The sequence below is a fragment of the Natrinema sp. H-ect4 genome, assembly GCF_041894845.1.
GTDB lineage: Archaea > Halobacteriota > Halobacteria > Halobacteriales > Natrialbaceae > Natrinema.
The window spans coordinates 55,482-167,334 of record NZ_JBHDYC010000004.1 but is presented as its reverse complement, the minus strand read 5'-3'; the positions used below and the strand labels follow the sequence as shown (position 1 = coordinate 167,334).

Annotated in this window: 110 protein-coding genes, 1 tRNA gene and 1 pseudogene (2 of these 112 only partly in view); 46 read left to right on the top strand and 66 right to left on the bottom strand. The window is 64.8% G+C overall.

From position 1 onward, the window contains the following. From carB to ACEWFR_RS07775, 7 genes are all read right to left on the bottom strand, one after another. A protein-coding gene (gene carB / locus ACEWFR_RS07805; protein WP_374060493.1) for a carbamoyl-phosphate synthase large subunit crosses the window boundary here: on the bottom strand, window positions 1-1,108 show its beginning. Its footprint begins 2,069 nt before the window's first position; the window shows 1,108 of its 3,177 coding nt (coding positions 1-1,108); its start codon is at window positions 1,106-1,108; its stop codon lies off the left edge, out of view. A gap of 400 nt (window positions 1,109-1,508) precedes the next feature. After that, on the bottom strand, window positions 1,509-2,042 hold the full coding sequence (locus tag ACEWFR_RS07800) for a DUF5815 family protein (RefSeq protein WP_374060492.1): 534 nt from the start codon (window positions 2,040-2,042) through the stop codon (window positions 1,509-1,511). A 386-nt stretch (window positions 2,043-2,428) separates the two neighbouring features. Continuing rightward, window positions 2,429-3,301, bottom strand: coding sequence for an ABC transporter permease subunit (locus tag ACEWFR_RS07795; protein WP_374060491.1), 873 nt, complete (start codon window positions 3,299-3,301; stop codon window positions 2,429-2,431). Further along, on the bottom strand, window positions 3,298-4,215 hold the full coding sequence (locus ACEWFR_RS07790; protein WP_374060490.1) for an ATP-binding cassette domain-containing protein: 918 nt from the start codon (window positions 4,213-4,215) through the stop codon (window positions 3,298-3,300). The genes ACEWFR_RS07795 and ACEWFR_RS07790 overlap by 4 nt, the downstream gene beginning before the upstream one ends. A gap of 364 nt (window positions 4,216-4,579) precedes the next feature. After that, window positions 4,580-4,990 (bottom strand): hypothetical protein, encoded by a 411-nt coding sequence (locus ACEWFR_RS07785; protein WP_226039328.1) that lies wholly within the window; start codon window positions 4,988-4,990, stop codon window positions 4,580-4,582. Window positions 4,991-5,075: 85 nt separating this feature from the next. Next, entirely contained in the window at window positions 5,076-5,303 is a 228-nt protein-coding gene (locus ACEWFR_RS07780; RefSeq protein WP_374060489.1) for a hypothetical protein, read from the bottom strand. Between the two features lie 161 nt (window positions 5,304-5,464). Beyond that, window positions 5,465-6,703 carry an NAD(P)/FAD-dependent oxidoreductase gene (locus ACEWFR_RS07775; protein WP_374060488.1) on the bottom strand — a complete coding sequence of 413 codons (1,239 nt, stop codon included), beginning with the start codon at window positions 6,701-6,703 and terminating at the stop codon, window positions 5,465-5,467. Window positions 6,704-7,001: 298 nt separating this feature from the next. On the opposite strand from ACEWFR_RS07775, the gene ACEWFR_RS07770 reads away from it, so the two are divergent. Then, on the top strand, window positions 7,002-7,556 hold the full coding sequence (locus ACEWFR_RS07770) for a DUF6149 family protein (protein ID WP_374060487.1): 555 nt from the start codon (window positions 7,002-7,004) through the stop codon (window positions 7,554-7,556). Window positions 7,557-7,741: 185 nt separating this feature from the next. On the opposite strand, the gene ACEWFR_RS07765 is transcribed toward ACEWFR_RS07770, so the two are convergent. Further along, on the bottom strand, window positions 7,742-9,088 hold the full coding sequence (locus ACEWFR_RS07765; protein ID WP_374060486.1) for an ABC transporter substrate-binding protein: 1,347 nt from the start codon (window positions 9,086-9,088) through the stop codon (window positions 7,742-7,744). A gap of 290 nt (window positions 9,089-9,378) precedes the next feature. Here ACEWFR_RS07765 and ACEWFR_RS07760 point away from each other — a divergent pair, with 290 nt between their 5' ends. The 3 genes from ACEWFR_RS07760 to ACEWFR_RS07750 are packed head-to-tail and all read left to right on the top strand — an operon-like array spanning window position 9,379 to window position 13,764. Then, window positions 9,379-12,489 carry a methyl-accepting chemotaxis protein gene (locus ACEWFR_RS07760; RefSeq protein WP_374060485.1) on the top strand — a complete coding sequence of 1,037 codons (3,111 nt, stop codon included), beginning with the start codon at window positions 9,379-9,381 and terminating at the stop codon, window positions 12,487-12,489. A 54-nt stretch (window positions 12,490-12,543) separates the two neighbouring features. Beyond that, window positions 12,544-13,431 carry a homoserine kinase gene (locus tag ACEWFR_RS07755; RefSeq protein WP_374060484.1) on the top strand — a complete coding sequence of 296 codons (888 nt, stop codon included), beginning with the start codon at window positions 12,544-12,546 and terminating at the stop codon, window positions 13,429-13,431. Next, window positions 13,432-13,764 carry a hypothetical protein gene (locus tag ACEWFR_RS07750; RefSeq protein ID WP_374060483.1) on the top strand — a complete coding sequence of 111 codons (333 nt, stop codon included), beginning with the start codon at window positions 13,432-13,434 and terminating at the stop codon, window positions 13,762-13,764. A gap of 102 nt (window positions 13,765-13,866) precedes the next feature. On the opposite strand, the gene pdxS is transcribed toward ACEWFR_RS07750, so the two are convergent. Continuing rightward, on the bottom strand, window positions 13,867-14,775 hold the full coding sequence (gene pdxS / locus ACEWFR_RS07745; RefSeq protein ID WP_374060482.1) for a pyridoxal 5'-phosphate synthase lyase subunit PdxS: 909 nt from the start codon (window positions 14,773-14,775) through the stop codon (window positions 13,867-13,869). Between the two features lie 120 nt (window positions 14,776-14,895). After that, window positions 14,896-15,657: an acetoacetate decarboxylase family protein gene (locus ACEWFR_RS07740; RefSeq protein ID WP_374060481.1), complete on the bottom strand. Its 762-nt coding sequence runs from the start codon at window positions 15,655-15,657 to the stop codon at window positions 14,896-14,898. A gap of 98 nt (window positions 15,658-15,755) precedes the next feature. Between ACEWFR_RS07740 and ACEWFR_RS07735 the strand changes: the two genes are divergently transcribed. Further along, window positions 15,756-16,469 carry a DUF1405 domain-containing protein gene (locus ACEWFR_RS07735; RefSeq protein ID WP_374060480.1) on the top strand — a complete coding sequence of 238 codons (714 nt, stop codon included), beginning with the start codon at window positions 15,756-15,758 and terminating at the stop codon, window positions 16,467-16,469. Between the two features lie 15 nt (window positions 16,470-16,484). Here ACEWFR_RS07735 and ACEWFR_RS07730 read toward each other — a convergent pair whose 3' ends face one another. The 3 genes from ACEWFR_RS07730 to ACEWFR_RS07720 all read right to left on the bottom strand — a co-directional run bounded on the left by ACEWFR_RS07730 (window position 16,485) and on the right by ACEWFR_RS07720 (window position 20,640). Next, complete coding sequence (locus tag ACEWFR_RS07730) at window positions 16,485-16,838, bottom strand: hypothetical protein (RefSeq protein WP_374060479.1); 354 nt, start codon at window positions 16,836-16,838, stop codon at window positions 16,485-16,487. Window positions 16,839-17,050: 212 nt separating this feature from the next. After that, window positions 17,051-19,729 (bottom strand): valine--tRNA ligase, encoded by a 2,679-nt coding sequence (locus ACEWFR_RS07725; protein ID WP_374060478.1) that lies wholly within the window; start codon window positions 19,727-19,729, stop codon window positions 17,051-17,053. Between the two features lie 254 nt (window positions 19,730-19,983). Continuing rightward, window positions 19,984-20,640 (bottom strand): hypothetical protein, encoded by a 657-nt coding sequence (locus ACEWFR_RS07720; protein ID WP_374060477.1) that lies wholly within the window; start codon window positions 20,638-20,640, stop codon window positions 19,984-19,986. Window positions 20,641-20,744: 104 nt separating this feature from the next. Here ACEWFR_RS07720 and ACEWFR_RS07715 point away from each other — a divergent pair, with 104 nt between their 5' ends. Continuing rightward, entirely contained in the window at window positions 20,745-23,342 is a 2,598-nt protein-coding gene (locus tag ACEWFR_RS07715) for an RND family transporter (protein ID WP_374060476.1), read from the top strand. Window positions 23,343-23,365: 23 nt separating this feature from the next. Here the strand turns inward: ACEWFR_RS07715 and ACEWFR_RS07710 are convergent, their stop codons facing one another. From ACEWFR_RS07710 to ACEWFR_RS07690, 5 genes are all read right to left on the bottom strand, one after another. Beyond that, on the bottom strand, window positions 23,366-24,304 hold the full coding sequence (locus tag ACEWFR_RS07710) for a DUF6293 family protein (protein WP_374060475.1): 939 nt from the start codon (window positions 24,302-24,304) through the stop codon (window positions 23,366-23,368). A gap of 50 nt (window positions 24,305-24,354) precedes the next feature. Further along, window positions 24,355-24,582 carry a hypothetical protein gene (locus ACEWFR_RS07705; protein ID WP_374060474.1) on the bottom strand — a complete coding sequence of 76 codons (228 nt, stop codon included), beginning with the start codon at window positions 24,580-24,582 and terminating at the stop codon, window positions 24,355-24,357. Between the two features lie 48 nt (window positions 24,583-24,630). Next, the gene (locus ACEWFR_RS07700; protein ID WP_374060473.1) at window positions 24,631-25,323 is read right to left on the bottom strand and encodes a hypothetical protein; all 693 of its coding nucleotides are present in this window, start codon (window positions 25,321-25,323) and stop codon (window positions 24,631-24,633) included. Window positions 25,324-25,419: 96 nt separating this feature from the next. Continuing rightward, on the bottom strand, window positions 25,420-26,898 hold the full coding sequence (locus ACEWFR_RS07695) for a sodium:solute symporter (protein WP_374060472.1): 1,479 nt from the start codon (window positions 26,896-26,898) through the stop codon (window positions 25,420-25,422). Then, window positions 26,895-27,170 carry a DUF3311 domain-containing protein gene (locus ACEWFR_RS07690; protein ID WP_374060471.1) on the bottom strand — a complete coding sequence of 92 codons (276 nt, stop codon included), beginning with the start codon at window positions 27,168-27,170 and terminating at the stop codon, window positions 26,895-26,897. The genes ACEWFR_RS07695 and ACEWFR_RS07690 overlap by 4 nt, the downstream gene beginning before the upstream one ends. 176 nt (window positions 27,171-27,346) lie before the next feature. Between ACEWFR_RS07690 and ACEWFR_RS07685 the strand changes: the two genes are divergently transcribed. Beyond that, the gene (locus ACEWFR_RS07685; protein WP_374060470.1) at window positions 27,347-28,120 is read left to right on the top strand and encodes an ArsR/SmtB family transcription factor; all 774 of its coding nucleotides are present in this window, start codon (window positions 27,347-27,349) and stop codon (window positions 28,118-28,120) included. Between the two features lie 355 nt (window positions 28,121-28,475). Beyond that, window positions 28,476-29,555 carry an RNA 3'-terminal phosphate cyclase gene (rtcA, locus tag ACEWFR_RS07680; RefSeq protein WP_374060469.1) on the top strand — a complete coding sequence of 360 codons (1,080 nt, stop codon included), beginning with the start codon at window positions 28,476-28,478 and terminating at the stop codon, window positions 29,553-29,555. 16 nt (window positions 29,556-29,571) lie between these two features. Here rtcA and ACEWFR_RS07675 read toward each other — a convergent pair whose 3' ends face one another. Beyond that, window positions 29,572-29,820, bottom strand: coding sequence for a hypothetical protein (locus tag ACEWFR_RS07675; protein ID WP_374060468.1), 249 nt, complete (start codon window positions 29,818-29,820; stop codon window positions 29,572-29,574). 355 nt (window positions 29,821-30,175) lie between these two features. Between ACEWFR_RS07675 and ACEWFR_RS07670 the strand changes: the two genes are divergently transcribed. After that, window positions 30,176-30,358, top strand: coding sequence for a hypothetical protein (locus tag ACEWFR_RS07670; protein WP_374060467.1), 183 nt, complete (start codon window positions 30,176-30,178; stop codon window positions 30,356-30,358). 487 nt (window positions 30,359-30,845) lie between these two features. Continuing rightward, window positions 30,846-31,799 (top strand): bifunctional 2-dehydro-3-deoxygluconokinase/2-dehydro-3-deoxygalactonokinase, encoded by a 954-nt coding sequence (kdgK1, locus tag ACEWFR_RS07665; RefSeq protein ID WP_374060466.1) that lies wholly within the window; start codon window positions 30,846-30,848, stop codon window positions 31,797-31,799. A gap of 108 nt (window positions 31,800-31,907) precedes the next feature. Here kdgK1 and ACEWFR_RS07660 read toward each other — a convergent pair whose 3' ends face one another. Beyond that, on the bottom strand, window positions 31,908-32,558 hold the full coding sequence (locus ACEWFR_RS07660; RefSeq protein ID WP_374060465.1) for a lysostaphin resistance A-like protein: 651 nt from the start codon (window positions 32,556-32,558) through the stop codon (window positions 31,908-31,910). A gap of 169 nt (window positions 32,559-32,727) precedes the next feature. Here ACEWFR_RS07660 and ACEWFR_RS07655 point away from each other — a divergent pair, with 169 nt between their 5' ends. From ACEWFR_RS07655 to ACEWFR_RS07640, 4 genes are all read left to right on the top strand, one after another. After that, a complete protein-coding gene (locus ACEWFR_RS07655; RefSeq protein ID WP_374060464.1) occupies window positions 32,728-33,951 on the top strand; it encodes a hypothetical protein in 1,224 nt (407 codons plus the stop codon). Between the two features lie 88 nt (window positions 33,952-34,039). Beyond that, window positions 34,040-35,575: an FAD-dependent oxidoreductase gene (locus ACEWFR_RS07650; RefSeq protein WP_374060463.1), complete on the top strand. Its 1,536-nt coding sequence runs from the start codon at window positions 34,040-34,042 to the stop codon at window positions 35,573-35,575. Between the two features lie 132 nt (window positions 35,576-35,707). Further along, a complete protein-coding gene (locus tag ACEWFR_RS07645; RefSeq protein WP_374060462.1) occupies window positions 35,708-36,265 on the top strand; it encodes an N-acetyltransferase family protein in 558 nt (185 codons plus the stop codon). A gap of 105 nt (window positions 36,266-36,370) precedes the next feature. After that, window positions 36,371-37,153 carry an alpha/beta fold hydrolase gene (locus ACEWFR_RS07640; protein ID WP_374060461.1) on the top strand — a complete coding sequence of 261 codons (783 nt, stop codon included), beginning with the start codon at window positions 36,371-36,373 and terminating at the stop codon, window positions 37,151-37,153. 283 nt (window positions 37,154-37,436) lie between these two features. Here ACEWFR_RS07640 and ACEWFR_RS07635 read toward each other — a convergent pair whose 3' ends face one another. Further along, the gene (locus tag ACEWFR_RS07635; protein ID WP_374060460.1) at window positions 37,437-38,738 is read right to left on the bottom strand and encodes an RNB domain-containing ribonuclease; all 1,302 of its coding nucleotides are present in this window, start codon (window positions 38,736-38,738) and stop codon (window positions 37,437-37,439) included. Between the two features lie 99 nt (window positions 38,739-38,837). Then, window positions 38,838-39,743, bottom strand: coding sequence for an alpha/beta fold hydrolase (locus ACEWFR_RS07630; protein WP_374060459.1), 906 nt, complete (start codon window positions 39,741-39,743; stop codon window positions 38,838-38,840). 85 nt (window positions 39,744-39,828) lie between these two features. On the opposite strand from ACEWFR_RS07630, the gene ACEWFR_RS07625 reads away from it, so the two are divergent. Next, window positions 39,829-40,473 (top strand): helix-turn-helix domain-containing protein, encoded by a 645-nt coding sequence (locus ACEWFR_RS07625; protein ID WP_374060458.1) that lies wholly within the window; start codon window positions 39,829-39,831, stop codon window positions 40,471-40,473. A gap of 65 nt (window positions 40,474-40,538) precedes the next feature. Here ACEWFR_RS07625 and ACEWFR_RS07620 read toward each other — a convergent pair whose 3' ends face one another. Continuing rightward, window positions 40,539-40,832, bottom strand: a complete 294-nt coding sequence (locus ACEWFR_RS07620) for a hypothetical protein (protein ID WP_098725589.1) — start codon at window positions 40,830-40,832, stop codon at window positions 40,539-40,541. 165 nt (window positions 40,833-40,997) lie between these two features. On the opposite strand from ACEWFR_RS07620, the gene ACEWFR_RS07615 reads away from it, so the two are divergent. Next, a complete protein-coding gene (locus ACEWFR_RS07615) occupies window positions 40,998-41,477 on the top strand; it encodes an RNA-binding protein (protein WP_374060457.1) in 480 nt (159 codons plus the stop codon). 285 nt (window positions 41,478-41,762) lie between these two features. Continuing rightward, window positions 41,763-42,212, top strand: a complete 450-nt coding sequence (locus ACEWFR_RS07610; RefSeq protein ID WP_374060456.1) for a cyclic nucleotide-binding/CBS domain-containing protein — start codon at window positions 41,763-41,765, stop codon at window positions 42,210-42,212. Between the two features lie 54 nt (window positions 42,213-42,266). Here the strand turns inward: ACEWFR_RS07610 and ACEWFR_RS07605 are convergent, their stop codons facing one another. Beyond that, the gene (locus ACEWFR_RS07605) at window positions 42,267-43,031 is read right to left on the bottom strand and encodes a DUF1028 domain-containing protein (RefSeq protein WP_374060455.1); all 765 of its coding nucleotides are present in this window, start codon (window positions 43,029-43,031) and stop codon (window positions 42,267-42,269) included. 129 nt (window positions 43,032-43,160) lie between these two features. Between ACEWFR_RS07605 and sepF the strand changes: the two genes are divergently transcribed. After that, the gene (gene sepF, locus ACEWFR_RS07600) at window positions 43,161-43,523 is read left to right on the top strand and encodes a cell division protein SepF (RefSeq protein ID WP_098725594.1); all 363 of its coding nucleotides are present in this window, start codon (window positions 43,161-43,163) and stop codon (window positions 43,521-43,523) included. A 207-nt stretch (window positions 43,524-43,730) separates the two neighbouring features. Here the strand turns inward: sepF and ACEWFR_RS07595 are convergent, their stop codons facing one another. Beyond that, window positions 43,731-43,925 carry a cold-shock protein gene (locus ACEWFR_RS07595; RefSeq protein ID WP_098725595.1) on the bottom strand — a complete coding sequence of 65 codons (195 nt, stop codon included), beginning with the start codon at window positions 43,923-43,925 and terminating at the stop codon, window positions 43,731-43,733. Window positions 43,926-44,208: 283 nt separating this feature from the next. On the opposite strand from ACEWFR_RS07595, the gene ACEWFR_RS07590 reads away from it, so the two are divergent. Together ACEWFR_RS07590 and ACEWFR_RS07585 are read left to right on the top strand one after the other, a co-directional pair. Then, on the top strand, window positions 44,209-44,871 hold the full coding sequence (locus tag ACEWFR_RS07590) for a helix-turn-helix domain-containing protein (protein ID WP_374060454.1): 663 nt from the start codon (window positions 44,209-44,211) through the stop codon (window positions 44,869-44,871). An 88-nt stretch (window positions 44,872-44,959) separates the two neighbouring features. Then, window positions 44,960-45,334 (top strand): VOC family protein, encoded by a 375-nt coding sequence (locus ACEWFR_RS07585; protein ID WP_374060453.1) that lies wholly within the window; start codon window positions 44,960-44,962, stop codon window positions 45,332-45,334. Window positions 45,335-45,369: 35 nt separating this feature from the next. Here ACEWFR_RS07585 and ACEWFR_RS07580 read toward each other — a convergent pair whose 3' ends face one another. Then, window positions 45,370-46,578: an MFS transporter gene (locus tag ACEWFR_RS07580; RefSeq protein ID WP_374060452.1), complete on the bottom strand. Its 1,209-nt coding sequence runs from the start codon at window positions 46,576-46,578 to the stop codon at window positions 45,370-45,372. A gap of 400 nt (window positions 46,579-46,978) precedes the next feature. On the opposite strand from ACEWFR_RS07580, the gene citZ reads away from it, so the two are divergent. Next, the gene (gene citZ, locus ACEWFR_RS07575; protein ID WP_374060451.1) at window positions 46,979-48,127 is read left to right on the top strand and encodes a citrate synthase; all 1,149 of its coding nucleotides are present in this window, start codon (window positions 46,979-46,981) and stop codon (window positions 48,125-48,127) included. A 165-nt stretch (window positions 48,128-48,292) separates the two neighbouring features. On the opposite strand, the gene ACEWFR_RS07570 is transcribed toward citZ, so the two are convergent. Both ACEWFR_RS07570 and ACEWFR_RS07565 read right to left on the bottom strand, forming a co-directional pair. Next, the gene (locus ACEWFR_RS07570) at window positions 48,293-48,652 is read right to left on the bottom strand and encodes a hypothetical protein (RefSeq protein WP_374060450.1); all 360 of its coding nucleotides are present in this window, start codon (window positions 48,650-48,652) and stop codon (window positions 48,293-48,295) included. Then, window positions 48,649-49,701: a PGF-CTERM sorting domain-containing protein gene (locus ACEWFR_RS07565; protein WP_374060449.1), complete on the bottom strand. Its 1,053-nt coding sequence runs from the start codon at window positions 49,699-49,701 to the stop codon at window positions 48,649-48,651. Before ACEWFR_RS07565 ends, ACEWFR_RS07570 begins: the two co-directional genes overlap by 4 nt. Window positions 49,702-50,283: 582 nt before the next feature. On the opposite strand from ACEWFR_RS07565, the gene ACEWFR_RS07560 reads away from it, so the two are divergent. From ACEWFR_RS07560 to ACEWFR_RS07525, 8 genes are all read left to right on the top strand, one after another. Next, window positions 50,284-51,390 (top strand): acyltransferase, encoded by a 1,107-nt coding sequence (locus ACEWFR_RS07560; RefSeq protein ID WP_374060448.1) that lies wholly within the window; start codon window positions 50,284-50,286, stop codon window positions 51,388-51,390. A 135-nt stretch (window positions 51,391-51,525) separates the two neighbouring features. Beyond that, a complete protein-coding gene (locus ACEWFR_RS07555; RefSeq protein WP_374060447.1) occupies window positions 51,526-51,939 on the top strand; it encodes a gamma-glutamylcyclotransferase in 414 nt (137 codons plus the stop codon). A gap of 255 nt (window positions 51,940-52,194) precedes the next feature. Continuing rightward, the gene (gene ilvA / locus ACEWFR_RS07550; protein WP_374060446.1) at window positions 52,195-53,406 is read left to right on the top strand and encodes a threonine ammonia-lyase; all 1,212 of its coding nucleotides are present in this window, start codon (window positions 52,195-52,197) and stop codon (window positions 53,404-53,406) included. Window positions 53,407-53,545: 139 nt separating this feature from the next. Continuing rightward, window positions 53,546-53,935 (top strand): Rid family detoxifying hydrolase, encoded by a 390-nt coding sequence (locus ACEWFR_RS07545; protein ID WP_374060445.1) that lies wholly within the window; start codon window positions 53,546-53,548, stop codon window positions 53,933-53,935. A gap of 7 nt (window positions 53,936-53,942) precedes the next feature. Then, window positions 53,943-54,188 carry a hypothetical protein gene (locus ACEWFR_RS07540; RefSeq protein WP_374060444.1) on the top strand — a complete coding sequence of 82 codons (246 nt, stop codon included), beginning with the start codon at window positions 53,943-53,945 and terminating at the stop codon, window positions 54,186-54,188. Window positions 54,189-54,235: 47 nt separating this feature from the next. Beyond that, window positions 54,236-54,316 (top strand) — tRNA-Ser (locus ACEWFR_RS07535). A gap of 453 nt (window positions 54,317-54,769) precedes the next feature. Beyond that, the gene (locus tag ACEWFR_RS07530; RefSeq protein WP_374060443.1) at window positions 54,770-55,327 is read left to right on the top strand and encodes a hypothetical protein; all 558 of its coding nucleotides are present in this window, start codon (window positions 54,770-54,772) and stop codon (window positions 55,325-55,327) included. 529 nt (window positions 55,328-55,856) lie between these two features. Then, window positions 55,857-56,558: an SOS response-associated peptidase gene (locus ACEWFR_RS07525; protein WP_374060442.1), complete on the top strand. Its 702-nt coding sequence runs from the start codon at window positions 55,857-55,859 to the stop codon at window positions 56,556-56,558. A gap of 109 nt (window positions 56,559-56,667) precedes the next feature. On the opposite strand, the gene ACEWFR_RS07520 is transcribed toward ACEWFR_RS07525, so the two are convergent. Beyond that, entirely contained in the window at window positions 56,668-57,597 is a 930-nt protein-coding gene (locus tag ACEWFR_RS07520) for an NAD-dependent epimerase/dehydratase family protein (protein WP_374060441.1), read from the bottom strand. Window positions 57,598-57,848: 251 nt separating this feature from the next. On the opposite strand from ACEWFR_RS07520, the gene ACEWFR_RS07515 reads away from it, so the two are divergent. Then, the gene (locus ACEWFR_RS07515) at window positions 57,849-58,301 is read left to right on the top strand and encodes a MaoC family dehydratase (protein ID WP_374060440.1); all 453 of its coding nucleotides are present in this window, start codon (window positions 57,849-57,851) and stop codon (window positions 58,299-58,301) included. A 10-nt stretch (window positions 58,302-58,311) separates the two neighbouring features. On the opposite strand, the gene prf1 is transcribed toward ACEWFR_RS07515, so the two are convergent. After that, window positions 58,312-59,571 carry a peptide chain release factor aRF-1 gene (prf1, locus tag ACEWFR_RS07510; protein ID WP_374060439.1) on the bottom strand — a complete coding sequence of 420 codons (1,260 nt, stop codon included), beginning with the start codon at window positions 59,569-59,571 and terminating at the stop codon, window positions 58,312-58,314. Between the two features lie 253 nt (window positions 59,572-59,824). Here prf1 and minD point away from each other — a divergent pair, with 253 nt between their 5' ends. Together minD and ACEWFR_RS07500 are read left to right on the top strand one after the other, a co-directional pair. After that, complete coding sequence (gene minD, locus ACEWFR_RS07505; RefSeq protein WP_374060438.1) at window positions 59,825-60,877, top strand: cell division ATPase MinD; 1,053 nt, start codon at window positions 59,825-59,827, stop codon at window positions 60,875-60,877. Between the two features lie 314 nt (window positions 60,878-61,191). Beyond that, window positions 61,192-61,743, top strand: a complete 552-nt coding sequence (locus tag ACEWFR_RS07500) for a hypothetical protein (RefSeq protein ID WP_374060437.1) — start codon at window positions 61,192-61,194, stop codon at window positions 61,741-61,743. An 85-nt stretch (window positions 61,744-61,828) separates the two neighbouring features. On the opposite strand, the gene argS is transcribed toward ACEWFR_RS07500, so the two are convergent. The 9 genes and pseudogenes from argS to ACEWFR_RS07455 all read right to left on the bottom strand — a co-directional run bounded on the left by argS (window position 61,829) and on the right by ACEWFR_RS07455 (window position 72,075). Continuing rightward, window positions 61,829-63,607, bottom strand: coding sequence for an arginine--tRNA ligase (argS, locus tag ACEWFR_RS07495; RefSeq protein ID WP_374060436.1), 1,779 nt, complete (start codon window positions 63,605-63,607; stop codon window positions 61,829-61,831). A 100-nt stretch (window positions 63,608-63,707) separates the two neighbouring features. Next, window positions 63,708-64,467: pseudogene (gene udk / locus ACEWFR_RS07490) on the bottom strand (uridine kinase). A gap of 85 nt (window positions 64,468-64,552) precedes the next feature. After that, window positions 64,553-65,089 carry an NUDIX domain-containing protein gene (locus ACEWFR_RS07485; RefSeq protein ID WP_374060435.1) on the bottom strand — a complete coding sequence of 179 codons (537 nt, stop codon included), beginning with the start codon at window positions 65,087-65,089 and terminating at the stop codon, window positions 64,553-64,555. Window positions 65,090-65,114: 25 nt separating this feature from the next. Further along, on the bottom strand, window positions 65,115-66,272 hold the full coding sequence (locus ACEWFR_RS07480; protein WP_374060434.1) for a threonine synthase: 1,158 nt from the start codon (window positions 66,270-66,272) through the stop codon (window positions 65,115-65,117). A gap of 2 nt (window positions 66,273-66,274) precedes the next feature. Further along, window positions 66,275-67,234 carry a succinylglutamate desuccinylase/aspartoacylase family protein gene (locus tag ACEWFR_RS07475; RefSeq protein WP_374060433.1) on the bottom strand — a complete coding sequence of 320 codons (960 nt, stop codon included), beginning with the start codon at window positions 67,232-67,234 and terminating at the stop codon, window positions 66,275-66,277. A 119-nt stretch (window positions 67,235-67,353) separates the two neighbouring features. After that, window positions 67,354-68,190, bottom strand: coding sequence for a proline dehydrogenase family protein (locus tag ACEWFR_RS07470; RefSeq protein WP_374060432.1), 837 nt, complete (start codon window positions 68,188-68,190; stop codon window positions 67,354-67,356). Between the two features lie 125 nt (window positions 68,191-68,315). Then, on the bottom strand, window positions 68,316-68,480 hold the full coding sequence (locus ACEWFR_RS07465) for a hypothetical protein (RefSeq protein WP_374060431.1): 165 nt from the start codon (window positions 68,478-68,480) through the stop codon (window positions 68,316-68,318). 397 nt (window positions 68,481-68,877) lie between these two features. After that, complete coding sequence (mutL, locus tag ACEWFR_RS07460; RefSeq protein ID WP_374060430.1) at window positions 68,878-71,136, bottom strand: DNA mismatch repair endonuclease MutL; 2,259 nt, start codon at window positions 71,134-71,136, stop codon at window positions 68,878-68,880. A 138-nt stretch (window positions 71,137-71,274) separates the two neighbouring features. Beyond that, entirely contained in the window at window positions 71,275-72,075 is an 801-nt protein-coding gene (locus ACEWFR_RS07455; RefSeq protein WP_374060429.1) for an SDR family NAD(P)-dependent oxidoreductase, read from the bottom strand. 174 nt (window positions 72,076-72,249) lie between these two features. On the opposite strand from ACEWFR_RS07455, the gene ACEWFR_RS07450 reads away from it, so the two are divergent. Beyond that, the gene (locus ACEWFR_RS07450) at window positions 72,250-72,573 is read left to right on the top strand and encodes a multidrug efflux SMR transporter (RefSeq protein WP_374060428.1); all 324 of its coding nucleotides are present in this window, start codon (window positions 72,250-72,252) and stop codon (window positions 72,571-72,573) included. A 62-nt stretch (window positions 72,574-72,635) separates the two neighbouring features. Here the strand turns inward: ACEWFR_RS07450 and mutS are convergent, their stop codons facing one another. Further along, window positions 72,636-75,392 (bottom strand): DNA mismatch repair protein MutS, encoded by a 2,757-nt coding sequence (gene mutS, locus ACEWFR_RS07445; RefSeq protein WP_374060427.1) that lies wholly within the window; start codon window positions 75,390-75,392, stop codon window positions 72,636-72,638. 517 nt (window positions 75,393-75,909) lie between these two features. Beyond that, window positions 75,910-76,233: a tRNA-binding protein gene (locus tag ACEWFR_RS07440; RefSeq protein WP_374060426.1), complete on the bottom strand. Its 324-nt coding sequence runs from the start codon at window positions 76,231-76,233 to the stop codon at window positions 75,910-75,912. Between the two features lie 105 nt (window positions 76,234-76,338). Here ACEWFR_RS07440 and ACEWFR_RS07435 point away from each other — a divergent pair, with 105 nt between their 5' ends. After that, window positions 76,339-77,106 (top strand): universal stress protein, encoded by a 768-nt coding sequence (locus tag ACEWFR_RS07435; protein WP_374060425.1) that lies wholly within the window; start codon window positions 76,339-76,341, stop codon window positions 77,104-77,106. An 18-nt stretch (window positions 77,107-77,124) separates the two neighbouring features. On the opposite strand, the gene ACEWFR_RS07430 is transcribed toward ACEWFR_RS07435, so the two are convergent. From ACEWFR_RS07430 to ACEWFR_RS07390, 9 genes are all read right to left on the bottom strand, one after another. Beyond that, the gene (locus tag ACEWFR_RS07430) at window positions 77,125-77,370 is read right to left on the bottom strand and encodes a hypothetical protein (protein WP_374060424.1); all 246 of its coding nucleotides are present in this window, start codon (window positions 77,368-77,370) and stop codon (window positions 77,125-77,127) included. Between the two features lie 69 nt (window positions 77,371-77,439). After that, entirely contained in the window at window positions 77,440-78,252 is an 813-nt protein-coding gene (locus ACEWFR_RS07425) for an ABC transporter permease (protein WP_374060423.1), read from the bottom strand. Beyond that, a complete protein-coding gene (locus ACEWFR_RS07420; RefSeq protein WP_374060422.1) occupies window positions 78,249-79,382 on the bottom strand; it encodes an ABC transporter ATP-binding protein in 1,134 nt (377 codons plus the stop codon). The genes ACEWFR_RS07425 and ACEWFR_RS07420 overlap by 4 nt, the downstream gene beginning before the upstream one ends. 171 nt (window positions 79,383-79,553) lie before the next feature. Further along, the gene (locus ACEWFR_RS07415; protein WP_374060421.1) at window positions 79,554-80,282 is read right to left on the bottom strand and encodes a universal stress protein; all 729 of its coding nucleotides are present in this window, start codon (window positions 80,280-80,282) and stop codon (window positions 79,554-79,556) included. Continuing rightward, window positions 80,279-81,700 carry an APC family permease gene (locus ACEWFR_RS07410; protein ID WP_374060420.1) on the bottom strand — a complete coding sequence of 474 codons (1,422 nt, stop codon included), beginning with the start codon at window positions 81,698-81,700 and terminating at the stop codon, window positions 80,279-80,281. The genes ACEWFR_RS07415 and ACEWFR_RS07410 overlap by 4 nt, the downstream gene beginning before the upstream one ends. Before the next feature lie 106 nt (window positions 81,701-81,806). Next, a complete protein-coding gene (locus ACEWFR_RS07405) occupies window positions 81,807-82,799 on the bottom strand; it encodes an LLM class flavin-dependent oxidoreductase (RefSeq protein WP_374060419.1) in 993 nt (330 codons plus the stop codon). Beyond that, the gene (thiD, locus tag ACEWFR_RS07400) at window positions 82,796-84,157 is read right to left on the bottom strand and encodes a bifunctional hydroxymethylpyrimidine kinase/phosphomethylpyrimidine kinase (protein ID WP_374060418.1); all 1,362 of its coding nucleotides are present in this window, start codon (window positions 84,155-84,157) and stop codon (window positions 82,796-82,798) included. The genes ACEWFR_RS07405 and thiD overlap by 4 nt, the downstream gene beginning before the upstream one ends. Window positions 84,158-84,320: 163 nt before the next feature. Further along, window positions 84,321-84,521 carry a hypothetical protein gene (locus tag ACEWFR_RS07395; RefSeq protein WP_374060417.1) on the bottom strand — a complete coding sequence of 67 codons (201 nt, stop codon included), beginning with the start codon at window positions 84,519-84,521 and terminating at the stop codon, window positions 84,321-84,323. Between the two features lie 98 nt (window positions 84,522-84,619). Continuing rightward, window positions 84,620-85,645, bottom strand: coding sequence for an AIR synthase family protein (locus tag ACEWFR_RS07390; protein ID WP_374060416.1), 1,026 nt, complete (start codon window positions 85,643-85,645; stop codon window positions 84,620-84,622). Between the two features lie 242 nt (window positions 85,646-85,887). On the opposite strand from ACEWFR_RS07390, the gene ACEWFR_RS07385 reads away from it, so the two are divergent. The 3 genes from ACEWFR_RS07385 (at window position 85,888) to ACEWFR_RS07375 (ending at window position 88,945) form a co-directional block, all read left to right on the top strand. Continuing rightward, a complete protein-coding gene (locus ACEWFR_RS07385; RefSeq protein ID WP_374060415.1) occupies window positions 85,888-86,991 on the top strand; it encodes a putative sulfate/molybdate transporter in 1,104 nt (367 codons plus the stop codon). 169 nt (window positions 86,992-87,160) lie between these two features. Further along, window positions 87,161-87,640, top strand: coding sequence for a hypothetical protein (locus tag ACEWFR_RS07380; protein ID WP_374060414.1), 480 nt, complete (start codon window positions 87,161-87,163; stop codon window positions 87,638-87,640). Between the two features lie 108 nt (window positions 87,641-87,748). Beyond that, window positions 87,749-88,945, top strand: a complete 1,197-nt coding sequence (locus ACEWFR_RS07375) for a guanosine monophosphate reductase (protein WP_374060413.1) — start codon at window positions 87,749-87,751, stop codon at window positions 88,943-88,945. A gap of 20 nt (window positions 88,946-88,965) precedes the next feature. Here ACEWFR_RS07375 and ACEWFR_RS07370 read toward each other — a convergent pair whose 3' ends face one another. The 3 genes from ACEWFR_RS07370 to ACEWFR_RS07360 form a co-directional block, all read right to left on the bottom strand. Next, on the bottom strand, window positions 88,966-89,892 hold the full coding sequence (locus ACEWFR_RS07370; protein ID WP_374060412.1) for a universal stress protein: 927 nt from the start codon (window positions 89,890-89,892) through the stop codon (window positions 88,966-88,968). 61 nt (window positions 89,893-89,953) lie between these two features. Further along, the gene (locus ACEWFR_RS07365; RefSeq protein ID WP_374060411.1) at window positions 89,954-90,505 is read right to left on the bottom strand and encodes an XTP/dITP diphosphatase; all 552 of its coding nucleotides are present in this window, start codon (window positions 90,503-90,505) and stop codon (window positions 89,954-89,956) included. A 73-nt stretch (window positions 90,506-90,578) separates the two neighbouring features. Next, on the bottom strand, window positions 90,579-91,229 hold the full coding sequence (locus ACEWFR_RS07360; RefSeq protein WP_374060410.1) for a helix-turn-helix domain-containing protein: 651 nt from the start codon (window positions 91,227-91,229) through the stop codon (window positions 90,579-90,581). 83 nt (window positions 91,230-91,312) lie between these two features. Between ACEWFR_RS07360 and ACEWFR_RS07355 the strand changes: the two genes are divergently transcribed. Then, on the top strand, window positions 91,313-92,983 hold the full coding sequence (locus ACEWFR_RS07355; RefSeq protein ID WP_374060409.1) for an NADH-quinone oxidoreductase subunit D: 1,671 nt from the start codon (window positions 91,313-91,315) through the stop codon (window positions 92,981-92,983). A 48-nt stretch (window positions 92,984-93,031) separates the two neighbouring features. On the opposite strand, the gene ACEWFR_RS07350 is transcribed toward ACEWFR_RS07355, so the two are convergent. From ACEWFR_RS07350 to ACEWFR_RS07335, 4 genes are all read right to left on the bottom strand, one after another. Continuing rightward, window positions 93,032-93,316, bottom strand: a complete 285-nt coding sequence (locus ACEWFR_RS07350) for a DUF5808 domain-containing protein (protein ID WP_374060408.1) — start codon at window positions 93,314-93,316, stop codon at window positions 93,032-93,034. A gap of 154 nt (window positions 93,317-93,470) precedes the next feature. Continuing rightward, on the bottom strand, window positions 93,471-95,156 hold the full coding sequence (locus tag ACEWFR_RS07345; protein ID WP_374060407.1) for a bifunctional N(6)-L-threonylcarbamoyladenine synthase/serine/threonine protein kinase: 1,686 nt from the start codon (window positions 95,154-95,156) through the stop codon (window positions 93,471-93,473). 123 nt (window positions 95,157-95,279) lie between these two features. Beyond that, window positions 95,280-95,414 (bottom strand): 30S ribosomal protein S27ae, encoded by a 135-nt coding sequence (locus tag ACEWFR_RS07340; RefSeq protein ID WP_254761848.1) that lies wholly within the window; start codon window positions 95,412-95,414, stop codon window positions 95,280-95,282. Continuing rightward, window positions 95,415-95,744: a 30S ribosomal protein S24e gene (locus ACEWFR_RS07335; RefSeq protein ID WP_098725640.1), complete on the bottom strand. Its 330-nt coding sequence runs from the start codon at window positions 95,742-95,744 to the stop codon at window positions 95,415-95,417. A 211-nt stretch (window positions 95,745-95,955) separates the two neighbouring features. Between ACEWFR_RS07335 and ACEWFR_RS07330 the strand changes: the two genes are divergently transcribed. Beyond that, entirely contained in the window at window positions 95,956-97,167 is a 1,212-nt protein-coding gene (locus tag ACEWFR_RS07330) for a PQQ-binding-like beta-propeller repeat protein (RefSeq protein ID WP_374060406.1), read from the top strand. After that, on the top strand, window positions 97,164-98,054 hold the full coding sequence (locus ACEWFR_RS07325) for a hypothetical protein (RefSeq protein ID WP_374060405.1): 891 nt from the start codon (window positions 97,164-97,166) through the stop codon (window positions 98,052-98,054). Before ACEWFR_RS07330 ends, ACEWFR_RS07325 begins: the two co-directional genes overlap by 4 nt. A 4-nt stretch (window positions 98,055-98,058) precedes the next feature. Here the strand turns inward: ACEWFR_RS07325 and ACEWFR_RS07320 are convergent, their stop codons facing one another. From ACEWFR_RS07320 to ACEWFR_RS07290, 7 genes are all read right to left on the bottom strand, one after another. Further along, window positions 98,059-99,129 (bottom strand): WD40/YVTN/BNR-like repeat-containing protein, encoded by a 1,071-nt coding sequence (locus ACEWFR_RS07320; protein WP_374060404.1) that lies wholly within the window; start codon window positions 99,127-99,129, stop codon window positions 98,059-98,061. A gap of 153 nt (window positions 99,130-99,282) precedes the next feature. Then, window positions 99,283-99,999, bottom strand: a complete 717-nt coding sequence (locus tag ACEWFR_RS07315) for a helix-turn-helix domain-containing protein (RefSeq protein WP_374060403.1) — start codon at window positions 99,997-99,999, stop codon at window positions 99,283-99,285. A 257-nt stretch (window positions 100,000-100,256) separates the two neighbouring features. Then, window positions 100,257-101,381: a lipid II:glycine glycyltransferase FemX gene (locus ACEWFR_RS07310; RefSeq protein WP_374060402.1), complete on the bottom strand. Its 1,125-nt coding sequence runs from the start codon at window positions 101,379-101,381 to the stop codon at window positions 100,257-100,259. A 737-nt stretch (window positions 101,382-102,118) separates the two neighbouring features. Then, a complete protein-coding gene (locus ACEWFR_RS07305) occupies window positions 102,119-103,633 on the bottom strand; it encodes a glycosyl hydrolase family 28-related protein (RefSeq protein ID WP_374060401.1) in 1,515 nt (504 codons plus the stop codon). A 2-nt stretch (window positions 103,634-103,635) separates the two neighbouring features. Beyond that, window positions 103,636-103,776: a hypothetical protein gene (locus ACEWFR_RS07300; protein ID WP_176548170.1), complete on the bottom strand. Its 141-nt coding sequence runs from the start codon at window positions 103,774-103,776 to the stop codon at window positions 103,636-103,638. Between the two features lie 1,323 nt (window positions 103,777-105,099). Next, window positions 105,100-105,354 (bottom strand): hypothetical protein, encoded by a 255-nt coding sequence (locus tag ACEWFR_RS07295; RefSeq protein WP_374060400.1) that lies wholly within the window; start codon window positions 105,352-105,354, stop codon window positions 105,100-105,102. A gap of 428 nt (window positions 105,355-105,782) precedes the next feature. Continuing rightward, entirely contained in the window at window positions 105,783-106,796 is a 1,014-nt protein-coding gene (locus ACEWFR_RS07290) for a tyrosine-type recombinase/integrase (RefSeq protein ID WP_374060399.1), read from the bottom strand. 654 nt (window positions 106,797-107,450) lie between these two features. On the opposite strand from ACEWFR_RS07290, the gene ACEWFR_RS07285 reads away from it, so the two are divergent. Continuing rightward, window positions 107,451-107,699, top strand: a complete 249-nt coding sequence (locus ACEWFR_RS07285; RefSeq protein WP_374060398.1) for an ArsR family transcriptional regulator — start codon at window positions 107,451-107,453, stop codon at window positions 107,697-107,699. 9 nt (window positions 107,700-107,708) lie between these two features. Here the strand turns inward: ACEWFR_RS07285 and ACEWFR_RS07280 are convergent, their stop codons facing one another. After that, window positions 107,709-108,506, bottom strand: coding sequence for a hypothetical protein (locus ACEWFR_RS07280; protein ID WP_374060397.1), 798 nt, complete (start codon window positions 108,504-108,506; stop codon window positions 107,709-107,711). Window positions 108,507-108,827: 321 nt separating this feature from the next. Here ACEWFR_RS07280 and ACEWFR_RS07275 point away from each other — a divergent pair, with 321 nt between their 5' ends. After that, on the top strand, window positions 108,828-109,265 hold the full coding sequence (locus ACEWFR_RS07275; RefSeq protein WP_374060396.1) for a type IV pilin: 438 nt from the start codon (window positions 108,828-108,830) through the stop codon (window positions 109,263-109,265). A 264-nt stretch (window positions 109,266-109,529) separates the two neighbouring features. Here the strand turns inward: ACEWFR_RS07275 and ACEWFR_RS07270 are convergent, their stop codons facing one another. After that, window positions 109,530-109,715: a hypothetical protein gene (locus ACEWFR_RS07270; RefSeq protein WP_098724878.1), complete on the bottom strand. Its 186-nt coding sequence runs from the start codon at window positions 109,713-109,715 to the stop codon at window positions 109,530-109,532. 120 nt (window positions 109,716-109,835) lie between these two features. Between ACEWFR_RS07270 and ACEWFR_RS07265 the strand changes: the two genes are divergently transcribed. The 4 genes in view from ACEWFR_RS07265 to ACEWFR_RS07250 are tightly spaced (at most 16 nt apart) and all read left to right on the top strand, a layout consistent with a single transcriptional unit that may run on beyond the window. Continuing rightward, window positions 109,836-110,270 (top strand): hypothetical protein, encoded by a 435-nt coding sequence (locus ACEWFR_RS07265; protein WP_098724879.1) that lies wholly within the window; start codon window positions 109,836-109,838, stop codon window positions 110,268-110,270. 16 nt (window positions 110,271-110,286) lie between these two features. Further along, window positions 110,287-110,823, top strand: a complete 537-nt coding sequence (locus tag ACEWFR_RS07260; RefSeq protein WP_374060395.1) for a hypothetical protein — start codon at window positions 110,287-110,289, stop codon at window positions 110,821-110,823. Between the two features lie 12 nt (window positions 110,824-110,835). Further along, window positions 110,836-110,961 (top strand): hypothetical protein, encoded by a 126-nt coding sequence (locus ACEWFR_RS07255; RefSeq protein WP_255680852.1) that lies wholly within the window; start codon window positions 110,836-110,838, stop codon window positions 110,959-110,961. After that, window positions 110,961-111,853, top strand: the 5' end (the start) of a protein-coding gene (locus ACEWFR_RS07250) for a PQQ-binding-like beta-propeller repeat protein (protein WP_374060394.1). Its footprint extends 1,651 nt past the window's final position; only the first 893 of its 2,544 coding nucleotides appear in the window; the start codon lies at window positions 110,961-110,963; its stop codon lies beyond the right edge, outside the window. The genes ACEWFR_RS07255 and ACEWFR_RS07250 overlap by 1 nt, the downstream gene beginning before the upstream one ends.

Genomic DNA, 111,853 nt, shown 5'->3' with positions numbered 1-111,853 from the left:
CGGCGGTGGTCTCGCCCGTAATCTCGTTCGTGATTTCGTGAAGGCGCTTGCCCAGCGCGACCTTTGCGGTCACGCGGGCGATCGGATAGCCAGTCGCCTTGGAGGCGAGTGCGGAGGAGCGCGAGACGCGCGGGTTGACCTCCACCACTCTGTATTCGCCGCCGGGGGTGCCGTCGTCGCGCCAGGCGAACTGGATGTTACACCCACCCTGGATACCGAGTTCGCGGATGACGTCGAGCGCGGCGGTGCGCATCTCCTGGTGCCCCTTGTCGGGGACGATCTGGGAGGGCGTGACGACCGTCGACTCGCCCGTGTGGATCCCCATCGGGTCGATGTTCTCCATGTTACAGATGATGATACACGAGTCGTCGGCGTCGCGCATCACTTCGTACTCGTACTCGACCCAGCCGGCGATCGACTCGGTGATGAGGACCTCGCTGTTCCGGGAGAGACGCAGTCCCTTGCGGACGCGGCGGAGGAGTTCGTCCATCTCGCCGACGACGCCGGAGCCCGAGCCGCCGAGCGTGTAGGTCGTCCGGGCGATGACCGGCAGTCCGCCGACCTCGTCGACGGCGGCCTGGACGCGCTCTTTCAGGTCCGCTTCGGTCAGTTCCGTGACCTCCTCGCCCTCCTCGAGCGAAATCGTGGTCGAGGCGGGAACCGGCTGGCCGATTTTCTCCATGCGCTGGCGGAAGAGGTCGCGGTCCTCCGTCGCGTAGATCGTGTCGAGCGGCGTGCCCATGATCTCGACGTCGTACTTCTCGAGGACGCCCTCCTCTGCGAGTTCGGCGGTGACGTTCAGCCCGGTCTGGCCGCCCAGGCCGGCGATGACGCCGTCGGGTCGCTCCTTGCGGATGATCTCAGCGATGGCGTCGGTCGTGATCGGCTCGATGTAGACCTCATCGGCCATCTCCGGATCCGTCATGATCGTCGCGGGATTCGAGTTGACGAGGACGACGCGGGCACCTTCCTCTCGGAGCGCCCGGCAGGCCTGTGCGCCGGAGTAGTCGAACTCGGCGGCCTGTCCGATCTGGATCGGGCCGCTCCCGATCAACAGGATCGTGCGTCCGTCCCCCGTCTCGCCGTCTGCGGCGGTGTCCGTACTCATTTGTCTTGTCGGAGTGGAGTTCGTACATCGTAATAAGCCCCACGATACAGTACGAATCTCGAAATGGCTTTTCGAAATTCGAACCCAGGATGCCCTACTCGTCCCGAGACACATCGATTCCCCAGACCAGCGGCCGATTCTACCGACTGCGTGTGAACCTCTCTCGTCCTCAGCTGACGGCGAAAGTGATGCTCGAGGCCGCCCGCGTCCGTGATCGCGGACGATGACCCGGGCCCGCCGAGCGAGGGTCGATCCTCGAGTCGGGGTACAGTATCGCCGCGACGGGAACCGAATTCGGGCTGGCGATACTCACCGAGGTTGTCGAGACCTGCGGCTGGTTGATCGCAGTCGGGGAGGATGCGGTCGGCGGGCTTCGGCTGGCCGTTCGCTCGCGGAGTAACTAGAGGGGCTGGTCGTGTTCGCTCTCGAACTCGCGTTGTCGCCGGTACTGGTCGACGAACTCGCCCACGTCGAACTCGAGCATCTGGGACTCGAACTCGGTGATCGCGGCGTCGTCCTCGGCGTGACTGACGGCGTGTTCCATGAGTTCGACGATGAGTTCGACGACGACCTCGTGGAGCCGCCGGGCGTCGAAGTCGGTCACCCACAACAGCGTGTAGCCGACGGCACCGTCGTCGCTCGCGTCGTGGACGGCCACTTTCTCGGGGAACTCCTCGAGGACGATCCCCAGCAGGTGTGGCGTCCCGAACGACTCGAACTCGTCGTCGGTGTCGATCGTCTCCTCGAGTACGGCTACGAGCGATTCGGGGACAAAGCGCGAGGGCGGATGGACGTCCGTCACGACGGCATGGGTATCGCCGCAGGGACAGTTGTACTCGCGCATGCCCAGATCGATCTCGTGGGGGTCGACGGTTTCCCCGCAGGGAAGCTCGAGCCCGTCGTCACCGGCACCCGGAACGGGGGCGTCTGCCATTGCCGCCGCTTCGTGTGGGTCGGGCATAAGGGCGACGACTCGGGCTATTGCTGGGATGCGTTCGGTGCGAGACGGCAGTCAGTGGCGACTTGTTGATTGGCGTGTGATTTGCATCCATTGCTCGAGACTCGATCCACTGGATAGCCGTGCTGCGGACGGCATCCGGATGGAACACCCGCTCACTATCTCTTGTGAATGAAACGCTGCGGAGAGGCCCAAGCATCCGCGAGCGAAGCGAGCGGTTCACCGCCGGATCGGGGTGAAACCCCGTGACGGCGGCCTTTTGGCATCAACGGGTTTTGCCGGGGTTCGACCGAGTGAGTGAAACGAACGAGGGAGGACCCCGGTAAAAGAGGTTGCTGTATTGAACAATGGAAAAACATCGATCAGAGATCGGCCCCCTTGAACCGGTAGTAGCCGACGGCGAACGGCACGACGAACCACAGGAACAGGACGACGATACCGACTTCGGGGCTCGCGTAGAACGGCTCGGCGTCGGCGGCCGCCACCTCGACGCCGGCTCCCGTCTGCGCCGGGTCCGCGCCGACCGACGCCGCGAGGTCGGGCAACAGCGCGACGATCGTCGAGAGATATGCCGAGGACGGCGAGAACTGCGAGACGAGGAACACCCAGTCGGGAATCGTCGACGGAAACGAGAACCCTTCGACGACGTAGAGGATCCCCATCGGAACCACGTCCCACAGCAGTTCGAAGACGAGGAAGAATCCGAGTGCCAGCGTCGTCGCACGCGACGTCGAACCCGTCGTCGCCGAGATACCGACGACGATCGACGCGTAAACGGCGGCGAAGAACAGCGTGGCGAGGACGAATAGCACCAGCGCGACGACCTCGAGTTCGCCGAGCAACGCGGAGCCAAAGCCGAGGCCAACGACGAGCCCGACGCCGAGTCCGAACACGAGGACGGCCGCTCGACCGACGACCTTCCCGGCAAAGGCTTGGCCTCGAGTAGTCGGCAGGGAGAGCAGTAACTTGATGCTCCCGAGTTCGCGCTCGCCGGCGAGGGACTTGTAGCAGACGACGATCGCCGCCAGCGGGACGAACAGCCCGGTGATGCCGAGCGTAAAGAAGAGTAGCCCCCCGAACGTGGCCCCGGCGGGTGAACCGAACATTTCGGGAACCTGGACGTACGCGTACGTCGAAGCGAGCGAGAACACCACGAAGACGGCCACGAGGGCCCACAGTGCCCGCGACTGGACGGCGTCACGGAAGTCTTTCTTCGCGACGGTAAACCAGGTCACGCTTCTCCCTCCTGACTCCCGTTCGTGTAGCGGACGAACAGGTCCTCGAGCGACGATTCGACGACCGAGAAGTCCTGAACGGGGGCCACCTCGTCGATGGCGTGCAGGACGGCGAACTTCGAGACGCCATCGACAGTCACCCGCAGGCGACCCTCGTCGATCGCCGCCGTTCCAACGCCCTCGAGCGTCCGGATGCGATCGAGCACCCCCTCGTCGAGGTCCGACACGTAGACGTACAGCGTTTCGCCGGTCTCCGTCGAGTCGCGAAGGCCGTCGATGGTGTCGACGGCGACGAGTTGCCCGCGATCGATGATCGCGACGCGATCACAGACCGCCTCGACCTGTTCCATGATGTGACTCGAGAAGAAGACGGTCGTCCCGCGCTCGTTCTCCTCGCGGATGATCTCGCGCATCTCGCGGGCTCCGTTCGGATCGAGGCCGGTCGAGGGCTCGTCGAGGACGAGCAGGTCGGGATCGCCGACCAGCGCCATGGCCAACACCAGCCGCTGGCGCATTCCCTTCGAGTAGCCGCCCGCTTTCCTGTCGGCCGCGTCGGCGACCCGAACCCGCTCGAGCAGCGCCTCGGGATCGTCGTCGACGCCCTTCATCTCGATGGCGAACTCGACGTGCTGACGGCCGGTGAGCCGATCGTAGACGTGATAGGCGTCCGGAAGCACACCGGTCCGATTTCGGACGGCCAGGCCCTCCGACTGGGCGTCGTGGCCGAGCACGGTCGCGGTCCCGCCGGTCGGCCGGATAAAATCCAGCAGAATGTCGATCGTCGTCGACTTGCCGGCGCCGTTCGGTCCCAGAAAGCCGAAAATCTCGCCCTCTTCGACGGTGAGGTCGAGGCCATCGACGGCGACGACGTCGCCGAAGCGCTTCGTCAACCCCTCGAGTTCAATCGCCGCCATGCTCGAGCCTCCGGGATATCGTCGTCTCGTACAGTGTCAGTAGGATGTGACGCATGCACAGGTAATCCCCGGCAGTTATGATAAGTATTGTCGTCTTCGATATATATTGGCAGTGGAACTACTCAAATATGTTTGAGTCAGCACCCCCTCGCTAGCGATATCGAGATAATCAATCGTCAGCTGGTTCGAGAGTAACTGTCAGAGAATCGTCCATTTCGAACCGAAGCATCTCGTCGTCGAACGTGATTTCGAACGTCACCTCTCTCCGTCGCCGGAGTTCGTCGACGGACGGTCACCTTCGCTCGAGAAAACGGATCACGTCGGATCGATGGTTGAACCGTGGGAAGCGCTCGCTCGTGCGGACTCAGGGCCAGTCGTCGCGGACCTGCTCCGCGTCGTCCTCCTCGTCCTCGGCGTGGGTCGCCAGAATCCAGTCGGCCGCCTCGGCGGCGTCCTCGACGGCGAGATACTCCCAGCCGACTTCGTCTGCTAACTGCTCGTCCGCCTCGTCGGCACCGACGTAGACGTAGCGGTCGGTGTCGAACTGGTCTTTGACGCCCTCGAGGCTCTCCGCTTTCCCGCGGGGGCCGGAGAAGAAGTCCTGTCGGATGCGGTTCTTCCGCGTGAAGTTCGTCACGACGTAGGTTGGCTTCTCCGAGACGACGCCGATGTACTCGGTCCAGCCTCTTGCGTCTTCGAACACGCGCTCGGGCGAGGCGACCTCTTTGAGCGCCTCGAGTTCGAAGGCCAGGGTCATGTCGCTGTCGCCGTTCATGCGTGTCCGAACGCCGGCACGCGGGAAAACGACTTCGATACGTGTAGCGTCGCACTCGGTGGACCCGGCGCGATGCGGAGACTGTTCAGACGCGTTTGACGCGGTAGTAGTCCGTGAAGACGATGACCTCTCCCGGCTCGAGATCCGTCGCTGTGATCGGGACGGTCCGGTCGCCCGTGATGGCCCCATAAAACGCCGCCAGCGTCTCCGAGTCGAGTTGGTCGACGTGTCGAACGGTCGCGTCCCGTTCGACGGACTCGACGCGCTCGAGCGTCAGCGAACGAGATCGGAATGTACTGGCAGCCATGTCCATTGATACCGAATGGCACACATGAACTTAACCGTTTCCCTCGCTCGCCGAGCGATCGATCACGAGTACTCGACGGTGGGTCCCACGAGAACGACGAGACCACTGGGAACAGCGATTGCGACGAATACGGGAGTACGACGAAAACGAGGCCTCGAGACGACGACCTACTGTTCCTGTGTCGGTGCGAGGTCGTCGAGGTCGACGGATGGTTCCATGAGCACGTCGGCCTGATCGGCGACGACGCGCTGTTCGCGCATCAGCTGTTTGAACTTGCTCTGGGGCGAGAGGTCGCCGATGAGGACGCCGCCGACAATCTTGCCGTCCTTGAAGGCGACGCGTCGCCACTCGGTGTCGCTGTAGCGTCGTTCGGCGTGTTCGTCGCCCAGCGTCGGGTGACCGAAGGAGAGGAACGGGAAGTCGAAGTGCGTGATTGAGTACGAGGAAACCCACTGGAACTCCTCGGACTCCTCGTCGGCGGCCATATTGATCGCCGCGACTCGCCCCTGTTCCTTGGCCGAGCCCCACGAGCCGTTCTGGGCCTGCTCGCCCAGCAAGACGTCGTAGAAGCGGGTGAGGTCGCCAGCTGCATAGATGTCGTCGACGGACGTCTGCATGTACTCGTCGACGACGATCCCGTTGTCCTCCTCGAGGTCGGCTCCGCGGAGGAACTCGGTGTTGAAGGTCAGCCCGATGGCGGCCCCGACGAAGTCGCACTCGTAGCGGTCACCGTTGGGATCGACGGCCGCAGTGACGTGACCGTCGTCGTCCGTCTCGAAGTGATCGACGCCGCTGTCGAAGACGGGGTCGACGCCGACCCCGCGCATGCCCTCGTGCATGATCTCGGCCCCGTCGGCCGAGAGCGCGTACCGCCACCAGCGGTCGCCGCGCATCAGGAAGTCAGCATCGATTCCCTGCGCCCCGCAGACGGCCGCGAAGTCGATACCGAGCAGGCCGGCACCGACGATGACGCCCGTGTCTGCCCGTTCGGCGTGCTCGCGGATGGCGCGGGCGTCCTGAAACGTCCAGAAGTGATGGACGCCGTCGGCATCGCTGTTTTCGACGGGCAACTGCGTCGGCGTCCCGCCGGTCGCGACGAGCAGTTTGTCGTAGGGGATCTCGCCGCTGTCGTGCGTGTGAACGACGTTCGCGTCCGTGTCGACGCTCGTCACGTACGTGTTCAGCGAGAGTTCGATGTCGCGGTCCGCGTACCACTCCTCGTCGTGGATCGAGATGGGGGCTTCGGGGAGTTTGCCTTTCGCGTGTTCTTTGATAAGAATCCGATTATACAGCGGCTCCCCCTCATCGGTGATGACGGTAATCTTCGCATCCGGGTCTTCCTCCCGGAGGGTCTCGGCGGCCGAACTACCCGAGATCCCGTCACCGATGATGACGTACTGAGTCATATCCCGAACGTTCGTAATGCGGGTTAAAGTGGGTTGCTATCTCGTCTATTTTGCCAGACCGGTCGGGAGGATCCAACGGACGTAAACTCTGTGGCGAATTCCACTACCAGAATAACTTCTCGAACCGCATTTGGACACCATATTTTGGAAGAGCAAGGATTGCTGGTATCTCCGACGAACAACTCCCCCTCTCACCGAGCGACCGAATCGGGAAACACGGGCGACCTCGAGCGGCGGACGGTCGTCCCGAACGGCGTCGTCCGAACCGTTCTTTACCGTCCCGTCCGAACGCGACGGCATGAAACTCCGCCAGAACGCGAAACACTTCGCCTATCGGAAATCCCTCGAGACGCCGGGGATTCGCTCGGTCGCGAACGCGGGGCTGGTCAAACTCCACACCAAGATCTTCACCGGGAAAGCGGATCCCGACCGCGCCGAGGAGCGGCGGGCTCACCTCGAGGGGCTCTTCGACGCGACGATGGACGCCTACCTGCGGGCGCTCCAGGAGGGCTACTCCGAGGCTGAGGCCCGCGAGATCACGCACATTCAGGCCAACTTCGACTTTTACAATCATGGCTGGACGGAGATGATGGAGTTCCCCGTGGACGAACTCGAGGCCCACTACGACCGCTACCGCGAGTTCTTCGACCGGTGGGACGTGACGATCGACGAGCCGCTGGGCCAGTTCGCTCCGCCCGAGGGGCTTCCCGAAGCGCCCTCGACGCCCGAACGCCTCGAGGATCCCGAGCACCCCCACGCCGAGGGCGGCTTCGCCGACGACGTCTACGTCGAGACCGAGGATGGTGAGGTCGTCGTTGGCGGTCGGGAATCGGCAGACGGAACCACTGACTGACAGGAGTCCGTCCGACCCTCGAGTGCGGCGACGGCCTGTTCGCGGGTGCGTTGCTGGTCGGTAGCGGTCTGTTCGTAGCGACCGACAACACTCACGAGGCGAACGCAAACGATTGACGACGAGTGAGATTGCTCCCACTGTCGCTGTGACTCTCGAGAAACGAGATCGAAAGGCGAGACGGGCCGCTATAGCCAGTGTGGCGTCTGATACTCCGCGGTCTGGTGGTTCTTGGGCCAAATAACCTCCTGAACCCCCTCGCCCTCGTCGTTTTCCTGCCACTGCATATAGATGGCACCGTCGTCGCTTGGCTTGAGGTCGTGGGCGTACTGGTGATCCTTGTCGTAGAATTGGATGGTCCCCGTCGAGCCGCCGAAGCTGACGTCTTCGAGCGCCCCGATCAGCGTCTCAGTATCCAGCGTTTGAGCCTGTTCGATGACGTGCTTGTAGAGCATGACCGCTTCGTACGTCGTGTATCCGGTGTAGACGGGAGTCGCGTCGTATGTTTCCCGATACTGATTCACGAACTGCTGTGTCAGGGGACCGGCGTCGCTATTTGCGGTCGCACTGATCTGTGCGACACCGTAGCGACACAGGCCGCCAGTTTGCTCGTAGTAGGTGGGCAACTGCATCGGAACGTGAATGCCGCCGAACGCGAACGGTCGCGGCTCGGGCGGCACCTCCGGACGGTTCGGATACGCCCAGTCGAGTAGGGCGTCCGTCCCCGTGTGTGCGGTCCCGATAAACGCCGCGTCTGCGCCAGCCGCTTCGGCCTCGTCGTAGAGCGACGTGAAGTCGTCGGACGCCGGCGGATAGCGCCGTTTCATCGTAACATCGACGCCGACGCCGCCGAGTTGGTCCTGCAGGATCTCCCAGGGACCCTGCGACCACGGGTAATCTTCGACCAGCACAGCGATGGAATTCCAGCCGATGTTTGCGGCGTTGTCGTCCAGAAAGTTGACGAGGTCTTTGCCGAGGTCGTACGAGTTGGTCGGGCCGACGCGGAAATGGTACTTGTACCGGTCGTAGTTTTCGTTGACCTTCTGACTGACCGCAGGGGTCGACGCCCCACTCGTCAGGTGGATCGTCTGCTGTTCGGCGATATCCTCGATGATCGTCTCGAGGGACGGACTATCGAAGACACCGACAGTAAAATCTGCTTCGTCCTCAAGAATGAGCCGCTGATACTGGCGGCGCGCCTCGAGCGGACTCGAGTTCGTGTCGCCGACGGCCAGTTCGACGTCGCGGCCGAGCAGTCCCCCGTTGTTGTTGATCTCATTGACGGCGACTTGCGCGCCGCGGGCCATTCCTCGACCGATGTAATTACTATCCGGATTCGGAGCCAGCGTTCCGATCGTGATGGGGTCCTCACTGCCGCTCCCACCGGTGATCGATCCTACCGTCCCGAGGCACCCTGCAAACGATAGCGTCGTTGCGCCGGCAGCCGTCGTTTTGAGCACCCGTCTGCGGTCGAGACCGCCGCGTCGGGTAGTGGGTGGCCCCGCCGACCCACCGTCGCGGGTAAAGTCGTCCATGCTGACCAGTCGTTTCGACCTCTGTTTCTTAACAATTTCGAAGACTATCAGTTACTATTTACAATACTACTTACCTTTCCTGTCGAACGGTGAGTTGCTTTCGGAGGAAAATACCCGAACCAACGGCCTATGCGGAACATGTTGAATATACTGCCAGTAATACACAGCATTCAAGATATTATTACGGAAATGAAGTGGTGAGGGAACGTTTGCCCGCCCCGAACCGATTATCACCTCCGATAACCGTGGATCACAATTTATGTACTGACGAACTCACGCCTGTCCTATCCATGGATTTCGCTCGACGGCTGGTGCCGAAAGCTATCCGACGCAGGTACGCGGTCAAGTTCGGGATCGCGTTGCTCATTCTCGGGCTGTCGGTCGGCCTGATCGGATACGGTGCAACCGCAGGGATCACGAACCAGGTGGAAGATCGTGTCCAGACTGATCACGCGGCATCCGCCAGTCAGGAGGCCCAGAGCCTGCAGATGTGGAACGAACAGAACGAACATACGATCGAAACGATCACCAGATCGGACGTCGTCGCCAGCGACGATCCGGCGGCGATCGAAAATCGATTCCTCGACTGGAAGGAACACCTCGACACCGACACGTTCGAGATTTCCTACGTCGACACCGCCAACGACACGGTGCTCGCGTCGACCAGCGATTCGGTGAACGCGAGTACCGACGGGAGCGGCGACACGTCAGTGAGTCAGTTCGAAAACGTTCCCACCGAGGCCTACGGGAGCGCGACGGAAAGCGTCCCGTGGGTCTCGGACACCTACACTGCCGCCGGAGAGTTCGGCAAGACGACCGCTGTCATCACCTACGTGCAACACTCCGCCGAACGCGAGAACCGCTCGGTCGTCTACACGGCCAACATTGAGGCGTACGCGAACCAGTTGCAACAGGACGAGGGCGTCACGACGATGGTCGTCGATAGCGACGACGAGGTTATGCTCGACAATCAGGGGTACGGTGAAAACCATGAAACGCTCGGACTCGCGTACGGCGGCGACAGCGCCGTTCTAAGCGACGCACGAACCGAGGGCGCATCTACGCGACAGGTCTCGGGCACCGATTTCGACTTCGGCTCGCTCGAGACTACTGCCTACGACTTCGACGAGAACGAGTACGTCACCAGTTCAGCACGCGTGCTCGGGACGGACTGGGTCGTCGTGACCCACGAACCGTCCAGCCAGGCGCTCGGGTACGTCACCTCGATCAACCAGTACGGTCTCTCCGCGACGGTCCTCGGCGTCCTCCTGATTGGCATGGTCGGTGCGGTCCTCGGTCGGAACACCGCCGTCTCGATCGACCGACTCACCGACAAGGCCGGTCAGATGGAGGAGGGGAATCTCGACGTGGACCTCGAGACCAAGCGGATCGACAACATCGGCCGGCTCTACGATGGTTTCGACTCGATGCGCGTCGCGTTGCGCGAGCAGATTGAGGAAGCCGAAGCCGCCCGCGAGGAGGCCGAACGCGAACGCGAGCGCGTCCAGGAGATCAACGGTCACCTGCAAGAAAAAGCCGCCGAGTACTGTGCGGTCATGGGTGCTGCCGCCGACGGCGACCTCACTGCCCGCGCGGACGCCGAAAGCGACAACGAGCAGATGCAACAGATCGGCGAGGACTTCAACGAGATGCTCGACGAGATCGAGCGGACCATCGCCGAGCTCAACCGGTTCGCGACCGACGTCGCGACCGCCTCCGAGCAGGTGACCGCCTCGAGCGAGGAAGTTCGCTCCGCGTCCCAACAGGTCACCGGCTCGATCCAAGAGATTTCGGACGGCGCGGATCGTCAGAACGAGTCGTTACAGTCGGTCAACCAGGAGATGAGCGGGCTCTCGACGACGACCGAAGAGATCGCCGCCTCCTCGAACGAAGTGGCCGACATCGCCGAACGGACCGTCGACACCGGCCGAGACGGCCAGGAAGCCGCACAGGCAGCGATCACTGCGATGGACGAGATCGAGGGCGAAGCGGGCAGCGCCGTCGCTGAGATCCGCCGACTCGAGGAGGAAGTCCAGCAGATCGACGAACTCATCAACACGATTTCGGAGATCGCCCGCCAGACCAACATGCTGGCGCTGAACGCCAACATCGAGGCCTCCCGATCCGCGGGCGGCAGCGACGACGAAGGGTTCTCCGTCGTCGCAAAGGAGGTCAAGGCGCTCTCCGAGGACGTCGCCGAGGCGGCCGACGAGGCAGAAGATCGGCTCGAGGCGATTCGAGAACGAACCGAGCAGTCCGCCGTGGAGGTCGAAGGCACGAGCGACGACATCGAGGACGCAAGTGAACAGGTCGAGGAGGCCGTTCACGCGCTCGAGGAGATCGCAGACCTCGCACAGCAGACCAACGTGGGGGTCCAGGAGATTTCCGCGGCGACCGAAGAGCAGGCCGCCTCGACTCAGGAGGTCGTCGCGATGGTCGACGACGCCGCGACGATCTCGGAGGAGACTACCTCCGAAGCCGAAAACGTCGCCGCCGCCGCCGAAGAGCAGACCACCGCACTGACCGAGGTCACGCAGTCCGCTTCGAACCTCTCCCAGCAGGCTGCACAGCTCTCCGAAGCGCTCGACCGGTTTGACACCGAGGTCGACCGCGACGACGTGGACCTCGAGTCGATGATCGATACCGACGCGGAGTTGGCGGCGGCCGACTCGACGTTCGAGGCCGACACCGAGGCGACCGACGGGCCGGACGACGAGAACCGAGGGATCACGTTCGATGCGGCCGACGATCCGAACGACTCCGACTCGGACGACCGCCTCACGTTCGACGACGGAGCGGATGACACGCTCGAGGCCGAGCCGATCGAGACAACCGATGGAGACCAGTTGGCTGCGGATGCACTCGAGAGTAATCCGGGCGACGACCCCGTCGAGCCAGCGGGGAGCGAGCCTGAGCAGGCGGCCGACGACGAGTCAGCCGCGGACGGGCAACGCGACGGCGATGCCGGCGAGATCGGTGCGGAAGAGATCCTCGGGATCGAAGAGGGTGACGACGGTGCGACCGACATCGGCACGTCGGACACGACCGATGGCTCGCCCGACTCGACCGACCCGCTCGCGGAGGAGACGGAGACGGCGGATCCACTTGCGGACGATAGTCACACGAGTGCGCCGCTCGAGGACGAGCGCGACACGACGACAGAGTCCGGAGATGACGATGTCGACGCGAGCGCCGGATTCGAACCGGCGGGCGACTCGGTTACCGACCTCGAGCAGGGATCGACTGCCGGGGACGACGGTGACACCGAACCAGACGAATCGACGACCGCCGACGGTTCGTCGGCTGACGACGCGGCCGAGACCGCGGATGACGATGACGAGTCGACCGAAAGCGACGACGTGTTCACGTTCGGCACGGCGAGTGACGAAGACGACGAGTAATCGGCGTCGGTCTCGTTCGCTACCTTTTTGACTGCCGTCTCGGAAGGAATCGGCATGCTTACCGTGCGGGCACCGGCGACGAGTGCGAACCTCGGGAGTGGCTTCGACGTCTTCGGCCTCGCTCTCGGAACGCCCGCCGACATCGTTCGGGTCGAACGCGCCCCGGAGACGACGATTTCGGTTACCGGAGCCGGCAGCAAGTACATTCCCGAAGATCCGGCCAAGAACACCGTCGGTGCGGTCGCCGAGGCCCTGGATGCCCCGGCCCGCATTCGGATCGACAAGGGCGTCCGCCCCTCCTCGGGGCTGGGATCGTCGGCCGCGAGCGCGGCTGCTGCCGCCGTCGCGCTCAACGCCCTCTACGACCGCGGCCGCTCCCGTGAAGACCTCGTCAGCGTCGCCGCCAAAGGCGAAGCGGTCGTCTCCGGCGAGGCGCACGCGGACAACGTCGCGCCCTCCCTGCTCGGCGGCTTCACCGTCGTCACCGACGACGGCGTCACGCAGGTTGACGCGTCCGTCCCCGTCGTCGCCTGTCTCCCCGAAATATCCGTCTCGACGCGAGACGCGCGCGGCGTCGTCCCCGAGTCGGCAACCATGGACGAGGTCGTCACCTCGGTCGGCAACGCGGCGACGCTGACCGTCGGCATGACGCGAGACGACCCCGAACTCGTCGGCCGGGGGATGAACGACGATATCGTCACGCCCGAACGGACCAAGCTCATCACGGGCTATGAGGACGTTCGCGAGGCCGCCCTCGAGGCGGGCGCGACCGGCGTGACGGTCAGCGGTGCCGGCCCCGGCATTCTGGCAGTCTGTCACCGCCGGGATCAGCGGGCGATCGCGTCGGCGATGGTCGACGCCTTTGACGCGGCCGGCGTCGAGAGTCGGGCCTATCAGACCGCGATCAGCGAGGGGGCGACGCTGTACCGGGACGACTCGTAGATGGGTGCTCGAGCCGACGCCCTGCTGACGCTCGTCGTTCTTTTCGTGACTGCCGTCACATACCTACTGGTCGACGCGGTGTTTTCGGTGCCGTTTCTCGTAGCCGGGGCCATTGCCACGCTCGCGTTCGAGGGAATCGCCGCTCGAGATCCCGACCCCGTCCGCCGGTACTGGGAGCGCCCGGTCATTCAGGGCGTGACGCTCGTCGTCGCGCTCGCGGGCGTCGTCGTGGGGGCGCGAGTCGCCCCTTCGATCGTCCTCTCATTCGCGTTCGGATCGCTGGTGACGTATCTCGTTTTTCTGGCGCTGACGAATCCCGCATATAGAGCGTAGATTAGTGAGCGCAGATGGTTGTGACAATTTCGGAGGCGTCGAAAGATAGCGCGTTCAATCGTAGAGACGACCGTCACATGCCGTCCGGCTCTCGCTGCCCCGTTAGACGCCGCGATCCTGCATTTTCTCTTCCTCGGGGAGATCGACGTTCGCATCCCCTTTCATGCCCTTGCCGAGGTGCTTCGAGATCTCGGCGAGCGTCTCGGGCTCGTCCCAGTTGTTCGTCGCCTGAACGATCGCGTCTGCCATCTCGGGCGGGTTCTCCGCGCCGAAGATGCCGCTGCCCACGAAGATGCCGTCGCACTCGTGGTGCATCATGAGCGCCGCGTCCGCCGGAGTCGCGATCCCGCCCGCCGCGAAGTTGACGACGGGGAGTCGCCCCATCTCGGCGGTCTCGTGGACCAGTTCCGCGGGCGCTTCGATCTCTCGAGCGAAGGCCTCGCGCTCCTCGTGGCTCATTCCCTCGAGTTTGCGGATCGCGCCCTTGATCGTCCGCTGGTGGTGAACGGCCTGATTGACGTCGCCGGTGCCGGCCTCGCCTTTCGTTCGAATCATCGCCGCGCCCTCGTCGATCCGGCGCAGTGCCTCGCCGAGGTCGCGCGCGCCGCAGACGAACGGCGCGGTAAAGTCGCGCTTGTCGATGTGGTAGGCGTCGTCCGCCGGGGTGAGCACCTCGCTCTCGTCGATCATGTCCACGCCGACGGTTTCGAGGATCTGGGCCTCTTTCGTGTGGCCGATACGGGCCTTCCCCATGACGGGAATCGAGACCGAGTTGACGATCTCCTCGACGTCACCGGGATCTGCCATCCGCGCGACGCCGCCGCGCTTGCGGATATCCGCGGGGACTGCTTCCAGCGCCATCACCGCGACGGCGCCGGCCTCCTCGGCGATGCGGGCCTGTTCGGGGTCGACGACGTCCATGATGACGCCACCCTTTTGCATCCGGGCGAAGCCGCGCTTGACGAGATCGGTGCCGCGTCTAAGTTCCTCGAGATCAGTTTCCTCGGCCATACTACCCGCTTCGGAGTCACCGCACTTACGCGTGTTCGTTGGGACCGGATCGGCTGCTGGACCGAAGTCGATCGCCGGATGCCGGTCCAACCGGTTCGGGACGACTCCCGGTCGAGCGCGTCACTCGGGGACCCGTTCTCCCTCGAACAGACGCGCTCGAACGGCCGAACCGTAGAGTCGGGTGATCGGCCGCCGCCACAGTCCGAGTTCCCGCGCCAGCGCCCCCGTGACCTCGAGGCGCGTGCCGACCGACGGCCCGATCCCGATCGCCACCTCGCCCTCGATCCGGGCCGTCGTCCGCAGGAGATCGCCGTCTTTCCGCGTGAAACTGGCCATCGTCCAGTCGCGCGCTCGAGGACTGAGCCGGGGTCGGGCGACCTCGAGTCGAACGGTCTCGCGCTCGCCGTAGCGGTCGCCGTCGACGACGGCTCGAATCCCGTCCGGGCCGTCGGTCACCGTGATGTCGGCCCGTTCCTTGGGATAGCCCCAGCACTCGCGGCCGAGCGCGACCGAGGGGTCGGTTGTAACCGGGAGCCAGTGCACGTAGCCACCGATTTCGCCGTCCGCGAGCTGTGCGAGGGGGAGGCCCGTTCGGTTCCCGTGGACCGCTGGGATGATGACGGCGAACTCGTCGTAGGGCTCGAGCCCCATCTCGTCTCGATTTCCCCCACCAACCCGGTGGTACTGAATCCCGATGAGTGCGACGCAGCCGACGCCGGGTGCGATCGCGAGCGACGAGAGTCCCTCCGGGAGGACTGCCTCGAGCCGACTGCGACGCGCGGGGACCGTCACGCCGCCCATCGCGAACGATAGCTCGAGCGGGAGGTCAACCACGTGGCCGGTCGAAAGCCGTCGTCGCGTCCGTTCGTCGCCGGTAGTCATGACCGACGGTACGACGGGACCGGTCGTAGTAGTACGGATCGCGACCGACCGCGAGGCAACCGCTACTGTTTTGCGGATTCCGTCCGTCGCGCCGGACAATGACTGCGTCGACCTCGAGCGGCCGGTTGTCGGATCGCGAGCGCGACGACGATACGTCCCTCCCGGGATATCTCGCGCCCGTTCCGCGCACGCTCGAGGACCTCGGATTGCAATTTGCGTGGCTCGTCGTGGCGATCAACCTCGCGGGGACGGCCTTCGGCTTCTGGTACTACTCGGGGCAGTTTACCGAGACCGCGACCGTGCTTTGGCCCTGGGTTCCGGACAGCCCGCTCGCGACGCTGTTTATCGCGCTGGCGATCGCTTGTTGGAAGCTGGGTCGCGAACAGCCGTGGCTCACCGCGCTGGCCTTCTTCGGTAATATCGTGCTGGGACTGTGGACGCCCTACACGCTGCTCGCGTTCGCCGACTCCTACGCGTACCTCTCCCCGGTGATGTACCAGTTCCTCTTCTGGAGTCACCTCGCGATGGTCGTGCAGGCCTTCGTCCTCTACCGAATCAGCGACTTTCCGGTGTGGGCCGTCGCCGTCGCCGCCGTCTGGTACTGGAGCAACTTGCTCGTCGACTACTTCGTCCCCATCATCGGCGAGCCCCACCACACGATCATCCCCGTCGAGCGCGACGCGGCTATGTTTCTCGAGGCCGACGCGCTGGGCGTGATCGCCGCCGGCGAAGTCACGTTCGTCCTCCTGGCGCTGTTTCTCGCGCTCGCGATCCGGGTCAAAAAGTGCGAAGCCGCCCGGAGTCGGCCGTAGCAGGCGGCGCGGGCCCTACAGATCGGTCGTGAATGCGAGCTCGAGGTAGGGATCGAGCGAGCGGGCTGCGGCTCGGCGCTCGATCGTCCCCGCGTCCGCATCGTACCGTAGCACCTTCGAGTCGACGAGCTTTCGAAGGTGGTTGTGGTGGAACTCGACGGCGATCTGCTCGAGGCGGTCGCCGGTCGGATTCCCCTCTCGGTGGGCGATCCGATCGACGAGTTCCTCGAGGCTCACGGCTCCGACTTTCCGCGACAGGTAATACAACGCGTACCGTCGCTGGTCCTCGCACAGGAGTTCGAATACCGTGTTCGAGGGGAGCGAGGCATCGGTTCCAGAACTGTTGGCGTCTGAGATGTCTGTCTTCATGCGGTGCTCTGTACTCGGCTTACGCGACGGCGAACGACGCATCGGCTCCGATCAACTTCAGCAGAGCACGCCACCTGATTGGAGCATCATGTAATAACTCTTCTGACAGGATGAAAAGAGAGACTAAATACCGTGACTATCTCACGGATCTCCGGAAGAACTGCAGTTTCGAGTGCGAGACGATTCGACGGTGACGGGCAAGCGGCGACGTCCTACTCGAGGATGAGGACCGCCGAGTCGGTCTCGATCATCTCGCCCTCACCCGAGTAGGTTCGCTCGAGTTCGACCTCGAAGAGGTCGTCCGCGAGTTCCTCGCCGGCGACTCGAAGCACACCCTCGTCGTCGTCGATTTCGTACTCGCCGCTCTCGATCCCGTCGTCGATCTCGCCGACCTTCGATCCGAACTTCGGGCCGACCGACGAGTAGTCGAGATCGATCGACGCGACCTCGGTCGTGATCTCCGGTGGCTCCTCGAGCACCGCGAGCTCCTGGACGTGCATCACGTGCTGGATCGCGCTTTCGAAGCCGTCGATGGCCCCGTAGACGGCCACCGACTCGAGGTCTTCGTTCAGCGGCAACTGGTGCTCGCTCTTGTAGCGTCGCAGCGCGGAGATGACCTCCATGGCGGTCTCGCCGGCCGCGAGGTCGGCCTCGTACCCCTGCGGGCTGGGCCACTCGCGGGTGTGGATGCTGCTCTCGCCGAGATCCTCGCTCTCGTCACCGTAGACTGCCTGCCAGATCTCCTCCGTCGCGTGGGGCAAGAACGGGGCCCAGAGCTCGAGGAAGGTCCGATGTGCGGTCCGGAGCGCATACTGTGTCGACGGGTTGTCTTCCCGGGTCTTGGCGATCTCGAGGTAATCGTCGCAGAAGGTGTTCCAGAAGAACGTCCGCAGGCGGTCGCGGGCCTTCGCGAACTCGTACTCCTCGAGGTGTGCGGTCAGATCCGCGACGGCGTCGTCGAGCTCCGCGAGGAGCCAGCGGTCGATCGCCTCGAGGTCGGCGGGTTCGTCGGGATGGGCGGGTGCGAGCGTATCGACGAGTTTGGAGGCGTTCCAGAGCTTTCGAAGTAGCTTCTCGCCCGCGGTGAGGTCCTTTTCCTGGTACGGGAAGTCGTCGCCGACGGCGGCGCTGGCGGCCCAGAACCGGACGGCGTCGACGGGATACTCCGAGAGCACCTCGTCGGGTTCGACGACGTTCCCCCGCGATTTGGACATCTTCTCGCGATTCTCGTCGAGCACGTGGCCGTTGATCATCGTCGCGTCGAAGGGTACCTCGCCGGTGTGCTCGTAGCACTTGACGACGGTGTGGAACAGCCAGAAGGAGATGATGTCGTGGCCCTGCGGGCGGAGATCGAACGGGTAGAGCTCCGGGTTGTCCATCGAGAACTCTTCGCTGTCGGCGTCCCAGTCCCAGCCGGCGTTGATCAGTGGCGTTAACGAGGAGGTCGCCCACGTGTCGAAGACGTCCTCCTCGGCCTCGAACTCGTCGTGGCCGCATTCGGGACAGGCCGAGACCGGTGGCTCGTCGCTCAGCGGGTCGACTGGCAGTTCCGTCCGCTCGGCCATGATCTCGTGGTCGCAGTCCGCGCAGTACCAGACCGGGAACGGAATCCCCGAATCGCGCTGGCGCGAGATCAGCCAGTCCCACTCGAGGCCCTCGATCCAGTGCTCGTAGCGGGAGAACATCTTCTCGGGGTACCAGTCCATCTCCCGGCCGGCCTCGAGGTACTCCTCTTTGTGGTCTAAGATTTCGACGTACCACTGCTTGGAGACGCGGTATTCGACGGCGGTGTCACAGCGTTCGTGGACCTGGACTGCGTGGGATATCTCCCAGCGGTCGCGCAGAGTGCCCTCGTCGTCGAGGTCTTCGACGATGGCCTCGCGGGCTTCCTCAGTTGACATGCCCTCGTAGGGGCCAGCGAGGTCGGTCATCGTCGCAGATTCGTCGATGGCCACCCGCAGCGGGAGGTCGTGGGCCTGGTACCACTCGATGTCGTTCTGGTCGCCGAAGGTACAGCACATCACGACGCCGCTGCCTTTCTCCATGTCGACGCGCTCGTCCTCGATGATCGGTACCTCGTGGCCGAAGAGGGGAATCCGGGCGGTTTCGCCGACGAGATCGCGATTCTCCTCGTCGTCGGGGTGGACGAAGACGGAGACGCAGGCCGGGATGAGTTCCGGTCGCGTCGTGGAGATGACGAACTCCTCGCGGGGCGCGTCCTCGCCGACGAGTTCGAACGCGATGTCGTTGAAGTGCGAGCCGCGTTCGTCGTCTTCCATCTCGACCTGTGAGATGGCCGTCTCGCACTCGGGACACCAGATCGCGGGCGCTTTCTTGCGGTACTCGCGGCCCTTCTCGTAAAGGTCGAGGAAGGACAGCTGCGAGATGCGCTGGACGCGCGGTTCGATCGTCTTGTAGGTGTTGTTCCAGTCGATCGAGGTGCCGAGATCCTGCATCTTGCGCGTGAAGTCGTCCTCGTACTCCGCACAGACCTCACGGCAGAGTTCCTGAAACTCTCGGCGCTCGTAGTCCTGGTGACGGATATCCAGTTCTGACTCGGTCAACCGCTCGCTCGCGATTCCGTTGTCGTCGTAGCCGAAGGGAAAGAGCACGTCGCCGTCGTGCATCCGCTGGAAGCGCGCCGCGAAGTCCTGCAGGGTCGAGCCGTAGAGGTGGCCCATGTGCAGGCTTCCCGAAACCGTCGGCGGCGGCGTGTCGATCGCGTAGACCGTGTTCGGGTCCCGCTCCTCGTCGGCCTCGTAGGCGTAGACGTCCTCGTCGATCCAGCGCCGTTGCCAGCGGGACTCGACTGTGTCGGGATCGTAGCCTCCCTCGAGGGTCGGCTCGCCGGTCTCGGCGTCGACCTCTCGCTCCGGCGTGTCCGTGCTCATGCTCTCACCGCCCGCGGAGGGCGTCGTCGGTGCGTCGTCGCGATAGTGAAGGTGTGCTCGTCCATGCTGATACCGGTCGTTGCTCGGTGAATGCTGGTCGCCGACAATACATCCGTCGAAACGGGGTGGGGAATGTGGGGCTATGGGGCCCCTACGAAAACGGTGTCGCGCGGGCCATCAAATACGTCGCCCGCGACGGTGGCAGCCATAATCGACTCTACTCCCGGGAACGGTGTTAGGTGTTTCGCGTCGGTTCAGTGATCGGCCGAATCTCCGACGGCCTCGAGATCGATGACGGCCCTCGAGTCGGTCACGTGCCGCAGTTCGCCGTCGAGATACGCCGCCAGTCGCTCGAGCGACGGTTCCCCATCGCCGTCGGCCGTCCGGACGACCGTAATTCGATCGTGTCGAGTCGCGTCGTAGTCGCCCTGCATGACGATCGAGAACAGTTCTCTCGGAGTGACCGGCTCCTGGGCAGCCAGCCGTTCGGTGAGATCACCGAGCGAGGACTCGACCGTCGTCTCGACGTCGAAGGTTACGTCGACCGAGACGGTTTCCTCGCGGTTGGTCGCCGCGAGATACTCCTCCGAGCTTCTGACAGCGGGCTCGAGGATCGCTTCGAAATCGACGCCGTACTTGACGGTGCCGAGATAGATGAACGCGAGCATCGCCCGAAGTCCGTCGAGAAACGCTTCGTCGGTCGTCGTCCGTTCGAAGACCTGTTTGCGGTCTTTTTCGGGGAGCGTGTGCAAGAGCAGGTCGAAATCGAGCGTCGCAGCGTGAATCCGGCGTCTGATTCGGGCCTCGGCGTTGCGTTTCGACTGCTCGTGGTTCATCTCCCGCTCACCGAGCAGGTAGGCCCGATCGGCGGGGCTGAGGACGCCACGTTCGCGGTCAGTGTTCGTATTCATAATCGATATCCGATTATACACAATCGACTTCTATCCGAACTGCTATCACTCTCCCGGTCCGACGAGGGGATAATGAACTCGTCGCCCGACCGGAGCGAGCTCGCATGAGCGGACCTATCGCCGCTCGCTACGCGGAGTGGATCGTCTCGCACAGTCGATTGGTCGTTGTCCTCATCCTGGTGCTCACCGCCGTCGTCGCCGTCGGCGCGGTGGTCGGCGAGAGTGGGGAGGGCGAGATCGGCCAGTTCGAGACGGACTCCGAGGAGACCGATGCGTTCGAGGAGATCGAGGCGACCTACGGCACCGACGACGCGGTCGTCGCCCAGTTGGTTGTCCGCGACGAGAGCGGCGACGTGCTCACCCGCGACTCGCTGCTCGAGGGGCTGCGCCTGCAACAGGATGTCCGCGAAGACGAGGACCTGAACGCGACGCTGGACGAGCAGGGGTTCGTCGGCCTCGAAAATATCGTCGGTACGGCCGCCGTCTACGAGGACCGGGCAGAATCGGCGAACGGCCGGCCCGACGCGAGCGAGCCCACGCTCGAGGAGCAGATTGCGGCGCTCGAGTCGCGCTCGGACGAGGAGGTCGAGACCTTGCTGGCCGACGTGCTCGACCCGGATAGCGACGCGGGACCGGGCGGGCGGGCCGCGGAATCCGGGGAGCGCGGAGATCCCTACGAGTTCCTCCCGACCGATTACGAGCCGGGTGAAACGGAGGCCGACGCGCGCATCACGTTCGTCTTCCAGGTCGACGACAGCGGCCCCGACGAGGAGCCACAGGCCGCCTACGATGCGCAGGTCGAGATCGCCGACCGGATCGACGAGCGTTTCGACGACGCGTTCCTCTTCGGCCAGGGCGTCACCGACGAGGCCTCCTCGAACGCCGTCGGCGACAGTTTCGTGATCATCACCCCCGTCGCGCTCGTGCTCGTTCTGGGGGTGCTGGCGATCACGTACCGGGACGTCGTCGACGTCCTGATCGGACTGGTCGGGATCGGCGTCGTGATGGCCTGGCTCGCCGGCATTCAGGGGTGGCTCGAGATCCCCTCGAGCCAGCTGCTGATCGCCGTCCCTTTCCTGCTGATCGGGTTGAGCATCGACTACGCGCTCCACGTGGTCATGCGCTACCGGGAGGCGAGGGCGGGGGAACTCGACGGAGGCACCTCGAGGGCCCGAAACGGGGCGGTCGGGACGAGAGCCGGTATGACACTCGGATTGACGGGCGTCGTGCTCGCGCTCGCGGCGGCGACGGTCTCGACCGGCGTCGGCTTCCTCTCGAACGTCGTCAGTCCGCTGGGGGCGGTGCGGGACTTTGCGATCCTGAGCGCCGGCGGCATCCTCGCGACGTTCGTCGCCTTCGCCGTCTTCGTCCCCGCGCTCAAGGTCGAGATCGACGAGTTCCTCGAGACCCGATTCGACCGCGATCGAGCGAAACGACCGTTCGGGACGGGGGCAGGGGCTACCAATCGGGTGCTCTCGCGACTGGTTGCGATCCCGCAACGGATGCCGGTCGTGGTGGTCCTCGTCGCACTCGTCCTCGCCGCCGGCGGCGCCTACGGCGCGACTGGGATCGATACGGAGTTCAATCAGGCGGATTTCCTCCCCGAAGACGCGCCCGACTGGGCCAAGTCCCTCCCGGGACCGCTGGCGCCCGGTACGTACACGATCAGCGAGGATGTCGCCTACCTCGGTGAGAACTTCGCGGAGCGCGGCGAGGGGAGTCAGACGCAGATACTGATACGCGAGGATGTCACCGACCCCGACGCGCTCGTCGCGATGGACGAGGCCGGGAGCGCGGTCGACGAAGACGGAACTGTCGTCGTCGGATCCGACGGCGAGGCCGCCATCGAGGGGCCGCCGACGCTCATTCGCGAACTCGCGAGCGAGAACGAGACCGTCGCGGCCGCGCTCGAGGAGCGCGATACGAACGGCGATGGCCTGCCGGACGAGGACGTCGCCGGCCTCTACGACGTGCTGTTCGACGTCGACGCGGATCGGGCGTCGGACGTCCTCTACAGGACCGACACGGGGGCGTACGAGTCCGCCCGCCTCCTCGTGACCGTCCAGGGCGACGCTCCCGCACAGACCGTCGCCGACGACAGCCGAGACGTCGCGGCCGCCGTCGAGAACGCGGGTCCCGTGACGGCCGTCGCGACCGGCGGACCAGTGACGACGGCCGTCGTTCAGGACGCGTTGCTCGAGACGCTCGTTCAGGCGTTCGCGATCACGCTGGTGGTGATCCTCGTCTTCCTGACGGCCCTCTACTGGTTCCGCCACGGGGCGCTCTCACTGGGCGCCGTCACGCTCGCGCCCGTCGTCGCCGCCCTCGCGTGGCTCCTCGGTGCGATGGCGCTGCTCGACCTCCCGTTCAACAGCGAGACGGCCGTCATCACGAGCCTCGCCATCGGTCTGGGCGTCGACTACAGCATTCACGTCGGCGAGCGGTTCGTCGCGGAGCGGGACGAGCGGGAGTCGCTCGAGGACGCCCTCGCCGCGACGGTCACGGGTACCGGCGGCGCGTTGCTGGGAAGCGCGGCGACGACCGCGGCGGGCTTTGGCGTCCTCGCGCTGGCGCTCGCGCCGCCGCTCCAGCGGTTCGGGCTGGTGACGGGGCTGAGCATCGTCTTCGCGTTCGTCGCCTGCCTCACAGTCCTCCCATGCCTGCTCGTGCTCCGGGAGCGGGTCCTCGCTCGAGGATCGTGACGCGACCGCCGAGCGTCCGACCGCTACCGCGACTCGTTGTCGGAGTGAGCTCGTACCCACAGTTCGCCGATCCGTGAGAGTCGCGTTCGGTAGGACTTGCCGTGCTCCTCCCGTTCGATGTACCCCTTGCCGCCGGGCCCGAGGCGGTCGACGTTGTAGATGACCTTCGACCGGAAGCTGTCCGTATATTCCTCGTTCAACTCGCGGGCCAACGATTCGGCCAGTTCCGAGACGGAGTCGAACTCGCCGTCCTCGCCGAGTTTGAACAGGATGAGCTCCTCGAAGGGCTTGACGTTCGAGAAGGAGGCGACGGGCAACTCGACGATGTGACTGCCGGCGATCTCCTTCGCACCGATCGTCGTCCCGCGCTCGTCGAACTCCGAGAGGAGGTCCCGGGCGGTCTCGAGGCGCTCGTCGATCCGGTCGCCGTCGAAGCCGTCACTGTCGAGGCCGTCGCTATCGCCGATCGCCGCGTCCGATCGCGCGTCCAGGTCCTCGAGCAGGGCGATCTGTTCGCGAAGCTCCTCGGCCAGTTCCGTCTCGAGGTACTTCTCGGGGGCGGTGTAGTAGGTGTGGATCCCCTCGCGGTCCTCCTGACGTTCGACCATCAGCGAGTGGGCCGCGTTGGCGAACGCGAAGCTCACGGTCCGGGGCATCGCGGCGACGTTGACCCAGACCTCGTTGCCCGAATCGAGCTCCGCCGTGATGAGCTCGTAGGCCTGCTCGAAGGCGTCGTCGTAGTCGTAGACATCCTCGAGGACGAACCGCTCCGTCCGGGCACCGAGCAGGTTCTCGAAGTCCGTCTCGAGTTTCTTCGAGAGATGCCGAGAGTACTCGACGTTGGCCTCGCTGCCGACGGCCCCCTCGAGGAGGATGACGCTGTCGACGTCGATCTGATCGCGCACCAGCGGCGCGATCAGCCGGTCGTAGTCGAAGCCGACCGGGACGATGTGGGTTTGCATAATCGACAGTTAGGCGGGGCCGTTACAAAAGCTCCGAGTCGTCGTCCGCGTCACTCCGTGAGCGGCATGATGATGCCGAACACGAACGGCGAGGCGAACCCGACGGCGAAGCCGATTATCGTCAGCGCGAAAAACAGCGTGTTCTCCCACTGGGGAAGGGCACCGAACATCGCGTGCCCGATCAGTTCGCTTCCCGTTCCGACGACGAAGAGGGCGAGCCCGAGAACAAAGCCGGTCTTCGCCAGTGCCGGGTAGTCGCGACCGCTGTAGTGTGCCATATCGGCAGATCGACGTTCGATCTATTACTAATTTCGATGGCGGGACGATCAGTCGTCCGCCGCGGCCTCGAGTTCGAGCCCCCGAAACAGATCCACGATCGCCTCGCGGTCCCGAGCCGGATTCACGTCGAGGGCGGCTGCCAGCAGGTCCGCGCCGTCGGGAGCCTCGAGCGGCAGTAGCCCGCCGGCCATCACGTACGCGTCGGCGGCGGGCCAGACGGCGACGTGGGCTTCCGCGTCGATAGTGGCAGTAGTCGGGGTTTCACCAGTGGCGTCACCGCCGTCCGCTCGCTCGCCGTCGTCGGCCACCGCTTCCGCATCGTTGGTGACCGACGCGTCCGAGTCGGTCGGATACGCGACCTCGAGCACGGTGAGATGGCCGATAGCCCCGTCCGGTCGATCGATGTATTCGCTCGCGCGTTCCGCGCCGACCGCGATGCCGTCGTCTTCGATCGTGTCGACGAACTGTTCGCGGGCTTTCGGGGCCGCCATCTCGAGGGCGGCGGCCGGCTCGAGGCCGATGGCAGACAGGGAGGGGGTGATCTGCAGATCGACGGTGAACAGCGATCGTGCCGGGACGTCGCCGCCGGAACGGAGCCGCTCGAGGGCGTCGGCGGTCGGACGGTGTTCGAAGACGGTCGTCTCGGCGGTGACCGTTGCCAGCGAGAGACTGCGTTCGTCGGTTCGGTCGCCGAGGCGACGCCAGTCGTCGGCGACCAGGGGCGGCAGGTCGAGAGCCATTGCCGGCGCGTATGCGGGCCGGACGTTTCGGCGTGGCGGTTCCGGTCTCGAGTAGTCCGCGCCCGAACAGTTCGCATCCGAACAGTTTGCGTCTGATCAGTCCGCGCCCAGCCGATCGAAGTAGATCGCGCGTCGCTCGGCGGCCGCCGGCGATGTGAGCAGCGAGACGACGACCGTGACGACGAGGCCGAGCCCCATCCCGACGATGCCGGCCGTCCAGCCGGCGTAGGAACCTGGAACGAACGTGAAGAAGAGACTCAAGATGTAGAACAGCTGACTCAGGAGAACGCCGGCGGTGATGCCGGCGCGCGTAATCTTCCGCCAGTAGAGTGCGAGCAGGACCGGCAGCGCGAGCTGGGCGAAGCCGCTGAAGGCCGCCTCGCCGAGTTCGAACAGCCCCGCCGGCTCGAGCAGACTGCCGACGAACGCCGCGCTCGCGAAGACGACGACTCCGCCGCGAGCCAGCAGGTCCTCCCGGCGGTCGGAGAGATCACGCTCGACGAACGGGCGGTAGAGGTCCCGCGTGAAGTACGACGACCCCGAGAGCAGCATCGAGTCCGAGGAGGACATCATCGCGGCCATCGCGCCGGCGATGACCAGCGCGGCGAACCACGTCGGCGTGTACTCCGCGAGGACCAGCGGCAGGACGTTCGCGCCCTCTGGGACCGCGACCTCGAGGCCGGCGGCCCACGTGCCGAGCATGAACGAGGGGACGAAGAGGAGGACGCAGAGGATCGGCCAGAGGGCGAAGGAGCGCTTGAGCACCGTTTTCGAGCCCGCGGCGAAGAAGCGCTGGTTGACCTGCGGGAACATCGCGACGCCGAAGCCGATCGTGATCGCCGTCGAGAGGATCCACGGAACCGTGTAATAATCGCTGCCCAGCGAGAGGAATCCGTCGGTGTCGGGGTTCGACGCGAGCGCTTCGGTCGCGGCGCCGGGGCCGCCGACGGCCGCGAGGACCCACAGCAGCGCGACCCAGGTCGTAATCAGCATGAACGCGCCCTGCAGCGTGTCGGTCCAGGCGATCCCGCGCATCCCGGCAACGACGACGTAGAGGATCATGAACGCCGTGATCAGCCCGGCTCCCACGGCGTAGGAGATCGCGCCCTCGGTGAGGGCCTCGAGCGCGGTGCCGGCCCCGACCTGCTGGAGCATGACGTACGGAAAGAGCCAGAGGAGGCTGACGCCGGCGACGAGGCCGCGCAGCCACCGCGAGCCGAAGCGATCGCCGAGCATCTCTCCGAGCGTGACGTAGCCAAAGCGCTGGCCGAGCAGCCACTGCTTGTAGCCGATCACGTACCAGAGAACGGCGAAGATGATGCCGTCCATCAGCCCCATGACCAGGATCCACTCGGGCCCCTGCGCGTAGGCGATGTTCGGCCCGGCGAAGAAGGTAAAGGCCGACAGCAGCGTTGCGAACGTCGTAAACAGCAGGACGACCGTCCCGAGCGTTCTGCTCGCGAGGTAGAAGTCCTCGGCCGTCCGATCGGTCAGCCGGTAGGCGACCAGCCCGACCCCGAGCGCGAGCAGGAGGTAGCCCACGATGATCGTCACCTGGAGCGTGACCGCCCTCACGGCGAGTCACCTCCGAGGGTCGTCCGCTGCTCGGGATCGGCCCGTTCCGGTGACTCGCTCGAGTCCTCCGCAGTTTCGATACCGATCCCCCACGCACGCTGGGTGAATACCCAGAAGACGACCGACGTGAGCCCCATCCAGCCGACGTGCCACCAGAGCCACACCGGCAGGCCGGCGACGACGGTCGCCGATCCCCACAGGAACCACGGCACCGCCAGTCCGGCGAGGACGACCGCGACCGCGATCCAGCTCCCCAGTTCGGTTCGGCGCATATGCCAGGGTTCGTCCCGACGTGGGTAGTTCTTACTGTTCGATCGCCGACATCGAAGAGAATTGTTCATCAGTTTTGGATCGCGGTCGCGTCCATCGGTTTCCGCTAGCTAAAATCGATTTTTCACCGAGGAAAAAGTGTATATGAGTTTGACAGAGAGTAGATATTGTACTCGATATGGCCCGGTTGTTCCCCTTTCGCTCCGAGACGGCCGCCGAAGAGGGCCACCCCCGCGTCGTCGACCTCGAGGGCGAGGACGCCGACGCTGTCTTCAGTGCACTCTCCTCGACGACGGCCCGGCGGATCTATGCGCGTCTCGACGAGGAACCCGGGACGCCGAGCGACATCGCCGACGCGGTCGACTCGTCGATCCAGAACGTTCGTTACCACCTCGAGAATCTCGAGGGCGCGGGTCTCGTCGAGGTGGTCGACACCTGGTACTCCTCGCGTGGCAACGAGATGAGCGTCTACGCGACGACTGACGGGCCGCTGATCGTGACGAGCGACGAGTCGACGGCGACGAAACTCAAGGAGGCGCTCTCGCGGCTGATCGGCGGCGTCGCTGTGCTCGCGGGCGGGAGTCTGCTGGTTCAGCACGCGCTCACGCGTTGGCTCGTACCGACCGCAACGGACGACGGCGGATCGCAGCCGACGAGTGACGGCGGATCGCAGCCGACGGGTAACGGGGGGACGGAAAACGGCTCGAGCGGCGGGGATATCGGAATCTCCGACGTCAACGGAACTGAGGGGTCCAGTAGCGGCGATGCGGGCATGACCGGTTCGGCGCTCGATAGCGGCAACGAGACGGTCCAGAACGCGTCCGACGGCGGTGTGGAGGCGGCGGAGTCGGTGTTCCAAACCGTGCCGCCCGGATTGCTCTTCTTCCTCGGCGGGCTCGTCGTCCTGCTCGCGGTGGTACTCTATTGGTACTGGTACCGTCCGACGTACTGAGGCCCCAGCAGTTCGATCTGTACTTCTAATCTACCCAGAACAGGGGAGCGATGTCTCGCTCCAGACCGACCATCCGGCATGCTGTGGCGCGCGCTGTCGGCGAGGCGCGACCTGAGGGTGCGCCTCGAAAGCGAACGGAGAGCGAAGCGATCCGTGAGCAGACCGGCCGAACGAGATGAGGCCGGTCGATGACATTGCGCGAACGAATCGGCTGGGGAGGGCGTGGCGATTCCCTGTTGCCAGGATAGCAGGACGCTTCGCCTCAACCAATTCCCATCAGAATTCAACCGAACTCGAGACGAGCGAGCGAACCCGTGTCGGCACTGGTAGGTGACTCGAGGTCGTACCGCCGGTCATGAGCGCGCCTCTGACACTCGACGGCTCGAGCGCCGGCGGCCAGTTTCTCCGAACGGCGCTCGCGCTGTCGGTCCTCGAGAACGAGCCGGTCCGCCTCGAGGGCGTCCGCGGTGACCGACCCACGCCCGGCCTGTCCCACCAGCATTTGGCGGTCCTCGAGACGATGGTCGAACTGTGCGACGCCGACGTCTCGGGTGCGGAACTCGGGTCGGAGACGATCGAGTTCAACCCGGGACTCGAGGCCGGCGACGCGAATACGGCGGCCGGGACGAGACTCGAGGGCGGCAGCTACGCCGTCGATATCGGCACCGCAGGCAGCGTCACGCTGTTGTGCAACGCCCTGTTACCGCTGGCGGCGGTCCTCGAGTCGCCGCTGTCGGTGACGATCACCGGCGGGACGGACGTGGCGTGGTCGCCGCCGCTGGACTACTTCCGGCACATCAAACTCCCGCTGTGTCGCCAATTCGGCCTCGAGGCCGCCTGCGAGGTCGACCGTCGGGGGTTCTATCCCGACGGCGGCGGCGCGGTAACGCTCCGGCTCGCACCATCGAGCCTCGAGCGGATCGACCTTCTTGAGCGGGGGTCACTCGAGGGGCTCCGCATCTATTCGACCGAGTCGGCGTCGCTGGCGGACCGCGACGTTGCCCACCGGCAGGCCGAGGGGGCGCTCGAGCGACTGAATATGGGGACCGATCTCGAGGTGCTCGAGCGTTGTGAGATTACCGCAGCGAGTCCCTCGCCCGGCTCCGCGCTGGTGCTCCGCGTCGATCACGGGACCGGCGTCGCCGGCTTTTCGGCGCTCGGTGAGCGCGGGAAGCCCGCCGAGCGCGTGGGCGAAGACGCTGCCGACGCCACGAATCGGTTTCTCGAGGGCTCCGCACCCGTCGATCGACACATGGCCGATCAGTTACTCGTATTTCTCGCGCTCGCGGGCGGCCGAGTACGCGTGCCCGAAGTCACTGATCACGTCGAAACGCGGTGTGAACTGCTCGAGGCGTTCGGAGTCGACGTGGGGCTCGAGCGGGAGGCTGAAACGGCAGTGGTGTCGGTCGCGTCGTCGCTGGACGGGGTTCAGTAGTCCGTCGTTTCTGGGGTTATTGCCGTTCTCGGTTCAGCAATCCCGCCAGCACGACCAGCAGCAAAAGCACGAGGAGACCGCCCCCTGTGACCGCGAGCGCGAACGTCGGATCTGTGGGGTCGACGCCCAGATCCGCGAGCGGAAGCGACCCCAGATACCCTACGAGTCGGCTCCACGCGACGGTGACGCCGATGAACGCGATAGCGATCCCCACGAAGAGGAGTTGGTAGTCGAACCACGTTTTGAGTCCGTCCGATGACACCATCTGAGAACGTGTTAGCACAGCGACGCTATAGCTGTTCGGTCGGTTCGGCATCCGTCTGTACGAGTCGCCGGCTCGAGGCACCTAAATAACGCGAATGTTGCAGTAGATATAAATAACAACGAGTCAACAATCCAATCGGAAGCCGAATCTCCAAACGCGCGAGCGGAGGGGGCTGCATCGAAATGCCCCGGGTGATACCAGCACCCGAGACGCGGCTTCCAACCCATGGAGGGTTACAAGCCATGTTTGCGTTGATTCTACCGGGATATAAACGTCCCGCACGACCGCTGAATCGCCCGACACGAGCAGCCTCGAGTTCGGTATCATCCTCGAGCCGGATCGGAGGTCGCGGGGGATGAGCCGCGACCGCGAGTCGAATGACGATGCGAAAAGCGACGAGGAGTCGTCGTTTCCCGACTGTCCGCGCTGTGGCGAGCCGGTGTTGATCTCGGTCGCGCTCGGCCCGCATACCGGTTCCGTCGGTCCCTGCGGCTGTTCGGTGCCACCGGAGCTGTTTCCGGAGTTGCGCGGCGACTGAGTCGGGGCCCGGGCTCGAGCCCCGGCAGTCAGCCAGTTGGCTTGGAAACGGCGGCCTCGAGTGTCTCTTGTTGTTGATGAGAATCGATCGATGAGCGTCCTGCTACCGTGGCACCAGGGAATCGCCACGCCCTCCCCAGCCGATTCGCTCAGTCGCTTTACTCCTTCGCTCATCCCTCGCGCGTCGTCGAGCAGACGGTTCGCCGTCGGCGAACCGTCGCCCAGCGCACGCCACCGCTAGGCTGGCCGATGTGAACCGAAACGTGGCTCTCCGAGTGCGATCGTGTCAGTCCCGACCGATCCGCGGCTACAACTGTAATGGGCCAGAAGTGATCAGTCCGTGTTTCGTTTCTGGAGGAAGTCGAACGAACTCGAGCGTAAGTTTGCGTTGACAGACCGCAATAACTTATATCAACGCCATCCCTTGATTGGGATATGACCGAGGAACACACCGCGGTTCGCGCCCGAACGATCCGGGGGGCCGACCGGTGAGCGATATCGTCACCTTCGGAGAGACGATGCTCCGGTTGTCGCCGCCGGGCAACGAACGCCTCGAGAACGCCGCCGAGTTCGAGGTTCGCGCCGCCGGCGCCGAGAGCAACGTAGCCATCGCGGCCAACCGGCTGGGGGCCGACGCGACCTGGCTTTCCAAAGTGCCCGAGACGGCACTTGGCCGCCGCGTCGTTAGCGAACTCCGAGGCCACGGGATCCAAACGGACGTCGTCTGGAGCCACCGCGGTCGCCAGGGGACCTACTACCTCGAGCAGGCGGGCAAACCGCGCGGGACGAACGTGGTCTACGACCGGGAGAACACCGCAGTCGCGACCGCTGAGGCTCGCGAACTCAATATTGACCGGATTCAGGACGCCCAGGTCTTCTTCACTACCGGGATCACGCCCGCGCTCTCCTCGACGCTCAGAGACACGACGTTGAAGCTCCTTAAAGCAGCCCGCAAAGGCGGGACGACGACCGCCTTCGACTTCAACTACCGGCGCAAGCTCTGGTCGCCCGACGAGGCCAGGGAGACGCTCACGAAGCTGTTTCCGGGGATCGACGTCCTCGTGATCGCCGCCCGCGACGCGCGGACCGTCCTCGGGTTCGAGGGCGATCCGCGCCAGCTCGCGCACAAGCTCGGCTCGCAGTACGACTTCACGACCGTCGTCGTCACTCGCGGCGCGGAGGGCGCGGTCGGCTGGCACGACAGCGTCGTTCACGACCACGACGCCTACGAGACCGACACCGTCGACCCGATCGGCACCGGCGACGCCTTCACGGGCGCGTTCATCGCCCGCCGACTCGAGGGTGACGACGTTCCGGACGCCCTCGAGTACGCCGCGGCGACGGCGGCGCTCAAGCGGACGATCCCCGGCGACGTCGCACTCGTCACGGCAGACGAGGTCGAGCGCCTCGTCAAAGACGGCGGCGAAGAGATTTCTCGATAGGGATAGCAGCGTCACGGGTGGGGACTGCGGGTGGGTATCGGCCGGCGGCTCGCGGTTCGCGACGTTTTGGCGCGGCGTTGCAGAGTATCAACGGACGGTCCCGGACTCTCAACTGAAGACGTACGCGAGTACACCGACGAGGTCGATGACGACGTGTCCCAGGATGACGGGAACGAGCGAGCGGACGCGGACGTAGACCACGGTGATGATGAGGGCCGCGACCGCGATCTGAAGCAGGTTTCCGGACGGGTATCCCGAACCGACGTGGGCGACGGTAAAGAGCGCCCACGTGAGCCCGCCGGCTGCCACTGGCCCGTAGCCGGCGTCGATCAACCGTTCGATCGGATAGCCGCGGAACATGATCTCCTCGGTGATTCCGGCGGTGATGGCGCTACCGATCCCGACGGCGAGCGACGGCTGTGCGATCCCCTGCTCGGTCGGCAGGCCTAGCGCAGTGACGAGCGGATCGGTGAGTGCGAACACGCTGACGACGGCGACGATGAGGAACAGTGCCCAGCCGATGTCGCGCAGCCGTGGCCGAATGAATCCGATCGACGTCAGCGAGTCCGACTCGAAGCGAACGACGATGACGAGCAGGATCGCGACGATTGCCCACTTGATCGCGTTGCCGACGAGCGGGCCGGTATCGATTCCCGACGTCGAGAGCAACGGCGGGACGAACAGTGCGAGGACGAATCCGATCACCGTCGCGGGCCGCGCGAGCCGATCGGCGTCGTCGGGGAGCACCTGCAGCGCCATCCCAGTTCGAACGTCTTCGTCGCTCTCAAAAACGGTTTGCCTCGGTCACTGGGCGACCGTGCAATCGCTGGGTGACCGTGCAGTCCCGACGAGAAATGACCGATGAGCACCGACAGTTGGACGGTTCTGTCAGAAGCGCCTTTAGACACCGCTTCGATCCGTCGAGTGCATGAATCGAATCACAGCTGTCGTACTCGCCCTTCTCGTCACGACGGCGGCCCTCCCGCTTGCCGTCGCTGGCGTGGGTGCGAGCGCAGCATCGTCCTCCCAACAGAACGACGCGACCGACGCGAGCACCTACGCCGGCACGCACGTCGCGTTTGACACCTCGAGCAACGCCCTCCTCGACTACCGCGTCGACGGCGAGCGGGTGTTCGAGAACGTGAGCGTCGCCTCTCAGAGCGACCACCAGAGTCGAACCGGGTTCGGCTCGAACGCCGAGCTCGACGCCGTGGTGAACCTCTCCGGGCTCGGCCTCGAGCTCGCCGCCCAGTCAGAGACACGAGCCGATATCACGACCGACGGCTCCGCGTCGCTGTCGGCCCACGACAGCGATCGCGGGATCCTGACCGTCGATGCCGGCGACGAGGCTCAGTACGTCGAAGCGGACCTCGCGGCCGACGCGACGGCCGAGAGCGAGAGCGACGACCGCGTCGTCGTCGATAGCGGCGAGCGCACCGGCGCGTTCGTCGTCGTCGGCGACGGCGACGTGACCGTCAACGATGATGGCAACGTCGTCGCCGATCTCGAGAGCGACTCGACGCTCGTCTTCCGCTCGTACGCCGAGGGCGAGCGCGACGAGGCCGCGAAAGAACAGGAATCGCTGATCGCCGACGGCACGGCCACTGCCGAGGTCTACGCCGAGGAACGCGACGGCGAGCGCGTTGCAGACGTCGCGACCTACGGTCAGGACATCACCGTCGAGACCGCCGCCGAGAGTCAGAACCGCCTCGAGATGACCGTCGAACGCGCACAGAGCGACGGGACGGTCGTCATCACGAGTGTCTCCGAGGCCGCCGTTGCGGGGGCCGAGAGCGCCGACGACCTCGCGGTGACAGTCGACGGCGAGGCCGCCGCGGAGGCGTCGTCGTACAGCGAACTCGCGGGCGGTATCGGGAGCGACCAGTCCCGCTACATGGTGACCCAGTCCAGCGACGGCTCGGCGACGGCCGACGTGCTCGTGGCGGTCAACCACTTCTCGGAGCGAGACCTCGCGATACAGAGCGCCGACGGTGACGATTCGGACGGTGATGGTTCCGACGGTACCGATTCCGACAGTAACGATTCCGACGATGACGACGGCGGCAACGGTGACGATAGCGTCCCCGGATTCGGTGCCGGAGCCGCGCTGGTCGCCCTGCTGACCGGGACCGCCGCCCGAATCCGACGGTAACGAACCGCCCCTGGTCTTCCGCGTTTTCGATCCGTCAGGACGGACAGTCCGAACAAACGTCTTTTTGCGTCGGCCCCGAACGGCCGCTATGGTCCACGTTGCGATCGTCGGTGCATACGGAAGCGCTGGCGTCGCCGTCGCCGACGAACTCCACGAGCGACGCGACGAATTCACCGACGACCTCGAGTTGACGCTGATCGACGACGGCGACCCCGGCGGCGGACTCTGCATTCTCCGCGGCTGCATGCCGTCGAAGGACGTCCTCTCGGCCGGCGAGCACCGGTATCTGGCGCGTCACGACGACCGGCTCGAGGGCGTCCCCGAGGCCGACCTCGAGCGAATCGTCGCCCGCAAGGACGAGCACGTCTCGAACTTCGCCGACCACCGCCGGAGCCACGTCCACGACCTCGCCGATCGAGACGGCGTCGAACTCCTCCGCGATACCGCGCGCTTCGTCGACGACCGCGTGCTCGACGTGGGGGGACGGCGGCTCGAGCCCGACTACGTCGTCGTCGCGACCGGCTCCGTGCCGAACATCCCCGAGCTGCCGGGGATCGACGAGGTCCCCACTCGAACCAGTACGGACGTCCTCGATGCGACCGCGTTCCCGGACTCGGGGATCGTGCTGGGCAACGGCTACATCAGCCTCGAACTCGGTCCCTACCTCAGCGAGATCGGCGATGTCGACCTCACCGTGATCGAGCACGACGAGCGTCCGCTCGAGGAGATGGAAGACGCGTACGGCGATACGGTTCTCGACATCTATCGCGATCAGTTCGGGATCGAGGTCCTGACGAACACCGACGAGAAACGACTCGAGGCGACCGCCGACGGTGGCGTCCGGCTGATCGCCGAACGAACGGCCGACGGTGAACGAGCGGACAGCGAACGGGAGGACGACGGCGAGGGCGGAGCCGATGGCGAGCGTGCGGGCGATAGCGAGGAGATACTCGTCGAAGCCGACGAACTCTACTGCTTTACCGGCCGTCGGCCGAACCTCGACGGGCTGGGACTCGAGAACACCCGACTCGAGCCCGGGGAGAGCTGGGTCACGTCGACGATGCAGGCCCGCGACGACGAGCGCGCGTTCGTCGTCGGTGACGCCAACGGCCGCGAGCCAATCTTGCACGTCGCCAAAGAACAGGGGTTCGCGGCCGGCGAAAACATCGTCCGACACCGGCGAGGTGAGGACTGCGAGCCCTACGCGAACGTCCCGCATCACGTGATCTTCTCGGGGCTGGGCGTCTACCCGTTCGCCCGCATCGGACACACGCCGGCGACCGCCGCGGCGACGCACATGGACGAAATCGTCGTCACTCGCGAGGCGTCGTCGGACGGGGTCTTCGAGACGAAAGGCCATCCCGAGGGCCGGGGGACGCTGATCGTCAGCGCCGACGACGGTACCGTGTTGGGGTATCAGGGGCTCCACCGGCACGCCGACGTGATGGCCAAGACGATGCAGGTCGTCGTCGAGATGGGACTGGACGTCCGCGAGGTACCCAAGCGGGCCTACCACCCGACGACGCCCGAAATCCTCGACGGCCTCTTCCGAGCGGCGTGTGCCGAACTGGCGGAGCGCGAGGACTGCGTCGCCGAGACCGATTCGGCGGATATGATTCCCTAAGCACGTCACACTCCTCGAGGGGAAGCGGCAACTCGTTCGAGTCGTCCCCTCGAATTCGTCGCGTCCGGCGACGGTAACGGATCGATGGCGGTCGGCCACCGCTTTTTACCGGCTGCCGTGATAGCCGTTTCCGTGACTCGAGTCGTTCGACGGGCGACGATCGACGACGTCTGGGCCGTTCACGAGATCGCACGCGAGAGCTGGCACGCCGCCTACGACGACGTTCTCGGCCCCGAGACGGTCGACGAGGTCGTCGACGACTGGTATGCGATCGGCGATCTCGAGTCCACGATCACGGACATCAGCGGCCGCGAGGACGCCGCATTTCTCATCGCCGAACGAGCGCCGGGACAGTCGTCCGCTACCGGGGCCGATCCCGGATCCGAGCCTCGCGGCTTCGCCCATGCCGTTCCGTGGCCGGAAGATACCACGGTGGTGTTTCTTGCGCGCTTGTACGTCCGACCGGACGACTGGAACGAAGGGATCGGAACCGCGTTGCTCGAGCGTCTCGAGGCCGATTTCTCGACGGCGGTCGATCGGATTCGGCTGGCCGTCCTCGCCGACAACCAGGTCGGCATCTCGTTCTACGAATCCCGCGGCTTCGACCGCGTCGCGACCCGCTCGTCCGATCTGGCGGCGGGGCTCGAGGAGCACGTCTACGAACGGCAGCTATCGACTCCGGACGAGTGACCGCGTCACCGTTGCTGAACGGGCCGCCAACGCTCGATCGACGCCATCGGCGTTTCCGCGAACCAGTCCAAACGGTTACGTATCTGATGCGTGTATCGACATCTCATGCCAACTGGAGCGACGTTCGATTCCGACGGTGTTCGTCTCGCATACGACGACCTGGTCCCCGAGGGAGACGACGGGGCCGCCCCACCGATCGTTCTCGTCCACGGCTTCGCCTCGAGCCGACACGAGAACTGGCGCGATCGCGAGTGGTACGACACGCTGCTCGAGGCGGGGCGTCGCGTGATCGCATTGGACTGTCGGGGTCACGGCGAAAGCGAGAAACCCCACGATCCCACGGCCTACGAGACGGACATCATGGCGGCGGACGTGGTCCGTCTGCTCGATCACCTCGAGATCGAGCGCGCCGACTTCCTGGGGTATTCGATGGGCGGCCGGATAGGCACCGAAGCGCTGTATCGTCATCCGGAGCGGTTCAACGCCGGCGTCCTGGCCGGCATCGGGGCGGCGACGATCGAGCCGAGCGACGCGGGCGATCGAATCGCCGACGGCTTGCTGGCCGACGATTCGGCGGACGTGACGGACCCGCTCGGCAAGCGGTTTCGGGTCTTCGCCGAGACGACCGACAACGACCTCGAGGCGCTCGCGGCCTGTGCCCGGACGCGAACCGCGCCCGCGGACTGGGACGAAATCGCGCAGGTCGAGCACCCGGTGGTGATCGTGGCTGGCGAGCACGACGATATTACGGGCGACCCCGAACCGCTCGCGGAGGGGTTTCCCAACGGCGAGGCGGTCGTCGTCGACGACGCCGACCACCTGACGACCGTCCCCGACGAGCGGTTTACGAAGGCCGTGCTCGAGTTCCTCGAGCGGAAGGGGTTGTAGATCGAACGAGGCTTGACTTATCCCCTCACTTGACGACTGTGCTAATCCCAGTTGCGCAGCGGTGACTGGTGACGATTCGATCGTCCCTCGATCGACGACTCGAGCACACTACTCAAACTGGCAACAGGGAATCGCCACGCCCTCCCCAGCCGATTCGCTCGTTGCACTCGCTCATCCCTCGCACGGCATTGTCCCGCGGTTCGTCGTCAGCGAACCGCGGTACAGCGCGCGTCACCGCACGTGGTTCGATCGAGCAGCAGGAAAATAGGCCGACTACCGGACGTTATAGCGTCTTCTCTGCCTCGTCCTCGTCATCTACAACTTCGATCCCGCGGTTGTTGACCGCCATCGGATCGAGGCCAACCTCCTGGAGGAAGGTCTTGTACTCGCGCTCGCACTGCTCGGCGTCTTTCTGCTTGTCGCTGGCCCGATCACAGAGTTCGACGAGGTTCTCCGGAACGTCGTTCTGGTAGACGATCCAGTGGTTGATCAGGTCGGAGAGCCGCCGGATGGGGCTCGTGAAGTGGCCGTAGATCTCGAAGTTCAACGCGTGGTGGCCGCCGAAGGGGTCGTTCATGTACCGCGCTCGAGGCATGACCTTCATCACCGCCCACTGGATCTTGTCCAGTTGGCGGTCAGGGGCGTCCTCGAGCGTCGCGTTGACGGCCTTTCGCGGGTCGTCCCAGGTGCTTCCGGGGATCGAAACGCCGTCTAAGTCCTGAATCTCCCGGAGGGCCTCGGACCACTCGTCGGGGCTGGGCTGGGGGTGGACCCGGTACATTGCAGAGACGCCGCGATTCCACATGAGTTCGTGCGTAACGGCCTTGTTGGCCTTCAACATGCACTCCTCGATGATGGTGTGGGCGCGGTCGCGGCTCGGATTCAAGACGAGCGAGCCGTCTTCCTTGCGCTGTTCGTGCATCTGCTCGGCGAGATCGTAGACCAGCGTGTTCTCTTCGTGGAGTGGCGCGTCGGACTCCTCGAGGCGACTCTCGGCCTCCGCGTAGGTGAGTCGCTCGTCGGACTCGATGACCGACTTGTAGATCTCGATGTTCTCGTAGGTCAGATTCTCCTTGTCGAGGTGCATCTCGACGGTGTGGGCCAGCCGGTCTTCGTTGGGCACCAGTGAGCAGACCGTCTCGGCCAGCACCGGCGGCAGCATGTGAACCGTATAACCGGGGAGATAGACCGTGTTACCGCGTTCGACGGCCTCGTCCCACATGGCCGTCTCGGGGTTGACGTAGTGGGTCACGTCGGCGATGTGCACCCAGAGGACGTACTCGTCGTCTCGTTCCTCGATCGAGATGGCGTCGTCGAAGTCCTGGGCGTCGATCGGGTCCGTCGTCCAGGTCGTCAGATCGCGCAGATCCTGCCGGTCGTCGATCTCGTCTTGGATCTCCGCCGTCACGCCCTCCGTTCGGGCTTCGGCCTCCTCGAGGACCTCGGGCGGGAACTCGTCGCGGAGCTCGAACTTCTCGAACAGCTCCTCGCGCTTGTTCTCGAGATGTCGCGCGAGCTCCTCCGAAACTTCGACAGGGCCCTGGCCTTCCACCGTTCCGGCCTCGGCCTGTGCGTCGTCACTCATACCGAGGGTTACGAACGTGAGGGTGAAAGTCGTGTCGGGATTGACCAAGCGCAGCGTCGTCGGATCGACGAGCGTTCGGGTCGTGATGGCGACGCTGGACTATCGAGCACCGGCCCGCCGCTGTGACCGGACGATCCGTGACCTGCTCCGGAGCAGTGCGGTCAGATGGCCGGCGTTCTCGAGAACGGTCAGCTCACCGTTCGGTAGCTCATCGCTGAGTCGTCGAGCCCCCCGGAGCGGGGCGTTCGCGTCGGCGTTGCCGTGCCAGAGGCGAACCGTGTGGTCGACCGCTGCCGGCGAAAATCCCCATTCATCCGCGAGCAACCTCGTCTCGGTGACGAATCCGTCCCGGTGCCTGGCGAACGCTTCGAGGAAGTCGCGTCGAATGCAGTCGGCCACGTCCGGTGGGATCTCGGCGCGTTCGCTCGCGGTCGCGTACTGTGAGAGGACGACGGCGGGCGGCGTCCGGCGGACGATCCGCGTCTGAACGCCGAGCAACCCCTTCAGGAGCGGCGGGGCCCGCCGCGCCAGCGTTCCGAGGAGCCGCTGTACGAGCGGGAGATCCGATACGAGCGACTGCGGCGGTGCACCGGAGACGATATCGATCGCCTCGACGAGTTCCCCGTGCGTCGCTGCGACCGCGAGTGCGTGCGGTCCGCCGCCGGAGAAGCCGACGATCCCGGCTCGAGCGACGCCGGCGTCCGCGAGCACCGCTGCGACGATCTCGCCGCTCTCAGTGAGCTTTCGATCGGGCCAGGGGGTCGATCGTCCGTAGCCCGGCCGGTCCGGAGCGAGGATACGGACGCCGTGTTTCCGTGCAGGCTCGTCGAAGAGCCACGCGACGACGCGCGATCCGGGGGTGCCGTGGAGGACCACGAGCGGCGTTCCGTCCGGAGCGCCGTATTCGGTGTACGCGACCTCCCTCCCATCTTCGACGGTGACGACCGCTGACGGGGCTTCCTCGAGGCTCGAGGTTTCGTCTAAATTCGAGTGTGCGCGAGTCACTACGCCGTCGTTGGTTCCGGACTGCGGAGGGAGTTCTCCCGGATCCATGCGGTATTTTAAGTGCTGGCGGAGTCGGTGTCGGACGATGAAACGGGTGTCGTTCAGCGCGACGTTTCCGAACGCGATCGCTCATCCGCTGCATCGCCGCCTCGTGTCGTCGGACGACGTCTCGCGGGTGGAGCTACTAATGTGGGGTCCGATGGGAACCGTGACGACGCTGCTCTGGTGTGACGGGGACCGCGACGCCGTCGCTGATCTGTTGACCGCCGTCGAGAGTATCGAAACGACGGAACTCGTCGAGAGCGCCGACGGAACGTACGCGTTCGTTCACCAGACGGCTTACGAGTTCGCGGAGTCAATTCTGGACCTCGTCGCCGACTCGGGAGTCGTGTTCCTGCCGCCGGTCACGTTTCGCGACACCGGACGGGTACAGTTCGAGGCCGTCGGACAGTCCGATGCGCTGACGGCATTTTATATTGAACTCACTGATCTGGTCGAGGGAACGATTGAACGAGTGGACGAGTTCGATCGCCAGCCGTCGGCGACCGCGGTGACGAGTCGACAGCAAGCGGCGCTCGACGCCGCGGTCGCCGTCGGCTATTACGAGATTCCGCGGTCCGGAACCGTCGAAGCGGTCGCCGACGAACTCGAGTGCGCCAGTAGCACGGCCGGCGAGCTGTTGCGGAAAGCCGAAGCCGAACTCGTAGCGAGGGCGACCGAATCCCGATAGCACCGACACGCTGCGAGCGCCGGAAGCCGGCAGCGACTGCCGTTCGAGCCTGTCAACGAGTCGGCTCAGGACTCTTCCTCGAGCGCACCGTATCGCTCCTCGACGGTCTGCAGATACCGCGAGAGGAATCGCTCCCGGTCGGTTGCTCCGGCCTCGAGATCCACTAACAGCGCCTCGAGTTCGTCGCGCGGGTGGTGACAAAGGTCGCGGTGACAGGACTTACAGAGGTGTTCGAACGTCTTGTCGTCGCGGTCCCAGCGGTCGCCGTATTTGTCGTACTCGCGGGCCTCGTCGCGCGGGCGCTCGGTGCCACAGGCAAGACAGGTCACCGTCTCCGTGCGGGTCCGAGAGGGCCACATGGTCGGCCTGACGGCGCGGGTCCACTTAGCGATTGGCACACGTTGTACCCGACCGGACGGTCAGGGCAGCCGAGCTACCGGAACCGATCACGCGCCTCGAAGTCTGTGACCCGATCCGCGACTTCGAATCTTATCTATTAAATGCGTACGGGCGGTAGCACGGGTATGCAGGTCAAGTCCCGACACCACCTCCGCAGCGACGCGGTGTCCGATCTCGAGGAGACGCTCGAGGACCAACTCGGCGTCTCGTCCGAGGGCGATGCATACGAGCGCGTTGAGTTCGAGGAAACCGACTGGGAGGTCGTCCTCATCGACGGCGAGCCACGGGTCGCGTACTTCGACGAGGAACCGTTTCTGACGGTCAGGGGGGCCAACGCCTACGAGCCCGAGAAGCGACTGGTGACCGTCGACGCGGGTGCCGTCTCGTTCGTCAGCGACGGCGCGGACGTGATGCGACCCGGGATCACGGAAGCAACCGACGACATCTCGCCGGACGATCTGGTCGTCATCGCCGAGGAGTCCCACGGGAAGGTGCTCGCGGTCGGCCGCGCCCGCGTCGACGGCGCGGACATGGTCGGCGACGACGGAAAAGTGGTGGACTCGCTTCACCACGTCGGCGACGAACTCTACGAGTTCACCGGATAGTCGTATTCGGACACCCATCGCCGCAGACGGACGACTGGCAGTCAGTTTCGGCGTGTCTGCGGCCTGCCATGCAGGTGTGCCAGGACACAGTGACGGCCGACCGCCTCAGCTATCGCCCCGACCCACAGCAGTGGTTGTCTCCGGTACAGTGTCGATCGACGCAGAAAAGTATCCATTCATTTCTCGAACTTCGCGTCCTCGGCACTATTGTACTAGCAATACTAGTCTATATAGGACGTATGTCCACTATTTCTAAATAGTGGTTCGTGGTACCACGAGTCAGCAATGATCGAAACGACCGTCGAATCAGTCGACGTCCGGTCGCCGCCACCACTCACCACCGAAACGCCGGTCTCCGAAGCGGCTCAGTACCTCCGCCGGACCGACGTGCCCGCACTCACCGTCCTCGAGGACGAGTCCGTCGTCGGCATCGTCACCGAGTCGGACATCGTGGCATTGGTCGCGGAAACGGATGATCGGCCGGCCGTGCGGGAGATTATGTCAGCACCGGTGACGACGATATCGCCGGCCGCGACGCTGACCGAGGCCGCCGAAACGATGCGAACGAACGGTGTCAAACAGCTCCCCGTCGTCAGCGACGGCATCTACCGCGGGGTGCTTTCGGCGCGGACCCTGGCTCCCTACCTTCCGCGACACCGCCTCGAGATCGAGTGGGAAGACGAGCCGATGCGCCTCGAGGCGGCCGACGGGCAGGAACTCACTGCGACCGACTGACCGCCGTCACCGCTCGAAGCGCACGCAGCCTCACGACTGACATCGTGGGACGAGTCAGTCCGCAGCCTCCTCCAGCGAATCCGCTTCGAACGCCCCCTCGTACTGCGCGAGGGTGTCCCGGTAGCCCCGTTGTGCGAGCTCGTACGTCTCGCGGAGATCCGCGATCGGCGTCTCGGTCGCGTCGATCCGCAGGTCGTTGTACGGCGGCTCGAGGTCGTGGTCTTCGGTCGTCTCGACGACGACCGCCGCGCTCTGGACCGGCAGTTCCTCGCGCTTGTCCCCGCCTTCGCGGTCACCGGCTGCCAGCGCGTCGATCAACCGCTTCGCGAGGGGATCGGTGTCGACGTCCTCGGTGACGGCCGTCGGGCCGGTCGACGGATCCACGGTGTCGTGGACTGCGGTCGCCTCGTAGGCGTCAGTGGCCGCCTCAAGGACGTCTTCTCCGGTCAGCATGTTCCCAGCGACGGTGTAATGGTCGCCCTCGCGGTGGCCGTACCACTTGACACACTCCTCGCCCGAGAAGGCGAACGTCGTCTCGCTGTCGACACCGTGTACCTGCCGCTGGGACGCGCCGTCGTCGGCGTTGAGCAGGGCCTCGAGCGCGTCGTCGAGGGCGAGGCCGTCGTCAGCGTAGTCAATCCCGCGTTCGCCGAGTTCGACGTTGACCAGGCTCTGGGTCGCGACGGCAGCGCGTTCGCTCACGAACGGACAGAGCGTTCCCACGCCAGGGAGTCGCGTCGTGACCGCGACGCCGAACCGGCGGTGGCGTTCCCCGTCGTCGGTATCGTAGGCTTCGGAGACGCAGATGCTGAACGTCATCGATTACACGCGCTTCGTCAAGAAATAAAAAAGCAACTGTGAGCGAGACGACACCGCGGCGCGTTTCCGGCAAGCGAACGGTCACGTCTGACGTAAGAACTATACAGACGGCGACGGACTCTCTCCGGTATGGGATTGATGAGCAAAATTCTCGGCGGGAACCAGTCCCGAACCGTCGAGGACTACGCCGAATTGGACCTCGAGGACGCCTCCATGGGGTCGGCCGAGGCGACGATGCAGGTACACATCGCGGAGGTCGGCACGAAGGCCGACGCGATCGATATCAAAGACGCCGTCTATGACGGCGATATCGTCATCGCGGATATCACGCGTCTGCGGACCGAGGACAGCACCGTCGAACACATCGTGGACGAACTGCGGCAGGTCGCCCAGGAGGTCGACGGCGACATCGTCCGGAAGGGAGAGGATCAGATGATCATCACGCCGACGGGCATCCACATCAGCCGCGAAAAACTGGGCCAGAAGCTCTAAAGTCGGCTACTGGACAACGAATTACGTCCTGTTTTCGGCACTGCGACTACTCTCGAGTCGAACCCACTCGTTCGCGTTCTCCGCGGTTGCCATCGCTCAGTTGCCTCGCTGGTAGTCTCTCGTGAGCAGCTGTGAGGTCAGCGATCGCACTACTGGTTCGGGTCGTCGATAAAAATGTTCGTTCAGCGTCGCCCGACGCGACGTCGGTTACTTGCGCGTGACGTTCGTCGCGCGGGGGCCCTTGGGGGCCTGTTCGATATCGAATTCAATTTCCGTGCCTTCTTCGAGATCCGGACCGCCAACATCCTCCATGTGGAAGAAAACGTCGTCGTCCTCGTCGTCCGTCTCAATGAAACCGTAGCCGCCTGTGTCGTTGAAGAAATCAACCTTACCTTCTGCCATTACAACCATACGTAAGACCGGCCCGGGGATAACACTTCCGAGAGTCGTGGTACCACGACCATTGAAACGGGCGAACGGACCGTTTCCGTTCGATTCCGATCGTCTGTGTGGGTCTTGAGAGCCATGGACGGCGCTCGAGGTATAGTAGCCACTGAACGTCATTGCACACCTGATCGCACGACAGCTATGCGATCGATGTGTACATCGCTTCAGTGGCTACTATATTTCCACTCGATGGGAATTCCCGGTCCCGGTTATCACGCGTGCGGACGTCGTACGGAGTATGACGGGCTTTCGCGCGACGGTCGTCGTCCACGATCCGGCGGGCTGTCCGGTCGCCGATGTCTCCGGGGCTACCGACGAGCAGGTCGATTCCGTCTCCCGGTCGTCGCAGCCGACAGCCGAGGGGACGATCGTCGAAGAGTTCGGTGTCTCGCCGGAGGCCTCGGTCGACGGGGATTTCGACGTCGAGGTGACGCCGATCCAGTCCAACGATCGAGAGGCGATCTACCGATTCGAACGCGACGAGGCTGCCGACTGTGCCTGCGAAATCGTCGAGACGACGGGGACGCCGGTCTCGTCGGTCCGCGCCCAGGACGGCGAACTGCTGCTCTCGTTTCGCACGCTCGAACTTACCGAGGTCGCCGAGATCGTCGACGAGTTGCGGGCGCATTTCGACGGCGTTCTGGTCGAAGAACTCTCGCAGGACCACGATGAGGTTTCCGCCGATCCGGTCGTCGTCAACCGAGATGAACTCACGACTCGCCAGCGGGAGATTCTAGAGACGGCCCACGAGATGGGCTACTTCGACTATCCAAAGGGCGCGAACGCGACCGACGTGGCCGAGGAACTCGGCGTCGCCCGATCGACCTTCACCGAGCACCTCGCGGCCGCGCAGACGAAGTTGATGGATGCGATCCTCGAGGCGGACCGCGACCGGCAGTGAGCTTCGTCCGACCGACCCTGTCGACGGTCTCCGCTCGCGTCGTCTCGGTCCCAGTACCTCTTTGATGACCGGCCGCGTGTGCCCGGGTATGGACGTTATTCATACCGCGGTGTGGGTATCCGATCTCGAGCGGACGCGCGAGTTCTACATCGACGGGCTCGGACTGACAGAGAACTGGTCCTTTACCGCCGACGACGGCGTCGAAAACGTCTACATCGGCGGCGAGAACGGGGAGTTCCAGTTCAAGTACGATCCCGCGGGCGGGCCGGAGATCGATTCGGGGACGATGGCCCACGTCGCGCTCGGCGTCGACAGCACCGACGAGACGTTCGAGCGAGTGCTCGAGCGGACGGATCCGCCAGTCCAGACGGAGCCGACGACGATGGACGACATCGGGGTCCGCGTCGCGTTTATCGAGGACCCCGACGGCTACGTCGTCGAACTCGTCGAAGAACTCGAGTAGGCCGGCGCCCCACTGGCCGCATCCCGCTCGAGCGTCTACTTCTCGGAGACGTCGGCCGCGGCGGACTCCATGATCGATGGCTCCGTGCGGACGACTTGGACGAGGAGTCCGGCCGCGACGGTGACGAGAGCGGCCAGAAAGAGCCACGACGCACGGTAGCCGACCGTATCGGCGAGATAGCCAAAGACTGGCGGTGCGACGAGCGCACCGCTGGTGAGCGCGAGCTGGCCGCCCGCGGTTGCGCCGCCCATCTCGTCCGCGCTGACCAGCGTCGCCATGACGGAGTAGTAGACGCCCGTGTAGCCGAGCACGAAGAAGCCGAGAACGGCGAACGCGATCGCGACACCGCGTTCGGTGGTCGTCGACGCGACGACGACGAACATGACGGCGCTGCCCAGCGACTGGGCGACGAGCAGCGATCCGATCCTGACGCGGGGCGCTCCCGGGAGGACGTCGCTCAGCCAGCCGGTCAGCACGCGGCCGACGCTCCCGAACAACTGGACGAGCGCGAGGACGACGCCGCCGAACGCGACGGACGCGCCGATGGACTCCTCGACGTAGAGGACCGTGTAGCCGGTGGTCGTGAAGAGGGCCGCCCCGAGAAAGAGGCCGGCGGTCGTCAACACGACGTACGGCCGGTTCGAGAGCAACGCGCCGAAGTCGGGATAGTCGGCCACGCCGCTACCGCCGTCACTCGAGTAGCTGACGTAGAACACGACGGCGACGACCGCGCCGACTCCCGCGGCGACGAGAAAGCCGGCTCTGGGGAAGAGCGCTCCCGCGAGACCGGTGACCAGGAGGGCGCTGATACCGCTCCCCCCGGTGACGCCGACCTGCTTGATCCCCATCGCGAGGTTCTGGCGGCCCGGCTCGATCCGGTCGAAGACCGCCTTGTTCGTCCCGGGGATCGCGGTCCCATACAGTGATCCGAGGACGAATACCGCCGCGAGCAACAGGGCGTACGTCGGTGCGCCCGCGACCAGGAGACTGCCCGTCGCGAGACCGACGAGGCCGAGCGTCAGCGTCAGCCGTTCGCCGAACCGATCAGTCAGCGCACCCAGCGGCAACAGGAAGACGGCGTAGCCGAGAGTGAGCGTCGTCACCACGAGTCCGACCGCGAACCGGGACAGTCCGAACTCGTCCCGGAACAACGGCGTCGCGGCGAAGATCGTGTAGTAGCAGATGCTCGCCGAAACCTGCCACAGCGTCACGAGCGACACCGTTCGCCAGTACGACCGATCCATCACCGGTCGTTCTTCGAAAAGCGCTTCAAAAAGGGTGGCGACGACGGATAGTGGTTCAATCGACTCGAGTCCCGGCGATCGGCTCGAGTCACACTCTCACGACGACATCGCTCTCGAACTCTTCTCCATCGGCTCCAAAACGAGCCGTTTGTCGAGGTGAGAACACGGACGATCTTCGATGAATATCCGTCGCCGTACCCGATTCGGACTCGTGACTGCCCTATCACGAAAGACGATTATAGTAATCTGCCCGGGAATCGACTGACTGACTGTTCGTTTGATCACGAAACGAGTGTTCGTCTGTAGTCGTAAAACCGGCAAAATACGGACATTCGGTGTGTCGACTGCCGTCACCCGATAAACGATAATACTTTTCCATTGGGGTCCGAAATCCCTGAGTATGTCTGACGACCTCAAGAAAGGGCTCGAGGGTGTGTTGGTCGCCGAATCGGGACTCAGTTCGATCGACGGCGATGTCGGTCGACTGATCTACCGCGGCTACACGATCGAGGACCTCGCTCGCGGTGCGAGCTACGAGGAAGTGCTCTACTTGCTCTGGAACGGTCATCTGCCGTCCGAGGACGAGCTCGAGCCGTTTACGGCCGCGCTCATGGACGAACGCGAGGTCGACGACGACGTCCTCGCGACGATGGAGAAGCTCGCCGCGGCCGACGAGCAGCCCATGGCCGCGCTGCGGACTGCGGTTTCGATGTTCTCGGCCTACGAACCCGAAGACGAGGCCGACCCCGACGATCTCGATGCGACGCTCCGGAAGGGGCGTCGGATCACCGCCAAGATCCCGACCGCGCTCGCAGCGTTCGAGCGCTACCGTCTCGGCGAGGAGCCCGTCGATCCCAACCCGAATCTGGGTCTCGCCGCGAACTTCCTCTACATGCTGACCGGCGAGGAGCCTGACGACATCGCCGCCGAGACCTTCGATCAGGCGCTCATCCTCCACGCGGACCACGGCCTGAACGCCTCGACGTTCACCTCGATGGTCATCGGCTCGACGATGGCCGACATCTACAGCGCCGTCACCGGCGGCATCAGCGCCCTCTCGGGGCCGCTCCACGGCGGCGCGAATCAGGACGTCATGGAAGTCCTTATCGAGATCGACGAGAGCGACCTCGACCACCGCGAGTGGGTCGAACAGGCCACCGAGCAGGGCCGTCGCATCCCCGGGTTCGGCCACCGCGTCTACAACGTCAAGGACCCGCGCGCGAAGATACTCCAGGAACGCAGCAAGGAACTCGCCGAAAACGGCGAGGACAAGTGGTACAACTACACCACCACCATCGAGCAGTACCTCACCGAGGAGAAGGGACTCGGCGAGAAGGGGATCGCCCCGAACGTCGACTTCTACTCCGGCTCCGTCTACTACCAGCTCGGCATCCCGATCGACATGTACACCCCCATCTTCGCCATGAGCCGCGCCGGCGGCTGGATCGCTCACGTCCTCGAGTACCAGGATGACAACCGACTCATTCGCCCGCGAGCCCGCTACACCGGGCCGAAAGATCAGGAGTTCGTCCCGCTCGAAGAGCGATAACTACACTCGAGCCCGTCGGTTTCCGTTTCGCACCGCTCTCCCCGATCGGTAGCGATGGGGTTGACTGCCGCCGCTCCGCGCCGCGCGAGTCCGTCGTCGCTCGCAATCGACTCGGTAGGCTCGCGTAACCCGGTTGTAGTCTGCGGTCGCGGCGAGTCTCATCGTTCAGTCGCCGCTGTAATTCAACTCTCGAGCCAGCAACGACACGCCGATCAGTGACGTCAGCAGGACAGCGAGATTGAACGCGGCGCGGATCAGTGGCTGATACTTCGGGTCGACCCAGAGATCGATAGCGTCGGTAACGCTGCCGTAGAACTGGATCAGAGCGAAGACGGCCAGCAGTGAGCAGATACCGAGCGCGCCCCAGGCGATATAGCGTGCCATCGTATTGGAGCCGAGGTCGAACCCGGTGGTGGGGGCCGATCCAGCCGTCGGAGACACATCCGTTTGCTGGTCCGGCTGGTCGATCGTTTCGTCTGGCTCGTTCGATGTCTCGGTCTGGGTCTGTGTCGGTGTTTCAGTCATTGGAACCTCCGTGCGAGCGCGATCGCCGCGAGCAGAGCAGCGGCGGTGACGGCGACCCCGAAGCCGGGTGTCCCGTCCGCACTCGAGTCATCGCTCGCGTCGCCGTCGGACCCGGCGCGTCCGTCGTCTGCGGCGCTGTCCGAGTTACTGGTGAAATCGCTCACTTCGAGACCGTTTTCGCTGACCGATTCGTCGACGGACAGCGAGCCCGGCCCGAGGTTGGCGACTGCGCGGTAGGTACCGACGATGGTACCGTCCCGCCAGAGGACTGCATCGAGGTAGTAGTCGTACTCCTGGGGAACCTCGAGATCGACGGTCGGCGACGCAGTTGTTCCGGATTCGATCGTCGATAGCTCGGCAGTCGCGGAGTCGGCGACGACGTTCGAACCCGACTGGCGAGCGCTCACCTCGAGTTCGAGGTCCGCTTCGGCGTCGTCGCCCGTGTTGGTGAGGTAACTCTGGACGGCCAGCGTCGCCGCGTCGGCAGTCGACGATTCGATGGAGTAGCCGACCGCGGGGACGTCCGCGAGACTCCCGCCCGAGTCGCCGCCGAAACGGTGGAACTCGACGTCGGTGTCGGCGTAGGCGGGCGTAAGCGCGTCGACGCCGTCGACGGTGTGGCTGGCGGACTCGGTGCGCGTTCCGTCCCGATAGACGAACGTCTCGATCTCGTAGCTACTCTCTCGAGGGACATCGACCGTCCCCGAGACGACGACTTCGGATTCGTCGGTCAGCGTCTCGACGTCACGTTCGGTCGTGTCCTCGACGAGACCGGTCTTCGTATCGGTCGCCCGATGGACGACGGTGACGTTCCTGACGGGGCCGCCGCGGTGCTCGAGGTAGGTGTCGACGGCGAGCGTTGCCGTCCCACCGGTGACCTCGTCGGCACTGATCGTTATTTCCGTCAGCGAAACGCGACCGGCGTCCTCGACGGCGCCGGCCGTCTCGGACGCGCCGGGATCGGACACCGCGCCGGCGAGCGCGAGGGTCGTGAACGCCCCGATCACGACCACGAGCGTCGCGACGGCCAGGAGGGACTCGCGGTTCATGTCAGAACCCACCAATCGGTTGTATAAGTGTTTTGTGTAGTCTTCGAAAAAGAATTTCAGGAATTATTACCTAAACGGCACGAGCAAGGTCTCGAATCCGAAACGGTCCGGATGCTCGTCGTCTGCGGAAGCCATCTTGATCCGCTCGATTCCGAGGATGGTTACTCGACGCGCAACTGCGTCTCGATCGTAGCAACCGAATCGGTAGTTTTCTCCGTCAGCTATCGCTACCCGTGGGAACGCAATCTCGAGACGGCATTCGGTTTGATCGGTTGGGATGATAGTCTGACGCTAAACACAGTCTAACTGATTGTAATTCGGGCAAATCCGTGGGTAGCGTGTAAACGGTGACTGTCCTTATTCAGCTTGTACACGGTCTGACGAGCCGTATGAGAGGACGAATTGAGAGTGAGAGGCCGTCTCTCCTCCGGACCTCGTCCGGCGTAGCAGCGTACTCGCTGTATTCGGGTCCGCAGACGCGAAACTGCGGCAAACCGGGGTTCGTACTGAACGCTTCCGCGGATCAGCGGACCGTTCACCCGAATCGAGAAATCACGAACGGAACGGATCAGAGCCCGAATAATGTCTGAACGCATCTCCAGTATCGACGCAACGCGAATCGTTGCGATGGTCGGCGTCGTCGTCATACACACGAATCCGTTCGAGGGCCTCGGGACGTACGGTAATCTCGCTAACTTCCTGCTCGAATCTACCGCGCGGTTCGCAGTCCCGTTCTTCTTCATGGCGTCTGGGTATTTCTTCGCCCTCCAGATCGCTCGTAGCGATCCGACTACCCAGTTCCGCAAGCGAGTATCCAGGATCTCTTCGCTCTATTTGTTCGGGCTACTGCTCACGTTTCCGGTTTTCCTCGCGGGAACGGCCGTCCAGGCCAGCGTCGAAAATCGCGATATCGTAACCAGCGTCGTCCACGGGCTGACCGCGTTCGTATCACCGGTCGAACTCATTTACTACGGGACGTCCGTCTCCGAGATACTGTGGTTCTTCCCGGCGCTACTCTTTTCGTACCTGTTCATCTATCTCTGTACGAATCACGGTCTGGGCGCGTATCTGTTGCCGATTTCGCTCGGCTTTCATCTCGTTGGACTGCTCGGCTCGAGCTATACGATGTTCGTGGATATCCCGTTCGCGGTCAGAGACGGACTGTTCTTCGGGTTCTTCTACACGAGCCTCGGCTACGCCATCTACTCGTACGACTGGCAGCCGGACACCGATCGAAGCACGCTCTATCTGGGATTGACCATCCTCTTTGGCGCACTCCATATCGGTGAACGATACGTACTGGGCTACGTCATCACTGAAAGCACCGTTGCGGAGGGCGTCTATTGGTCGAGTTATACGGTCGGAACTGCGCTGGTTGCCGTCTCGCTGTTCGTCTTCCTCCTCTCTCGACCCGATCTCGGAACGTCCACTGCGGTACCGTCGTGGGGACGGAATTATGCCGTCGGTATTTACGTTGCACATCCGCCCGTGTTATACGTTCTCCAGAAAGGAGCTGAGGCGCTCAGTGCGAGCGGTTACGAGATCCAAAACACGATCAGCTGGCACCTCGTGTTGACGCCTGCAACCTTCTTTGGGGCCTTGCTCCTCTATCTGTCCGTTTCGAAACTGAGACCCGTTCCAGTCGGTGGGTTTTCCCTGCCGAGAGGAGACTGGATACAAGATAGATAGCGCTCGACCCCCGTACTGTTCCATCCGCGCTATCTGCGGGGTTCCGCTTTGCTGCGGTGTGATCGCCCCGAGACTGGCGTGTCGGAATCGATCGAACGCCGGTACGCGCAAGTCGCACGAGCCACAACAATCGATATGGTCGTTTTCGTTTATGGAACGCTGACCGAAGGGGACCGAGTCGCGACCGTCCTCGGGGACGACGCCGACTCCGAGTTCGTCGGTCGCGCAACGCTCGAGGGGCTCCACCGAGTCGACGGCCGATACCCCACGCTCGTTCCCGGCGGCAGCGTCGACGGACGACTGCTCGCGGTCGACGATGCGGGCCTCGAGCGACTCGACCGGTACGAGGGCGTCGAGGCCGAGCTGTACGTCCGCGTCGCGGTGCCGGTGACCGGCGCGGCCGGCACCGCCAGCGAGCGGTGCTGGGTGTACGTCGGTGAGCCGGACCAACTCGGTGTCGACGCGACGTGGCCGGGGGAGGGGGCGCTCCGCGACCGCGTTCGAACGCACGTTTCACGGAGCGATGCTGTGGTACGCAATCACGAATGACGTCCGTCTGTCCTCCGTCTGACGGGCCAGCTATCCCGCTCCCGTCTGCCGGTTTCACTTTCGCCGCGGGTGCATGAGATTTATATACTCCGGGTCCCCTTTTCCAGTCGCACGTCACACGCCGTGCATTCCCTGTATTCCCTGTCGTGCTGCTCTGTTGCAGCACATCCCTGTTTGGGTGACGGCGGCGGGCCCGACACGGCTCCCCCGGTCCCCGACAGTAATCCTTACACCTCGTCCCGAGTAGACGGGCGTATGCTCGAACACTCGGATATTCTCGAGGCGCGCGAGCGGGTACGAGAGACATCTCGACACACGCCCCTCGAGCACTCGCACACCTATTCGTCGATGACCGGAGCCGATATCCGCCTGAAACTGGAGAACTTCCAGCGAACGGGCGCGTTCAAGATTCGCGGCGCGACGAACCGAATCGCGACGCTCTCGGCGGCCCAGAAGGAAGCGGGCGTTGTGACGGCCAGCGCGGGCAACCACGCACAGGGGGTCGCGCTCGCGGCCACGCGATCGGGCGTCGACTCGAAGATCGTCATGCCCGAACACGCGCCGATCTCGAAGGTGAAGGCGACGAAGAGCTACGGCGCGGAGGTCGTCCTCTCCGGGCGGGACTACAACGAGGCCGCCGAACGCGCCCACGAACTCGAGCGCGAGGAGGACCGGACCTACGTCCACGCGTTCGACGACGAATACATCATGGCCGGCCAGGGGACGATCGGTCTCGAGATCCTCGAAGACTGTCCCGAGGTCGAGACGGTCGTCGTTCCGATCGGCGGCGGCGGTCTCATCAGCGGTATCGCGGTCGCGATCAAGGAGCAACAGCCCGATGTTCGCGTGATCGGGGTGCAGGCCGACGGCGCCTCGAGCGCCGCCGCGTCCCTCGCAAAGGGCGAGCGTGTCTCGATCGACGAGGTCGACACGATCGCGGACGGGATCGCGACCCGCAGTATCGGCGAGCAGACGTTTCCCTACATTCGGGAGTACGTCGACGAGGTCGTCACCGTCTCCGATCCCGAGATCGCCGTCGCGCTGGTCTACCTGCTCGAGCGTTCGAAGACCCTCGTCGAGGGCGCTGGCGCGGTCCCGCTCGCGGCGGTGCTGTTCGAGAAGTTCGACTACGCCGAGGACGAGGTCATCGTCCCTGCGCTCTGCGGCGGGAACATCGACCTCAACACGCTCGCCAACGTCATCGTCCGCGGACTGGTCGAGACCGGGCGCTATCTGAAGATCAAAACCGTCCTGAAAGACCGTCCCGGCGCGCTCGACGACCTGCTGGACATCTTCACCGAACAGCGCGTGAACATCTACGCTATCCACCACGACCACACCTCCCGTAACGTCGAGATGAGCGACACCGAAGTCGAACTCGAACTCGAGATGCGCGGTCCCGACCACGTCGACGAGTTCCTGTCCGCGCTTCGGGACGCGGGGTACGAGGTCGACGTGCTCGCCTGACCGGCATCACGGCTGGATCGCCTTGTTTCTACAAGTGCCGACTGAACGCTTTCCCGTGTCGCGTATCGTCGTCGCAGAGACCGGAACGGGGACGGGGACTTCGCCCGCTTTTAAGCCATCTCGGTGCGAGACTGTGAGCATGAAACGTATCATCGAAACCGACGACGCGCCGGCCGCGGTCGGTGCCTACAGTCAGGCGACCAGCGACGGCTCGCTGGTGTTCACCGCCGGTCAGATTCCAATGACGGCAGACGGTGACCTGCTCGACGGTGAGCCCATCGAGAACCAGACCGATCAGGCACTCTACAACCTCGATGCCGTCCTCGATGAAGCGGGAGCGTCCTCCGAAGACATCCTCAAAGTGACCGTCTTCCTCGAGGACATCGACGACTTCGAGGCGATGAACGAGGCCTACGCCGACTACTTCGACGACCAGCCGCCGGCCCGCAGTGCCGTCGAGGTCGCCGCGCTGCCGAAAGGCGTCGGCGTCGAAATCGAAGCTATCGCATCCGTCGAGGAAGCCGAGTGAATCCGGCGTGAGTGGCTATCCGTCCGGGACGATGGGGATCGATCCGCGAGCCAAGTCCGCGTTTCTCTGGGGGCTGGTCGGGCTCCTGTCGTTCCTGGTGCTCGTCCAGGGCTACGCCCTGCTCGCCGAACCGATCGTCACGATCGCACAGGCGCTGGCGATCGGAGCGCTGGTCGGCCTCGGAGCGGGGGTCGGAGCGTACCTGCTCGAGCCGCGACTCGCCGCGCGGGCGGCGCATCGCGACGACGAGTGACTGCGTCTCGTAACAGTTAAACAACGGACGCGGTTAGGATGACCTGAGCCAGGATGGCCGAATGGTAAGGCGCACGCCTGGAAAGCGTGTTCCCTTTGGGATTCAGGGTTCAAATCCCTGTCCTGGCGTTTCTGTCGCGAACAACGTCGTGAGCGACAGATACCCAACGAGGGGATTTGAATCAGGGAGGTCGCGCACAGCGAGCGAAGCGAGCGAGCACGTCCGACCGTGGTTCAAATCCCTGTCCTGGCGTATACTGTCTCTGTAAGTCAGTGAACAAATTCACCGTGCTGGTACGGTGAATTCGTGTAACCGTTACAGTGACAGTATATTCTGTCGCGAACAACGTCGTGAGCGACAGATACCCAACGAGGGGATTTGAACACGCGAGTCGCATGCGACAGAACGAAGTGCAGTCCTCGTTTCGTCACCACTCGAATCTGCGTTCCGACGTGGTTGCAATCCGCTTCGTCGTGACCGTGAATCGACACCTCGTGGTCCCGGGGGTCCGTCACAGGTGGAGTCCGATCGACATTCGACACCAGAAGACTTTCACGTGTGCTGCCGTGACCGACCGACAGATGCGACGAATACTGCTCGTCGTGACGCTGGCGGTACTCGTATCGATTGCCGGCTGTTCGGGGCTCGGCGGTGAAACGACCGATCCCTCCTCGGACGACGAGGAACCGCTCGACCCCTCGAGCGACGACAATAGCACTGTCGATTCCGACGATCCGATGACCAATGCGACGGACGCCAATCAGTCGATTCGAATCGAGGCGAACGAGTCGGTCGCCGGAAGCGAGTGGGAGTCGCTCACAGTGACCTATCCGCGCGAGAACTTCACCGTCGATAGCGCTCAGCACGGGGATATCCTGCTCGGTGCCGATACGACCGGTGACGGCACGGCCGATCGAACGTTCAACGAGACGCACGTGAGCGGCGTGAACAACAACGACTACTCGTTCACCGTTGAACTGGACACGGAGTACACGCTCGAGGCCGGCGACGTGATCGTCGCGGAGTATCCCGCGGTGGACAACCCCGCCGAACCGGGCGAGTACACGGTCGAGGTAACGCTCAACGAGGACCAGACCGCGAACGGAACCGTCGCGATCTCTGGCAACGAAACCGACTGAGACGGACGACTGCTAGTCAGGTCCGGCGTTCCCGCAACCCGTCTCAAGCAGGTGCGTCGAGACACAGTGACAGCAGACCGTCTGAGAGGGTCTCGAGCCGCGAGTGACGTACGATTCCGTACTGGAGAACGAGCGAGATACTCTCTCGAGCGGGCGATCACACGGTTTGGAAGGGTAGGGGTACGGGGAGAGCGCGTTACCGCTCGAGTTCGATCGGCGAATCGGTCGCGATCCAGCAGTCGGGGTCATCCGGATCTCTGAGTTCCAGATTGCCGCTCTGACACACCACCATTTCGTATTGATCCGTCATGCTGACCCCGCTGTCGACTCCATCGGGATCGGATATCGTAACGGGGCCCGTACCGGCCGCCCGAATCGGGGTAAGCGCTTCATACTACTGTGAGCGGACGTCTTCCGGACTGATATTTCGCGGCGCCGAGCGACAGTGAACGACTGGTCCGATCGCTACTGCACTGTCACAGCGGCAGTGACCGGACAACCCTTTGGTCTCGCGAGTCGACGATCGAGTATGTGCGGTCGCTACACGCTCGTCGTCGATGGGGACGACCTCGAGACCCGATTCGACGCCCGGTTTCGGGACTCGAGTTTTACCCCCCGATACAATATGGCTCCCGGTCAGGAGCTACCGGTGATCACGAACGAGGAGCCGGAGACGATTCAGCGCCTCGAGTGGGGGCTGGTTCCCTCGTGGGCCGACGACGATAGCGGCGGGCTGATCAACGCGCGGGCGGAGTCCGTCGACGAGAAGCCGAGTTTCCAGGCGGCATACGAGCGACGGAGATGTCTGGTTCCCGCGGACGGCTTCTACGAGTGGGTCGAGACGGACGACGGGACGCAGCCCCATCGCATCACCTTCGCGGACGACCGGGTGTTCGCGATGGCCGGCCTCTGGGAGCGCTGGGAACCGGAAACGACACAGACGGGGCTCGGCGCGTTTGGCGGCGGCGTCGACGACGAAACCGAGGCTGGTCCGCTCGAGACGTTCACGGTTATTACGACCGAGCCGAACGACCTCGTCGCGGACCTCCATCACCGGATGGCGGTGATCCTCGATCCCGCCGCCGAGCGGCGGTGGCTGGCAGGCGAGGATCCGCGGGAACTGCTCGAGCCGTCTCCGGCCGACGGGATGCGGGCGTACCCGGTGTCGACTGCGGTGAACGATCCGTCGACGGACGAGCCGTCGCTGGTCGACCCGCTCGAGTCCGCGTAGTCAGTCGATTCGGTCACAGATCAGTTCAGACGATACCAGCCCGTAGCACCCCGATTCCGGAGGGTCGGGAGGGGGTTTTCACGGCAGACAACAGTCGCAGGAGTCCTTCTCAGCTCAGTTCGTCGATGATCTCGCGCGTCGACCGTCGGACTGCCTCGTCGCTCGAGAGTCGGGGCTCCCAGCCCAGCGCCGACAGCTTCTCGATCGAGAGCCGCATCTTCGGCACGTCGCCGGTCCAGCCGCGTTCGCCGCCGGTGTACTCGCGTTCGGGATCGGCCCCCAGTTCCTCGGCGACGATGGTCGCGATCCGGTCGACCGAGGTTGTCGTGCGCGTGCCCAAATTGTACGTATTCATGGCGTCGTCGGCGTGTTCGACGGTGTGACAGATCGCGTCGAGACAGTCCTCGAGATGGAGGTAGGACTTCTCCTGTCGGCCGTCGCCGAGAATCGTCAAGTGCTCGGGGTCGTCCTGTAGCTTCTCGATGAAATCCGGGATCACCGCCCCGCGGAGGCGCGGCCCGACGACGTTCGCGAAGCGGACGTTCCAGACGGTGAGGTCGTGACTGTGGGCCCGCGCCGAGAGTAACCCCTCGTCGGCCAGCTTACTCGCTCCGTAGGCGCTGATCGGCTCGAGAGGCGCGTAGTCCTCGGGCGTCGGCCGCGGGGCCTCGCCGTAGACCGTCGAGGAGGAGGTGTAGGCAATCTCGGTCACGTCGGCGTCGGCCATCGCCTCGAGAATGTTGCGGGTCATCCGCGTGTTGTCGTCGAACTGGCCGTGGGGGCGGTCCGTGTCGACGTGTTTCGACGCCGCGAGGTGGAAGACGAGGTCGACGTCCTCGAGGTGGCCGGAAAGCGCGTCGGGGTCGGTGAGATCGGCCTCGAGGAACTCGGCGTCGTCGGGGACGCGGTCGCGGTCGCCGTTCGAGCAGTCGTCGACAGCGAGGACATCGGCGCCGTCCGCGAGGAGGCGCTCGGTGAGGTGGGAGCCGATGAAGCCGGCCCCGCCCGTGACGAGTATGTTTCGGCTCGAGAGTGACATGACCAGTGATTCACTGACTGGGAGGTAAGTAGTTGTGTTTCGCTCCAGGTACCGCCTTCGTGTGCAGCGATCGGCGTGGCCGTTTCGTCGGACGAGCCCCGCGTTCCGTGCGTGCTGGTGAAGCCAGCGCTCGACGGACAGGGCACGCGGCTCGAGGACAGCGAGGATACTCGGCCGGTTTCGAAGAGACCGACGATAACGGTGCCCGTCCGTCGCTATTCTTTTTGCAGCGACCTTCGTTTTCACTGGTGATGCGTTACTTCGAGGATATCAAGGTCGGAACGACCAGAGCGTTCGGTGAATACCACGTCACGAAGGAGGAGATCGTCGAGTTCGCCGAACAGTACGATCCACAGCCGTTTCACACCGACGAAGACGCTGCAACGGAGTCTGCGTTCGGTGAGTTAGTCGCATCGGGGTGGCACACCGCCGCGATATCGATGCGAATGCTGGTCGATAATTATCTCCAAGAGAACGCCGGAATGGGTGGCCGCGGGGCTGATGAACTCCGGTGGCGACGGCCGGTCAGGCCGGGCGATACACTGTCCGTTCGGGCAACGGTCGCAGGCAAACGCCGCTCAGAGAGTGAGCCACGCCGCGGATATGTAGAGAACGATATCGAGGTGGTGAATCAAACCGATGAGATCGTCCTCTCCTACACCGTCACCGGGATGATCGAGCGACGAGAGCACAGCAGCGAGTAGATGGGACAGTTTACACGCCGGTCGAGTACCGCAGGATCCCGGCGAAGCCGCCGAAGGCGTTGAGGAGCTGTTCGCCCTTCTCGAAGTCCGTCGAGATGAACTTGGTCTCGGTGCCGCGCTGTTCGGCGATATCGATGAGGTGGTCGATGGCGTCCTCGCGGTCCTCGTCGGTCGCCTCGACCTCGGTGCCACACTCGGTACAGGAGTGAGTCGGCGTCGACTTCCGGCGGTCGACGACCTCGCGCTCGGTGGTGCCACAGTCGGGACAGTCGTAGGTGATCACGTCCTTCCGGAGGTCCTCGCTGATCAGGAGGCGGTCGACCGACCCCATCATCAGGTTCCGCCGGGTCGGCTCGAAGCCGTAGGTCGCGAGGTCGCCGGCGTTGAGTTCCTTGAAGAACTCCTCCATCACCTTCTTGTCCTTCATCACCTCGGCGTCGGCGAGCGCGTCTTCGGCGTTGTCGACGAGGTCCTTCAGGCCGGATTCGTCGGTGTAGGCCACGTCGAACTTGCCCAGAACGGAGTCCTGCAGTTCGTGGTGAAGGTAGTCGCCGTCGAGGAATTCGTCTTTGGTGGGCGAGGGACCGCCGACGAGGATGCCGTCGATCTCGTGACGCTTGGGGACGAACAGGTCGTTGGCCATCCCCGCGACCTCCTGGTAGAAGTTGTCGATTGCCTCGAGGCGCAGGCGGGCGAATCGCTGGGCGGACTGGCCACCCTTTCGCTGCTTGCCGGGGACCAGCGAGGAGGCGGATTTGACCGGTTCGATGCGCTTGCCTTTCAGCCAACCCACGTTGGCCTCGCGGCGGTCGAGGACGATCAGACCGTAGAGGCCCTTGTCGGCGAGCATCTCCTCGAGCGGCTCGGTCAGGAAGTCCGAGTCGCAGTGATAGCGGAAGGACTCGATGGGCTGGGGCGGGCTCTCGAGGACTTTCGTGACCATATCGGTGCGACCGCCGCCGGAGTCGACGGCACCGGAGAAGAGCACGATGCCGTTGTCCGGTGGAAAGGTGTCGAAGTAGCGGAGTCGGTCTTTGATGCTCGTCAGCGCGTCCTGGACGGCCGTTCGGGTCTGCTTGGACTTGATGTTGGCCGCTTCGCTGTGTTCCTGCGTGACGTGCTGGACGACGTCACTGATCTGTCTGTCGTCGGGAATGTAGATCGTCACGAGCTGCGTGCCGGAACCGTCGTAGTCCTTGAGGTCCTCGATGACCTTCCGGAACTCGTACTTTTTCCGGTCCGAGTGCTCCTGCTCGCCCTCCTGGCTCATTACACGTATAAAACCGGGCTGTGGGTAAGAATCCTTTGACACACCTGCCGACGTGGGATCGCTTCCCGAGCGATGGCGAGAGTACTGGCCGCCTGCGAGTGGTCGTCACAGACCCCGTCGACGTGGGTCAGTAACTGAGTCAAAGCGGAACGCGCGGGACACTGTCGCTGACGTGATTCCCCGCTGTAACGACGCGGGAGGTGTGGTCACGATTTAAGGTGGTGCCGTTCTAGGGTCCGGACAGTATCCGAGTATGTCTCATGAGACGGTCTACGCCATCGCGAGCGGGAAAGGCGGCGTCGGGAAGACGACGACGACGGTCAACCTCGGTACGGCCCTCGCAGAGGCCGGCCAGCGCGTCGCCATCGTCGACGTCGATCTCGGCATGGCGAATCTCGCCGGATTCGTCAGCCTCACCCCCGACTCGACCACCCTTCACGACGTGTTAGCCGGAGCTGTATCGATCGACGACGCCACCTACCGACTCGCGGACAACATCGTCGCCGTCCCGAGCGGAACCAGCCTCGACGAGTACGCCGAAACCTCTCCCGAGGGGCTGCACGATGTCGTCGAGGAACTGCGATCCCAGTTCGATTACGTCTTTCTCGACGTCGGGGCCGGCATCAGCCACGAGACCGTCCTCCCCCTGGGACTGGCCGATGCCGTCATCCTCGTCTCGACGCCCGAACCCGCGGCCGTTCACGACACGAAAAAGACGATCGAGCTGACCGACCGCGCGGGCGGCGAGGTTGCCGGCCTCGTCCTCACTCGCACCCGGCCGGACGGCGACGTCTCCCACGACGAACTTGCCGACCGCCTCGAGGTGCCCCTCCTTGGGACGATTCCCGAGGATCCCGCGGCTCGTGACAGCGTCTACGCCGGGACGCCGCTGGTCGTCTTCGAGCCCGACGGGCCCGCCGCCGTCGCGTACCGCCGCCTCGCGGCCGATCTGACCGGGATCGAGATCGACATCCCGGAGCCCGACCGCGACGGTGACGGGGATGCCGCGTCCACCGACGCCGAACGACCGGCGGCCGAACCGAACGCGGACGGTGGTGGCGATGCGGGCGGCGATGACGATGCGGGCGGCGATGACGATGCGGGCGGCGATGACGATGCGGGCGGCGATGACGATGCGGGCGGCGATGACGATGCGGGCGGCGATGACGATGCGGGCGGCGATGACGATGCGAGCGGCGGTGGCGATGCGGACGGCGGTGACGATGCGGGCGATACCGGCGAGCGCGAGGCGGCACACGACGACGTCTCGAGTGCGATCACGGAAGCTGAATCGGACCCAAGATGAACGATCGCCCCCGTCGTGCACACGGTTTCCGGCGGTAGGCACCGCCTGAACCGTTGATCCCCGCTCGAACCCACTATTCATCCCGCCGTTTTGCCGATCGGGCGGGATTCTGTCGGCGGGGGGTGGAATAGTGATACTCCGACAGCATGCAATGAATTATGTGGCGTCTGACCGGTCGGTATTGTCGTCGGTATCGATGTAGAGAACCGCTACGAGCCGCTTTCCGTCCATCATCGAGTCGAAACGGCGGCATTTCAGCGTCCGAGATAGTAACGAACTGATTACTAATCATGGCGGTTCTCGATGCCTCGCCCATGGAGCGACGAAAAATCCTCCTCGGCAGTGGCGCAGCACTCGCAACCATGCTCGCGGGTTGTTCGAGCGACGAAACCGGCGACGAGTCCGACCCGAACGACGACAACGACGAGTCACTCGGAGATGACGGAAGCGACGGAAGCGACGGAAGCGACGGAAGCGACGGGTCTGACGACACCGACGGCACCGACAAACCCGACGTCCCCGGTCTCGATCCGGACAAGCTGAAGATCGACAGCGAGAAGGTCTCGATCAAGGACGTCAACAAAGACGGCGACCAAGTCGATATCGTCGCGACGACGACGACCACCGACCCGGACGTCCTGATGGCCGAGATCGAGTCGCTCGCCGACGACATCACTCGCGCGATCTCCGACCCGGAGGCGTTCGCGGCCGCGATCAACAGCGTCACCTGGGTGCTCGAGAAGGACGGAGCCAAGGTGCTGTCGTTCTACGTCGACGTGCAGTGGGCGCTCGCGTTCATAAACGACGAGATAGACGAAGACGAACTCGTCGATCGTGTCCTCGATACCGTCGACGAGATGCAGTAGCGGTCCTGTTGTGATCGCCCGGTGACCTCTCGTTCTTTCGGAACCCGACTGACCGCAGAGCTGTGCGTATCGCCGAATCGCGATCCTACATCGAGCGCGGTGCGGCCACACCCAGAATCGACAGCGCGTTGGCGACCGCGTGTTTCGAGGCGGCGACCAGCGCGAGTCGCGCCTCGCGAATCTCGGGATCGACGTCGTCGGCCAGCACTGGACACTCCCGGTAGAAGCCGTTGAATCGGTCGGCGAACTCGCGAGTGTAGGTCGCAATCTGGTGGGGCTCGAGGTCGTCGGCAGCCTCGTCGACGACCGCCGGGAACCGCGCGATCGTCTCGAGGAGGTCCCGTTCGGCCTCGGTCTCGAGCAGATCGGCGTCGACGGCGGTCTCGACGTCGGCCATGCCGGTCTCGGGATCGATTCCCGCTTCCTCGAGGATACCACAACAGCGCGCGTGAACGTACTGGACGTAGGGCGCAGACTGGGCCTCGAAGTCCAGCGCGCGGTCCCACTCGAACGTGATCGCCTTCGTCGGTTGCTTGGAGACGATGTCGTAGCGGACTGCGCCGATCCCGACCTGATGGGCGATGCGCTCGATATCCTCATCGTCCAGATCGTCGTCGCGGATGCGGTCGTCGAGGCGGTCCTCGACCTCCCCGCGGGCGCGGTCGATCGCCTCGTCGAGCAGGTCGTCCAGATCGACGCCGGTGCCCCGTCGCGTGCTCATCTTCCCCTCGGGAAGGTTGACGTACGAGTAGAGCACCTGTCGGAGCTGGTCGGTCTCGTTGCCCAGTAACTCGAGGGTCGTCCGAACCTGCTTCGCCTGTAGCTTGTGGTCCTCGCCCAGCACCGTCACCGCGCGGTCGTACTCGTCGAACTTCCACTCGTGGTGGGCCAGGTCCCGGGTCGCATAGAGCGAGGTGCCGTCCGCGCGCAGGAAGACGAGGTTCTTGTCGATGCCGTGGTCCTCGAGCTCGAGCTGCCAGGCGTCTTCCTCATAGACCGATTCGTCGAGTTCCTTGAGCCGGGCGACGAGGTCGTCGGTCGCGCCGTTTCGCATGAACCGCGTCTCCTTGACGAACTCGTCGAACTCGGCCGGCAGGCGCGCGAGACACTCCGTCATGCCGCCGAGCACCTGATCGACGACCTCGCTGACTCGCTCGTAGGCCTCGTCGTCGCCCGCCTCGAGGCCCTGCATGATCGACTCGATCTCGGCTTCGGCCGCTTCGACTTCCGCGTCGGACGCGTTCTCGAGGTAGGCGTTCCCCTTGCGGTAGTAGCGCACGAGGTCGTACTCGATGCGGTCGCGCTCGGGCTCGTCCTCGAGGTCGTCCTCGTCGAACGTCTCGTAGGCCCAGGCGAAGACGGCCATCTGCCGGCCGGCGTCGTTGACGTAGTAGTGGCGGTCGACGTCGTAGCCGGCGTACTCGAGCAGATTACAGACGGCGTCGCCGATGATCGGGTTCCGGGCGCGGCCGACGTGGACCGGTCCGGTCGGGTTCGCGCTGGTGTGCTCGACGACGACCGACTCCTCGCGATCCGGCAGATTACCGTAGGTGTCGCCGGTCGCCGTCTCGAGCGTCTCGGCGAAGTAGGCGTCGCTCGGCAGGAAGTTGAGGTAGGGACCCTGCGTCTGCACGGCCGAAACGTAGGTCAGGTCGTCGGCGTCGATCTCGTCGGCGACCTGTCCGGCGACCTGCGGCGGCGGTGCGCCGGCCTCGCCGGCCAGTCGAAACGCCACGCTCGAGGCGAGGACGCTCTCGACGTCGTCCGGCGGCTCTTCGATCCCCAGATCGTCCGTGGGAAAGTCCAGCGTCGAGAGCGCCCCCTCGAGGGCGTCTTCGACCTCCGCGCGTAGGGAGAGGAACATACCCGCCCGTATTCAGGGCTCGAGTAAAGGAATGTCGGGTTCTGTCTCGGCGCGTCGCCTCGCCGAGCCGAGCCGACCGGGAACCGGAACGGGAACGCGGTCAGTCTACCGTTCGATCGTTGAACGACAGCTCGCGGTCGGAGATGTCGAGTCGTCTCGAGCCGTCCGGGAGTTCGGCCTGGACCTTCTCGATTAGGAGGTCGATCGCCATCCGGTTCGCGCCCTCGGGAATGATCACGTCGGCCCGTTTCTTCGTCGGCGCGACGAATCGCTCGTGCATCGGTTTGACCGTCTCGAGGGACTGATCGATGACGCCCTCGAGGTCGCGCCCGCGCTCGATGACGTCGCGTTCGATCCGGCGCAGAATGCGGACGTCCGCGTCGGTCAGCATGTATACCCGCAGGTCGAGGAAATCGCGGATTTCCTCATCGTGGAGCGCGAGGATCCCCTCGAGGACGATGATCTCGGAGGGCTCGACGGTGACGCGCTCGTCGGTGCGGTTGTGCACCTCGAAGTCGTACTGGGGCATTTCGATCGACTGACCCGACAGCAGGGTCTCGAGTTGCTCCCGGAGCAGTTCCCACTCGAACGCGGCGGGATGATCGTAGTTGACTCCCCGACGTTCCTCGAGCGCGAGGTGCGAGAGATCTTCATAGTATAGTAACAACTGCAACGATTTACACACTGATCGCACAGCCGTCGTGCGATCAGGTGTGCAGTGACTTGCAGTGGCGACTATAGTTGTCGATCGGGATCCGCGTGACCGCCTCGCCGACGGTTTCGGCGACCGTGCGTGCGACCGTCGTTTTTCCGGCTCCCGTGTCGCCGGCGATTCCCATGGCGAACGACGGTGTGCTCATCGTCCGGATCTGGATCGGTCCGCTAATGAATCCCTTGATCCCGCGTCGCCTCGATTCGACGGAATCCTTCCCCGAGTGCCAGCGCTCACTCGAACGGGGCGGCGGCCTCGCGGAACCGCTCCTCGTGGACCGGGCGAAAGCTCTCGCTCGAGGCGTCGAACTCGCTCGGCGTCCAGAACCGGGCGTCCGTGGCGTCGCTGCCGGCCGCCGGCACCCCCTCGGCGTCGACCCGATCGGCCACGTAGTGGACCGTCACGACGTGTTTGCCCTCCCGGGGCGGCATCGCCGATGCAGCGAGGATCTCGAGGTCATCGGTATCGACGACGATGCCGGTCTCCTCTGCGAGTTCGCGGGCGGCTGCCTCTGCGGGTTCCTCGCCGATCTCCACGTGGCCGCCGGGGATCGTCCATTCGCCGACGCCCGGGGGGACGCCGCGCTCGACGCAGAGGACGGTGGGCTCCGGACCGGATCGGTCGACGACAGCGACGCCGGCACAGGGAACCGGGTTGTGCCAGACGATCGCCTCGCAGGTCGAACACCGCATGCGCTCGCGATCGTCGAACGTGGTCGACTCGAGACGGGTTCCGCAATCGGGACAGAACGTCGGCGGTCGACTGACCATCTACGGGGGTCTCGGAACCGAACGGTCAAAGGGTTTTCAGTCCGCTTCCCGTCAGCGGAACGACGACGTCCGCGTCGTCGTCGAGCACGCCGGCCTCGCGGTACTGCTCGAGGGCCGCCGGGGCGACCGCACAGGTTGGCTCCACGTAGAATCCGTTGCGGTGGAGTCGGTCCAGCGCGGTCTCGATCCGGTCCCCACCGATCGCGATTACGTCACCGTTAGTCTCCTCGATCGCCTCGAGGATCTCGGTGCCGCGGGCCGGTTCGGTGATCTGAATCCCATCGGCGATAGTCGTCCCGTCGCCGTCCTCGTCGGTCGTGTCGCCGCCGAGTGCCGCGACGATGGGTGCGTAGCCGGCCGCCTGCGCCCCGAGTAGGCGGGGCATTCCGTCGACGATTCCGGCCTCGTTCAGCAGGCTGAAGCCGCGGTACGCACCGAGGAAGAGCGTCCCGTGGCCGATGGGAAGGACGACGGCGTCGGGAACGGTCCATCCCTGCTGGGCGGCCACCTCGAACGCGAACGTCATGGTTCCGGCGTAGAACGCGGGGTTCCACGCGTGGCTGGCGTACCATCCCTCGCCAGTCTGGTGGGGTGCGTCGCTGTCGCCGGCCGAGACGGCATCACCGTTCGAGCGGCCTTCGACGGCCCTGAGGCAGGCCGCGGTGACGTCTTCTCGCGTTCCCTCGATACGAACGGGGCGCGCGTCGGCCCGCTGGATCGCCATCAGCTTCGACTGTTTGACGTCCGCCGGAACGTAGATGTCCGCCTCGAGGCCCGCGCGGGCCGCGTAGGTCGCGATCGATGCACCCGCGTTCCCGGAGGAGTCCTCGATGACCTTCTCGACGCCGAGTTCGACCGCCCGCGAGAGGGTCGTCGTCGCGCCGCGGTCCTTGAACGACCCCGTCGGAAACACGTACTCGAGTTTGAACTGTGCGTCCCACTCGGGGGCGTCGACCATCGGCGTGAACCCCTCGTAGAACGTGACGTGCTGCTCGATCGGGAGGAACTCGAAGAAGGTCCACAGCCCCTCGCTCGTGTCCAAACTGTGCAGCGGGAGCGGATCGCCGTTCGGGTGGGGTCGTTCGGTGAACTCGAGGCCGCGGCCACACGCACAGCGCCACGGTTCGTCGGGGCCGGCGTCGTAGCGAGTGCCACAGTCGGGACATGTGAGCTCGGCTGGCATGGTTAGATGGTGTCGATGTCGGTTCCGACCGAGCAGACGTATTCGCCGGTCGCGACCTGCGGGAGGCGACGGATCCGCCAGAGGATGCCGTTGCTGTTGGCGGTGACGGTCGACTTCGGCTCGCCGAACGGCGTCGTCACCTCGAACAGCGTCTCGCCGCTTGCGACCCGTTCGCCCAACTTCTTTTGGAGGTCGACGAGGCCGCCGCCGGGAGCGCCGTACTGCTCGAAGCCGCTGGCACGCACCTGGCGCTCCACGTCCGCGTCCTCCTCGAGGTAGCCGTAGTACCGAAGGACGTTGAAGACGCCCTCGACCCCCTTCCGAATGCTCTCTTCGTCCCAGCCGACGGCACCGCCGAGTTCGGGGTCGACGGTCGGGATCCCTTCGTTCGGCGCGGTGCGGGCCAACTGGCCATCCGGTCCCTTCTGGTCGAGGATGTGCCCGCAACCGAAGACTCTCGCGAGTTCGAGACACTCGTCGTAGAGGCGGTGTCGCGTTCCACAGCGGACCCGGACCTCGTCGAGCATCCGGCTGGTCGACCCCTGGTGAAGGTCGAGGATCATGTCCGCTCGGGTCGCGACGTCGAACGTCGCGGCAGCGATCCGCTCGCTCGAGGTTCCGTTCTCGTTGCCGGGATAGGCCCGGTTCATCTTCGTATCGTCGATCGGGTTACGGTGTTCGGCCACCTGAAACGCGTGGTAGTTGACGATCCCGACGATCAAGATCGTGCCCGAGAGTTCGGCGGGATCGAGCCGGGGCACGAGGCGCTGGATCACGCCGATGCCGTTGAGTTCGTCGCCGTCACTGACAGCCTGTACGTAGAGCGTGTTTCCGGAAGTCGCGCCGTTGAGTACGGCGACTGGGAGCCCGAACGGGCTCCCGTCTCGCGTCTCGCCGACCTCGAGACGGCCCGTATCCATCTCGCCGGGCCCCGCGCTCGCGGTTCCGAGCGTCGTCGTCATATGTTCCTCACGATGGAGCCGTTCGCCTTTAGACTATCCTTTGATCTCGATTGGCGGGCACCCACTGTGAGGGCGGCGACGCAACCGATTTTCAGGACGAACGCGCACTCGAGCGTCGATCATCCGGTGAGAACAGCCCGGAGCGCGAACCGGAGGTTCTCCCGCCGTTCCATAGCTCGACGGTAGAAGTAGGACTTCCAGCGCTCGCCGTAGGGGACGTACTGCCAGACATCGTACTCCTCGGCCAACTCGTACTGGGCGGTCTCGCGGACGCCCATCAGCATCTGTACCTCGAACGCGGTGCCGGAGCGCTCGTGGAGCGCCGTCGCGTACTCGAGCATCGCCGGATCGTGACTCCCCACCGCGATCCCGCCGTCGTAGTGGTCGAACGCGTACTCGAGCAGGGTCCTGTACTCCTGATCGATCCGCTCCCCGTCCGCGTATGCGACGTCGGCCGGCGGATCGTACGCGCCCTTGACGAACCTGACCTTCCCGGGAACGTCGGCGAGGCGGCGCACGTCCGCTCGAGTCCGCCTGAGGTTCGCCTGGACGCAGACACCGACGCCCCCTCCCTGCTCGCGAGCGACCGTCTCGAACGCATCCAGGGTCGCGTCGGTTGTCGTGTGGTCTTCCATGTCGATCCAGACGAAGACGCCGCGCTCGGCCGCCGCGTCGACGATCGCCGTGAGCTCGGAGTGGAAGACGTCCTCGCCGATATCCAAGCCGAGTTGCGATGGCTTGACTGAAATGCAGGCCTCGAGCCTCGAGCCGGCGATATCGGCGACGAGTCGGCGGTACTCGGCGGCGTCGGCCGCGACGGGATCGCGCTCGTCGTAGTGTTCGCCAAGCAGATTGACGATGGCCTTTACGTCGCGCTCGTTGAGTTGACGGACGTGCTCGAGCGCTTCCGCAGGAGAGTCCCCCGCGACGAATCGGTTCGCGATGGGCGGGATCATAGTAGAGAGTCTGGTAGCGACGCGTAAGGGTGTTCCTCCGTTTCTCGACGCATTTCGACGAGGTTGTATGGGTCGTTCGAGGGAGAGAGACATCGTTCCGACGGGAGCCGATCCGTTCCCCGTCTCTACGCGGCGTCGTCAGGTTCATCGACGGAGAGTTTGTGGCCCGTTTCTCGACCGTGTTCCCGAATCACTTCCGCGGATTTTTCCCCGTCCTTCGTCACTTCCGTCGAAAAGTTACACTCGTCACACACGATACGAACGGTTCGAACGTCTTGCTCGGGGGCCATTATACGCAGCTCTCGAGTGATTCGTCCTGCTGGTCGCGTCTCGTTCGGAGCGACGGCTCGGTTCCGCCTGTCGTGAGTGTGGTATCTTCGGTCATCTGCCTCAGGTGGGACACGCTCCACTGCAGTGCGTTCCGCGCGGCCGCGACGGAGAGAACGAGGGACGTTCTGCGATAGAACGGGCGTCCGGTTGGAGCGACTCCGTCATCGTCGGGGCGAAACACACAAGCTGAATCGTTGTTCCGTCTGATGGGGAGGGACACCGGGCTATTAAATTTGCGCATATGTTAAACAAAACGACAATTCTCCGGTGAGGGAGGCGTCTTCCCTCCGGAGCGACGACTCGAGATCAGTCGTCGGACGACGGAATCGTCTCGGACGAGGGACTCGCGGTCCACACTCATCCGCCGTGGCCGGGATAGTCCCGCTCGAACCGGTCCTCGATTTCCGCCTCGTCGAACTGTACGATCACCGGTCGACCGTGCGGACAGGAGTAGGGATTCTCGCAGTCGTCGAGTGCGGACAGCAGGTCGACGACCGAGCCCTCCGTCAGCGAGGTGTTCCCCGTGATCGACGGATAACAGGCCAGATCCCCGAGGAACTCGTCGGCCAGCGCGTCGACGGTCTCGGCGCCCGCCTCGCGGTCGCCCGCGACGAACGACGCGAGGACGTCCCGTAACCGATCCGGCTCGAGCGTCGCCTCGAGCACCGCGGGCACGGTCGTCACCGCGACCGTCCGATCGTCCACTCGGTCGGCGTAAAAACCCAGCCGCGAGAGCGCCTCTCGGTAGTGCTCGAACGCCTCGGCCTCGGCGGCCGTCAACTCGAGTTCCACGGGCTCTGCGAGCGCCTGCGCGGTCGGATCGTCGGCGAAGGCCGCCTGCAGCCGCTCGTAGTTGACCCGCTCGTCAGCAGCGTGCTGGTCGATCAGGACGAGTCCGTCGGCCGTCTCGCAGACCAGATAGGTGTCGCTGAGCTGGCCGAGTAGTCGCAGCGACGGCAGCGACTCGAACGCGGATCGCTCCCCCGTTGCGGCCTCGCCGGCAAGTGTCCGCTGTTCGGTCGCGGCGGCGAATTTACGTTCGGCGTCGGACTCGGCGTGGCGGCCTCGTTCCGTCCTCGAGCCGTTCTCCGTCTCCGTCGAGCCGCTCTCTGTCGAGCCAGCCGACCCGTCGCCGTCCGCGTCGGAGACCGGATCCGTGCTCGATTCCGTCACGTCCGTTGCAGCTGTTGTGCCCGTCGCGTCCGTTGTATCTGTGTCATCCGTCGCGTTCGGTGCTGGTTCGTTCCGCGGCGTTGCCGTCGGTCGACTGGCCGCCGACGAGCCGCCCTCGGGCGGTGACTGCGGATCGGTCCCCGACTCCGCGCTCGGAGTCGCGGACGCGTCGGTCGACGGCGCGTCGCCCGTCGCAGCGTCCGTCCGTTCGGTAGCCGAGTCCACGGAGTCGTTCCCGCCGTCGCTCGAGCCGTTGGACGGCCTCGCAGCCTCGGTAGCGCGCTCGAGCGTGGCGGTCTCGTGGCCCTCCGAATCGGGTTCGGTCCCGCGGTCGCCGCCGGGTTCGACCCGCGCCTCGCCCGGCGCAGACCGACCGCGGGGCGCACCGGATCGAAGCAGGCCGTGCTCGAGCAACGCCGACTCCACGGCGGCGTCGACCTGTCGGCGGACCGCGTCATCGTCGTCGAAGCGCACCTCCCGCTTTCTGGGGTGGACGTTCACGTCGACCGCGTCGCCGGGCACCGCCAGAAAGAGGGTGACGAAGGGGTAGCGGTCGCCGCCCAATTGCGTGCCGTAGGCGCCCATAATCCCCTCGCGGACGGCGTCGGCGGTCACCGCCCGGCCGTTGACGTACGTCGCGAGGTAGTCCCGACTCGAGCGGTTCGTTTCGGGGTGGGAGACGAGGCCGGAGACCGATTCCAGGGGTCCCGGGGGAAGCTCGTCGCCGCCGGCCTCGACGGGGATCATCGACGAGGCGACCTCGCGGCCATAGACCGAGAGGACGGCGGCCTGGAGGTCGCCCTGTCCCGTCGTCGAGAACACCTCGCGGCCGTCGTGGGTTAGCGTGACCGCCACGTCCGGGTTCGCGAGCGCATAGCGCGTGACGACGCGGTTGACGTGGGCGAACTCCGTCGCGGTCGTCTTGAGGAACTTTCTGCGAGCGGGCGTGTTATAAAAGAGATCCTCGATTTCGACCGTCGTTCCCGCCGGACAGCCCGTCGGCTCGACCGAGACGACATCCCCGCCCTCGTAGGCGAGTTCCGTCCCCGCACCGTCCGCCCCGCGGGGTCGCGACCGGATGGTCACTCTCGAGACCGAGCCGATCGTGTGCAGCGCCTCGCCCCGGAAGCCGAGCGTGGCGACGCCCGACTCGAGGTCCTCGAGCCCGTCGATCTTGCTCGTCGTGTGCTCGCGGACCGCCGCGCGAACGTCCGCCTCGGACATACCCGCTCCGTCGTCGGCGACGCGAATCAGCTCCGTGCCGCCCTCCTCGACGGTGACGTCGACGCTCGAGGCGTCGGCGTCGAGACTGTTCTCGACGAGTTCCTTGACGGCGCTGGCGGGGCGCTCGACGACCTCGCCGGCGGCGATGCGGGCGACGGTGTCCTCGTCTAACTGGTGGATGTCGGTGTCGTCCTTGGGGTGGGTACTCTCGTCACTCATGATACTGTGGCGTCGGCGCGGTGATCGGCTCCGACGCGTCCGCTGTGTTGGATACTGTAGAGACGGCGGCTGGTTAGGTCTTCCGTCCCGTGTGTCACCGCCGAGACTCGAGCGCGTCGGCAGGGTTCGAGTCCGCCGTCAGTCCTCGAGCCCGAGGTCCTGCGACATCGAATTCCCAGCGCGCGGCACGCCTTTCACCGTCACCGTCTCGCCGTTCATGAACGAGGCGGCGGGACTCGAGAGGAACTGGGCGACATCGGCGATCTCCTCGGCGTGACCGATGCGGCGGTCGGCTTTCTCGCGGGACGGCATGTCTTCGCTGTCGATACCGAGCGTGTCGGCGACGCCGGGCGTCTGGATGAGTCCCGGGGCGATACAGTTGACGCGGATGCCGTCCTCGGCCCACTCGACCGCGAGCGTCTCGGTCAGCCGGATAATCGCCGCCTTCGACGCGCCGTAGTGGCTCTCGCCGGGGGCCGCGTGCTGGCCGTTCACGCTCGAGAGGTTGATGATGACACCGCCGTCGCCCTCGCGCATGACTTCCCCCGCGAGCTGCGTGCAGTGGACCGTGCTATTCAGATTGAGGTCGACGATGGTCTGCCAGCCGTTCGCGGAGATGTCCTCGAACGGCGCAACGAACTCCCCGCCGGCGTTGTTGACGAGGATGTCGATGTCGCCGAACTCGTCGACCGTCTCGTCGACCAGATTCTGGACCTGATCACGCTCGCGAACGTTACACTCGACGGCCAGCGCGTCGCCAGCGTCCGCGGCCTCGGTGATCCCCTCAGCGACCGGGCCGACGCGGTCTATCGAGCGCGAACAGATCGCGACGTTCGCGCCGTTCGCTGCCAGCGTCTCCGCGATCGACTGTCCAATTCCCTGGCTTGCGCCGGTGACGATGGCGGTCTTCCCTGCCACGTCGAAGTCTGCTTCGTGCATCATGGTAACGGCTGTCCTATCGGCTCAAAACGGTTCCGATGGCGCTCGAGTAACAGCGTTTCCGCGATCGACTGACCATTGTTCCACACGTCTTCCGATCGGAAACCGGAATCCGCGCCGACCCGATGGATAACAGAATCTATAGCCGGCCTGCGCCGAGAGTTCGGATCGAAAATGTCGTGGTATCTCCTATTCGTCGCGGGTCTGTTCGAAATCTGCTGGGCGGTCGGTCTCCAGTACTCCGACGGACTCTCGAAACCGGTGCCCACTTTTGGCACCGTCGTCGCCCTCGGAATCAGTATAGTGTTACTGGCACAGGCTGTCGAAGACCTCCCCCTGGGCACGGCCTACGCGGTCTGGACGGGTATCGGGGCCGTCGGAACGGCCTCGCTCGGAATCGTCCTGTTCGACGAACCGGCCACCCTCGCCCGGATCGCGTTCATCGGCGTCATCGTCGTCGGAATCGTCGGTCTTCACCTCGTCTCCGGCGGTCACTGACTCGAGACTGCCTGTTGCCTTCACACCGATCACCGGGCCACACGCACTGGCTGCTCTCCCGCTCACTCCTCGAGTCGCTCCTGTAGCTCCTGGACTTTCGAGACGAGTTCGATCGGCGGCGTCGTGTTCACGTCGATCGACTCGAGGTCCTCGAGGACGGCTTCGGTGTCGGGATCGATCGGTCGGGTGTCGGAGTTGGCATCGAGCGATTCGGTGTCGGAGTCGCCCGCCGACGATCCGGCGTCGGAATCGGGGTCCATCGGACCGCCGTCTGTCGATGCCGCCTGTGCCTGCGCACGGCCCGGCTCTCCTTGCGTCTGCATCGTTCCGCTCCCCAGATCGAAGACCGCTTGCACGGGATCGCTCGAGGCCCCGCCTTTTGCCTCGATAGCCTTCTCCTCGCGCAGTCGCTCGAGGACGTCTCTCGAGCGGTCGACGACGGGGTCGGGAACACCGGCGAGGTCGGCGACGTGAATGCCATAGGAGCGGTCGGTCGGGCCGTCGCGGACGGTCCGGAGGAAGGTCACCTCGCCGTCGCGTTCGTCCGCCGCGACGTGGACGTTGGCGACGCGGGGGAGGTTCTCCGCGAGTCCGGTCAGTTCGTGGTAGTGGGTCGCAAAGAGGGTCTTCGCTTTGACCTCGTTGTGGAGGTACTCCGTCGCGGCCCACGCAATCGAGATGCCGTCGTACGTCGCGGTGCCCCGTCCGACCTCGTCCAGGATGACCAGTGACTCCTCGGTCGCCGTGTGAAGGATGTTCGAGAGCTCGCTCATTTCGACCATGAACGTCGACCGGCCCTGTGCGAGTTCGTCCAGCGCGCCGACCCGGGTGAAGATGCCGTCGACCAGCCCGATCTCGGCCTCCTTCGCCGGAACGAAGCTGCCAATCTGGGCCAGCAGGACGATGCAGGCGACCTGGCGCATGTACGTCGACTTGCCCGACATGTTGGGCCCGGTCACCACGAGGAAGCCCCTGTCCTCGTCGAGTCGGACGTTGTTCGGGACGAACTCCGTCGTCTGCTCGACGACTGGGTGTCGGCCCTGCTCGAGCGTGAGGCGGTCGCCCTGGTGCAACTCCGGCTGAATCCAGCGGTTCTCGGCCGCGTGAGTCGCCAGACTCGCGAGCGCGTCGACCGTCGCCAGCGCCCGTCCCACGTCCTGTAGCAGTTCGGCCCGCGCGGCCACCTGCTCGCGGAGTTCCTCGAAGAGTTCGTACTCGAGGTCGCCGCGTCGCTCCTCGAGTCGGAGTATTTCGCGTTCCTTCTCCTCGAGTTCGTCGGTCGTAAAGCGCTTCGAGTTCTTCAGCGTCTTGATCTCCTCGTAGTGATCCGGGACGCCGTCGGCGGCCGACTTGCCCACCTGAATGTAGTAGCCGTCGGTCTTGTTCCGGTCGACGGTCACGTGGCTCAGGCCGTACTGTCCCTTCTCGCGGTCGGCGAGCGTGTCGAGCCACTCCTTGATCGCCTCGTGGCGCTCGATTACCTCGTCGAGCTCGTCGTCGTACCCACACTGGAGGAGTTCCCCCTGGGTCACCGTCGACGGCGGCTCGTCGGCGATGGCTTCCTCGAGGGTCTCCCGCAGCTCCCGCGCGGCGTCGCGATCCGGGCGGTCGACGATCTCCGAGAGGGGCGAGTCGGCCAAATCCGGATTCGATGCGATGGCGTCGGCCAGCGCGGGCAGGACCGCGAGCGTCTCCTGAACCGCGAGCAAATCTCGCGCGTCCGCACTCCCGTGGGTGGCCTTCGAGGCGAGGCGGGCCAGATCGTAGGCCTTGCCCAGCGTCTCCTGTACCTCGTCGCGGGCCAGCGCCGCCGTCGAGAGCGCGGCCACGCTCTCCTGTCGTCGCTCGAGGGTCTCGAGCGAGCGCCGGGGCCGCTGGAGCCACTCCTTGAGCAGGCGGCCGCCGGCGCTGGTCTCGGTGTGGTCGATCGTCGCGAACAGCGACCCGTCGCGCTTCCCTTGCATGGTTTCGGTTAGCTCGAGGTTGCGCTGCGTGGTCGCGTCCAGCGTGACGTGGTCGTCGCCGTGGTGGGCCTGAATGCGGGTCATCGAGGCGAGCACACCCGCGCCGGTCTCCTCGACGTAGGAGAGGATCGCGCCGGCCGCCGCGACGGTCGGAGTCGCGACCGACAGCCGGTCGACGGTTTCGGTGCCGAACTGCTCGCGAACCGTGTGGTCCGCCCGCTTCGGCGCGAACGCCTCGGTTTCGTGGATGGTCAGCGTGGCATCGGTCCGGTCGCGGACGGTGTTCAGCAGTTCGTCGTCGGCTCGCGCGTCGGGTCCCGGCAGCACCTCGACCGGATCGAAGCGGTACAGCTCCGTCAGCGCGTCGTCGACGTCGGTGGCGTCCGCGACGAGGAATCGACCGGTCGTCACGTCGGCGAAGGCGAGGCCGTAGCCCGAATCGGTCGTCGAACTGCCACTCGAGTCGCCGGCGCTCCCGCTGCCGTCGACGACCGCCGCGAGATACTGGGCGTCGGCGTCGCTGGTCTCGAGCAGGGTGCCGGGGGTCACGACGCGGACGATTTCCCGTGCGTGGCCGGAGTCGGTCTCGTACTGATCGGCGACGGCGACGCGGTAGCCGCGTTCGACGAGGGCCTTGAGGTAGGGCGTCAGATCGTCGATCGGCACGCCGGCCATGGGGTACGACGAGCCGTGGGAGGACTTCTGGGAGACTTTGAGGTCGAGCTCCTCGCTGACGATCTCGGCGTCCTCGCCGAAGAACTCGTAGAAATCGCCACACTGCATCGTCAGTATTTCGGCGTCGGTCTCCTCTTTCAACGAGAAGAACTCTCCGACGATCCCCGTCGCCTCGGTCATATCCGGAGACTGTCCTTCCATCGCAAAAACCCTGCGGGATCCGCAGTGAAAGTGGTCGGGTCGCGACCGATCACATAGTCTCGTAGAGAGAGCGTGACCTCGAGAACGAATGGCTCACCGAAATACGCCGGATCACTGTCTCGGAAACGTCGGCCGGAGGCCGACGCCGAATCCATCCGGTGTGGTGGACGTGGTAGGTGGGTGATCGGAATCGTCGGGTGGATTCGGCCACGGTGGAACGATATCCGATCTGTAGCGAGGGGGCGGTGATGTCTCGGGAAATTCGGACGGTTCGGCTGGCAACGACTGGATCCGCTCCGCCTCGCCACACAGGCTCTTCGGGGCTGCTATGTATATTTATTGAGCAGTTAAAGCGATACCGGCGGGTACAACGAGTGTGTCGGCCCGGACCGCTCGGCCGCGTGCAGCGACGATCGATCCGCGGACTGAACCAAATGAGGGGAGGGCCCACACACTTGGTCGGTCCGACGACGGATACCGCCCGGCGACGAGACCGTCAGTACAACGTCCCGCCGAGGGGAACGTCGTCGTCCGGCGACACCAACACGGGATACCCCTCCTCGCTGGGGACGCCGACGGTCAGCGCCTCGGATTTGAAGCCCGCGATCCGTACCGAGCCGAGATTCGTGGCACAGAGTACTTGTCGACCGACGAGGGCCGCGGCGTCGTAGTGGTGGTCCAGTTGGCCGGCGGACTGGATCTCCGCGTCGCCGAGGTCGATCCAGAGCTTGGTCATTTTCGGCTTCTCGGCTTCGGGAAACGGTTCGGCCTCGATCACCTCGCCGACTTCGATGTCGACGTCGAATGGACTCTCGACCATGCGTCGTGATATTGCTGCACCAAAACGTAGCTATTGGTTTGCGAACCGACGCGTCCGGCAGGGGTATATCACGCGTCCCGTGGGAGGACTGACTGAACCCCAGCAATGCCAGACCCTCGCGATCATCGCGTGCTGATTCCGATCGACGTCCTCGAGGGCCAGACCGTTCCGGCGACGGTCATCGACGCGTTCGCATCGATTCCGGTCGTTCTGCTCGGCTATCGCGAAATTCCCGACCAGACCGGACCGGATCAGGCACGCGACCAGTACGGTGACCGCATGCAAGCCGAACTCGCGGAGCTCAGGTCGGTGTTCGAGGACGTCGGCTGTGACGTCACGACGCGGTCGGCGTTCACCCACGACCGATTGAAAACGTTCGAACGCGTCGCCGTCGACGCATCGTGTGACGCCGTGTTGGTTCTCAACCCGGCACCGATTCTCGAGACGATACTCGTCGCGATTCGAAGCGACGTCAATGTCGAATACATCGCCCAACTGCTCGAGACGATTCTCGCGGGAACGGACCTCGAGCTAACGCTCTTTCACGTCGCGTCGGACGAGGACGGTCGGGAGGCAGGCTCGGTATTGCTCGAGACGGCGCGGTCGGAACTGGTGGCCGCGGGCGTCGACGACAGTCGGATCGACGGCACGGTCGTCGTCGACGACTCGCCGACGGCGGCCATCCTCGAGGCCGCAGCCGATCACGACCTCCTCGTCGCGGGCGAAAGCCAGCCGTCGATCCGTCGCTTCGTCTTTCGGGATCGTGCCGAACGGTTGGCCCGGCGGACGGTCGATCCGGTCCTCGTCATTCGGGGGGAGTACCTCGAGTCCCAGCGTGACGATGAGACGGGGAACGGCGAGACCGACGGTTGACGAGCCACCGAACGGGCGTCACCCGCCGCGTTTTCGGTACCAAACGCGAGCGCCGATCGGAGACTCGTCCGCCGCGAGGTCCAGTCTGCGCAGGACCAGATCCCGGATCGCGACCGTCACGACGAGTTCGATCACGTCCCCCTCGTCGGTCGCAACCTCGAAGACGCAGTGGCTGTCCCGCTCGTCGACGGCCTCGATAGTCCCGACGGACCACCGCTCGAGGTCGTGAGTCGGCTGTCGTGCGTGGATCCTGTCGTGGGGCACACGAGAGCAGAGGCGCGCCGCGACGGTCAGTGTGGCGGATCGGCAGTCGATCCGGTACAGTCGGGGCCGTCAGTAGTCCCCGAGCACGCCGAGCCGTCTCGCCCGGCGGGTCGCGTACTGGAAGACCGCGTAGCCGAACGCGAAGTACCCGACGGCGACTCCGAGCAGAATCGCGAGGTCGGTCGGCGGGAACTCCCAGAGCCGGACGTCGTCGATCATCGTCCGCTGGAGGAGCGCGCTGCCCTGGGCGAGCGGAAGCCATCGGAGCCAACCCAGATCGAACGCGGGCGCGGAGACGAGCACGATGAACCCGAACTGGAGCAAGTTGAGCCAGCTGCCGATCTGTTTGTAGAGGACGGTGACGCCGCCGGCCGCGAGCCCGAGGCCGAGCACCGAGACGATGCTGAGCGTCGCGACGACGACGATCGTCCCCAGGTTCAACTCGAGGCTCGTCCCGGTGACGACGAGCATCACCGCCAGCAGTATCGTCGCGGTGACGAACGACCGGACGATCTTCGCGAGGCCTTTCAACAGCGCAACGGGAGCGAACCCGAACGGCGACATCACGTGTCGCTCGAGGGTCCCCCACTGCACTTCGCTCCCGATATCGTTCGATATCGAGGAGTACGCGCCGACGGACAGCGACCACAGGAAGTAGCCGACGATGATCCCCTCGATCGAGTCGGTGAGCGCTTGCCCGGCGACCATCCGTCCACCGTAGAACAGCAGGCCGAAGAAAAACACCGAGATGACGAGCCCGCCGACGGCGTTCGCGGGATAGCGGACGAAGATCAGGTACTCGCGGTAGAGAACGGCCCGCGCGAGGTGCCGGTAGCCGGCCGGCCGCGGCGTCTCGCTCGCATCGGGTCCGCCCGCGGTCATCGGTCGCCCCGGTCGGTCGTCGTCAGGTCGACGAAGACGTCCTCGAGGTCCGGTTCGACCGTCCGGACGCGCTCGAGCGTCACGTCGTTGCGCCGGAGGAGGAACATCAGTTCGTACAGGCCGTCGCTGTCGGTCGCGACTTCGATCCGAGGGCTGGGATCGCCCGATTCGACGCGATGAGCGTCGAATCGTCGTCGCAGAGCCGACACGACTGCGGTGTCGAGATCGCGACTCGTGATCCGAACGCGGTGCCGGTCCGTACCGGAGAGGAGCGCCTCGACCGTGTCGTCCGCGATGATCTCTCCCTCGGACATGATGAGGACGCGGTCACAGACCGTCTCGACGACATCCATATCGTGGCTGCTGAGGACGACGGTGAGGGCTTCCTCCTCGGCGAGACGCCGCAGTTCTCGCTGGAGAGTTCGCGAACTCTCGACGTCCAGCCCCAGCGTGGGTTCGTCGAGGAAGACGACCGACGCGCCGCCGGCGAGGACGCTCGCCAGCGACACTTTCTGTTTCATCCCGCGGGACAGTTCGCGGACGGGAACGTCCGCCTTCTCCGCGAGACCGAGCTTCGCCAGCAGCCGGTCGTGGCGGTCACGAACCGAGTTCGGGTCGACGCCGCTGATCGTGGCGAAGTATCGGAGGTTCTCGCGGACCGTCAGTCGCCAGTAGTCGTTGCGCGCCCCTTCCAACATCGCGTCGACGGAGCCGTAGGCCTCCCGCGGTCGCTCGTAGAGGTCGACGCCGCGGATTCGGACGGTTCCAGCATCCGGGACGACCATGCCGAGGATCGACTTGATCAGCGTCGTTTTCCCGGCACCGTTTGGCCCCAGTAACCCTACGATCGATCCGCTCTCGACGTCGACGCTGACGTCGTTCACGGCGGTCACCGCCGCGTCTCCCTCACCGAACCGCTTGGACAGCCCGGTCACCGAAACGGCGATGTCACGGTCGTCCGTCGCCGACGACTCGACGCTGTCCAGGCGAGTGTCGGCGGCCGCGGTCCGCTCGTTGCGACCGATAGCCGAAGTTGCGACGCTGTCGTCGGAATCCATGGCCGTCCCCTCACCGACCGACGTCGTCGCCTCCTCACCGCTCGTGATCCGACCGTTTTCTCGCGCGGTCACAGTGCTGGTTTAAGCAACCGAGCTACAAAAGCGGGAGGTCACTCCCGCGGGGGAGCCGAACGCGGGTCGCTCGGCCGGTGATCGCGTCTCGAGCGTTCGATCCTGGTTGTCTGAACCTCGCAGGCTCCGGCCGCGCAAAGCGCGTTCTCGAGCGGGTCCCGACGCCGGTTCTCAGGTGGTGTCCGACGGTCGATCACCGCGTTCTGACGCCCCGGCGGGGTCCTCGCGGACGACGAGTACCGGCCCGACGGATTCCGAAGCGACCCGTTCGGCCTCCTCCCCGAAGATGAGCGATCGGAGCGACGGGGCCCGTTCGCCCATGACGATGGCATCGTGGTCGGTCGCGGCATCGATGAGCGCCTCGAACGGCGGCTCGTCGACCGCGAGTTCGGTCTCGACGTCGATGCCGTGTTCGGAGAGGCGTTTGCTGGCCGCCTCGATCGATTCTCGGCCGCCGGCTTCGTCGTCGGTCGCGAGAAAGAGCGTGACCCCGATTTCGCGGTCGCCGACCAGTTCGACGACGAACGAGCAGATTCGGTCGACGGCGACGTCGCCCGTCACCGTCACGAGGAGCCGATCGACCGGCCCGGTTACGCCCGGGATGGCGTAGGCGTCCGCCGCCGTCTCCGCGGCGACTCGATCGACCGTTTGCTCCCGGTCGTGGGTGAAGACGAGGCGATGGTCGGCGTGTCCTCCGGCCGCCTCGAACTCGGCCACGAGGTCGTCGAGAGCGGCTGTCGCACGGTCCTCGTACTGGAGTCGCGCCTGGTCGGGCGGTGTCTGCTCGGGCAGGACGTGATACCCCAGCACGGTCACGTCCATCGGCCCGAGCAGCGTCGACAGTCCGGACGAGATCGATTCGCCCTCGAGTATCGCAAGCGGGACGAGGACTCGCGTCATTGGAGCACCCCCTTCAGGGTCACGTCGCGGGCGTAGTAGGCGTACCATCCTGCGGTTGCGAGCATGATCCCGAGGCCGATGAGCTGTGATGCGCGTTGCATGAAGCCGATCAGGGCGAAACTGGTGAGCGAACCAAGTATCGGGACGACGGGGTAGCCGGGGACCCGGAAGTCAGGGTCGTACCACTCCGGTTCGTTCCGGCGGAGTACGAGCAACGCCACGCAGATCAGACCGTACATGACGAGGTGCAAAAACGAGGCGACCTCCGCGAGCAGTTCCACACGGCCGGTCGCGACCAGCACGAGGATCGGCCCGCCGGCCATTCCCAGCGCGACGTGTGGCGTGCCATACCGGAGGTTGATGTGGCTCGCCCGTCGTGGCAACAGGGCGTCCTTCGAGACGGCGTAGATGGCTCGAGAGGTGCTGAGAACCGACGCGTTGGCGCTCGACATCGTCGCGAGCAGCCCGCCGAAGACGATCGCGAACGCGCCAGCCGCGCCCAGATAGTGGCGGCCGACTTCCACCATCGCCGTCTCGCCGAACCCCGCGAGTTGCTCGCTCCCGAAGGCGCTCGTCGCGACGAAGATCGCCGCCACGTAGAGCACGCCGACGACGAGGACGGAGCCGACCATCGCCAGCGGCAGGTTTCGACCGGGATTCTTCATCTCCCCAGCGACGGTCGCCACCTGCGCGAAGCCGAGATACGAGGTGAATACGAGCGCCGCCGTCGTCAGTACGGAGACCGTTCCGAACGGTGCGAACTGTTCGGGTGCGGACGGTTCGCCGATGAGTCCCACCGCGTCGAGTCCGCCGTACCCGAGGAAAAACACCAAAATCGACAGCAACAACGCGACGATCCCGTTCTGCAGCTTCGCCGCGTTTTCCGTCCCCGTGACGTTCAATACGGTAAAGCCCGCGCCGAACAACAGCGCCAGCGGGATAACGAGCCCATCGCCGACCGCAACACCGAGTTCGGCGAGCGTATCGACGGCGTAGTAGCCGAAGCCGACGAGGTAAAACGCCGTCGCGAACACCAGTCCGAACCACAACGAGAGTCCGACGACGGTCCCGGCGAGCGTGCCCAGCGCGCGGGAAATATAGTAGTAGCCGCCCCCGCTTTTGGGCATCGCCGTCGCGAGTTCGGAGGTCGGCAGTGCGACCAGCAACGCGACGAGCGCGCCGATGGCGAACGACGCCGCCGCTGCGGGACCGGCCTCTCCGGCCGCTAGCCCCGGAAAGACGAAAATACCGGCACCGATCATCGTCCCGATCCCGATGGCGAGGCCACCGGAGAGCCCGAGCGTCCGCTCGAGTTCAGCGTCGTCCGTGATCGTCGCCTCGTCGGTCTCGATCGTCGCCTCGACCTGTGGCGATTCGCCTTCGACGTTGGTTCCACCAGCCGGCGACGTATCACCCATAGCGAAGGAGACTCCCGCTGGCCGTATATTTCTGCTGCTGACCGAGGGTCCAGATCGACGTTTCGGCCCTCTAGCCGCCGAAACCCGGCGGCAGCCGGTTCCGCGATCAACCAACGAGTTCGTCGGCTAACAACCGCAGGCTCTCGTCGTCCTCGCCGGCCGCGTCCGGAACTGCAAGCATGACCTCCTCGATACCGACGTCGGCGTACGCCGCGAGCCGCTCGCGGACTTCCGCCGGCGTCCCCGTCGGAGCCGTCTCGAGGTATGCCGACAGAAAGAACTCGCGGGGCTCGCTCGGCTCGTCGGCGGGCAGAAACTCGCTCCGGAAGGCCTCGAACTTTTTCTCGGCCGCCGCAGTCGTTTCGCCGACGAAGACGAACAACTCGGCCGACTTGCGGATCTCGTCGTACCGCGTTGTGCTCTCGCAGTGGTCGCGCAGGATCTCGAGTTTTCCCGCGAATCCCTCCGGCTCGAGCGTGCCGTAGTTCCAGCCGTCGGCCAGCTCGGCGGTGTAACGCAGCGTAAACTCCTCGCCCCCGCCGCCGATCCAGATCGGCGGGTGGGGGTCCTGGACGGGGTGGGGCTCGCAGAAGGCGTCCTCGAGGTCGATATCGAGGTTCTCGCCCCGGTGGCTGTACGTCTCGTTCGTCCAGAGTCCCTGCAGGATCTCGACGGTCTCGGCGAGCCGGCGGAGCCGTTCGGCCGGCGGCTCCCGAAACTCGTAGCCAAAGCGATCGTACTCGGCTTCGTACCAGCCGCCGCCCAGCCCCAGCTCGAGCCGGCCGTCGCTCACCCGATCGACCGTCGCCGCCATCTTCGCGAGCAGCGCCGGATGGCGGTAGGACTGGCTGGTGACGAGCGTCCCCAACCGAACGCGGTCGGTCGCCTCGGCGACCGCACTCAGCGTCGTCCAGCACTCGTGGGTGTTCCGGCGCGGGTCGCCGATCCACGACTGGAAGTGATCCTCGAGCCAGACCGCGTCGTAGCCCAGCGATTCGGCCTCGAGCGCAGTGTCCCGAACCGTGTCGATATCGGTGCCGTACTGCGGGAGGATGTAGCCCACCTCGAGGTCGGCCGCGTCGGAGTCGGTCGCGCTCATTCGGACACCTCTCGATCGAGCGCCAGCGTTCGATCGGCGAGCGTTTCCGGCTCCGCGGCGACGAGTTTGACGAGCGCCTCTTTGCCGACTTCGCCGCGGTCGATGACGGCGACGGGAGCCTCCTCGCGGTCCGCGAACGCCTGCCGGGCACCCCAGCCCATCGTGCTTCCCTCGGTCTCTTTCACGGCTGCCGGCTCTGTATCACGGTCGTACGTGGCGACCGGCCACTCGAGGGACTCGAGCGCATCCTCTACGTCTGCATCGAACCGACAGTTTACTGCGAACCGAAGGTCAGGGACGAACTCTCGCGCCGAGAGGAGGAAGCGAGCGACGTGGCTCGAGGCCTCGAACCGAACGCCGCGGTTGGGCTGGACGCCCGAGAGCGTTCGCGTGATGCGGCCCTCGACGGCGGCCGTTTCGGCGACGGATTCGGCGTAGGGCGTCGCGCCGACGACGTTCATCCCGACCTCGGGAACCAGCGCAGAGACGTCGGCGTCGACGAACCGATCGACGATCGCCTGGACTTCCTCGGCAGTGGGTTCTCGAGCGGCTTCATTTCGCAGCGGGACCATGTGGTTGACCGCGCCGTGGCCCTCGCCCACGTCGGAGTAGTAGCGCACCGCGCGAGCGAGGAAGTCGGTCGCACCCTCGACGGCAGTCTCGAGGGCCTCTCCCTTCGCGAGGCGGGCCGCGATCGCAGCGGCGAGCGCGCAGCCGGAGCCGTGGGTCGCGTCGGTGCCGACGCGGGGGTGTTCGAACGCTCGAGCGCCGTCAGCCGTCACGAGCACGTCCTGCACTCGCTCGCCGGGGACGTGGCCGCCCTTGAGAAGGGCGGCGTCGACGCCCGTCTCGAGGATCGCGTCGCCGGCCTCGCGAGCCGTCTCCTCGTCGACCACGGCGATGTCGGTCAGTACCTCGGCCTCGTCGACGTTGGGCGTCGCCAGCGTCGCCTCGCCGAGCAGGTCTTCGTAGGCGCGTTCGGCTTCGGGCTCGAGCAGGCGATCGCCGGAGGTCGCGACCATCACGGGATCGACCACGAGCGGAAAATCGAACTCGCTCGCGCGGTCGGCGACGGTCCGAACGATGTCCGCGGTCGCGAGCATTCCCGTCTTCGCCGCGCCGACCGCGAAGTCGTCGGTGACGGCCGCGAGCTGGGCCTCGACCGCCTCGAGCGGAAGGACGTGTGAGGACTCGACGCTGCGGGTGTTCTGGGCGGTGACGGCGGTGATCGCTGACGTGCCGAAGACGCCGTGGGCAGCCATCGTCGCGAGATCGGCCTGAATCCCTGCGCCGCCGCCGGAGTCGCTGCCCGCGATCGTCAGCGCAACCGGCCGGCTATCGGGTGCTGGTGTTCGCATACGGAACCGTATTCCCGGATTATACTAAGCGATGATGGTCAGCAAACGGGAGTGTCGTCCGCTGTTCCAACTCCAGTAACGCATGTGGAATCGCAGTGAGCAGTAAACCGCCTCGTGATCGCAGCGACGCGTCGACAGCGGACCGGTCGTGATCCGGAGCGACTCAGCCGTCAGTGGTGAGCTCGAAGTACCCCCGTTCGTGTTTGATCGCTCCCGACTCGTTGAGCGCCGAAATCGCGCGACTGACGGCTTCTTCGCTGCAACCGTGCTCGGCCGAAACCGTCTGTCTGAGCGACTTGTGGGTGTGTCGCTCCTGCTCGAGTTCGTCGATGATCGCCGCTTTCAGCTGTTCGTCATCACTCATCGGTCTCAGCGTTGCTAGTACTCCGAGACGGGTACTCCTTGCCCCTTCCGTGGACGTGCCTCAGTGAGACATCCTCGCACCGAAGCGATGGAATCGCTCTACTCGGTCGTCTCTCCCGCCAGTGCAGCGTACGCTGCCCACGACGGATCGGTGTTCGGGTGCTCGAGTCGGTCCCCGTCCACGAGCACCTCGCCGTCGCCCGCCGTCGCTTCGACGCGGCCGATTTCGGCGACGGGAGTGTCCCGGGCCGCGAGCGCCGTGCGCACGGTATCGACACCGGCTGGATCGACTGCGAGCAGGAGCGAGCCGCAACTGGTCGCGGCCCAGGGGTCGATTGCGAGGGCATCACAGACCTCGCGGACGCCGGGGCGCATCGGGACGGCCGCGCGGTCGACCGCGAACCGAACGCCTGCGCCGTCGGCCATCTCGTTGAGCGCGCCGGCGAGGCCGCCTTCGGTGACGTCGTGCATCGCCCGCACCGGTCCAGCGGCGGCCGCGGTGAGAGCGTCGCGGACCGAGAAGACTTCCTCGAGGCGGTCCTGCGCGTCCGCGATCACATCGTCCGGGAGGGCCAACTGATCGCCGAAGAGCGTACTCAAGAGGCCGACCGACTCGACGGCGGGACCGTTCGTCAGGAGGAGCCGATCGCCGGGACGGGCTCCGTCGGGGCGGACGATTTCGTTGTGATCGCCGACGCCCATCGCGGTCGCAGCGCCGACCCACGGATGCGAGACATCCGCGTATCGCGCCGTGTGGCCCGTCACGACCGAGACGCCGAGATCGACGCACTCTGCGTGGATCGTCTCCCAGACCGTCGCGAACTCGTCGTCGGTCATCCCCTCCGGGAGCGTAAAACAGATCGAGAGATGCGACGGGGCGACGCCGCTGACGGCCACGTCCGCGAGCACGAGGTCGAGTGCGAACCGCGCCGCCCGCTCGAGGCCCAGCGCGGGGAGGATCGAGAGCGGATCGGTGGCGGTGACCAGCGCCCGACCGCCGATATCGAGGACGCCGAAGTCGACGCCGTGGGTCGGGCCGACGGTGACGTCGTCGCGGTCGGCACCGAGATTCGGTGCGACGTGCCGATCGAAGAACGCGCGATCGATTTTGCCGAGGTCGCTCACGGTCGGCAGGTCCCACCGAGCGGTCTTAGCGGTGGTGATCCGCGTCGACCGCGCCCCGGAACGACGGCTCGTCGAGCGTCGGTTACTCCGACCGCCACTCGAGCGGCTCCCCCGATCGAACGCGCCTCGCCGCCGATTTCGAACGGCAGCCCCGTAACCACAGTCACTATCGCTCGTAGCGTCACGAAACCGATATAGATCACAGACAAGAGTGAAGGCTGTTCCCGGAGTATTGGTGATAGATGGCGTATTCGCTCCGGTCACGGGCCGACATCGACCTCGAGTTCTCCGCGAGCGAATTCACGGGTGCGCTAGGTGATTCGGTTACGGTTCTGCCGCTGCTCGTGGCGCTGGGGGCGACGACGAGCGTCTCGCTTCCCCACGTCCTCGTCGGCTTCGGCGTTTTTCAGATCGTCTGGGGCGTCTACTACGGACTGCCCCTCTCGGTCGAGCCGATGAAGGCGCTGGTCGGCCTGGCGATCGTCGGGGCGCTCACGTACGCCGAACTCGCCGCCGCCGGGTTGCTCGCCGGCGTCGTCCTGCTCGCGGTCGGGCAACGTGGCCTCGTCGGGCGGCTCCAGCGGGTCGTCGGGGAACCGGTCATCCGCGGCGTCCAGTTCGCCGTGGCTCTTCTCCTGCTCGAGGCGGCCGTCGACCTCTCGATCGGGAACCTGCCGGTCGCGGCGGGCGGGCTCGCCATCGTCGGCCTGCTCGCGCTCGGCGGCTATCGGAGGGCGAGCGTGCTGGTCGTCCTCGGCCTCGGCGGGGTCGTCGCCGTCGCGACGGCCGGCGTTCCGACACCGACGGTTCCGACCCCCGCAGTCTTTCCCGCCGGGTCGCCGTCGTTCAGCGCGGCGGCGCTCGAGGGGACCGTCGCCCAACTCGGCATGACAGTGGGGAACGCCGCGATCGCGACCGCCCTGCTCTGTGGCGACCTCTACGACCGGGATATCTCGCCGGACGCGCTCTCGAGCAGTATGGGCGTCACCTGCCTCGCCGCGATTCCGCTAGGCGGCGTGCCGATGTGTCACGGGAGCGGGGGCCTGGCCGGAAAACACGCCTTCGGCGCGCGAACCGGCGGCGCGAATGTCCTGCTCGGGCTCGGCTATCTCGCGCTCGCGCTGGTCGCCGCCGGGGCCGTCCTCGCGGCCTTCCCGATGGCCGTCCTCGGCGTGTTGCTCGTCGTCGTGGCACTCGAGCTGGCTCGAGCGGCGTTCGAGCCCGTCACCGACGGCCGGTCGCTCGCGCTCGTCGCGGGGATCGGGGCCGTCGGCCTCGTGGGCAACGTCGGCGTCGCGTTCGTCCTCGGGGCCGTCGCGTTCTGGCTGCTCTCGCGACAGTCGTGAGCGGTCTGCGGGCGCAGTCGGAGAACACGAGCCGGATAACCTTTGATTCCGTAGCGCCAACTGCCGCCAATGGCTCCAAGCTGGGCAGACCTCTTCGACCGCGGGGCGACGTACGAGCGCGATTTCGAGGATATACGAACCGAACTCGAGGCGATCCGGGAGGAGAGCAATGCCTGAGCGGGACGAACCGAACCCCGCGCGCGTCGTCGCCGACGCCGACGTGCTCGCGGCGGATCTCCTCCTCGGCGGCGACGCGCGCGAGGCACTGGACCACGTCCGCCGCCACTCCTGGGTCGAACTGGTCGCGAGCGATCCGCTGCTCGCACAGACCGAACGGCTCGTGTCGAAACTCGCCGATCCAGCCCTCGCCGCCGATCACCGGGAGCGCCTCGAGGCCGAGCGGGTCTCTGTCGACCAGCCGGAGGGGGACCACCCCGCGTTGGCCTCGGCCTATCGGGGCGAGGCGGCGCACCTCCTCTCGTCCGACGAGCGCCTTCGATCGGCGAAAGCCGGGCTCACGCTCCAGCCGCGGGTGTCCGTCAGCGTCCGTCCGCCGGACGCGTTCGCCCGCCTCTTCGATCCCGAGAGCCTGTACGAGGCCGTCAAGAGCGGCGAGTACCCGGGGCCGGATCGGGATCCTCGAGCGTAGCCGCGGCGGTCCGGCTCGCGAAGCGACCACAGTACCGCGAGCGGGTTCGCACGAACTGATCGAACGCCGAGAGTCTTATCCGACAGGAGCCCGCAATATTGAGGGGGTATGAACGACCTTCGCATCGGATTGAGCTACGGTGACGTGCTCCTCGTCCCGAGGCGCTCGCCAGTCGACGGCCGCAACGACGTGGATCTCTCGACATCGTTTACGCCGAGCGTCGAACTCGAGACGCCGCTGGTCGCCGCCGCCATGGACACCGTCACGGAAGCCGAACTGGCGATCGAACTCTCGCGGGCCGGCGGAGTGGGCGTCCTCCACCGATTTCTCGAACCGGACGACCAGGCCGCACAGGTCGAGCGGGTGACGGCCGCTGACGAACGGGTGGCCGCCGCCGTCGGAATCAACGAGGACTACGTCGCTCGCAGCGACGGCCTGGTCGCGGCCGGCGTCGACGCGCTCGTGGTCGACGTCGCACACGGCCACCTCGAGCGGACGCTCGAGGCCGTCGAGCAACTCAGAGCGGCGTTCCCGAACACCGATCTCGTCGCGGGCAACGTCGCGACGCCCGCAGGCGTCGAGGACCTCGCGGCCGCCGGTGCCGACTGCGTGAAGGTCGGTATCGGTCCAGGCTCACACTGCACTACCCGGAAGGTCGCCGGCGCGGGCGTCCCGCAACTGACCGCGGTCGACGACTGCGCGACGGCGGCAGCGGATCTGGACGTGACGATCTGTGCAGACGGCGGGATTCGCACGTCAGGCGATGCGGTGAAGGCGCTCATGGCCGGGGCCGACACCGTCATGGTCGGGAGCCTCTTCGCCGGCACCGAGGAAGCGCCCGGCGCGGTGGTCGAGGTCGACGGCACGCGGTACAAGCGCTCGCGGGGAATGGCGACAACCACCGCTGCCGAAAAGCGCGACGATAAGGAAAGCGAGGTCCGTGCGGACGAGGGCGTCGAGGCGCTGACGCCGTACAAGGGGCCGGTCGCCGACGTCGTCGCGGAGTTCCGCGCCGGCATCCAGTCGGGGCTCTCCTACTGCGGCGGCCACACGATCCCGGCGGCCCGCGAGAAGGCGGAGTTCATCCGCGTCGCCCCCAGCGCGAAAGCCCGCGAGGGGTACCACGCGGATCACGACTGGGAGGGTGTTAGCGTCGACAGTGAGGCGAACGCGCTCGAAAACGGGGCGAACGTCGTCGACAGCGAGGCGAACGACGGTGACGGCGAGGCGACCGCAGTCGACAACGGGGCAAACGACGGTGACGAATCGCAGGTCGGGGATGCAAGCGCGGTGAACGACGATTGAAGGTGTCCCAGACGCCGGTTTCACTCACTCGTTTCCTCGACCGCAGCCGCGGATTCCGACCGGGTCACGACCAGTATCGGGATGTCGACCGTTCGGAGCACGGTCGCGGTGACACTGCCCAGTAGCTGCCGCCGGAGATTCGACCGGCCGTGTGACCCCATGACGACGATATCGACGTCGTGCTCGGCGACGTACTCGCGAATTCCGGCGGCGACGCCGTCGAACGATGTCGTTCGGACGACGTCGGTTTCGAGCTCGAGGTCGGCGTCTCGCCCCTCGATCTCGTCCGCGAGTTCGTCGACGGCTGCCATCCCCTGGGCCTCGAGCCGTTCGACGAACGATTTCTCGAGGCCGCCGGCGTTGAACGCGCCGCCTGCTGCCTGCAGGTCGACGACGCTCAGCACATGGACGGTCGCGCCGTACCGTCGGGCCACCGTGGCTCCGTGGGGAGCGGCCGCGGCGGCGCTCTCGCTTCCGTCGGTCGGCACGAGAACCCGAGCGTAGTCGAACGCGTCCTCGGCAGAGCGATCCCCTGCCGGAACGACCAGGACGGGTACGTCGCTCCGCTGGAGGACCCCTTCCGTGACGCCGCCGAGGAGGCGTTTCCCGAGGCCCGTGAGCCCCTGCTTGCCGATGACGAGCAGGCTCGCGTCGCGGTCGGCCGCGTGTTCGGCGATGCGAACCGCGGGCGTTCCCTCCGTTAGCGTCGTCGTCACGGGCCGATCGACGGCCGACGCGAGGGCTTCGATCTCCGCGAGGATCCGCTTCCCGCGCTCTCGTAACTGCGCCGTCTCGTCGTCCGTCCTCGCGAGCCGACGCGATCGCCGCTCGACGACGTGGACGATGTCGACGGCCGCATCGAACGTCCGGGCGAGCTCGATGCCGCGTTTTGCGGCCCGTTTGGCCTCGTCGCTGCCGTCGACGGGGAGCAGGATACGATCGTACATCGTTTCGCCGTTCGGCATCCGTTCCCTTCAGTATACTGACGACCGAGGCGACGGTCGACGGTCACTCGTCGCGTCCGGCGTACCACTCCGCGAACGCCGCCAGCGCGCGGCCGCGATGCGAGATCGCGTTCTTCTCCTCGGTGCTCATTTCGGCCATCGTCTGGCCGTTGTACTCGAAGATCGGATCGTAGCCGAACCCGCCTTCGCCGCGGGGGGCGACGAGCGTGCCGGCGACCGACCCCGCGAACGTCTCGGTTCCGTGTCGGTCGACGTAGGCGAGCACGGTTCGGAACTGCGCGCGGCGGTTCTCTTCCTCGCTCGCGAGTTGCCAGAGCCGCTCGACGCCGACGGTGTCCTCGACGTACGCCGAGTACGGCCCCGGGAACCCACCCAGCGAATCGACGAAGAGCCCCGCGTCGTCCACGAGTACCGGTTCGTCGCTCCCCAGCTCCTCGAAGGCCTCGCAGGCGCCGTGGGCCGCGATCTCCTCGAGCGAATCGCTCTGAACCTCGGTGTAGTCGTACTCGATCTGTTCGACTGGTTCGACTCCCTCGAGGTACTCCCGCGCCTCGCGGACCTTCCCCTCGTTGCCGGTGACGAATCGAATAGCCATGTCCGAGCGACGTGGCGGCGACGGCAAAGCGTCGTCGGTTGCGCCGCGCGGGACGGTCGACTCCCCCTCGAGTCTACAGTTCAAGTGCGTCCATCACAGTCGCTTCGGCCTTCCGCAGGTGCTCGGCCGCGGTACCGGGGGCGCAGTCCAGCGCCGCGGCGACGTCTTCGACGCTCGCGGTGCGGGGGACGTCGAAGTAGCCCAGTTCGCGGCCGACCCGCAGCGCCTCGCGTTGCCGATCGGTCAGCGCCCCGACCGCGGCGTCGGTGCCGTCGTACTCGCCGACTCGATCGACGGTCGCCTCGATCCCCTCGGGAATTCCCGCAAGGGCGCGCCGGAGGTCCTCGGACTCGCCGACGACGGAAAAGCGGATCGTCCAGTCGGATCGGTACTCGATCGGTGGGAGAACGACGAGGCTCCCCTTCGTGAGGCTCTCGAGCAGTCGCTCGTCGACAGTTTCCGGAACGTCGCGCACGTAGACGGTGAACGAGCGATCGCCGGTCCGGGTGAGGTCGTACTCGCCGACCTCCTCGGTCCGCTCCATCGCGGCCGCGTAGGCGTCCGGATCGCCGACGACGTAGAAGATGAAGGTGTTGTCGTCGTCGCCGACGAGGTTGCCGTGGATCATCCGATAGGAATCGAACGCGTCGCTGTCGGCGACGAACCGGTGCATCGGATGGATCGTCTCGGCGTCGTAGCGCAGCGTGAGCCGAACGGTCTTCACGGCCGGAGGAACCGGGCTGTATATATAAATAGCCTAGCGGGTGACGCAGAACCGACTCGCCTCCGGTCTCCGAATGGCCGGATATGTCCTTGGATTCGACGCTCGAGTCCCGGGCGACCGGGACGGTGAGTTCGGCGGGGGAAATCGATCTCGAGAGCCTGCTCGGCGACGCGGTTCTCGGTCGCGACGATCACGAGAACGCGCCCGCGTTCGTGATCCGGCCGGACGAGGTTCGGGACGTCCTCACGACGCTGCGAGACGAAGCGGAGTTCGACCACTGTTCCTGCGTGACGGCCCAGCAGTACCCCGACCGGTTCGAGACGATCTACCACCTGACGGCCTACGATGATCCGACTCGAGAGGTGAGCATCGTCGTCCCGACGCCGATCGACGATCCAGTCAGCGAGTCCGCCGCGCCGGTCTTCGAGACGGCCGACTGGCACGAGCGCGAGGCCTACGACCTCGTCGGGATCGAGTACGAGGACCACCCCGACTTGCGGCGGATTTTGCTGCCCGAAACGTGGCAGGGCCATCCGCTGGGACTGGCGTACGACCAGGAGCAGCCGCAGGTCGTCACCCTCTCGGAGCACGCGAATCCGATCGCGGGCGACGAACACGACGCCGCGTCGGAGACGATGTTCCTCAACATCGGCCCCCATCACCCGTCGACTCACGGGGTGCTCCACGTGAAGGCGGTACTCGACGGCGAGACGGTCGTCGACGTCGATCCCGACATCGGCTACATCCACCGCTGCGAGGAACAGATGTGTCAGGGGAGCACCTATCGCCACCAGATCATGCCCTATCCTGACCGCTGGGACTGGGTGTCGTCGGGACTGCTGAACGAGTGGGCCTACGCTCGCGCCGCGGAGGACCTAGCCGATATCGAGGTTCCAGCGTACGCACAAGTCGTCCGCACGATGGGGGCCGAACTGTCGCGGCTCGCCTCCCACTTCATCGCCGTCGGCACCTACGCGCTTGACATCGTCGGCGAGTTCTGCGCCGCTTTCCAGTACGCCATCCGCGACCGCGAACTGGTCCTCGACGTGCTCGAGGAGCTGACCGGCCAGCGGATGATGTTCAACTACTTCCGGCTGGGCGGGGTCGCCTGGGACCTGCCCGAACCCCGCGAGGAGTTCGTCGCGGGCGTCCGGGACGTACTCGAGAGCTTTCCCGCCAAGATCGACGAGTATCACGACCTGCTGGTCACCAACGAGATCTTCCAGCGCCGCTGCGTCGACACCGGCGTCTTGGCGCCCGACGCGGCGAAGCGCTACGGCTGTACGGGCCCCGTCGCGCGGGGCTCCGGCATCGACTACGACCTTCGGCGAGACGATCCCTACGGCTACTACGAGAATCTCGAGTGGGATGTCGTAACCGAGCCCGACGGCGACAACTTCGCCCGGCTGCTCGTTCGGCTGCGCGAGGTTGAGGAGTCCGCGAAGATAATCGATCAGTGCCTGGATCTGCTCGCGGAGTGGCCCGACGACGACCGGGCGATCCAGAGCAACGTTCCCCGAACGCTCAAGCCCGAAGCCGACGCCGAAATCTACCGCGCCGTCGAGGGGGCGAAGGGCGAACTCGGGATCTACATCCGGTCGGACGGCACCGACACGCCGGCGCGGTTCAAGATCCGTAGCCCCTGTTTCTCGAACCTCTCCGCGCTACCGGAACTCGCCCGCGGCGAGTACGTGGCCGACCTCATCGCGGCGATCGGGAGCCTCGACTGTATCATGGGGGAAGTCGACCGCTGATCGGCGGTCACGTCACGATTCGAGGGTGAAAAACAGCAGTTGCGTCGCTCAGTCGTCGGTATCGTCGACGATGACTTCGACGGGTTCGTCCGCTTGATCCTCGCTCTCGTCGGACGAGGGGCTTTCCTGTTGCCACAGGAGGCCGCCGGCGACAAGAACGACGACCCACGACCGCCAGTTGGCGAGGTTCAGGGTGTAGCCGACGCCGAAGGGTTTCTCCACGAGCATCCCTTCGCCGGGCTGCCAGTACGACGAGAGCATGCGGCTGATGCTCGGTCGTTCGAAGTTGTACGGTACCCCGAGAATCTCACCGGAAGTGGGCTTCTCTGCCATAGCGGGTGATACGTCCTCCCCTATTAAGAGTATTGTGTGCTGTGACGATCGGTGCGAGCGACCGACCGCGACCGGCTGTGATTCAGCGTCGGTTCGCATCCGCGCTGTTCCGCACCCGCGTCGCTCTGTGCCCCGCCGTTCCTCGTCCGCGTCGTTATGCGTCCGATTGGTACCGGCCGCGTCCCTCGACATCTCGGAGACGCTCGAGCACCCGTTCTTCACCGACCTCGCGATACCCGTCCCGGACCGCCTCGCGGAGCGGCTCGGGGTCGTCGGCGGTGCCGACGAGGCTCTGATCGAAGATGTGGAGATCCATCGCGTAGTCCTCGACGTGATCGGTGTGATAGCCGAGGCCGAAGTCGATGAGGTAGGTCCGCTCGGGGCCGACACGCACGTTTCGCGTCGTCGGGTCGCCGTGGACGAACCCGGACTCGTGGAGTCGCGCGAGGTGCCGGCCGACGTCGCGGACCCCCGCAGTCGTCAATCCCTCCCGGAGATCGTGCGTACCAACGTACTCGAGTTCGAGTCGCGCCTCGCGAGGATCAACATCGGAGAGGACCGGCGTCGGGACGCCCTCGCGGCGGGCCAGGCTGGTCAGTCGGGCCTCGAGCGTCGTTCGCTCGCGGCGGAGCCGACCGTCGAGTTCGGGGTGGCGGTAGGTTTTGGCCTCGCGGTGCTTGGTGACGCGGCCGGCATCCGGCTCGAGGGAAACGAGCGCTTCGGCCCCGCGAACCTGGTTTTCAGCTGCCGTGCCCGCACCGCGCCCGGCCGCGAGCTCGGGTTCGTCAGCCCTCCATGTGACAGAAACCTGATCCGGCCGAAAGTCGGGGTCGACACGCGAGTCCTCGAGCGCGAGCGTGTCGCCCGCGTCGTACATCTTCGCGCCGAGGACGGCGATCATCCCCGCGTTGTCTCGCAGGAAGCGGGGCTCGGGCGCGTGGAACTCGGCACCGCGCTGGGCGCACATCTCCGCGAGCATTTCCCGGAGGCGGGCGTTCTGGCCGACACCGCCGCCGAGGACGAGTTCGTCGCTGCCAGTCAGGGACAGGGCGCGCTCGGACACCTCGGTCAGCATCCCGAAGACGTTCTCCTGGAGGGAGTAGCAGATGTCCTCGATCGGCGTGCCCGCGTCGGCGGCCTGCTTCGCGGCGCTCATGATTCCCGAAAAGGAGAAGTCCATTCCCTTGACGACGTAGGGGAGATCGATATACTCGCCCCCTTTGGCCGCTTCCTCGACCTTCGGGCCGCCCGGGTGGGACCAGCCGACGTGGCGCGTGAACTTGTCGATCGCGTTGCCGACGCCGGTGTCCATCGTCTCCCCGAGAACGCGGTAGTGCCCGTTCCGGTAGGCCAACAGGTGTGCGTTCGCGCCGCTCGCGTTGAGACACACCGGCGAGTCGAAGCCGGAGCTGTGGCGTCCGATCTCGAGGTGGGCAACCATGTGGTTCACGCCGATCAGTGGCACCTCGAGCGCCTGACTCAGCGCTCGAGCGGCCGTCCCGACGACGCGAAGACAGGGGCCGAGGCCGGGGCCGCGGGAGAAGGCGATGGCGTCGACAGGCGCTGCCTGTTGGCCCGACGAGCCGCGCTCGTCGACATCGATCGGCGACTCCGTCCCCGGGCCATCGTGGGTCTCGCGAGCGTGCTCGAGCGCGCGTTCGACGACGCGCGGGATCGCGTCGTGCATATGTTCGGCCGCCTCTCGAGGGTGAATGCCGCCGCTCTCGGGCTGATAGGCGTTGGTCTCGATGAACACGTCGTCGGTCTCGGCGTCGAAGACCGCTGCGCTGGCGGCCCAGGCGGTGCCTTCGATCCCGAGGATGCGGACGGTCTCAGTCACGGCTGAAAAACGGCCGGTGGCCGCGTTCGAGTCATCGGTCTCTCGAGTCGGTCGCTCGCTCGCGGGTCGTTCCACTCCCCGCTCGCGTTTCGATGTGCCTCGCTGACGCTCGGCACATCGCAGTTACTCCCACTCGGTGTAGCTGCACTTCCCGCAGTGCTTCCGGTCGCCGTGGTCGGCGAGGAAGACGTCACCGCAACGGGGGCACAGTTCGCCCTCGGTGCTCCCGTCGTCGCCGTAGAGGTCGTAGTGTGCCATCTATGCTTCCTCCGGTTCGGCTTCCGCGTCGGCGTCGGCTTCTGCGTCGTCCGCGCCGATCTTGTTGCGCTCGAGCATGTGGTCTTGCTCGACGTCGCGGGCGTAGTCGGCCGTCTCGTAGACTTTCGCCTGGCCGACGGTCTTGCGCATCCCGAATTTGGTGTCGAGTTTGCGGATGACGACCTCGCCGGCGTCCTTGTTCAGTTTCGCCGCGAGGCTGTCCCGAACCTGCAGTCGCTCGGGCGTCGCGTCCTCGTGGGAGAGTTCGAAAGTCACGTCAGTTCGATGCAACATGGGGTTCTCCGTTTCGGAGATGATGTCGACGTCCATGATATCACTCAGTTACCCTACTATCCCCGTGTAGCGCCTAAAAGGATTTCGAAGCGGCCCACCCACGCGCCGGTGACCGGATCGGTTCGCATCGTCGCCGCTCGAGGGAAACGCGGACGCCAGACGACGAGCGCGGCATCGTCACGGGGCCCACCCGAAGAGCGTCAGTATACGAACACATTTCACGCAGGGGACGAATACGTCGAACGGAATGCCCTCCAGACGACAGACGCTCGCAGGAGCAGGGCTCGCCGCGGCCGGTCTCGTCGTCGGGTCCACCGTCACGGCCGAGCGATCGACATCGGCCACGCTCGACTGGCCGATGGCGCGCTACGACGCTGCCGGCACCGGCTACAACCCCGAGGCTACGGGGCCGAAAGACGATCCGACTGTCGCGTGGTCCGGCGAACTCGAGTCGAGCGGCGGCTACGAGATCGATCAACCCGTCGTCGTCGACGGGACGGTGTACGCCGGCAACGACGAACTGATCGCACTCGACGCCGCCACCGGCGACGTTCGGTTCTCGTACGGCAGCTACAGCGGCGTGTCCCGCTCGAGTCCCGCGTGCGCATCCACGTCGATCTATCGCACGAAGACGCTGGTGATCGGCTCCCCCGGCGGAACCGTCGGGCTGAACGCCGGCGGCGGCCACGCCCTGTTCGGACTCCGGTTCGGCGAAGAGCGCTGGTTGGGGCCGGGCGAGGCACCCAACTCGTCGTTTTTCGGCGCGTCGGAAGCGCCACCGCCGATCGCACTCGATGACACGGTGTACGCTGCGGTTCCTGGAACCGGCGATATCGTCGCGCTCGAGGCGGACAACGGCAGCGAACGGTGGCGAAAACGCATCGAGTACGAAGCGGCGTACAGCACCACGCTGACCCGACCGGCGGTCCGAGACGGGACCGTTTTCGTCACCGGATGGCCGTATCAGGTCCGGGCGTTCGACGCCGAGACGGGGGAGGAACGCTGGGACGACGAACACGACGAACAGATGGTCCGTCCGCCGACCGCGACCGAAAGCGGCGTCGTCGTTCCGACCCGAACCGGCGTGACGGTCTACGAGGCCGATGGCGGCGACGTTCGCTGGACGCGGGACCTCGACGGGAACGCGACCGAGGGTGCCGCCGCCGTCGCCGAGGGCCGCGTGTTCGTCACGGACGGCACCGAGTCGCTGTACGCGCTCGACCTCGAGACGGGCGACGACGAGTGGTCCGTGTCGTTCTCTCACGTGGCAACGCCGGTCGTCGCCGACGGCGTCGTCTACGTCTCGAGAGGAATCGAACTCGTCGCGTTCGACGCCGAAACGGGCGAGCAGCGCTTCGCTCGCGAGGCGGAACGGTACGTCTCCCCGCCCGCAGTCGGGGACGGCGTGCTCTACGTCGTCGACGGCGACCGGGTACTCGCGCTCGAGGAGGGAGCGTGAGCGACGATCCGTTTGAACTGGGATCGGAACCCGCGACGGGTGCCGGTCCCGGTGGTTCCGAGTCGGGTGAGACGGATCCGCGGCCGAACGGGGGATCGAGTCTACCACGCCCGGGCGGCCGCGATCGTTCGGACGGAGGCCGATCACTCTCACCGGTTTCGCTGGCCCTCGAGCAGTTCCGACGCGATCCGGCTCTCCTGCTACCGTTTCTCGTCGCCGGCGTCTGCCTCGCAGTGCTCGACTGGCTTCGACGCCTCGACCCGCTTCCGACGAGGCCGGCGGTGCAAAACGGCGTGTCGATCACCATCGCGTACACCGGCTATCCGACCGGAACCCCGGAGACGGCCCGGGCGCTCGAGTCGCTGGTCGATCTGAAACTCCCCTCCCTCGTCTGGGGGATCGGTCTCGAGGCCGTCGCAGTCCTCGTTATCGCAGCCGCGGGGACCGTAACGATCGCTCGCGCGCTGCCCGAGGACCGCGGTGCGACGACTGGTCGGCGGCTGCTGGCGTACGGCGGGCTCGTCGTCCTCTTCGACGGAGCGTTTCGAGTACTCGCCTCGTTCATCGACGGCGATGTTGGCCTCGTCTTCGGACTCGTGTTGATCGTTCCTCTCTTCGCCGTCTTTGTCCGTCTGTTCGCTGCGCCCGCGGCCGTCGTCACCGGTTCGGGGCCGGTGACCGCACTCCGCCAGAGTGCACCCGCGACCCGGGGTCACGGCTGGACGATCCTCGCGCTCGTCATCGGGTTCGGTCTCGCGGCGTGGCTCCTCGGACGCGTTCCGCGAGCGGGGACGGTCGTCAGCACTGCTCTCGTCGGCTCGTTGCACGCCGTCACGGTCGCCGCCCTCTGGGAAGTGACCGTCGAGGAACGCGCCCGCAGCGGCTGACGGCTCACGGTAGCGCGACCAGTCCGCGTGGCGTCTGATCCTCGAGCTCGTCGGGCCAGTCGATCCCCACTCGCTCCCACGAGTCGCCGAAGTCTCTGGTCAGGAAGAGTCCCCGATTGTTCACCGCGAAAACGACGCCCGGCTCCCCGGTGGTCGCGAACACCGTTCGGACGACGCCCTCGCCGGTCGGCAGGCCGCGCCCCTCGAGCCGCTCCCACGACGAATCCACGCCCTCTCTGCGATAGACGTGCGAATCCGCCCTGCTCGCGGTGTGGGCCGTTGACGCGCCGCTGGCGCTCGAGACCATGACGCGGTCGGGATCGCCGGGATCGGGGACGACAGACCAGCAATACCGGTGCTCGAGGCCCGCCTGCGGCCGACGCCACGATTCGCCGCCGTCGTCGCTCTCGGCGTAGCCGTCGCCGGCCGCGGCGTAGAGCCGCCCCTCCCGATCGGGGTGGGTCGCGAGACTGTGATTGTCCCGCCGAGAACCGGCGGGCCGCTCGTGCCACGTGTCGCCGCCGTCGGGAGTGTAGACGAACGCACCGGCCTCGATCCCAACGTAGAGGCGGTCGGGATCGAACGGGTCGACCGCAAGCCAGCGGACGTGATGGGTGTCCGGCCGCGGCGGGAAGTACCACTCGTCGGCCGAGGGGAGGTCGAGTAGTCCCGAGAGACGGGTCCAAGAGTCGCCGCCGTTGCGCGAGCGGTAGACGCGGCTCGGTTCGGTCCCGGCGTAGACGACCTGCGGATCGTGCGGGCTGACCGTCACTGCCATCACAGGATCGCTCTCTCGGTCGGCAGCCCCATCGCTCTCGTCTCCGTGAACTCTTGCTGTCCCCTCGGCCGCGAACCCGGTCTCGAGACGGGCGAACGTCTTGCCGCCGTCAATGCTTCGGAACAGGCCGTCGTCGAACGTACCGACGACGGAGCGAGCCGGTGCGTCGGGGGCTGCCGCGACGCACTCGAGGCGGCTCCCTTCGAGTCGTGTCGTCGTAACCCACCGGTTGAACTCGATTCCGTCGCTCGGACAGACGAGTAGTCGATCTCGAAGTGCGACGAGGACCGTTACCATACCGGAGCTACCGGAGTGACTCGGATATACTGTTGGGTACGCGTCAGTCGCCTCTCGTTCCCGATCGCGAGGGATGCGTCAACGGATCCGTCGCCGATGCAGAGACAGTGATCGAGCGCACGTGGACGTGGTGGGAAGCGACGGCACGAGCGTTCATCGGGTCGGACCGGTCGGCGTCGGATCGGGTTCCGGTTCCGTCTCCATACGGGTGGTATCACCGATGAGCGTCGACATGAGCCGGGCTTCGATCCGACGGAGGTGCTGTCCGACGGTTCCCGCAGAACAGTCGAGTCGGACGGCGATGTCCTCGTAGGTCACCTGTCTGGGCTCCTCGTAGTACCCTTCCTCGACCGCGACGCGCAACACTTCTCGCTGGCGGTCCGTGAGCTCGGTGAACGGCCGCTCGTCCGACGGATCGTACGTGCCAAGGCGCTCGATTTCGACATCGACGAGCGACCGGGTTTCCTCGATGACACGACGCAGCGCCTCTTCGCGACCGATCTCCGAGACGCGAAGACACCGATTCTCCGGGCCCGTGTACTCGAGCGGGTAGTCAAGCAATACGGCGTGTTGGTTGTGGATCGCGAGCAACTCAAGCGTGAGGTCGCTGGGTCGATAGTGCAACTGCAGGATCGTCGTTTCACCGGCGTCGGTGAGCTGATAGTCGACGACCGCCGGCCCAGTCTCCGCTAGCGTGCGTTCGACGGCCGCCCTGTCCGCTCGGACCACTTTTTGCGTGATGATCGTCCCGTTATCGAGCTGATCGATGTTTCGGATCGATTCGAACGTGACCCCCTGCTCGCGGAGACGCTCCGCGCCCCGATCGAAGTACCCCCGCGGTGGTGTGAGAACGTATGTCACGTATCGCATGATTTCCGATTACAAGACTCTCATAGAAAACAGTTATGGTCGTTCATTGGTTGATTGAATAACAGAATTCTGTTCTGTAAAATAGGATTCGATGAAAACGATGGTAACAAAATGGAATACATAGCCGCTTTCGATGTCCGATCCCGGAAGCGAACCAGACGAGAAGCTGACCGCCGCGGCTCTCGACGATCGGTCTGGTCTCGATGAGCGGCGGAATCCCAATTCGCCGCGCGACGACGGACGTCCCCGGGCCGCCGCTACGACACTTCCGTGTAGTACGGCCAGTACAGCGATCGGCCCGCCTTCACCAGCGGCCAGAGGGGACTACAGCCCCGCTCCCAGACGAGAACTGGGACGGGGCTGCCGCCGAAGCCCTCTTTGAACCGATAGACGCCGTCCTCGAAGTTCGTGTTCGTACTCCCGAAGTCGTACGTCTCGTAGCCGTGCTCGATTCCCCACTGGAAGACGTGATCGTAGAGCAGTTCCGACGCGTGATCGTCGAAGTACGCTCGAGGAACGGCGGCGAAAAACCCGTGGACCGTCTCGTGCTCGTCGTCGAGCAACTCGAGCATCCCGCCAGCGTACTCGCCGTCGATTCGGATCGTCAGCAAGAGGAGGCGATCGTCCATCGCCTGCAGTTTGTCGAAAAACGAGAACGGATACACCGCTCCGTCGACGCGGTCCATGACGCGTTCGTAGGTCCGGTAAAACCGCCGTAGATTCTCCCGCGTGATCTCCTCCTCGACCACCTCGTAGTCGATGTCCTGCCCGTGTTCGATCCCCCGCCGCCGGCTCCGGCTCATCCCCTCGCGAATCTCGTCGTAGCTCTTGGTGAGATCGAGCAGAAATCGACACTCCCGCCGGTAGGGCCGATAGCCGTGTGTCTGCAGGGCGTCGTTGTACCGCAGATAGCTCATATCGAGCCCCCGAATTTGGTGGACGATCGTCCGTCCGCGACAGAGCCGCGGGATCGCTTCGATCACGCGCTCGAGGGAATCTTTCGTATCCGTCGGCAGCAACGGCCCGCCGAAGCCCGGATAGAGCGATGACAACCGATCGAACGGCGTCTTCTCGATCTCGACGACGAAGTTCGGCATGCCGCCGATCGTGTTCCCGTCCTTGGTGACCACCAGATGTCGCGGCGTGTACCCCAACCCCGTCTCGATCGCCTCGAGCCACTCGTAGCGATGGAAGACGCTCCCGCGACTCGAACGCTCGACGATCTCGTTCCACTGCGTTTTCTCCACGTCCCGTACCGAGTCGACGACGTCCACCTCGAGACTCGACTCCTCGGTCGCCGCGGATCGCTCGTTTCCATTCGCGAACAGCGATCCGATTTGATGGAGTCTCGAGCGACTGTTGCCGCCGGTCTGTTGGGCCATTGCCCGAACCAAATACGGGTTTCCTCTTTGGTAGTCCGCCCATTACTCATCGGTTGGCGATCGTAACAACTCCCAACCGATCACACAGCCACGTCGTCGGTCGGTAGGCGCTTGATACCCGCCCGCTCGAGCGCCAACGTTCGGGCCGCCGCTCCGATTCAGTGTCGGTCTCCGCCTGAAGCGACGTACTCGGCTCGATCTCGAGGAACGCGGAGAACTCGAACGATACTACCGCTTGCTTGCTCAGGAGAGGGGAACCACGTCTTATTCCAGACCGACCATCCGGTGTGCAGTGGCGCGCGCTGGGCCGCGGCGAACTGCGAGGCCTGAACGAAGTGAGGGCCTCGGTATTGTGAGCGGTGACCGCAGGGAACCGCGAACCGACGGTGAGCCGCGACCCGATTCTGCGCGAGGGATGAGTGAGTGACCAACGGGAACGAACGAATCGGCTGGGGAGGGCGTGGCGATTCCCTGTTGCCACGATAGCAGGACGCTTCGTCTCCTCTAATCCCATCTATAGTAGCCACTGAAACGATTTACACACTGATCGCAATGTAGTCGCACGATTAGGTGTGCAGTGACTTTCAGTGGCTACTAGAGCCCACTAATCCCTAACCCACTGGTCCATTCTCTTGGCTGCACACCGATCGCACAGCCGTCGTGCAATGGGGTATGCACTGTGTACTGACTTCCAGTAGGTGCAAAAGACGCTCGAGAACCCGTCTCTCACGAATAGACTACGACGAGTCCGACGTGACCCACGCTCGAGTCTCACCGTCGTCATCGATGTCCACCTGCGTCCCGACATCGTCGAACGTGACGCCGCCGTAGGCGACGCTGCTACCGGGCCCCGAGTAGATGCCGACGGTACCACAATCCGCTGCTCGAGCCGTCGTGAGCGTTACGTCGACGTTCTCTCGGAATCGGAACGCCTGATCGTCCGACCCTTTCGCAGTTACGGTACTCATCTTCAGATCGTCCATCTCGTCGAAGATGATCGCGTTCGTGAACGGGCCGTCGACGACGACGTTCGAGATCGTAGCGCCGTCGAATCCGGCGGCGTACAGCCCCGATCCGGCAGCCAGATCGCCGTCGTCGGTTCTGACCGTGGTATTATTGATCGTCAGTTCTCGTCGCCCGCTCTCGACATGCCCCAGCGTGATCCCCCTCGCGGTATCGATACACGAAACGCCATCGATCGTCAGATCCGCGACCGCCTCGTCGGGGTCGGCCCTGATCGCCGTATACTCGCAGCCGGTGATATAGCCGTCCATGATCGTGATCGACTCGTTGCTGCCGTGGTGGAGGTGAACGCCGTGCTCTGGGCCGTTTTCAGGAGCGATCTCGAAGTTTTTGAGGGTGCAGTTCCGGGTCGGGGTGTCATCGTCCTCGACGAGCGTATACTCGCTCCCGTCCCACACGCCGTTCCAAGACGCCCCGGAGTACTGTGCGTCGAACTGCACCGGCGCATCCGATCCGCTCTCGCCGCCTCGAGTCGCCCAGTAGCCGTCCACGACGACGTTTTTCGACGAGACGACGTCGATATGATGATTGTAGGTGTGGTCGCCGTAGATGTTCTCCAACCGGACGTTCGCCGCGTGCGCGGGCATGATCCCGGTCGTCTTCGGCGTGTCTATTCGGACGTTGCACACCCCCCAGTTCGACGCGCCGTCGTATTCGGTCGTGTCGAAGCCCCTGTTGGCGAGGAGCGCCCGCCCCTCCTCACCGTCGGGCCGCGTCCCCTCGAGGACGGTCGAGCGACCCGCACCCATGACGATCGTATCGTCGCCCACCAGCGGCGTCCGCTCGAGCAGGTATCGACCCGGCGGGAAGTAGACGATCCCGCCACCGGACTTGTCGACCGTCTTCAGGAGGTCGTGGACGGCTCCCCCGACCTCGGTTTTGCCGTCGCCCTCGATTCCGTGGGCCTCGACGTTCCACACGGGAGTCTCTGCGGTCCGCGCGTGGACCGCGTGTGCCGCTTCGAAGTGACTCGTTCCCGGAACCGGTTGCTCGGCGCTCCCTCGCCCGCCGAAATACTGCCAGTCCTCGCTCGAGTCGTCCCAGCGCCAGGTGATCCCCTGATCGGTCGCGTGAAACAGTTCGTCGTCGTACTCGCCCGCTACGGGACGCTCGGTGATCGGCCCGTGGACGATCGCGTGCTCGTCGACCGCCTCGACCGTGTCCGTGTGGTCCCACTCTTCGCCCTCGTCAAACGTTCCCAGCCCGAGCCGCGGTGTGTCATCGGCCACGCTTATTCGCCTCCGTACCCCCGTCCGTACGCCGTTCCGTAGCCGGATATCGCGGCCTCGCTGTTGGTACACCCGGCAAAGGTAACGCACGCGCCCGACACCGCAAGGAGGACATCCCGTCGCTGCAGCGCTGAACCGTTCATAACAGCTGACTCTCTCGATATCATATAAAAATGGTCATGTAATAGGTGAATCGGCCGTGCCTGGACTCGCGGCGCGACGCCAGCCCGATATCGGCTCGACTCGTCGGTCACCGCTCGCGTGTCCCGACCGACTCGCCGGACAGTCTCGAGATCCTGACGCGCTACGTATCGCCTCGAGTGGCCTACGGAACAGGGTGAGAGCAGGAAAAGACGGTGAAATGGTATAGTAACAACTGCAACGATTTACACACTGATCGCTCAGTCCGCGGTTCTCGCTCACTACGTTCGCTCACGGCTCGCTTCGCTCACCGTTCGCATCTCCGCGGTTCTCGCTCACTACGTTCGCTCACGGCTCGCTTCGCTCACCGTTCGCATCTCCGCGGTTCTCGCTCACTACGTTCGCTCCGAACCGCGTTCGCTCCGAACCGCGTTCGCTCCGAACCGCGTTCGCTCCGAACCGCGTTCGCTCCGAACCGCGTTCGCTCCGAACCGCGTTCGCTCCGAACCGCGTTCGCTCCGAACCGCGCTCGCTCCGAACCGCGCTACTGTCGTGCGATCAGGTGTGCAATGACTTGCAGTGGCTACTATAGTTGCCACCTGTACGTCGTGCGGTTCCGTATTCGCCGCACAAATCGCCTCCGACGGCTCAGTTCTGCCAATCGGACGGCCACAAGGGTGCCAGTGTGGATCGGACGAATTCGAACCGGCAACGAGTTCCCGCGACCGGAATTTTGCGGGAATTTCGGACTGACCCGTCTCGCTCGAGGGAAAGAATCGTTGAGTAGACGACGATGGCGACGTACAGGACGGCTGGTATTGTTTCGTCGTCTCCCGTCCACACGGCCGTTCGGGCTGTACCATCATCCAAGATAAGATGGTCCGCTCGAGCGATCTCCCGCTGCTCCGTTGGCACGGTGGCGGCGATCACCGCGGGACCGAGCAAGCGAAAATCGCGATCAGTACCCTTTTTGATAGAACGGTAAGTGGGGATGCCTCCGAATGGGTGGGGGAGAGGGGACTCGGAGGCAATTAGTTGTTTTTGGTTATCACTATTGATTGTTCCGATTGGTATAAGATAATCAACAAGACTATATCTACGAGATTCAAAGGCACAGATGGCGGGGAAAGGATTCGGTCGTTGCCTGACTGAATCTGTCCGACTTCGAGACATACGGAACCTCGCCGCACCCCTGAGATCGTTCCACCGTGAAGTCAATAGCCAAATTGTCAAACTCGATCTCAAACCCACCCACTTGACACACCACCTATGGGGGGAGGGGGCTCCGGCGCTGGCCCCTGGCCGGCGCTTCTCGAGACGAAAATTCAATCAGTAGTGACAGCGATCTCGGTATCGACATCGAACGTCACTGCTCGAGTCGAGAGCGTCTTGGCGATCTCCCGGCGCTGCTCGAGCGTCAGGTCGTCGCGCTCGAGGACCTGGCGGGACGCCTGGACGAACTTCGGTACGTCGTCGCAAGCGCTCACCACCGCTTTCGTCTTGTTGTAGTCGTAGAAGTCGGCTGCGCGTTCGATTGCGTCTCGTCGGTACGCATAGTCGCCGTCGGTTCTGATTCGCATACTCGTACACACGACCCCCGAAATCCTCGTTTTTTCGGCTCACTGGACGGCCCATTTCGGCCCAAAACAGGCGGAACGTGTCGGTCGTCCAGAGAAGAACGCGGCCTCGATCGACCGAACGAACTATTCGATTTTGCGACCTCCCTTTATTCCGCCGATAAGAAAATAAAATGTCTGGCAGGCACAGTTGAGAATGCCGTTTTAGCGTCCTACGCGAGAAAGACGGGCCGGGATGGACTCGTCGGGATTTGAACCCAGAGGTAGACGGTCGCTCGCTCTGCTCGCGCTGCGACTACCAGGGCTTCAAATCCCGACTTCGACGACGATTTGCGCCGCTCGAGAATTTGCTCGCGGCGCAAAATAGTGGACTCGTCGGGATGGTGAAACCCCGCCGAGTCGGGTAGTTTTGCAAATCATGATTCTGCTTGTTATTCTGGTATATCTTGCCGACGAACCGCCATCTTCTCACGTTCGGTTCTCGCGTCGTAGTGCTCGTACAGCACACTGAGCGAGACATCCATTCGTTCGCTGACCGTCTCAGGTGCCGTTTCCTCGTTTAGGTGATTCGTGATCGCACCGCGACGGACCGCGTGTGGCGATCGTGCCGATGGACACTCGGCCAGCTTCGCGTTCTTCCCTCGAGCCTCGCACTCGTCCGGCGTCCGGTCGTGGGGACACTCAGCGTACGCGCACGGGTGCAACGCCCGCATCAACCACTTGTAGATCGAGTGGCCAGTGGGTCGAGTACTCTGCTGCGTAGTGAACAGCGGTCGGCGACCGTGGTCGTCGACGACGTCGTTCCGGTCGGGATTGTTCACGAAGTCGTCGAGGATCTGGAACCACCGCGGACCGAGGTAGACCCAGCGACTTCCGTCATCGCCGTTCTTCAGCGGCGTATCCGTCTCGGGACGGTGCTCGACTCGGATCGCCTGGTCCTCCTCGTCGAGATCGCCGACATCCAGTGCGCGCACCGCGCCCCGGCGCAGCCCGGTCCGCCAGATCAGTGCGATCAGGGCGTGGTCCCGGCTCGCGTAGTGATGTCGATCCAGGTATCGAAGTATCTGCTTCGCGCGACCGGCCTCGAGGAACACGTCGCGAGACTGGGCACCGTCCGGCAGCTCCGGAGCGTGAAGCTTCTCGGCGAGCCCATCCTCGACGGCTTCGATGTCTGCCCACCACCGTAGGGCCATCCGAACACTACTCAGCTGCTTTTGCAGCGTGATCGGCGCGACATCACCCTGTCGCCAGCTGACGAACAACGAAAGATCACGACCAGTCAAGTCGTTCAAATTATCGACCTCTTCCTCGTCGCACCACTCGAGGAACACCGACAGGCGGTGCCGGGCGTTCTGCATGGAAGACTCGCGGACGCTTGGCTTCCGATGCTCGAGGAACATATCGACGCCTTCCTCTGGAGAGAGGGGCTGTAGATCCTCGCTCACCGTCTATCCCCCAGCGCCTCGAGCGTATCGCTGCAATTACAGTATCCGATACTCTTACCGTGGTAGCGTGCCAGTTTCGTCATGGTCTCACTGTTATGGGACCGCGGACGAACCGCGTGCGCCGCTTGGTGGAACACGGGGCGCGCGCGACTGCCGTCCGTCGGCTGATTGTACTGACTGTACCCCTCCCACTTAGTCGTCGGAAACCCCTTTCCGATACTTCCGATAAAAGTAGCGTTCGGTGACTGACTCGTTCTCGTGACTGTTGAGCGGTGGTTCAGTGTGATTCCGATAGTTCCGTTATCGGAACTCGGGGCGGCCGTGGGCCGTGGGCCGTGGGCCGATCGATGCCGTCTATCGGGGGCTTTATCCCCCGTTGCGTTGCGCGAATACATGCTTCCGTAGCTTGGTTACGGAGGCCAGGCGGGCCGGTGTCCCTGCACCGGGTCCGCGCTTCTGACGAGGACCCGACCGGGTAGCGGCGGGTCCGTCTGGCTTCCGTTGCGCCGACCAAAACACCCTATTTACTTATATCTAACTGACGAGATCGTTAGCTATGAACAACGATATAATTAGTTTGCGAACTATGATCGGTCGAACTTTCAAGTTTCAACCGCCAGAGCAGGCAAGATGCGACGGCCACGGGTGTCGTGGATGACGAACGCTGACGATCATATCCTTGAGTTTCTTCTAAACGAGGGAAACCGAGAAATTGTTGCTACACCCCGTGTGATTGCTGAGAATATCGATTTCAACCCCGGATATGTCCGGCAGAGAATGAGTCAACTACTGGACGAGAGTCTTGTAGAATATTACGACGAAGATGCAGGATTTTACCAGATCACCGACCGCGGCCGCGCGTATCTCGAGGGAGAACTCAAGGCCGAAGAGTTGGAAAAATAGCTCCGCAATCTATCGAACCGTCCCTAACGTCCGTGCTGCGTCAGCCGACACGACGATATCCCGCTCTGAAAACCGAACCCCACCGCCCGCCACATCGTCGATCAGGTTGGCCAGCGACTCGAGATACTCTCGATTTCGATCCTCTCGAAGCGTGAGCGTCGCTTTCCCTGCGTGTTCGGTCGCACGATTCTCGAGATAGGCGAACACAAACTGTTCGCGAACGCTCGCGGGCGCCTCGCTGAGATACGCCGGGAGCGTTAGTTCCTGGTCGGCTTTCGGCCCGACCGGAGCGCCGAGGACAGAGAGGACGCGACCGAGCACCGAGGCGTCTTCGGACGGGCGAGCTTCGTCCCCCCGGCCGTCGCGATCGCCGACGACCGTGTAGGCAACACCGGCCAGCTCGAGGGCGTCGAAAACGTGGCTGTCCTCGCCGCGGTGGTTGATCGCGAAACTCGGTTGGTAGTGTCGCTGCTCGATCGACCCGCCCGAAAAGACGTTCGCGACGAGCATATTCAGTGCCGTGAACTCGGGGTCGCCGTAGTCCGCTGCGAGCCAGCCATAGTCGCGCGCCGTCTCGAGGCCGCGGACCACATCGGGAGCACCGCCGTCGTCGATCCACGTTCGGATTCTCGAGCGCGGTGTCTCGGTTGCGGTGGAAACGGCTTGGGAGCCTTTGTTCGGGTGCTTCGACGCATATCGCATTACGTCGCGGTACTCTTCGACGGTTTCCCACGGATCGGCATAGGCCCCGCCGTCGTAGGTGCGCGCGAGTTGTTTCTCGTCGATGATCGGTTCCGAATCCGGCATGGGTATCTCGTGTGAGCGAATCGGCAAATCCGTACCGGTTTTTCGGGTTCGTGGCTAATCGCCAGATAGCGGCGCTTCAAGGCGGCGCTGTAAGGCTTCCGTCAGACGCTGCTTATCAGATCTGAAACCGTCATTTCTGCAATGATGTTTCACTATTGCCTAAATATATATAGGGTCAATTCAGTGTCGGCTATTAGCATCAGACGACGACGGCTGGAGAAAGCACGACGGGGTTGGTTCCTCATTCCCCTTTCCGCATTGCGCGGTTCGACAAGGGGTCAGATAAGCTTTCCCACCGTTCACGCGTCGATGCGTAGAACTATGATAGACGGAAAATCAATTCGGAATAAGCTGATCGGATCGGACGATGAACGCGCAGTGTCACCTGTAATCGGAGTGATACTTATGGTTGCGATAACTGTGATCCTCGCGGCCGTGATTGCAGCCTTCGTGCTGGATATGGGTAGTGGGCTGGATGAAAGTGCTCAAGCGGGCGTGGATGTCGAAGGAGACGGTTCAGACTCGGTGCAAGTGACTCTCGAATCGCTCGGTAACGCTGACCAAGTTGAAATTAAAAAGTCGAATAGTGGAACAGACGCTTCATTCGACAATAGCCAAACGCTGGATGAGGTCGGTACTTCGACTACAGCCACACTCACCGGTAGTGACGGCCCAACTGAATATAATGTAGTTGCCACTATTGATGGGTCGGGAGATACGATCGTGGCATCCTTCACAGTGGCTGGCCCAACTGCGTAAAGGGAAGTAACGTCGCAGTTCACACATTTTCTACTAGCCTGAACATCTTCCGGGCATGTCGAACCCGTATGCACTCGGCGTGCCGATCAGGCTTGCGCTACTCGGCGCATTCCGAGCACGTGGAATACGCTGATTTCGACGGTTGGGATTCCGGTGGTGTAGCGAGTCACATCAGACACATCGGACATTCGCCCGGGGCCGTCTCAAGTTCGTCGCTACAGCCTGGGCAGTCGATTGGTTCCGGCACTTCGAGGTGATCGTCGCTCACGCGTCGATTCCCTCGACCAGCTCGAGCGACCACTGGCCGTCGTCGATGTGACGGATGTGGATGTGATAATCGCCGTCGATCTCGCCGTTCTCGTCGAGAAGGCCCTCGACGCGCATGTCGTCTTTTGGGAGCGTAATTCCGACCGAGTCTCGATCTAACTGGCGAAGTTTGTTTAGCGCCATACCCGGCAGGCAACCCGTCCTCTCATAAAACTTGGTGACTATCTGGAATACCAAGGGATAACCGCCGGAACCCTCCGGTATTCCGAAGTATTTCGAAGAGAGGGGTTGCGGACCGAGCGTATGGCTCTTAGCCTACCATCAAACGCGGTACCAGGCGCGGTACGGCGTGAAGACGGAATTGACCTGATTGACAGCGTGCTCGCGCCGCTGTTCGTGCTCGCCACGATCTCCGTCGCGGCGGTCGGCACGTTCAGCCTCGGAGCACCGTTCAACACCGGGTTCGACGGCGTCCTGTACAGTTCGCAGGGGACGGAGGTTACCTACGGATTCCTCGTCTCGATGATCACCGTGATCGTGGCGTGGGTCACGAACGGTCAGACGACCATCGAGGACTACACCGACATGGAGACCGTCACGCTCCTGCTGATGTTCATCCTGAACATCCTCTCGGCGCTCGTCCCGGCCGTCTCGCACGCTGTCGCTTCGATGTGGCCGCTCGGCTGGTTCATGGTGTTCCTGAACGGAGCGGGATTCTACCTGATCGCCTACAAGTAAACTGGAGGGACAGCACATGAGTAACCAATTTTCGACGGTGCAGCGTCTCGGGTTCGTCCTGTTAGTCGCGGCGGTCGCGACTGTCGGGCTCGCGGCGATCGGCGGCGCACAGGCGGCCGACTACTCGACCAACGAAACGGTCGAACTCACGAACAGTACGGAGCCCATCACCGTCTCGCTCGACTGGAACGAAACGATAGACGACTCGGCCAACACGTCGGCCACCGTCACGTTCTACAACGAGACGGAGTACGCGAACGACTCAGCGAACGCGACGGTCGCCTTGGAGGACTCGATCGCCGCGAACGCGAACAACACGACCGAGGTCGAGTACAACCAGAGTGACGCTGGCCTCGAGCTGGACGGCGAGTACCGAGTGGTCGTCACCGGGCCGGATTCGGCGATCGACAGCGCGAGCATTTCGGACAGTTCCGGGTTCCTCGGCGGCGTCTTCCCGTCCGGCGGCGGTGATCTCGGCGGCGGGATGCTCGCGGGAATCGCCGTGATCGGGGCGGCACTGATCGGAGCGGCAGTAATCGTCCTGCGGGACTAACGAGACGAAACTATGAATTCTAAGATTTTCGACCGTTCGGACGCTGAGTTGTACAGATTCGCCGTTCTCGGGTACTGCCTCGGGGCCTCGGCGCTGACCGTCGTTCTCGCGGCGATCTCCGCCGCGGGGGTGATCTGATGGCGGCCCAAAGCCCACAGCCCACGGCCCACGAACCAGAGCCGGGCTGCACGCTCAACCGGCGCGACTTCGCGAAAGCGGTCGGGATGGCCGCGGCGATCGGCGCGGGCGGGGCGGCCTCGAGCGGAACTGCGTCGGCGACCGTCTCCGGGCTGACCTACATGCCGGGCGCGCCAACTGTGACCGGCCTGCTGTTCGCCGAAGCACTCGGCTCGGCCGGTTTCAACGAGGACCCGACTCGGGACAAGATCACGCTACACAACCAAGCGACCGGCGCAAAAGCGTGGTGGGACACCACACTCGACATGATCCGCGACTCACGGCTCGAGGACGCGGCGATGGTCGCGAATATCGAGGCTCGAGCGGCGTACGCCGACGAGTACGAAGCGGGCGGCTCCCAAAGCGAATGCCGAGACGCTGCGTTGCAGGCGATTTCAGAATTCTTCAACACACCGGCGAAGAACGCAACCGAAACTGTCGCCTCGGCGCTGTCTGAAATCGGCTATGCGGCCGAAGCGGCCCGCGCTGACTCCGATATTGATGATCGCTTTATCGCGTTCACAATCGGAGACAGTGACTATTCTGGCTCTGGCTCGGTCGATGAGTCGGGGTCGCAGGTCAACGACGCAAGCAACCCTGTCACGCACACGGTCGAGCTTCCGACCGGCGACACCCACGAGGTCGACGCACCGGACCTCTCGCACGCATGGGACAATGGCGATTCGATCACGATCACGCTCGGGGACGTGCAAAGCGGCTACGACGACACCAACGAGGAGGTTGTACTGACAACTGACTCCGATAACGAGGTGACGTCTCATCTTCCGATCACGGTCATGAGCGTTCCCGACGCCGATCTAGTGAGCGAAACCGTCCTCGTTCTCGAAGAATG

Bases quoted from the DNA above. Each gene is read 5' to 3' on its own strand.
- ACEWFR_RS07800 (WP_374060492.1), bottom strand. From the start codon at position 2,042: ATGGCAGACGCCCCCGTTCCGGGTGCCGGTGACGACGGGCTCGAGCTT.
- ACEWFR_RS07790 (WP_374060490.1), bottom strand. From the start codon at position 4,215: ATGGCGGCGATTGAACTCGAGGGGTTGACGAAGCGCTTCGGCGACGTC.
- ACEWFR_RS07785 (WP_226039328.1), bottom strand. From the start codon at position 4,990: ATGAACGGCGACAGCGACATGACCCTGGCCTTCGAACTCGAGGCGCTC.
- ACEWFR_RS07780 (WP_374060489.1), bottom strand. From the start codon at position 5,303: ATGGACATGGCTGCCAGTACATTCCGATCTCGTTCGCTGACGCTCGAG.
- ACEWFR_RS07775 (WP_374060488.1), bottom strand. From the start codon at position 6,703: ATGACTCAGTACGTCATCATCGGTGACGGGATCTCGGGTAGTTCGGCC.
- ACEWFR_RS07770 (WP_374060487.1), top strand. From the start codon at position 7,002: ATGAAACTCCGCCAGAACGCGAAACACTTCGCCTATCGGAAATCCCTC.
- ACEWFR_RS07765 (WP_374060486.1), bottom strand. From the start codon at position 9,088: ATGGACGACTTTACCCGCGACGGTGGGTCGGCGGGGCCACCCACTACC.
- ACEWFR_RS07760 (WP_374060485.1), top strand. From the start codon at position 9,379: ATGGATTTCGCTCGACGGCTGGTGCCGAAAGCTATCCGACGCAGGTAC.
- ACEWFR_RS07755 (WP_374060484.1), top strand. From the start codon at position 12,544: ATGCTTACCGTGCGGGCACCGGCGACGAGTGCGAACCTCGGGAGTGGC.
- ACEWFR_RS07750 (WP_374060483.1), top strand. From the start codon at position 13,432: ATGGGTGCTCGAGCCGACGCCCTGCTGACGCTCGTCGTTCTTTTCGTG.
- pdxS (WP_374060482.1), bottom strand. From the start codon at position 14,775: ATGGCCGAGGAAACTGATCTCGAGGAACTTAGACGCGGCACCGATCTC.
- ACEWFR_RS07740 (WP_374060481.1), bottom strand. From the start codon at position 15,657: ATGACTACCGGCGACGAACGGACGCGACGACGGCTTTCGACCGGCCAC.
- ACEWFR_RS07735 (WP_374060480.1), top strand. From the start codon at position 15,756: ATGACTGCGTCGACCTCGAGCGGCCGGTTGTCGGATCGCGAGCGCGAC.
- ACEWFR_RS07730 (WP_374060479.1), bottom strand. From the start codon at position 16,838: ATGAAGACAGACATCTCAGACGCCAACAGTTCTGGAACCGATGCCTCG.
- ACEWFR_RS07725 (WP_374060478.1), bottom strand. From the start codon at position 19,729: ATGAGCACGGACACGCCGGAGCGAGAGGTCGACGCCGAGACCGGCGAG.
- ACEWFR_RS07720 (WP_374060477.1), bottom strand. From the start codon at position 20,640: ATGAATACGAACACTGACCGCGAACGTGGCGTCCTCAGCCCCGCCGAT.
- ACEWFR_RS07715 (WP_374060476.1), top strand. From the start codon at position 20,745: ATGAGCGGACCTATCGCCGCTCGCTACGCGGAGTGGATCGTCTCGCAC.
- ACEWFR_RS07710 (WP_374060475.1), bottom strand. From the start codon at position 24,304: ATGCAAACCCACATCGTCCCGGTCGGCTTCGACTACGACCGGCTGATC.
- ACEWFR_RS07705 (WP_374060474.1), bottom strand. From the start codon at position 24,582: ATGGCACACTACAGCGGTCGCGACTACCCGGCACTGGCGAAGACCGGC.
- ACEWFR_RS07700 (WP_374060473.1), bottom strand. From the start codon at position 25,323: ATGGCTCTCGACCTGCCGCCCCTGGTCGCCGACGACTGGCGTCGCCTC.
- ACEWFR_RS07690 (WP_374060471.1), bottom strand. From the start codon at position 27,170: ATGCGCCGAACCGAACTGGGGAGCTGGATCGCGGTCGCGGTCGTCCTC.
- ACEWFR_RS07685 (WP_374060470.1), top strand. From the start codon at position 27,347: ATGGCCCGGTTGTTCCCCTTTCGCTCCGAGACGGCCGCCGAAGAGGGC.
- rtcA (WP_374060469.1), top strand. From the start codon at position 28,476: ATGAGCGCGCCTCTGACACTCGACGGCTCGAGCGCCGGCGGCCAGTTT.
- ACEWFR_RS07675 (WP_374060468.1), bottom strand. From the start codon at position 29,820: ATGGTGTCATCGGACGGACTCAAAACGTGGTTCGACTACCAACTCCTC.
- ACEWFR_RS07670 (WP_374060467.1), top strand. From the start codon at position 30,176: ATGAGCCGCGACCGCGAGTCGAATGACGATGCGAAAAGCGACGAGGAG.
- ACEWFR_RS07660 (WP_374060465.1), bottom strand. From the start codon at position 32,558: ATGGCGCTGCAGGTGCTCCCCGACGACGCCGATCGGCTCGCGCGGCCC.
- ACEWFR_RS07655 (WP_374060464.1), top strand. From the start codon at position 32,728: ATGAATCGAATCACAGCTGTCGTACTCGCCCTTCTCGTCACGACGGCG.
- ACEWFR_RS07650 (WP_374060463.1), top strand. From the start codon at position 34,040: ATGGTCCACGTTGCGATCGTCGGTGCATACGGAAGCGCTGGCGTCGCC.
- ACEWFR_RS07640 (WP_374060461.1), top strand. From the start codon at position 36,371: ATGCCAACTGGAGCGACGTTCGATTCCGACGGTGTTCGTCTCGCATAC.
- ACEWFR_RS07635 (WP_374060460.1), bottom strand. From the start codon at position 38,738: ATGAGTGACGACGCACAGGCCGAGGCCGGAACGGTGGAAGGCCAGGGC.
- ACEWFR_RS07625 (WP_374060458.1), top strand. From the start codon at position 39,829: ATGAAACGGGTGTCGTTCAGCGCGACGTTTCCGAACGCGATCGCTCAT.
- ACEWFR_RS07620 (WP_098725589.1), bottom strand. From the start codon at position 40,832: ATGTGGCCCTCTCGGACCCGCACGGAGACGGTGACCTGTCTTGCCTGT.
- ACEWFR_RS07615 (WP_374060457.1), top strand. From the start codon at position 40,998: ATGCAGGTCAAGTCCCGACACCACCTCCGCAGCGACGCGGTGTCCGAT.
- ACEWFR_RS07610 (WP_374060456.1), top strand. From the start codon at position 41,763: ATGATCGAAACGACCGTCGAATCAGTCGACGTCCGGTCGCCGCCACCA.
- ACEWFR_RS07605 (WP_374060455.1), bottom strand. From the start codon at position 43,031: ATGACGTTCAGCATCTGCGTCTCCGAAGCCTACGATACCGACGACGGG.
- sepF (WP_098725594.1), top strand. From the start codon at position 43,161: ATGGGATTGATGAGCAAAATTCTCGGCGGGAACCAGTCCCGAACCGTC.
- ACEWFR_RS07595 (WP_098725595.1), bottom strand. From the start codon at position 43,925: ATGGCAGAAGGTAAGGTTGATTTCTTCAACGACACAGGCGGCTACGGT.
- ACEWFR_RS07590 (WP_374060454.1), top strand. From the start codon at position 44,209: ATGACGGGCTTTCGCGCGACGGTCGTCGTCCACGATCCGGCGGGCTGT.
- ACEWFR_RS07585 (WP_374060453.1), top strand. From the start codon at position 44,960: ATGGACGTTATTCATACCGCGGTGTGGGTATCCGATCTCGAGCGGACG.
- ACEWFR_RS07580 (WP_374060452.1), bottom strand. From the start codon at position 46,578: ATGGATCGGTCGTACTGGCGAACGGTGTCGCTCGTGACGCTGTGGCAG.
- citZ (WP_374060451.1), top strand. From the start codon at position 46,979: ATGTCTGACGACCTCAAGAAAGGGCTCGAGGGTGTGTTGGTCGCCGAA.
- ACEWFR_RS07570 (WP_374060450.1), bottom strand. From the start codon at position 48,652: ATGACTGAAACACCGACACAGACCCAGACCGAGACATCGAACGAGCCA.
- ACEWFR_RS07565 (WP_374060449.1), bottom strand. From the start codon at position 49,701: ATGAACCGCGAGTCCCTCCTGGCCGTCGCGACGCTCGTGGTCGTGATC.
- ACEWFR_RS07560 (WP_374060448.1), top strand. From the start codon at position 50,284: ATGTCTGAACGCATCTCCAGTATCGACGCAACGCGAATCGTTGCGATG.
- ACEWFR_RS07555 (WP_374060447.1), top strand. From the start codon at position 51,526: ATGGTCGTTTTCGTTTATGGAACGCTGACCGAAGGGGACCGAGTCGCG.
- ilvA (WP_374060446.1), top strand. From the start codon at position 52,195: ATGCTCGAACACTCGGATATTCTCGAGGCGCGCGAGCGGGTACGAGAG.
- ACEWFR_RS07545 (WP_374060445.1), top strand. From the start codon at position 53,546: ATGAAACGTATCATCGAAACCGACGACGCGCCGGCCGCGGTCGGTGCC.
- ACEWFR_RS07530 (WP_374060443.1), top strand. From the start codon at position 54,770: ATGCGACGAATACTGCTCGTCGTGACGCTGGCGGTACTCGTATCGATT.
- ACEWFR_RS07525 (WP_374060442.1), top strand. From the start codon at position 55,857: ATGTGCGGTCGCTACACGCTCGTCGTCGATGGGGACGACCTCGAGACC.
- ACEWFR_RS07520 (WP_374060441.1), bottom strand. From the start codon at position 57,597: ATGTCACTCTCGAGCCGAAACATACTCGTCACGGGCGGGGCCGGCTTC.
- ACEWFR_RS07515 (WP_374060440.1), top strand. From the start codon at position 57,849: ATGCGTTACTTCGAGGATATCAAGGTCGGAACGACCAGAGCGTTCGGT.
- prf1 (WP_374060439.1), bottom strand. From the start codon at position 59,571: ATGAGCCAGGAGGGCGAGCAGGAGCACTCGGACCGGAAAAAGTACGAG.
- minD (WP_374060438.1), top strand. From the start codon at position 59,825: ATGTCTCATGAGACGGTCTACGCCATCGCGAGCGGGAAAGGCGGCGTC.
- ACEWFR_RS07500 (WP_374060437.1), top strand. From the start codon at position 61,192: ATGGAGCGACGAAAAATCCTCCTCGGCAGTGGCGCAGCACTCGCAACC.
- argS (WP_374060436.1), bottom strand. From the start codon at position 63,607: ATGTTCCTCTCCCTACGCGCGGAGGTCGAAGACGCCCTCGAGGGGGCG.
- ACEWFR_RS07485 (WP_374060435.1), bottom strand. From the start codon at position 65,089: ATGGTCAGTCGACCGCCGACGTTCTGTCCCGATTGCGGAACCCGTCTC.
- ACEWFR_RS07480 (WP_374060434.1), bottom strand. From the start codon at position 66,272: ATGCCAGCCGAGCTCACATGTCCCGACTGTGGCACTCGCTACGACGCC.
- ACEWFR_RS07475 (WP_374060433.1), bottom strand. From the start codon at position 67,234: ATGACGACGACGCTCGGAACCGCGAGCGCGGGGCCCGGCGAGATGGAT.
- ACEWFR_RS07470 (WP_374060432.1), bottom strand. From the start codon at position 68,190: ATGATCCCGCCCATCGCGAACCGATTCGTCGCGGGGGACTCTCCTGCG.
- ACEWFR_RS07465 (WP_374060431.1), bottom strand. From the start codon at position 68,480: ATGGCCCCCGAGCAAGACGTTCGAACCGTTCGTATCGTGTGTGACGAG.
- mutL (WP_374060430.1), bottom strand. From the start codon at position 71,136: ATGAGTGACGAGAGTACCCACCCCAAGGACGACACCGACATCCACCAG.
- ACEWFR_RS07455 (WP_374060429.1), bottom strand. From the start codon at position 72,075: ATGCACGAAGCAGACTTCGACGTGGCAGGGAAGACCGCCATCGTCACC.
- ACEWFR_RS07450 (WP_374060428.1), top strand. From the start codon at position 72,250: ATGTCGTGGTATCTCCTATTCGTCGCGGGTCTGTTCGAAATCTGCTGG.
- mutS (WP_374060427.1), bottom strand. From the start codon at position 75,392: ATGACCGAGGCGACGGGGATCGTCGGAGAGTTCTTCTCGTTGAAAGAG.
- ACEWFR_RS07440 (WP_374060426.1), bottom strand. From the start codon at position 76,233: ATGGTCGAGAGTCCATTCGACGTCGACATCGAAGTCGGCGAGGTGATC.
- ACEWFR_RS07435 (WP_374060425.1), top strand. From the start codon at position 76,339: ATGCCAGACCCTCGCGATCATCGCGTGCTGATTCCGATCGACGTCCTC.
- ACEWFR_RS07425 (WP_374060423.1), bottom strand. From the start codon at position 78,252: ATGACCGCGGGCGGACCCGATGCGAGCGAGACGCCGCGGCCGGCCGGC.
- ACEWFR_RS07415 (WP_374060421.1), bottom strand. From the start codon at position 80,282: ATGACGCGAGTCCTCGTCCCGCTTGCGATACTCGAGGGCGAATCGATC.
- ACEWFR_RS07410 (WP_374060420.1), bottom strand. From the start codon at position 81,700: ATGGGTGATACGTCGCCGGCTGGTGGAACCAACGTCGAAGGCGAATCG.
- ACEWFR_RS07405 (WP_374060419.1), bottom strand. From the start codon at position 82,799: ATGAGCGCGACCGACTCCGACGCGGCCGACCTCGAGGTGGGCTACATC.
- thiD (WP_374060418.1), bottom strand. From the start codon at position 84,157: ATGCGAACACCAGCACCCGATAGCCGGCCGGTTGCGCTGACGATCGCG.
- ACEWFR_RS07395 (WP_374060417.1), bottom strand. From the start codon at position 84,521: ATGAGTGATGACGAACAGCTGAAAGCGGCGATCATCGACGAACTCGAG.
- ACEWFR_RS07385 (WP_374060415.1), top strand. From the start codon at position 85,888: ATGGCGTATTCGCTCCGGTCACGGGCCGACATCGACCTCGAGTTCTCC.
- ACEWFR_RS07380 (WP_374060414.1), top strand. From the start codon at position 87,161: ATGCCTGAGCGGGACGAACCGAACCCCGCGCGCGTCGTCGCCGACGCC.
- ACEWFR_RS07375 (WP_374060413.1), top strand. From the start codon at position 87,749: ATGAACGACCTTCGCATCGGATTGAGCTACGGTGACGTGCTCCTCGTC.
- ACEWFR_RS07370 (WP_374060412.1), bottom strand. From the start codon at position 89,892: ATGTACGATCGTATCCTGCTCCCCGTCGACGGCAGCGACGAGGCCAAA.
- ACEWFR_RS07365 (WP_374060411.1), bottom strand. From the start codon at position 90,505: ATGGCTATTCGATTCGTCACCGGCAACGAGGGGAAGGTCCGCGAGGCG.
- ACEWFR_RS07355 (WP_374060409.1), top strand. From the start codon at position 91,313: ATGTCCTTGGATTCGACGCTCGAGTCCCGGGCGACCGGGACGGTGAGT.
- ACEWFR_RS07350 (WP_374060408.1), bottom strand. From the start codon at position 93,316: ATGGCAGAGAAGCCCACTTCCGGTGAGATTCTCGGGGTACCGTACAAC.
- ACEWFR_RS07340 (WP_254761848.1), bottom strand. From the start codon at position 95,414: ATGGCACACTACGACCTCTACGGCGACGACGGGAGCACCGAGGGCGAA.
- ACEWFR_RS07335 (WP_098725640.1), bottom strand. From the start codon at position 95,744: ATGGACGTCGACATCATCTCCGAAACGGAGAACCCCATGTTGCATCGA.
- ACEWFR_RS07330 (WP_374060406.1), top strand. From the start codon at position 95,956: ATGCCCTCCAGACGACAGACGCTCGCAGGAGCAGGGCTCGCCGCGGCC.
- ACEWFR_RS07320 (WP_374060404.1), bottom strand. From the start codon at position 99,129: ATGGTAACGGTCCTCGTCGCACTTCGAGATCGACTACTCGTCTGTCCG.
- ACEWFR_RS07315 (WP_374060403.1), bottom strand. From the start codon at position 99,999: ATGCGATACGTGACATACGTTCTCACACCACCGCGGGGGTACTTCGAT.
- ACEWFR_RS07310 (WP_374060402.1), bottom strand. From the start codon at position 101,381: ATGGCCCAACAGACCGGCGGCAACAGTCGCTCGAGACTCCATCAAATC.
- ACEWFR_RS07300 (WP_176548170.1), bottom strand. From the start codon at position 103,776: ATGAACGGTTCAGCGCTGCAGCGACGGGATGTCCTCCTTGCGGTGTCG.
- ACEWFR_RS07295 (WP_374060400.1), bottom strand. From the start codon at position 105,354: ATGCGAATCAGAACCGACGGCGACTATGCGTACCGACGAGACGCAATC.
- ACEWFR_RS07285 (WP_374060398.1), top strand. From the start codon at position 107,451: ATGACGAACGCTGACGATCATATCCTTGAGTTTCTTCTAAACGAGGGA.
- ACEWFR_RS07280 (WP_374060397.1), bottom strand. From the start codon at position 108,506: ATGCCGGATTCGGAACCGATCATCGACGAGAAACAACTCGCGCGCACC.
- ACEWFR_RS07275 (WP_374060396.1), top strand. From the start codon at position 108,828: ATGATAGACGGAAAATCAATTCGGAATAAGCTGATCGGATCGGACGAT.
- ACEWFR_RS07270 (WP_098724878.1), bottom strand. From the start codon at position 109,715: ATGGCGCTAAACAAACTTCGCCAGTTAGATCGAGACTCGGTCGGAATT.
- ACEWFR_RS07265 (WP_098724879.1), top strand. From the start codon at position 109,836: ATGGCTCTTAGCCTACCATCAAACGCGGTACCAGGCGCGGTACGGCGT.
- ACEWFR_RS07260 (WP_374060395.1), top strand. From the start codon at position 110,287: ATGAGTAACCAATTTTCGACGGTGCAGCGTCTCGGGTTCGTCCTGTTA.
- ACEWFR_RS07255 (WP_255680852.1), top strand. From the start codon at position 110,836: ATGAATTCTAAGATTTTCGACCGTTCGGACGCTGAGTTGTACAGATTC.